Consider the following 115,343-nt stretch of genomic DNA (forward strand, 5'->3'; position numbering starts at 1 on the left):
GGTTTCAGACTTCCTTTGCCGAAGGTCCGTGCCAAATATTCTGCAACTCCTGAATGGACAGATAAATTTGGTGTTTTCGAAGAAGATGGGATCAATGAATACGGTGTTGCCATGAGTGCCACAGAAAGTGCCTATGCGAATGAACGTGTCTTAGGGTATGACCCCCTCGTTAAAGATGGTATAAGTGAAGAAGCGATGCTGACAGTCGTTTTACCGTATATTCACACGGCGCGTGAAGGAGTTGCTCGCCTAGGTAAGTTAATAGAAAACTACGGTAGCAGTGAAAGTAACGGTATCTTGTTTTCCGATCATGAAGAAGTTTGGTATTTAGAAAGCGGTAGTGGCCATCAGTGGGTCGCGCAACGCATACCAGATGATTCATACGCAGTAGTTGCTAACCAACTAGCGATTCAAGAAGTTGATTTTTCACAAACGGACGATTTTATGTATGCTGAAAATATCCGGATGTTTGTTTCTGAAAATCACCTGAACCCGCAACCCAGCAGTTTTAATTTTAGAAATATTTTTGGTACCCGTGATCTTTCAGATGAGATCTACAGTACGCCGCGTGTATGGTATGGTCAAAAAATATTCAACCCAGAAATAAAGCAAGATCCTATGAGTCAAGAGCTGCCCTTTATTCGAAAAGCAGACAGGTTATTAGATCTTGATGATTTTAAATATGTCTTAGGTTCACATTTTCAAGACACTCCTTATGATCCGCTAGGATTTGGAACTGAGGAGCAAAAACAAAAGTTCAGACCGATCAGTCTCGCAAAAACACAAGAATCACATATTTTGCAGATCCGACCAGACCTACCGGTTGAAATAGCTGGTATTCATTGGCTCGCAATGGGTGTGACAGCCGAAAGCGTCTTTGTCCCTACTTATGCTGGTACAACAGATATTCATTCAGCATATAAAGTTGGTCAACAAAAATATAGCAGTGATTCGGCATATTGGGTCTATAAACTTGTTGGTGTCCTAGTTGATGGCCATTATACTGAACTCCAAGGCTTCTTAAAGGATGCCCAAAAAGATACGAATATCTCACTCAGTAATTTATTGCATGAAAGCGATCGTAAAGCATTAACTCTAAGTAGCACAAGTCGTACGGAATATCTGACCCAGCAAAGCATCAAAATGCAGCAATTAGCCCTAGACAAAATGCAGGGACTGATCAGTGAACTGGTTAGTGCTTCAACTGATCTATCAGTCTTAAACTTCCAAACTGATGCAAATTTGTAAACTTTATTAAGGGTGGTGAATCATTTGCCTAACAATTATTTGGCTTTGAATTCAAAGACGACCAGGATCCTTTGTGACCCTATCTGGCAAAATGCTACTGATCTAGAAAGTCATGATTATGTGATACTGACTCATCTTGACTTCGACACTTTAGATCTGCTTGCCAATTATTCTAATGCCAGTCCGATCTTTATGTCATTTGAGCTTTTCAAATTAATTCAAAAGTTGATCAAGGTTGGTCTATTACAACACGTTCAAGCAGATCTAAAAATCTTACCTTATAATTTTCCTACAAAATTGGGAGATATCCAAATCTTCGCTTTTTCAAATGATGATGGTCAATTTGGAAGTTTGGCTCTTACAGCTCAAAGTCATCAAGGTTCTCTAGGGTACTGTGATTCATTTTACAGTCGTGGTAATCACAAAAAGCGCATTAAAAAATGGAAGAAAGCTTTTCGTGAAAAACAAGTGGATACTTTGGTTTTAGGCTCAAAAATCGCATCTTTTCCAGGACAAAAAAATGTTCTGTCGGAAAATGGTATGCAAGAAATGTTACAAAAATTTATTTCTAAAAATCCGCCAGACCAACCTTTGACGGCCTTGCTGTCGCCCTTTGATCCGGAACGCTTACATCGCTACGATAAAACGGCAAAACAAAACGATCGGCCAATCATTTGGGATAAAAATTACTTGCAGCTGCTGCAAGCCTTTTATCCTTTTGACGAGTTCTTTAGTGCAACTAAGTTGCCAAATCAGGCCCAGAGCATCGTTGTTCAGATCGAACAAAGTCAGCAATTAAAAAAGTTCACTACCTTTTTAGATCCAGCTTTGCTTCACCCCAACTCTGTTGATATTATTGGTTTGATCTATCAAAAAAATCTTTGTGCACTTTCGCAAGCCGACTTAAACGAATTCGTTTCATATGTTGCAGCTAGACAAGTGATCATGAAAGAGGATCGCAGCCTAGCGCAAAATCGTTCGATCCCGCAAAAGTGGTTGCGTCCTTTAGACTTAAAGATTTAAAAATAAGCAACAAAAAAGGAAAGCTCGCAAGCTTTCCTTTTTTGTTATTTGATTTGGTTCATAACGTCTGAAACAAAATCTTCTTGCTTCTTTTCGATCCCTTCACCAACTTGGAAACGAATGAAACTCTTGACCTTACCGTTTTTAGATGCAACATATTTAGCAACAGTCTGATCTGAATCTTTAACGAAGTCTTGATCATCCAATGTGATTTCAGCAAAGTATTTGTTCAACCGGCCGCTGACCATCTTTTCGATGATTTTTTCTGGCTTGCCTTCGTTTTTAGCTTCTTCAGTCAAAACTTCTTTTTCATGGGCAACTTGTTCTTCTGGAACTTGTTCGCGGTTCACGTACTGCGGATTGATAGCAGCAACATGCATAGCCACGTCCTTAGCTGTCTGTTCATCAGCACCGGCTACGACTACTAAAGTAGCGATTGAACCACCCATATGCAAGTATGCCCCAAAGTTATCGCTATCCTCTTTTTCAACGATCTGGAAACGACGTAAACTGATCTTTTCACCAATAACTTGAGTTGCTTCGATCAGTTCATCATTCAAAGTACCTTTGTCAGTTTTCACTGCCAATGCAGCTTCAACATCAGCGGGCTTGTTTTCCAAGATAACTTCGCCAATATGCTGAACGAGGTCCTTGAACTGAGCATTTTGTGCAACGAAGTCTGTTTCTGCATTAACTTCAACGATAACACCAGTATTACCTGAAACGACAACATTAGCTAATCCTTCAGCAGCAACACGATCGGTCTTTTTAGCAGCTTTTGCCATACCTTTTTCACGTAAAAAGTCAATTGCCTTTGCAGAGTCACCTTCTGTTGCAACTAATGCTTTTTTAGCGTCCATCATACCGACACCTGTTTTATCACGTAATTCTTTTACTTGAGAAGCAGAAATTTTTGCCATAACTCAATGGCCTCCTTATTAAATATTTTCTTTAAAAAAGCTGCCTCAGACCATTAGGCAAACTTACCCAACATCTAAGACAGCCTAAGTTGAAATTAACTATTCAGCATCTTTGTGATCATTGTTGCCTTCAACAGCTTCAACGATATCTTCGATGGAATCTACTTTTTCATCTTTTTTGCCGAATGTTTCTTCGGTAACTTGTTCATTTTCTTCGCCCTGATTTGCTTCGATGATAGCATCTGCCATCTTGGATGTGATCAAACGTACGGCACGAATAGCGTCATCGTTTGATGGGATCTTAACGTCGATCTCATCAGGATCAGCGTTTGTATCGACCATGGCAACGATTGGAATGTTCAATTTTTGAGCTTCCTTAACAGCAATTCTTTCTTTACGTGGATCAACGATAAAGACTGCATCTGGAAGATGAGGCATATCTTCAATACCGCCAAGGAATTTCTCAAGTTTTTCCATTTCCTTGGTCAACTGAGCTGCTTCCTTCTTAGGCAAAATATCAAAAGTGCCATCTTCTGACATTTTCTTTAAGTCTTTCAAGCGTTTGATACGTGACTGGATAGTATCCCAGTTAGTCAAAGTGCCACCTAACCAACGATGGTTAACGTAGTATTGACCTGCACGAGTTGCTTCTTCTTCGATCGAGTCTTGTGCTTGTTTCTTTGTACCAACGAAAAGAATAACACCATCATTTTCAGCCGTTTCTTTCATAAAGTTATAAGCCTTATCGATCAACTTAACGGTCTTTTGCAAATCGATGATGTAGATACCATTACGTTCTGTAAAGATATACTTCTTCATCTTAGGGTTCCAACGACGTGTTTGATGTCCAAAATGAACACCAGCTTCAAGCAATTGTTTCATAGTAATAACTGCCATTACTAAATACCTCCAAATATAGTTTTTTCCTCCCCTGCATTCATTTGGCAAGAACTTAGTAGCTAAGCACCACTTACCCAGCATGCAAGGTGTGAATTAAGCGCCAAAAAGGCACTTGTTTCATTGTAAATGATTACGTTGCTAATTGCAATAAAATTTAAGATGCTTGTCCAAATTATTTACCAACTGTACACACAATATTTGTACGAGATCATTGAACAACATTGACGATCGAATCACTTGTGCCTGTTTCAATAACCGATTTTGCATTGTTTAAAGAAAGTTGCACCATGTTTTGGGCAGCAGTATCTGTATAAAAAGCAACATGCGGTGTTACGAGCACATTTTCTAATGACCGTAAATCATTGAATAAAGGATCCTCGATTTTCTTACCTCTAAGGTCATGATTAAACAACGGACTTTCATTTTCATACGTATCCAAACCAGCACCAGCGACCTTGCCACTCCGAATACCAGCGATCAGGGCTTTTGTATCTACCAAAAGCCCACGCGCAGTGTTGATCAAGTAAACACCATCTTTCATTTCTGAAATAGCCTGTGCATCGACCATGTGTTTATCTTTTAATGAAGCAGGCATGTGTAAAGTAATAATATCAGCACGATGATACAATTCTTCTTTGGTATCAACATAGATACCCTCAGTGGCTAATTTGGGATCTGGAAAAGGATCATAAGCTAAGATCTTCGCACCGAAACCACGATAAATAGAAATAGCTGCTTTGCCGATCCGTCCCGTACCGATCACTCCGACCGTCTTATCATGGATCTCCTGACCAACATTACCTGCCCATCGAAAATCCTGATTTACGCTTCGTTTTCTGAAAGTTTCAACTTTTCTAAGCAATTGCAATAATAAAGTCACGGAAAATTCAGCGATTGCTGTCGGTGAATACGCAGGGACATTAGTTACTGCAATATCATTATCTGTAGCTGCTTTAAGGTCAACATTGTCAACACCGACGTTTCGGAGCGAAAAAACTTTGATGCCTTTTTCCTTAGCTCTACTAAACATAGAAGCGGGAAAACTTCCTGTTTGCAAGGCTAAAATAGCATCATGGCCGGCAATCTTATTCATAGTCTGGTCTGTTAAAGGATCTTTGATCAAATCAACTTGAATATTATTTTGAGCGGACCATTCTTTAAAAAATTTTTCTTCATCATCTCGTACAGAAAACGCGATCATTTTCATAGTAATAAGACTCCTCTAAATTTTGATAATCGTATTTATTAGAAATACAACATGTTAAATATTATACGTGACACAAGATGCCATTACCACATAAAAGTAAATTTCTTAAGCTTTTTTGCTACTTACTACCTTCTAGGTCAACACCATGTTCCAGCAAAAAGCTTTCCTTTTTAGACCGCGACTGATGTTTAAAGGCATATTCAGCCTTTAAAGCCAATGACTTGCTAACAAATCTTTCATGATAGATCATTTTGACTGGTCTACGGACCCGCGTATATTTTGCCCCGACTCCTGAATTATGCTCATCCAAACGACGCTTTAGATCAGTAGTAAACCCGCCGTAAAAAGTTTTGTCAGCGCATAATAATACGTAAAAAAAATACTGGTTATTTTTGTCCATACAAAACCCTTCTTACTTCTGACAAATATTGATCTTGCTCGTCATAAACAACTACAGGCGGAACAAATCTTAAGCCCCCAGGTCGACCATCTTTAATTGCTTCGATCAAAACCATATTAGCTTCGCGAGTCTTTTTAGGATATACTAAGCGGATCCTTTTAGGGACCATCCTATTACGTTGCAATAAATTAAAAATTTCTTGCAACCTTTCTGGGCGATGAACCATAAACATCTTGCCCCCCATTTTTAGAAGACCGCTAATAAGCATAATGATGTCTGCCAGGGACGCGGTACTTTCATGCCGCGCTATTGCTAAGTAAGGATTAGGGTTTTTCTTACTAGTCGGTCGATCTGCAAAATATGGCGGATTACATGTTATTGTATCAACCGAATCTTTCTTAATTTCTTGTAACAGATCTTTAAGATCCATATTCAAAACTGAAATCTGGTCAGCCAGATCATTTAATACCGCACTACGTTTTGCCATATCCGCTAAGCGTGTTTGGACTTCGACTTGGGTGATATGTGCCCGCGTTTTTTTAGTCAAAAACAAGCCAACTGCTCCGTTACCTGAACAAAGATCAACGATCTGCCCCTTTTGTTTCAACACTGGACGAGCAAAATCAGCCAATAAGACCGCATCTAAAGAAAAAGAAAAAACATCCGCACTTTGAATGATCTTAATCTCATTAGCATAAAGTTCATCTACCCTTTCTCCACTTTTCAATCGTGGGTCAATTTTCATTTTTATCACTTTCTTTCTTCCAACGAAACTTGCAACTTTTATAATAAATATGTAATATTATTTGTAATAATACTATTTTAGAAAGGAATGTCACTGCGATGTTCTATTCATTTATTCGGGTCGTAGCTCGAATAGTTCTTGCCATTATCAATGGCAACAGCCACTATCTTAACAAGGAAAAACTCCCCAAGGGAAATTATATTGTAGTTGGGCCCCACCGTGCCTGGTTCGATATGATCTATTTTGCTTTGGCCGCTTCTCCAAAACCATTTTCCTTCATGGCTAAAAAAGAGTTATACAAAAACCCAATACTACGTTTTATCCTAAACCACGCCAATGCTTTCCCAGTTGATCGTTCCCATCCTGGCCCATCGGCAGTCAAGGCCCCCGTTAAATGGTTGCGTAAACGTGATGTTTCATTGATCATGTTCCCTTCTGGGACCCGCCATTCTCAAGATATGAAAGGTGGCGTTACTTTGATCGCTAAACTGTCAGGAGTACCGATCGTGCCAACAGTCTATCAAGGCCCACTCTCCCTAAAATCCCTTTTTTCACGTAAACGCGTTACTGTTGCGTTTGGTGATCCGATCTATCTTGATCGCAAAGCAAAAATGACCACTGAATATCAAAATGAACTGCTGAGTCGAATTGAGACAGCATTTGAAAAATTGGACCAAGAGATCGATCCCAACTTTAAATACGTTGACGTATCAAAACATTCAGATAAATAACGATAAATAAAAAGTCGGGTCATTACCCGGCTTTTTTAGTAAAAATGATTTTATTTTTTCTTCCCGTAGTTAGCTTTCATAGATGTCATCATTTGATTAAGTTTCTTTTCTGAAGGCTTTTGACCCATCTGTAACATCATTTGTCGTAACATTTGTTCATTGATTGGCGGGTTCTTTTGTAAATAGCTTTCCATGTACTTACGAGCACCATAAAAACCACCTACGAGCCCTACGATCAAGGCGATAATGACTATTACGATCCATACTGGTGTGGACATTATCAATTACTCCCTTCCTTTACTTTTGTTTACCTAATTAAGTTTACACAATTAACTGAAAAAAATAAAGGGGGCGAATAAATTCCTGTCCCTTTTTCAGCGCTGCAACCATCAGACTTCGCTTATTATCAAAAGCTAACACTATAGGGGCTGGTAACTTCGCAAATACTTAACTTGAATAAGGGCCGCACAAGCCTAACCAGCAACAATTTTAATCGTCACGTAAACCACGTTTTCTTTGGATGTTTTTGACTTTCTCTGGTGTGACCTCTTTGCCTTTTTTGTCATAAACTTGTGTCATTTCGAGCTGACTGCGAAAATTTTCACGAAACTTACTTAAATAGGTTGAACGTAAACGTTGTTGTTCTTCTTGTTCTTCTTTGGTTAAGCCACTTTCCTTTTTCTTATGAGCTAGTTCATTGATCCTATCCAACAGGTTTTGTGGGATACCATTAGCCATGTCTTATACTACCTCTTCTCTTATAAAAATTTGCTTCAATTATGATACACACTATGTTAAACAATTAATAGCAAAAACTCAAGTATTTCATCCGAACATTAGTTTGAAATGGCATACGTAATGTGATACGCTTAGACTATAAAAATTAAATGAGGTGTTCGTGATGTCCAAATTAATCGAAGAACGACAAATCTCCGTGTTAAAATTCATCTACGAATGTGTACATGAGAAAGGTTACCCACCTACTGTCCGTGAGATCGGTGAAGCGGTCGATCTCTCTTCAACATCAACTGTCCATGGACACATTGCACGTTTAGAAAAACGAGGCTATATACGTAAAGACCCAACCAAGCCACGTGCTCTTGAAATAACGACTGCCGGGATGCAGGCACTTGGTATCGGTGAAAAAACTACTAAAATACCTGTTCTCGGTACTGTTACAGCTGGTAATCCCATTTTAACAGTTCAAGAAACGACGGATTATTTCCCCCTACCACCTAATTATGATTCTGCTCAAGATCTCTTCATGTTGACTGTCAGAGGAGAAAGCATGATCAATATCGGGATCCTTGATGGTGACGAAGTGATCGTCAGACAACAACGCTCTGCGGACAACGGAGATATCATCATCGCTATGACTGATGAAAACGAAGCAACTTGTAAACGATTCTTCAAAGAAAAGGATCATTTCCGACTCCAACCTGAAAATGACACAATGGCTCCGATCATTTTAGATTCTGTGACCGTTCTCGGCAAAGTTGTCGGTTTATACCGTAACTTTATCAGCTAAAAAACAAAAAAATCCAAGTAATCTTATTTTGTTTAGACTACTTGGATTTTTTAAATGCAATAGCCCTTTTGTTTTAAGAATGGCCCATCTTTAACAATTCCGCAGCATGTTCACGCGCAAGATCCGTGATCTCAGTGCCTGCAAGCATCCTGGCAAGTTCTTCAACTTTAGCAGACTGCCTCAATTTCTTAACTTTTGTTTCTGTGCGCCCCTTTTGAAACTGCTTGGTAACTAAATAATGATGGTCACTAACAGCAGCAACTTGTGGCAAATGTGTAATACATAAAACTTGAGAACCTTTGGCGATCACACTGATCTTTTCAGCGATCGCCTGCGCTACACGACCGCTAACACCTGTATCGACCTCATCAAAAATAATACTCGTGACACCTTGTTGCTGCGCAAAAATAGTTTTCAACGCTAACATGATCCGCGACAGTTCACCACCAGACGCGATCCGCGACAATGGACCCATCGATTCACCGGGATTAGTTTGAATATAAAATTCGACTTGATCCATTCCCTCAAAGTTAAGTTGATCATTTTGCTGGGACAAAAACTTGACTGAAAAAACGGCCTTTTCCATATACAAAGCTTTTAATTGTTCATGAACAGCCTTTTCCAGCTGGACTGCAGTTTTTTTTCTTTGACTGGTAAGTTGCCGTGCGATTTTCTTAGACTTATTAAACAACTCATCCACATGTTGCTTTAATTCGTCTGAATCTGCATCTGTTTCCTGCATGTCTTTTAATTCAGTTTTGATTTTTTGATAATAAGTTAAAATTTCTGGAATAGAATTCCCATATTTCCTTTTTAACTGATGGATCTCTTCTAAACGCTGCTCGATCTGGTCTAGACGGCCCTCATCCCACTCCATAGTTGCCAATTGATTTGAAATGTCTCGCACTGAATCGGATAAACCATAATAAGCATCTGCAATACGTTGGCTGATTTGCTCTAAATCAGAAGAAAGTTCAGAAACATGTTGCATTTGCTCCATTACTGAACCAACCTGTCCCAATGCATCGATCTCTTCACCAGATAATAACTGATAGCTGTTTTCTAAAGCATCATGAATAGCCTGATAATTATCCAACTGTTCCTTTTCTTCAGCAAGCTGTTCTTCTTCTTCCGGTCGCAGTTGAGCCGTTTCTATTTCTTGAACTTGAAATTGTAACATATCAAGGCGTTGTGCCCAGTCATTTTCATTTTTTTCTTTCTTTTCCAGACTGTTCTTAGCCTGCCGGTATTGCTGATAGCATTCCTGATAACTATTTTTCAGTGTGTGTAATTGCTGATCTGCAAAACTGTCTAGTAAGGATAAATGCCTTTCTGGACGCATTAATTCCTGATGTTCATTTTGCCCATGGATATCGATCAAGGTCTCTCCGACCCGTCTCATATTCGCCAAATTGACTAATTCTCCGTTGATGCGACAAATATTGTGCCCATTACGGTACAATTCACGCTGTAAGATCAAGCCGCTGTTATCGTAACTGATACCAACTTCATCTAATATTTTGTAGGCGGCTGCATCTACGGGCAAAATAAAGAGCGCTTGTAATAAGGCCTTTTTCTTACCTTTTCTGATATAATCAGATGAGCCCCGTCCTCCGGCTAACAATCCTAAAGCGTCGATCACTATTGATTTTCCTGCCCCAGTTTCACCAGTTAATACCGTCATTTTAGGTTGAAAGTCTATTTGAATTTTATCTATAATTGCGAAATCTTTAATAGTTAAACTACTTAACAAACGCTTTCGCCTCCAATGAAACCTAATTTTTATCTATACTATGTAGACAAGCGAGCATTTTTTAATCAAGTGGCTCTCCACTCTAATTTTCACTGGCCATCTTTTCCAAATCTGTTTGAACTTTACTTGCCCCTTGTTGCGAACGATTAAAGACCATGATCGTGTCATCATCGCTGATACATGCAAAAATTTCGGCATAGTTCATTTGTTCGATCAGACTAGAAACAGTCGGGCCATTACCGGGCTGGACTTTTAATACACACATTTCACCATGAACATCTGAGCTAACATACACATCTTGTAATGTCTTTTTTAATTTAACAGCTGTGTCCACTTCCTTTTCAGATGGTAGAGTGTAGCGATAACTGCCATCGTTTAAAGGAACTTTGATCAATTGCAACTGTTTAATATCTCGTGAGATGGTTGCTTGGGTAACTTCAACACCACGGTTAGCCAGAAGTTCAACCAAGTCTTCTTGCCGATAGACCGTATTTTCTACTAATAATTGTTTTAACAATTTATGTCGTTCATGTTTCTTCATATTATCCACTTACCCCACACTTCAAATAATTCTGCCCCCATGACAGTTAAAAATTCAAAAAATTAATGCAGTAATGTTTGATGAGCCTTTTTTACTACCTCAACCAGTAGATCTTGCGAGAGGTCTTTTCCCTGCTCACCTTCAGGACACGCTACTAAATGTACAATAAATTCAATATTCCCCATCCCTCCAGTAATGGGGGAAAAATCCAATGCATTAACATTATAACCACTTTTTCTCGCAAACTCTAAGATAGCAGTCAAAACTTCCAAATGCGTTTGTTCGTCTCTCACGATCCCATGTTTACCGACTTTTTCTCTGCCAGCCTCAAATTGCGGCTTGATCAATGCAACAACGTCTTTACCCGTTTTTAAGATCTCATGCAGTGTTGGCAATATCAAACGTAATGAAATGAACGATACATCGATCGAAGCAAAATCTGGTTGTCCTTTCTTAAAGTCTGCCAACTTACTGTAACGAAAGTTAGTATTTTCCATTACGACAACACGCTTATCTTGACGTAATTTCCACACAAGTTGGTTAGTCCCGACATCTAAAGCATAACTCAACCGTGCGTGATTTTGTAAAGCCACATCAGTAAAACCGCCAGTAGAAGAACCGATGTCTAAGACCGTCCTTCCGGTCAAGTCAATATTAAAAACCCTTAAAGCTTTGGCTAACTTTAAACCGCCACGACTAACATACGGCATTTTTGTACCTTTAAAATGTAGGTTCACTGCAGGATCGATCTTCATCCCAGGTTTATCTAACCGTTCCTCGTTTTCGCCTAATATCTCACCGGCCATCACGGCTCTTTTTGCCTGTTCACGACTGTCAAACAAGCCCTTTTGTACTAATAATACATCGATTCTTTCTTTCTTCATTTTCCTACCTTATATTTTAAAATACCCTAGTAATTCGTCAAATAATTCTGGTCGCACATCTAAGTTTTTCAATTGCTCTAAAACATCTTTAGCTTTTGCCAGTGTCTCATTGAGTGCTTGTTTAGCACCATCAAGCCCTAATAAACTGGGATAAGTATTTTTGTGTTCAAAGCGATCTTTATGAACAGCTTTACCCATTTCTTCAGCAGTCGATGTCTCATCCAAAATATCATCATAAATTTGAAATGCTAAGCCAAAAAACGAACCAAACTGTCGCAATAAACGGTTTTGCTGCTCCGAAACTCCTGCTAAGATACCACCTGCTTCGAATGCATACTGGACCAAAGCACCGGTTTTGCCAGCATGTAATGTCTTCAGTTGTTGCAAAGATAATCGTTGCCCCTCACTCTCGATATCACGAGCCTGGCCAGCAATCATCCCCGTCGGACCAGCCGCCTGCGCTAGCTTCTCGACCAATTTTAAATTAGCAGACGTTGAGACTTTAGCTTGTGCTAACCACGCAAACGCTTCTGTTAATAAGGCATCACCAGCCAAAACCGCCATGGCCTGGCCATAAACTTTATGATTAGTGGGTTTCCCCCTTCTCAGATCATCGTTATCCATTTCAGGAAGGTCATCGTGGATCAAAGAATACGTATGAATGAATTCAAGGCTACCCGCAACAGCATATGCACTCTCAGAGATCGGACTTTGAAAGCTGGCACATGTGGCAAAAACGATCAACGGTCTGATCCTCTTACCCCCAGCCATAACAGAATAGTTCATCGCCGCACGTAAGGTATCCTGACTAGTTAACGACTCCAAATGGCTAGTCATTTGCCGATTTAATTCACTGATCTCATTTGCCTGCAGGCTAGAAATAGTATTATTGACCATTATTATCTTGCTCCTGCTCAAAGACTTGTTCTTCACCATTTTCATCGATCACTTTTGTTAAAGTTTTTTCAGCATGTTCTAAAGTACTTTGTAATTCTTTACTAAGTTTAACTCCCTTTTGAAAAGAATCTAATGCTTCCTCTAAAGGAACATCGCCTTGTTCTAATTTAGAAACGATTTTTTCCAATTCGTCTAAATTTTCTTCAAAAGTTTGTTCTTTTTTTTCTTCAGTCATTAACTTTCTCCTCCTTAGTAGCTATAATACGTGCATCAGCTGTCCCATCTGCCAGATGCAAAAGCACTTTATCATCTATCTTCAAGTCATTCACACTCTTAGCGATCTTTCCATCATTACTGACATAAGAATAACCACGTCCCAAAATAGATAAGGGACTCAATGCATTCAGCTTACCAGCAGCTTGTGCGAGTTCATTCCTACGCTTAGACAAATAGCGCTGCATATTGCGTTTTAATTGCTGTTTATTTGCGGACAAGTCAGCTTCTAACCTCTCAATGTGGGGTTCAGGATCTACCATCTTCAAACGACCATTTAACTTCAATTGCTCTCTTTGACTCTGAGATAATCTTTGCTTAAAAGTCGACGCAAGTTTAGAGTTTAAAAAATCAAGTTTTTGCAGATAGCCTTCATATAAGCGACCAGGTGTTTTAAAAATATAAGATTCAGTCTGACGAGCTACTTGACGTTCGTTACGATCCAAAACTGTCTTCATTGCCTGGATCAACCGTAATCTTTGTTGCTTTATTTTTAAGACTTCATCCGAACGAACAGGTGTGGCTAACTCTGCCGCTGCCGTTGGGGTCGGTGCTCGCAAGTCAGCAACCAGATCAGCGATCGTGGTGTCTGTCTCATGACCCACGGAAGAAATAACAGGGATTTGAATAGCCGCCATGGTCCGAGCTACTTTTTCCTCATTAAATGGCCACAGATCCTCGATCGAGCCTCCACCACGCCCAATGATCACCGTATCAAAGTCGTCATGCTGAGCAACCTCTTTTAACCTACCGACCAAAGAATCCGCTGCCTGCTCGCCTTGAACTACGGCTGGAAATAAGACTAGCTGCACGATCGGATACCGTCGTTTAACTGTCGTTATAATATCACGAATAACAGCACCAGAAGGGCTAGTAACAACAGCTATTTTTTTCGGAAAACGTGTGATCGCTTTTTTTTCAACAGCAAATAACCCTTCGGCAGCAAGTTTCTTTTTTAATTGCTCATACGCTTCATACAAAGCACCCACACCATCAGGTTGCATGCTTTCAACGTTTATCTGATATGTACCATTTGGTTCGTAAAGGTCTATCCGACCCACGACCAAAACCTTCATCCCCTCTTCAGGAGTAAATTTTACGCGTTTGAAATTAGACTGAAACATGACTGCACTGATTTTAGCATTATCATCTTTGATACTAAAATATTGATGTCTAGTTCGTAAACGAAAATTTGAAATTTCCCCTGTTAGAAAAACTTTTTGCAAGTATGGATCAACTGTAAACTTTCTATGCAAATAACGTGTCAAAGCTGTAACAGTCAAGTATTTATCCGTAGTCAAATTTTCAACTCCTTTGCTGCAAATTCAATTGTTTGTTGCATTAGCATTACACTAGTCATCGGTCCAACACCACCGGGTACTGGGGTCATAAAGCCGGCTGACCTTACCACATCACTTTGATCAACGTCACCGACAGTTTTTCCTGTCTGTGTCCGATTGATCCCCACATCAACAACTACCGCACCGGGTTTGATGTATTTTGCTGTGATCATCTCTGGCCGTCCAGCCGCGACTACCAAAATGTCCGCTTCCCTGGTGATCTCGACTAAATTGTTAGTCTTGCTATGGGTAATAGTAACAGTTGCATCAGCATTAAGTAACATGGCTGCTAACGGGCGACCTACTATATTGCTACGACCAATTATTACAACATGTTTACCAGCAACTTTGATCCGATATTCATTAAACAAGGCCATGATCCCTGCTGGTGTGCAAGGGATAGGCCCTGGCTCATCCATAAATAACCTGCCGATATTGTAGGGGTGAGAACCATCAACATCTTTTGCCGGGCAGATCGCACCCATTATCTTCTTTTCACTTAAGTGTTTTGGAAGCGGCAATTCAACTAAAATACCATGTACAGCTTCATTTTCATTACAACCTTCAATCAGTTTGATAACGTCATGTTCCGAGGAGTTTGCGGGCAAAACTCCATCATAAACATCAATACCTACCTTAGCAGCAAGCTTTTTCTTACTTCGAAAGTAAATTTGACTGGCAGGGTCATCTCCGATCATCAAAACTGCTAATGTCGGAACTATCCCCTTCTTTTTTAACTGAACTGTCTGTTCCAACAAAGATCTCTGATATTTTTGGGAAAGCTGCTTTCCATCCATTAAAACTGCCATTCAACTACCTCACCACAAAAATCATTTACTCTTAATTTTAGCACATTGCTAAGTACAAAACTAATGCAATAATTCTCCGCATGCAAATTAAAAGCCCCGAGCAGGATCAACTGCTGCAGGACCTTTTACACTATAAGAGGTTAGACAAAACCCCATTGATAAACCGGCGTGATTTATCATCACTAAATGCCTTAGCGAGCTCCAAAGCCTCGTTTAAAGCAACCTTATCAGGAGTTTCACTTTCAAACTTAATTTCAAATACGGCGATCCTTAAAATCAGTAAATCAGTCTTGCTCAAACGATCAAGTGACCATTTTGAATCAAGGTGCTTTGCGAGCATACCGTCAATTTCTGATTGGTGCTCTAAAACGCCTTGTACCAAAGTATGCATATATTCTGGAACATTTTGCTCCCCGATCTCTTCTTCTGAAATTTGCTGACAAACCGTATCGGGATCTGCATCTAAATTGCTTTGTAATGCAAATAAAACCTGAAAAGCACCTTGGCGTACCTTATGCCTTGTTATAGCCATTACTTCTTTGCCTCTTTTTCTTCTCCAAAAATATTATTTGGATCGACTGTTGCTTCCACTTTTTCAGGAACGATGCCCTGAACATGAACATCGACTGCCGCCAGCTCCAACCCTGTCATGAACAAAACCTGTTGTGCCACCTTGTCTTGAATTGCAGAAGCTACTTTAGGTACAGAAACTCCGTAATTTAAGAAGACATTAACATCAACCTTTAATTCATTTTGGGCTGCTGCAAGTTTGACTCCTTGTTTACGGTCTTGAAGGCCAAATAGTTTTGAAAAACTATTTACAATAGAGCCGTGCATCGAATAAACACCTTCAACTTGACTGGCAGCGATCCCGATAATCACTTCGACAACCTCTGGGGTAATTTGAATTTCTCCTAGGTCTGGCTGGCTGCTGGTCAAAACAATATTGTTTTCGTCCGACATTACTAAACCTCCTCGTATTATTAATTAGGCACGCGAAATGTAAGTTCCGTCAACCGTATTAATAGTTAAAGTATCCCCTTCATTGACGAAAAATGGAACTTGGACGACTAGACCTGTTTCCATTGTAGCAGGTTTAGATCCGCCAGAAGCTGTATCACCTTTAATACCAGGTTCTGTGGCAGAAACCACTAGATCAACAGTATTTGGCAGTTCGACCCCAAGGGTTTCTGAGCCATACATGATAACACTAACGACCATATTTTCTTTCAAGAATTTCAGCTCATCTTTGATCGATTCTGCTGGTAATTCTAATTGTTCATAAGTAGTTGTATCCATAAAGACATAGTTCGAACCATCGGCATACAAATACTGCATTTTTTTGCGATCGATTTGTGCTTGGTTGATCTTTTCACCACCACGGAACGTCTTTTCCTGAACAGCGCCAGTCCGTAAATTCTTCAATTTAGAACGAACAAAAGCTGAGCCCTTACCAGGTTTAACGTGTTGAAAGTCTATAACTCGCCATAATTCACCATCTATTTCGACAGTCAAACCTGTCTTAAAATTGTTTACTGAAATCATTTAATATAATCCTCCTTGTAAATTTAACTTAACTTTATCTCAGTACCTGTGCTAGTCTCAAAACTATTACACTACATTTTCACGTGGATCCGTAGCTTTGTCAAATTACCACGCGTCCATATTGTCTACTATAATAGTCTAAAAGTAATTTCAAAAACATCAACAATTATAATTCCAACAAATTCTTGTCAGAATGTGTTAATACTTCAGAACCATTTTCAGTTACCAAAACATCATCTTCGATCCGGATCCCACCGATACCCGGAACGTAAATACCTGGTTCGATCGTAATGATTTGACCGGCCAGCATCACGTCGTCGAACCTGCGACCTACGTTTGGCAGCTCATGAATATCTAAACCAATACCATGTCCCATTCCATGATTAAAGTACTTGCCATAACCTGCTTTTTCGATCATTGAACGACCTACGTCATCAAGATGGGCACCACTAACACCAGCACTAACTGCTTCGATAGTCGCTTTTTGGGCTTCAAGCACCACCTGATAAATTTCTTTGACTTTTTCACTTTGTTTACCGAGGCTAAAAGTACGTGTAACGTCAGAGGTATAACCATCGACGAAGTAGCCATAGTCTAGCGTGATCAGATCACCGTTCGTAATTTGGCGTGAAGTAGCTGTCCCATGTGGCCAAGTAGTATGTTCCCCACTGGCAACGATCGTTTCGAAGGACTGAGCAGAGGCTCCATGTTTTTTCATGAAATAATCTAAGTCGTTAGCAATATCCAACTCTGTCTGGCCAGCTTTCAAATGCTCGATCACAAACTGAAATCCTTCGTCGGCTAACGCACAGCTTTTTTTAAGTATAGAAACTTCTTGGTCGTCTTTGATCGCTCTTAACTGCTCAACCAGCCCATCAAAAGGAACGATATCGCAAACAGCAGTCTCATCCAAGAAATCAAAAGAAGCATAATCGATTGTATTTTCAAAACCAATAGCAGCCAAATGATCAGCTTGTGCCAAACCACAGGCATTTTTGAGATAGTTTCTAGTAATGACTGCGTTCCAGTCAGGATTTTCTGCTTTGATCTGTTCTTCAAAGCGCGAGTCAGTTATTAAGTATTTATTTCCTTCTGTGATCAGCAAAACACCGTCATCACCGGTAAAGCCACTCAAATAATAGATGTTAAGTGGATCTGTTACCAAAAAACCATCAATTTTGAATTCTGCAAATTTAGCTTGCAATTTTTTTACTCGACGTGTCGTCATTATCATCATGCCTTTCATCAAACGTATACTGCCAGTATATCAAATAGTTAGCTACTATAACATGCATGAAACTTAATTCAAGTACATAAACCAGTTTACAGCCTTGAAAGTCAAAAAAAAACGGGACCCCACAATGGAATCCCGATATTGATCGCGTAAAAATTATTCTGCTGTAGGATAAACCGAAACTTGTTTCCGGTCACGACCTTTGCGTTCAAATCTTACGACACCTGCAGTAGTAGCGAATAATGTGTCATCGCCGCCAATTTTAACGTTCATACCTGGATAGATATGTGTACCACGCTGACGGTACAAAATTGAACCACCTGTGACAGTTTGACCATCGGCACGTTTTGCACCCAAACGCTTAGCCTTTGAGTCACGACCGTTAGAAGTCGAACCGCCCCCCTTATGATGGGAGAATAATTGTAAATTCATTAACATAACACGAGCACCTCCTAGTATATTATGCATTGTCGATCATTATATAATCGCGATAATTATCTGTAATACTCCGGATCCCTAATTCAAAACTGTTTAACAATAATTGGACTGCTGGATCTTTAGCCTCATCTTGATCAAGTGAAACCTGAAGGTATCCACCATTCTCATCATCTGACACAACTTGAGGTGTCGCTAATGCTAGCTGTTCCAAACTGTTAACAGTATTGATCGCTAAAACAGAAACCGCAGCACATACAATATCATAACCATATTCTCCAGAATCAGCATGTCCTTTTAACGAAAAACCGCAATGAGTATCCTTTGCATAAGAAAAATGCGCTTTGATCATTCAACATGCAACTCCTTAGATTCAATTAGGCATTGATAGCATCGATAACAACCTTTGTGTATGGTTGACGATGACCCTGTTTTGTATGAGAATGTTTCTTAGGTTTGTACTTGAAAGTAACGACCTTCTTCTCACGACCTTGCTTTTCAACAGTACCAGTAACACTGGCACCATCAACAACTGGGGTCCCGATAGCAGTCTTTTCACCACCAACAAGAACAACTTGGTCAAAAATAACCTTGTCACCTGCGTTTGCAGCTAACTTCTCCACATAGATCGCTTCACCAGCTTCAACTTTGTATTGTTTGCCGCCTGTTTTAATAATTGCGTACATCAATGTGCACCTCCTTGTAATTGACTTAGACTCGCCGTAATGTAGTGACTCAGGCTCACTGAGTACTTAAGACTTAAAACGTGCGGTTGTAGTTGTGACATGCACAAATACAACGTACTCATGTTAGCAGAAAAAGAACTCTCCGTCAACGCTTTTCGCTGTAAAAACTTGCGCTTATAAAAAAGGGTATTTTTTAATTAATCAAACTATGTGCTATACTAAACTGCAGTTAAGAGTTAAATAATTTGCTCAGGTAAGATTTAATTTGATGACGTTTCGCGTGATCGGGCGCAGTCTAGGAGCTGCAACGGTATTATAGAGGCGGGATAGTACAGACGAAAAATAGAATTTGATTTATTTGTGTGATAGAATTTGAACAGTTTAATTTAATATTTTAATTAAAAGGTGTTGTGCTGCGGCATGACGCCTTTGTCAATTAATATATAAGATCCCGACGGTAATAGCCGATTTTCGTATCACCTTTTCATTATCCTTATTTTGTAAGCAAAAAAGAAACGTTGTAATACCAACGTTTCTACGGGTCGAACTTTAATTTATATCTATCTTTTATGATTCGGGAGAGATTCGAACTCTCGACAATCCGCTTAGAAGGCGGATGCTCTATCCAGCTGAGCTACCGAACCAACATCAAGGTACATTATAGGCTAGAATCACAGATTATGTCAATATAATTTTTGTTATGTTTACTGATCGAGCTTCCGTTTTTGAAAAGTCAACAGTCAAGACTTCATCTCTGGTAGTTACCATGCCTTGACGCTTACACTCAACACATTCACGATGATCCTGTTTAAGTCTCTTTAGCCTGGAGTAGTTTCATAAATTCTCTTTTTTATCACTATACCACTGTTCCACCTTATAACTATAATAATATTAAAGTTCAGAAAGTAGCCTATTGCTGAAGAAATTAGCTTAGATTCAATGGCCGTACTTCAGATATATTTAGACCAAAAATAAGTCCACTCAGATAGAGTGAACTTATTTTTATTCAGTTGAAAAACGAAATATAGAGTTGTTAACATAGGGAATGCTAACAACTAAATATTAACATGTGAGAAACTTTATGAATACTTGTACCACATGAAAAAGGCCGGTTGTTTCGACCGCTCAGCAACGTGACGGCTTACATTTTAGCTTTCTAAGATACTCCAATTATTATAAAATTGGCTGACATCTATTTCCTGATCGTCTTTATGGTCGATCAACATTCCCTCTTTAGTTCGTCCTAAATACAATCCGGAGACTCTTCTATTTTGCTTGTAGTGGCTAATATATGAAAGCAATTGTTCACCATCAAATATAAAGAATTCCGGCAAATTATCTTTAACACAAAAGATATAAGCATCATAATCATTTTTTTCGCTTTCATTGACCGTAAAAACACCAGAAAATAAAAATCTTTCATCATGTACATTCTCATCACTTTTCAGCAAAGCCCTTTTATCGTTGACGATTATTTCTTGGCCTTGCCCATCTTGACCACTGTAAACTCGACTGATAATATTACTGATGTTTTTCATTTTCCCCACTAAAACCATTAGGCTTCCTTTCTAAATCATACAAAACCTAAGAATTAAAATTTCTTGTATCTTGCTAGTTCCATTTTGTTCTTTAAAATTTGTTGCTGACATTTTATTGCTTCAGACGAATCTCCCTTATTGATGAACTCTCTAACTTTGGGTTCCAATTCCAAGATCTCTGCCGCTAATCTTTCTTCTTCTTCCATTTTATTCCTCCTCGAATATCTTGTGTACAAACAACAGCTCTTATCTTGACCAATTATATAGAGGTAAATCCATTTTCGACCTGTCATTTGTCCAAAATCAACATCCTCGGCTCTAAGTAAAAATACATTTTCGACCTTAGCATAAAATATATTAGATAAAAAATTGCACACAATAATCGAGCTATTCATAAATTCAACGCTGTTTTTAAAATGGATCAGACAGAATAAATATTAACTTTAGAGGACCACGTCCAGCTGAACATTAAAAAAGACAAGCAATTTTTCCAAAACAAAAGCAGTCGTCTATTTATTAAATCAAAATTTGAAAAACTAACCACATCTGATCATAGCAAATAAAAAACTCACTCCCAAAAAGAGTGAGCTGTAGAGAATTGTTGTACACAAATCCTCTTTCTCCCTTAAAGACCATTATAAAGCGAAATAGATCATATAGCTACACAATTCGTAATTTTTATCTAAAAATATTAATCAACAATTACAGCAAAAAAAAAGAAGAACAGTACTAAAAAGCATCCGCTCTTCTATTAAAACCATACTTGCATTTAACTCTCATTAGGAAACAGGCGCAAAAACTCTTCTTCTATTTCTTTCTCAGAAAAATGTAGATCCACAGCTCCAAACTTTAGCCACAGGTGCCAAGCGTGAACTAAATCATCAGTTTGATGCTTAAAATAAGCATTTTGTATCTGCTGCTCAACAATTAAGTAAACTGTATTAGTAGACTTACTAGTCCACTTACTTCTAAGTTGCTCAAACTGTTGTGTTTCTAGTAAAAACTTGTCGATCATATTTTGACTACTTGCAACAAGTAAAAATCTACAGACGACACAGCAAAATTTATCCAAAATTACTTCCGTATCATCAGAACGAACGCCTAAAAAAATCTCGCTGACTGATAAAGAGAGGTCTGAATACAGAGCAGCTTGTTGCTCCCTTTCCGAAAAGTTCGTCATTTTTAAATACGAAGGCAGCATAGCGTGCCTTGCATGAAAACTCATTTCATTGATTTTCAAATATTATCCTTCTTTAATTAAAATACCTAGGGTCGACTTGGATTTCAAGTACATTTAAATTATTTAAATACCAATCTCGGACGAAATCATAGTTAAACAATATATCAAACCATGATAAATCTTCTTCTTCATCACTGACATTGATAGCCCATTGTTTTTGTCCATTCCCGATCAACTGGTCTTCACTGCCGAAAGTGACTACTAGATCTGATCTCAATCCCAAAATGGCCTCTCCTTTACTACCTGCTTTTAACATATAGCCCGCCTGAGAAGCGGCAACGAACAGCTTGTCCAAGGCCTCATTTGGAAGATCTATTTTAATAATTGGATAAACTGCAGAATTAGACTGGTCTAAAATATTAAAGTCTACATCAAAGCCAAAATCTTCCTTAAAGAAGTTGCCGATCTTGATCAGTAATAAAACGAATTTTTTAACAGTCGAATACACAAATTTATCTTGGTAATTAACTACCAACAGTGAAGTGATCGCAGCTGCATTAACTTTTAAAACACTTTTTGCAAAATTTAAGTAAAATAACCGCTCTCCGGTTTGTTTTTCAACGTAGTAAGCACCGCCTTCATTAACCGGATCGATTTGAAAAACAAAGTAGCCTTCATTATTAATACCTGGAAACTCATGATACAATTCCTGATTACGATCGCTCGATTGTAAAATCAGTTGATCTTGATCATGCTGCTGCAACAGTCTACTTAAAAAGATCAAATAAAAATCGGCTTGACTATATTGTTGTGGAAAGATCAAAAAAGCCGAATTTAAACGATAATTGATCAATTTCATAGCTGCATCCAACAATTTATGTGGATCGTTAGTGCTGACCATTTGATCCAGTAATTCAGTAAAAGAAATACCGTGTCGCAAACTGTCTTTGAGTTGGTCATTATAATTTTGCAAACGAGCCGACGTGCTGATAGCAGCTTCTTGTGATTTGGCCTCTGTGATCGTACCATCGGGTTGAAAAACTGTTGTTTCTTTTTGACTTTCTTTACTCATCAGCACTCACCTGCCCTTTAGTTGCAATCAAATGTGCGATGTAATCACGATATAAAACTTTATTTTGCTCCTCAAAATTCTCAAAACTACCAAATTTTGCCACAATACTCTGCTTTTCATAACTGAGCAAAGTATCTTCCTTAGATAATTCTAAGATCCGATTTTCATTTTGCCTGATCTGTTGAAAAGCATTATTTGAAGATTCGTCGATCTCTGTCAACTCTGTCAATTTATCAACTAGTGCCTGTTTTTCTTCTTTTTGTTTATTAGCTTCCCACGGCATCACTTTTTCTTGCGAAATTTGTTTGATTTGGGAGCGCAGATCTGCTTTTTGTTTATCACGCTGATCTTGTGAGTCAATCAACTCCTGCAACTTATCATTTTCTATTGATACTTGCTCGATCTGATCACTATTTAATCGTTTTTGCTGTTTTTCTAGCGAAAACGTACGTGCTAATTTTTGATATTCTCCTTCATCGAAATCAAAAGAAACATTCAAGACATCAAGTGTTCCAAACAACCGACGACCCCACCAGTTTCCAAAATAAAACTGATATTGTCCTTCTCCGATTTCTTCAAAATAAAAGAAGGGGTATTTATTTCGTAAAAATGTGATCAACTTTTGACTTAAAAAAGCGCTTAACTTATCATGTAGATCTTCAACTAACGCTTCATTACTTGGATCAGCCGATATGTGTCTTGCTTGTTGTACTTCACGAGCATATTTTTCAGAATTGATCAATTGATAAACTAAACGATCGTCTTGATCTTCTAAAGCTTCATGAAGCATTTGAAGATAGCGACTTTTGTTGACTACAGCCTGAATAACCGCCGAAGTCGCGTCACCGTGATCAGATAAAACAAATTCATTCGTGTTCGCCATGTTAATCTCCCCTAATAAAACGATGCATCTGGCATCCATCGTCCTTCTAATGACTTTATTGTCACATATAAATTATCCAAGTTCAACTGTATTGAACGTTTGGTATAGGTAGGGTTTTTAACAGACTAGTAAAAAATACCGTATTCTGCTTGATAAAAAGTACAAATGAAAGACGATCCTCGCTTAACAATTATGTTAATAATTCAAAACAAATCGAGGATCTTCAGTGTTCAAAGAAACCTTAGTCAAGTTATGTCTGAGAACCACAAGTAATTTTTCAATATCAATAACTTCTTGAGAATTGGTTGCATGTCTGATAACCTGCGCCCTTTCAAAATCATTTTTACCCGTGAGCTGAGTTTCAGGCACAACTCTTACTTTCAAGCCAACTGAAACAGCCTTTTCCAACAAGAAAGTTAAAAAGTGGTATCTTTCAAACGTTGACCAGCTTGTTGGCAGTTGAACCGGGTATTTGAGAGCCAAGAATGATCAAGCCCGTTAAGTTCGGCCGGTAAATCTTTTCATAAATCTCACTATAATACATGAACGCATCCATTTTTTTAAATTGTCCCCTTTGTTTTTTTCGATCATTCAATAAATGATAATAAGAGAAACTACTCCCGTCGCTTAAAAACAACAGCTTATGTTTACCCAAGTTCATCCCTAACCATGAGTCCTCTTGTTTTTGCGGTTTTTCAAATGGCCAGCTGCTATATATCCTTGCACGATATGTTTGTCCTAAGCGGTAAATAAACATAAAAGTAATCTTATTAAAACAATGTTCCCACGGTCGTTCAATAGGAACTGTCCCCAAAATCGGCAACATCAATAAATTGTTCACCAGCAAAGCTTTTCCAGGTTCTTTCGTGAACAAACAACATAGTCCCGCTTTAGCAATAAAATCACCAGGAAAGCCTAAATTTTTAGGATCCTCAGCCTGGTTAGCTGTTTTACAATTAAAACGATATTGGCAAAGTACGCCAACAACAGTGTTTAAAGCCAAACGATTTAAATGATGATTTCCTCTGTTGACAAAACGCTTAACGATCTCTCTACTCTTATCTACTATAACGACATCCGATGTTGTATCGACTTGCAACTTATCTAATTCGCAGATGACATTCCTGCTAAGTTCCAAACATTTTTTGATCTCATTGATCTGTTTGGTCTGTGGGTAGATTTTTACATCACAAAATTCTTTTGCTGTCTGCATTTGCTTCACTCCTAAATTTTATATCTACAAATAGATACGCAAAAGGACTTGTTTTTGATCATTAATTTTCCACTCAACGCTCATTAAAAAATATCTACAAAAAAAGGCCGCAATACGACCTTCATAACTCTACCCCTGGTATAAATATTGCCTTCGACCTTTTTTTACCCCTGTAAAAATGAACGGGGCAGGATCACCAGATGTATCGATAGAAAAATTGTCTGTTGTTTGTAAAGAAGTACGGTAGATCTCTTCATATTCTTTAACACTCACTTGCTTTCGCTGAGCTAACATTTCTGCGACAGTCTTATCCCTCGCAAAAGCTAAAAATCCGGGTTGCAATATACCGGTAAAAAATTCTCCTTGAGCACCTGAACCATAACTAAACAGTCCGATACGTTGTCCCACTTTCAGATCGTCGCTATTTTGCAATAATGAAAGCAAGCTCAAATAAAGTGAGCCTGAATAAAGATTACCAACATTTCTGTTATATTCACGTGATGCTTCAAACTCTGCTTGCAATTTAGCTGTAGTTTCAGGTGTCGCATCATTCGTTACTTTTCCAAGTACTTTAAGACCCATTTTTGTGTATGGTAAGTGAAAGACCAAAGCATTAAAATCCGTCAGAGATAAACCGGTTTTGTTTAAATAATCAGTATAAACCTTTTCAAAAAATTCTAAATACACCTGTGAAGAATATTTACCTTGTACTAGTGCCTCGACATGGCCTAAAGGACGCCAGAAATCCATCACATTTTCTGCTAAATATGATGTCTGCTGCTCCAGAGCTAAGATAGCAGGGTCTCTACTCAACAATAAAGCGATCGCCCCGCCTCCCTGTGTCGCTTCACCAGAAGTTTTGATACCGTAACGTGCAATATCTGCGCCAAACACGAGCACTTTTTCATCCGGATTCAATGCCAAATACCCTCTGGCCATTGCAATGCCTGCCGTTGCACCGTAGCAAGCCTGTTTGATCTCAAAAGACCTAATATTTTTGGAGAGCCCTAAAAGTTCTGCAACATACATGGAAGCAGCCTTAGAATTATCGATACCAGTTTCTGTTCCAAAAATTACCAAGCTGATGTCATTTTTATCTTCAACTGTTAAAATTTTTTCAGCCGCTGTGCATGCCAGCGTTACAGGGTCTTGCGAAGGTAAAGCCACTGCCATTTTCTTTTGACCCAATCCTACTAAATATTTCCCAGGCTCCTCGTTTCTCGCCTTAGCCAGTTCTGCCATATCTACATATAAATGCGATGTAGCAAAACCAATTTTATCGATCCCAATTTTCATAAAATAACTCCTATCTGATAACGATTTTTATATTATATCCTTACCGTGCCTAATCATCTACATTAGATAATACCTTTAGCTGCCTTTAATATTATACCCTACTACCAAAGAAACTAGCAAAATTCAAAATATTTTCCTTTAGTATAAAGTTTTCTATGAAGTATTGTCAGACATGCATACATTAAAAATCTTGTAGTATAATAAATATGTTTGATAGGAGGTGCCTTATTTGAAAACAATCAAAATGACAGTTTCTGGTATGGTCCAAGGGGTTGGGTTTAGATACACGGCTAAGATGCTCGCGGACCAGCTCAACGTCAGCGGGGTCGTTCGTAATTTAATGAATGGCGATGTTTATATCGAAGCTCAGGCAGATGAGGAAACACTTGACAAGTTTGTCGCAGGTATCAAGGATTCTCCTTCTCCCGCAGGGCGTGTCGATCATGTTGAAGTTTCCGAGATCTCTCCAGGAGATTACACTGGCTTTGACGTTGTTTATTAGTATCACTGACCACCATAGTTCTCAGTATGGTGGTTTTTTCTACCAAAAGTTTACCGTAATTTTACCATTTTAATATAAAAAAACTTTAGTTTTATAGATTACCGTTTTAGTTTATGTTAAGATACAGGTTGTGTATTTTACTATGTGAAAGGAATTAGAAATGAACAAAAAGAAATTAACCAGGCTCTTTCCACTATTTATGATCCTAGTTGTTTTTCTCAGCGGCTGTGTGCGCAGGACTAAAAGCGGTCATCCTTATGGCTGGCTCTACGACAATTTAGCTGTCCCGACACAACATCTACTGTTTTGGCTCTCACAACAATTAGGCAATAATCTTGGATGGGCAATTATCTTGATCACCTTTATCGTAAGATTGATCTTAATGCCATTAATGATAAATCAATCTCGCAAATCAACGATCCAGCAAGAAAAAATGGCTTCGATCCAACCATACATGACAGATATTCAAAAGCGCTCTAAAGAAGCAAAGAGTCAAGAAGAGCAAATGGAAGCAAATCAGGAATTGATGGCCTTATACAAGGACAACAACATTTCAATGACAGGTGGGATCGGTTGCTTACCAATATTGATCCAAATGCCGATTTTTGCTGCTTTGTATGCTGCTATTCAATATTCTCCTGAACTATCTAGTTCTTATTTCTTTGGGATCAACCTAGGAAGTAGAAGTTTTATTTTAACTGCTTTAACATTTATCATTTATGCAGTTCAGGGATATATGTCTATGATCGGTTTGGATCCTCAACAAAAGAAACAAATGCAATCCATGCTTGTAATTAGCCCGATCATGACCGCCGGGATCACTTACGTTTCCCCTGCCGGTTTAGGTCTTTATTTCTTTGTTGGTGGTATCTTTGCCTGTCTACAAACACTGGCGATCCTATTTATGCGTCCACGGATCAAAAAACGAGTCGCCGAGGACCTTAAAAAGAATCCTATTAAGGCTCCGACCAAAAAACCGACTCCCGTTGTTAAACAGGAGGCTAATCAGACAAAACAGCATCAACAAGAGATGCACAATAAAAATCGCCAACGTAATGCTGGCAAACAACAACGGCATAACTAAATAGAACTAATAAAAACGTTCCCCAATTTTGTGGGGAACGTTTTTTGCATACAAACAGTACTGGGTAAGGCTTCTCTTTCTTATTAGTCAAGTCGTTTTAAATCCAACGAACCTTTAGTCCGTCTCTTCCTTGACCGAACTTTTCTTTATCAAATTTGGGTCCGGTCAGTTATCGACTGGACCTTACTTTCTCGAATTTTGGACCAGTTAACCATCGACCGGGCCCTTCTTCTCGAAACTTTGGGCCAGTCAACACTATAAAAAAACAATCTAAGATTAGTTCTGATATGAAATGATTTTTATCGTTTCATATCAGAACTTTTTGTTTACACTAAAAGTGGAGTTAAGGTCGACCATAGCCCCTGGGACTTCGAGTCCGTAATATAAAAAGACCTTCGTCACTTTCAACGCACAAATATGATTTAAGATTGAGGACCCGTGAGGCCGTGTTTAGGAAATGATATGTCGCGTTGGAAGGGACAGTAATAACTTCATATTTTTATAGAAAGAAGCGATATTTTGTCAGATATTATTGCCTTAGATGTTTCAAAAAACCATAGCTATGTTGTCTGGTATCGAGATGAACAATGCTTAGCTGAGTTTGATTGTCCGCACAATCGCATTGGCTTTGAACATCTGAAAGTTATTGCGGATTCAGCTGATGATCCTGCAGTGTATTTTGAAGCAACTGGTGTTTATTCACGTCCAGTAGTACGTTTTTGTCAAAATAATCATTTATCCTATACACAGCTTAATCCGCTAGAGCTACACCTGCGGTCTGAAGACTTACGTCGTGTAAAAACAGACCGCTCAGACGCTCATAAAATTGCTCACTCAGTCATGAAAAATAATTATCGTCAAACAAACGCGTGGTCCAAAGATTATCGACAACTGCGGGAACTGACAAGGTTTTACGGTCAGGTTAATAAAGATATCAAATTGGAACAAGTTAAACTATACACTGCGCTTGAACAAACTTTTCCTGAAGAAGAACAATTGTTTAAGAACCGAGTTTCGAAATTAGCTTTAAATGTCATCCTTTTGTTCCCACACCCCGACTTTGTACACGGATTGTCACGAACGAAACTAAAAAATAAACTAATGTCTCAAACTGATAAGCGGCTATCGAAAGCCAAAGGTTTAAAATATGCCGAAAAACTAATCAAATTCGCTCAAATTAGCTATCCAGCCACTGATTTCGATAGTATTCAGGTGCAAGAAGTTAAATACTACTGCCGACAGTTAATTAATTTAGTCAAGCAAAAAGAGCGATTGGTCGCTCAGATGAAGACCTTATCTAAATCATTGCCGACATATCAAATTTATATTTCAATGCCGGGAATTGGCTCATTAACGGCTGCACAATTACTTGGTGAGTTAGGAGACATCACCAGATTTGATAATGCCAACCAACTTAATGCCTATATCGGAATTGATTTAAATCGTTACCAATCAGGTCAGGATCGACGCCAGGACCATATTAATAAACGTGGTAATCCTCATGCACGAGCACTCGTTTATCTGATAGTCCACAATATGATTCGACAACAAGCAGCCGCACCTAATCATATCGTTGATTATTACTATCGACTAAAAAAGCGACCCATCCCCAAAAAAGATAAGGTCGCGACAGTTGCCTGCATGAACAGAACGTTGAAATGTCTCTATGCCATGGTCATGACAGGTACTAAGTACGTCTATGCGTACGCGGACTCGAAGTCCCAATAAACTGCGGAGTATCAAAATACTCTCCGATTACATGATAGCCCTTTCCTCAATATTTTTAAAGAATAATACTGAGGCTTATTTTAGTATACTCAATTTTTAAGAAATATCCTTGTATAATTCTACGTTAAATATCTGACTGTAATATAACGCTTAAGTTTCAAATAAGCCCTTGACTAATCGTAGGAAAAAAGCTGGGACAAAATGCAAGCAGTTTTTTGTTCCAGCCCTTTTAATAAACTATTAATTATGCCAGATGATCCTCATTTGACTCATCTGTTTTCTGCTCATTAGTTGCAGGCACATGCAATGGAATAGAAATTTTAAACAGCGAGCCTTGCCCCTCGGCACTCTCAACAGTTATTTTGCCATGATACCCTTCTAATAAGCGTTTTGCGATCGATAAACCTAAGCCGTTACCGCCCTGATCTCTGCTACGTGCCTTATCGACCCTATAAAAACGCCCAAATATTTTTTTAACTTCAGCTTCCGGAATACCAGCGCCAAAATCTTGAACAACTAATTCTGCATAGCGATTCGTCTTGGACAAGGAAACATAGATCTCTTTACGCTCTTGAGAATACTTAACAGCATTGTCCATCAATATTACCATGATTTGTTCTAGATGATTGCGATACATTTTTACTGTCGTTTTCTCTCTTAATTCGTTGTCCAAACTAAAGTGAAAATCAGGATGAATCATTTCAAAATTAGAAAAGACCTGCAAGGCTACTTCTCGAATATCACTGGTCTCATTTCCAAATTGCACATTTACTTGCCCGGCACGAGACAGATCCAACATTTCTTGCACTAAACTTTCCATCCGTGTTATTTCTTGTAAGGACGCGTTGATCGATTCTGCCAAAATTTCTGGATCATCTTTTCCCCATCGATTTAAAAGATCCATATGTCCTTTAATAACAGAAACTGGGGTCCTTAATTCGTGAGACACGTCTTCGACAAACTGCAGCTGCTGTTCGATATAACCCTGCATCTGATCTAACATATCATTAAATAATTCACTTAATTCGGACAGTTCATCTCGCTGCTTTAACTTGGGCACTCTGACCGTTGCGATCGCTTTACCTTCATTGCCTGTACTAAGTTTACGCATCGCTTCATTTAGAGCCTCAATCGGTTTTAAAAGCCATGTAGATAGACTTAAGCTAAGCAAAGCAATCGCCAAACCTGCAGTGATCCCAAACACAATAAAAATTAGGATAAACTTACTGCGAGCTTGATCATAATCTTTAAGGGTATTCGTAACCTGAGCGTAACCTATCACTTGATTTGTTGAATCAGATCTGACTGGGCGGCTCGTAACAAAAATATGATGAGCACCGTTACGGATCACAGTATCTTTATTTGACCCCGTTTTCTTAAAATGATATGGAACATTGCGCGATGCAAAAATCAAGTCCCCAGATAAGTTATAAACACTTACAGCTAAATTTTTACGAGCCAGTGAAGTAAACGCAGAATCCGTATATGGAGCAGGTGCATTTTGTCCTTTTTCATCTGTAGGAGCTACGTCATAGCTTAAAACTTGCTTAACATGCTTAGAATCTAATTCAGAATCACGGTCCTCTAAACGTTTCGAAGCAGTTGACAACGCATTATAAGAATAGGTTTTTTCTTGTCTTAACAAAATACTAGAAAAACTTTGAAACAACAAGACAGCAAAGATAGCAAAAATTACTAAAACTCCAAGTCCCATTCCGACCGACCATTTAACCTTTAAGGAAATGAAACGTTTATCGTTTTTACCATTTTGTTCACTATCTTTACCATTAACGATTTCTTCAGCCATTATGACCGCATAACATAGCCGGTTCCACGCACCGTTTGAATGTAACTATCTTCACCTGGTCGATCGATTTTATTGCGCAGATACCTTATATACACATCAACAACATTTGTTTCGATCTGGGATTCATAACCCCACACCTTTTTCAATAACACATCACGTGCTAAAACAACATTGACATTTTCCATCAAAGTTAACAACAGTTCATACTCACGCTTAGTTAACTCAATGATCTCATCACCACGACGAACAACACGATTTTCCTTTTCGATCGTTAAGTCTCGGTAACTGACAGTGGTCTGCTTGGAAGAATTTTGCTCACTCTCTAGGTCGATCCTACGTAATAAAGCTCTTAACCGAGCCAACAATTCTTCGATCGCAAATGGTTTAACGATATAATCGTCTGCACCATGGTCCAATCCTGAAACCCTATCGATAACAGAATCACGGGCAGTCATCATTATGATCGGCGTATTTTTAACTTGGCGGACCCGACGACAAACTTCCAAGCCATTTAACTCAGGGAGCATTAAGTCTAACAAAATAGCATCCCAGTTTTCTTGTAATGCAAAATCAAGCCCTTCACGTCCATTTTTGCACACCTTAGTCGTGTACCCTTCATGTTGTAATTCTAAATCAACAAAGCGTGCAAGATTTTTCTCATCTTCCACAATTAAAATATTACTCATTAAGTCGCACTCTCCTAATCTGGAACTCCAGATTTTATTTTTAAAAACTCCAATTGTCTCCAAATGCAATTTTAACATTTTATTCTTTAAAATTACATATATATCTATGAAGTTCATTATAATGCCGGCATTCTTTACACAAATACTAAAAACAGTTAAAAAGCCGGGCGCAAACAAACGCCCAGCTTTCTTTGTGAATTTTAATTATTCTTCGTGGTACCACTCATAGTGGAAGATGCCTTCTTTATCATTACGTTCATATGTGTGTGCTCCAAAATAATCACGCTGAGCTTGAATAATATTAGCAGGTAAGGTTTCAGCACGATACTGATCATAGTAAGTGATCGCACTAGTAAACCCAGGTGACGCAACGCCTGCTTGAACAGCAAGTGCGGCAACATCACGTACTGCACCTTGATATTTTTCTGCAATATCTTTAAAGTACGGATCAAGCATCAAGTTCTTCAAATCTGGTTGATTTTCAAAAGCATCAGTGATCTTTTGCAAGAACTGTGCACGAATAATGCAGCCTTCACGCCAAATCTTAGCCATATCACCGAATTTTAAATCCCAATTATAATTCTCAGAAGCAACACGTAATTGTTCGAAACCTTGAGCATAACTCATGATCTTACTAAAGTATAGAGCTTCACGGATCTTTTCGATATATTCTTCCTTATCGACCTTAGAAGTGTCAAATGAAGGTCCATGTAAGACTTTACTTGCAGCTACACGTTCGTCTTTCAAAGCTGAAATATAGCGAGAATAAACCGATTCGGTGATCAGAGATTGAGGAACACCTAGTTCAAGCGCACTTTGTGAACTCCACTTACCTGTTCCTTTGTTTCCTGCGCGGTCTAAGATCTTATCTACCATCGGTTCGCCGGAACCTTCGTCATCCTTACGAGTTAAAATATCAGCTGTAATATCGATCAAGTAACTGCTCAATTCACCTTGTTTCCATTCATCAAAGGTCGCAGCGATCTCTTCAGTCGTCATTTGCAAGACATTACGCATCAAATTATAGCTTTCAGCAATTAGCTCCATATCTCCATACTCGATACCATTATGAACCATCTTTACATAATGACCTGCCCCATCTGGACCGATATAGGTGACACAAGGTTGTCCATCTTTTGCCTTGGCAGCGATCTTCTCGAGGATCGGGCTCACCAGATCATAGGCTTCTTTTTGTCCACCTGGCATCAAAGAAGGACCCTCTAGAGCGCCCTTTTCACCGCCGGAAACACCCATACCGATGAAATTGATCCCAGAATTTTCGAGTTCTTTATTACGTCTGATCGTATTCTCAAAGAATGTGTTCCCACCGTCGATCAAAACATCGCCCTTGTCTAAGTACGGTAATAAGCTCTTGATCGTTTCATCCGTTGGTTGGCCAGCTTTGACCATTAGTATGATCCGACGAGGAGTCTGCAATGAAGAAGCAAAGTCTTCAATCGAATAACTTGGTACTAAATTCTTATCTGGATGGTCTGCAGCAGTTTTTTCAGTCTTTGAAGCAGTCCGGTTAAAGATAGCAACCGAGTATCCTCTGCTTTCTATATTTAAAGCCAAGTTTTTTCCCATGACGGCCATACCAATTACACCAATTTGTGGTTTATCCATCATTTAGCCTCCTAAATAGTCCTAAATTTATGTTCCCTTCAAATCATAGCAAAAATAAAAAATTAAATAAAGTCTGTAAGGTCAATATGAAAAACTTTTTCTAAAATTAATTTAACACAGCAAAAAACGACCTACTGATCGTAGGCCGCTTTCTATTACGATGCTTTAGCGTCTTTTTTTTCGATCCGCGGTTTTTCTTGGCCAAGTACAGTGTTCTTTGTAATAGAAACTTTCTTAATATTACTGTGGCTTGGGATATCAAACATTATATCACGCATAGTAGCTTCGATGATCGAACGTAAACCACGAGCACCGGTGTTTCTTTCAATAGCTAACCGTGCTATTTCTTTAAGAGCGGCAGGTGCAAAATTCAATTCAACCTTATCAAGTTCTAATAACTTCTGATATTGCTTGACCAAGGCATTTTTTGGCTCTGTCAAAATACGCACCAAATCATCTTGATCCAGTTTTTCTAAAGCAGTTAAAATAGGCAGACGACCAATAAACTCTGGTATCAAACCAAATTTCAAAAGATCTTCTGGGATTATTTGCTGCTTTAAGCTCTTATTGCCATCAAAATTTTGATTAGAATCTGCGCCAAAACCAATAGTTTTGTCACCCAAACGGTTCTTAACTATAGTGTCGATCCCATCAAACGCACCACCAACAATGAAAAGAATGTTAGTCGTATCGACCTGTATCAATTCTTGTTGTGGATGCTTTCTTCCGCCTTGAGGAGGAACACTGGCAACAGTTCCTTCTAAGATTTTTAGCAAAGCCTGTTGAACACCTTCGCCTGAAACATCACGCGTGATCGAAACATTCTCGCTCTTTTTAGCGATCTTGTCTATTTCATCAATATAAACAATTCCGTGTTCAGCACGATCAACATCGTAATCAGCGTTTTGTAACAGCTTCAATAAAATGTTCTCAACGTCTTCACCAACGTAACCCGCTTCAGTCAATGTGGTTGCATCTGCTATTGCAAAAGGCACGTTAAGGATCTTGGCTAAGTTCTGTGCCAAGAAAGTCTTACCTGAACCGGTTGGCCCTACTAAACAAATATTACTCTTTTGTAATTCGGTTTCTTGGTCGTCATCCTTCAATGAAGCATTGACACGTTTATAATGATTATAAACAGCCACAGCTAAAGTCCGTTTAGCTTCAGTCTGACCGATCACATAATCATTCAACATATCGACGATCTCTTGCGGTGTCGGAACTTCACCTAAACCACTCTTCACGTCTGACTTTGCTTCTTCATTAATAATGGATTCTGCTAAAGCCACACATTCGTTACAAATATAGACACCTGGACCTGAGATCATGCTCTTAACTTGGTTTTCTGATTTACCACAGAACGAACAAGTTACTGGTCCATTACCATCCATGTTTTCATACATTAAATATCACCCTTGTTTACCTAGTTACGGTTATTCTATCAAAACTGAACTAAAAAGGCGAATAGTTGGCCTATAGTCAGAATGTTAGATAGATCTAACCAAAAAATCACGGTTGTCCAGTACAGGTCGCCGTGATTTTAAGTTTACGCATCAAAAATATTATTTGTCGTCTTCTTTATCATCTTTTTTGTCGTCAGGTTTACGAGTTTGCTTAGCTGAATCGGTGATTTCGTCGACCACTTTTCTGATAGCAATGTCATGTTGTAACATATCATCAGAAAGTGCTGAACGGACAGCATCTTCTTCTAGACCATACTGATCTGCCAAATCTTTGATCTCTTTAGAAATTTCATCATCAGTAGCCTTAACATCTTCTTCTTTAACGATTTCTTCCAAAACAAGGTTAGTCTTGACCCTCTTCTCAGCGCCTTCTTCAAAACGCTTATGCAAATCGTCTTCAGTAGAACCTGTTAATTGATAATACATGTCAGCACTGATGCCTTGTTGTTGAATGCTTGACATGAATTGATCCATTTGACGATGAACGTCTTCTTCGACCATTGCATCCGGGATCTCACCAACAGAAGCATTATCAACTGCAATATCGATTGCTTCGTCTTCGATCGCGTTTCTAGCTTCAGAGACCTTTTTAGCTTTCAGATCTTCTTTGATTTTAGCTTTTAGTTCTTCCAAAGTATCGACGTCTTCATCGACATCTTTGGCAAATTCGTCATCAAGTTCAGGCAATTCCTTTTCCTTAACTTCATGGATCTTTGTTTCAAAGACAGCTTCTTTACCAGCAAGATCAGTTGCTTGATAATCATCAGGGAAAGTAACCTTAACACTTACGTCGTCACCTGATTTGTGCCCAACGAGTTGTTCTTCAAAACCTGGGATAAATTGGCCTGAGCCAAGTGTCAACGACTGGTTGTCGGCCTTGCCGCCATCAAAAGGAACACCATCAACAGAACCCTCGTAATCGATAACGACCGTGTCACCATCAGCAGCTGGTTCGTCTTCTTTCAAAACAAGTTCAGCTTGTTGTTGACGCTTATCTTCCAATTCTTTTTCAACATCAGCTTTAAGAACACGAGTAGGATGAGGAGTAACCTCAAGGTCTTTATACTGACCTAATTTTACTTCTGGTTCAACCGTTACTTCTGCACTCAACACCCAAGCCGAATCTTTTTCCATTGATTCAACGTTGACCTCGGGTTGATCGACAGGTTTAATGTTAGTTTCTTGGACAGCATTAGAATATTCTTCAGGCAAGATCGCATTCAGTGCATCTTGGTATAACGATTCTTCACCGTACATTTTATTAAAAATCTGTCGCGGAACCTTTCCCTTGCGGAATCCCGGTACATTTAAAGATTTTTTAACACGATTAAAGGCAGTATCCAATCCTTCCTTGATTTTTTCAGGCTGGATCTCAAAGGTAAGTTTACCGTTGTTTGTGCCTTCTTCTTTTTCCCATTTTGCAGACATTATTTTCCCTCCGAGCAAATAAGTTTGTACAATATGTTAATTGCATACTAAATTAGTGTAACCTACAAAGACCGAAATGTAAATGTTTCACGCTAAAAAGTAATAATTGTCGAGACGCTTAAAAAATCATTTCACTTTTTTTATAAAACTAGAATGATATTTCGAACCTACACTAATTTTTCTAAAAAAAAAGAGCTCGAGCAATGCCCGAACTCTTGAAAACTGTTTTAGTCGTCGATTTCAGAAACAACACCAGCACCAACAGTATGGCCACCTTCACGAACGGTGAACTTAAGACCTTTTTCAATAGCAACTGGTGAAATCAATTCAACAGTAAATGTTACGTTATCACCAGGCATAACCATTTCAACACCTTCTGGTAATTCGATCACACCAGTAACGTCTGTAGTATGGAAGTAGAATTGTGGACGGTAGTTTGAGAAGAATGGAGTATGACGTCCGCCTTCTTCTTTAGACAAGACATAAACTTCACCCTTGAACTTCTTGTGTGTTTGAATCGAACCTGGGTGAGCCAAAACTTGGCCACGGATAACTTGGTCACGATCAATACCACGAAGCAAAGCACCGATATTATCGCCGGCTTCACCAACATCAAGTGTCTTACGGAACATTTCAACACCTGTGATAGTTGTTTTGAGGGCGTCATCTTTGAAACCAATGATTTCAACTTCGTCACCGACTTTAACTTGGCCACGGTCAACACGACCAGAAGCAACAGTACCACGACCAGTGATCGTAAATACGTCTTCAACAGGCATCAAGAATGGTTGGTCGACAGGACGGTCTGGTGTTGGAATGTAGTCATCAATGATGTCAAGCAATTCCTGAACATGTTTTTCTTCTTCTGCATCACCTTGTAATGCTTTAAGAGCTGAGCCACGAACGATAGGAATATCATCACCAGGGAAGTCATATTCGCTCAACAGATCGCGAACTTCCATTTCAACCAAGTCAAGTAATTCATCATCATCAACAAGGTCTGTCTTGTTTAAGAAGACAACGATATATTCAACACCAACCTGACGAGCAAGCAAGATATGCTCACGTGTCTGAGGCATTGGACCATCAGTAGCAGCAACTACCAAGATAGCACCGTCCATCTGAGCAGCACCAGTGATCATGTTCTTAACATAGTCAGCATGTCCTGGGGCATCAATATGAGCATAGTGGCGTTTTTCAGTTTCATACTCGATATGTGAAGTATTGATAGTGATACCACGTTCCTGCTCTTCTGGAGCAGCGTCAATAGTTGCATAGTCTTGGAATTCTGCGACACCTGTGTCAGATTCAGATAAAACTTTAGTAATAGCAGCTGTTAAAGTTGATTTACCATGGTCAACGTGTCCGATAGTACCAATGTTAACATGCGGCTTTGTTCTTTCGTAATGTTCTTTTGCCATTAATACGAACCTCCTGTGATTTTGCAAAGAAAACCCGCAATAATTTGCCGATAATCCTTTAATTTAAATTATACTACTTCTTCCCCCCAATTCCAAGCATCAACAGATACTCACAACCGGAGATATTGAAGAATCCTTGAATAATTATATAGATACAAAATCTATTTGTAAACACTAAAAACCAAAAATAATCAAGATTTTCAATCTTTTTTACATTATTTTGAGTTTAACTCCAATTCTAAAATGCTCTTCTCCATTTTTAAAGCTATTTGCCCATAATCTCCAGCAGAATTTAAGGATCTTTGATCATTCAATAAAATGTAGTACCATAACTCTTCGTCTTGTTCGACATCTGTAAAAACTGGATATAATAACATTAATTTTAAAGTGATCTCTCCCAAGATCTGTTGTGACAGTTCTGAGGGCCTTGAGGGATCTCCTAATACCTGTGCAGCATAACTTTTAAAAACTTCAGTTTGCTGCAATCCCTCAAGCCGTCCAGGTGTCACGGCAATTCGCCCGTTTAAAAACGAGTGATAAGCGAATTCTTCTTGCACATCTAGCAAGCGAAGATCATTTAATAGTGATGCTCGAACTAGTGGATGAACATTGTCATCTTCCAACGCACCTTTGACTGCTAAAACAAAGTCCTGACATGACAAGGCAACTGCTTTTTTTGCAATTTTTCGTTGTTCTAATGGATCTAAAGCTCCCAGATATTGAAGTTGTTTTTTCAACTTCAGTAACTTATTCCCTTCTTGTTTATTAAAAAGCTCGTTCTCTGAGGATAATGTTGCATAAAATAACTGACTTTCTTGCTCAGTTAAAAACTCTTTTAAACTTTTAAGCAATTGAGAGACTTTGAGACTTTCTCCTGCAAAAACCGCTACATGAATATAGAAAACCAATCGTTCATTTTCCGCCAAATAACTATTCATGTATTCTTGAATGATCATCAACGCTTTGGAGTAATCACCTACGCCTACTAAAGCCTGAGCAAAAAGATAATTCTCGCGAGCGGATCTTTTCTCTGAATATAATTTAGAAAAAATTTCAACTGCAAGTTGATAATTTTTTTCATATAAGGCCGTCTCAGCCACAGATTGAAACTCTTTTCTGTCTTCTTTCATTAACTTCTTTGCCACCCAATGTGATGCTTATTTAGAAACTTGCTTTTTCTTCTTATAATGGCGGTGTTGATTAACTTCCATAATGATCGGCAATATTACTGGATGACGATGTGTTTGTTCATAAAGATAATGATTTAAGTTTTCTCTGATGTCTTGTTTCAAATGGCTCCAATCAAATTCTTTATTGTCCAAATTATTTTGAACTACTTTTCTGACGATCTCGCCACTTTCAGTTATCAATTCCCGACTTGCCTTAACAAACACGAAGCCGCGAGAAGTGATCTTCGGCGTATCGATGATCCGATGCTTTTTGCGATCAATAGTGACCACAGCGATAAAAATACCATCTTCTGACAATGACTTCCGGTCGCGTAAAACAATATTCCCAATATCACCAACACCACTACCATCGATCATTGTATTACCGGCTTTAACAGATGAAGCCATGATCATTTTATCCTTATCATATTCTAAAACATCGCCGTTTTTCAACAAGAATATGTTTTGTGGTTCCATACCGACTTGTTCTGCCGTTTCCGCATGAGCAAATAACAAACGGTATTCACCCTGGATCGGAACTAAATATTTAGGCCTTAACAAGTTGATCAACAATTGCAGATCATGCTTGCTTGCATGACCAGATGAATTATACTCATCCGAAATAGCCTTAACTTCTGCCCCGGAATGATAGATCATATCACGTGTTTTAGCAACTTTGGTATCCATCGCGTGTGACGGAGTCGTTATAATAAAGGCTAGGTCACCTTCTCCCAAGGTAACACCCTTATATTTACCAGTTGCCATGCGATACAAAGACTTCAGGGGCTCGCCAGAACGACCGGCTTCTAAAATTACCAATTGCTCGGAGTCATATTTACCCATATCTCCTGGCTTGATCAATAGATCTTTTTCTGGTAATCGGAGTTTTTTCATCTTTAACGCTGTGTTGATCACTTTTTCCGCATCAAAGCCAGTTAATGTGACCTTCCGTTCATTAGCAGCGGCTGCGTCTAGGACTTGCTGAACACGCATTAGGTTAGAAGCAACACAAGCTACGACTATTCGTCCTTTATGATTCTCAATAGTTTCACTGATCATATCAGTGATCACATGTTCATCAACAGGCTCAGCTGGATTTTCGGCATTACCAGAATCACTTAATAAAGTAATGACGCCTTCTTTCCCGATTTCAGCTAGTCTGCCAAAGTCAGTGCGATAACTAGCTGTCGCAGTTTGATCAAACTTAAAATCACCAGTATAAACTATATTCCCCTTATTTGTTTTAACAACTATTCCCAATGACTCGGGAACTGAATGAGTGGTACTAAAGAATGAGACCGTTGCATTCTCAAAATCGATCTCAGTATCAGCATTTATTACGTGAAAATCGTTAAACTTCTTCGACGTGCCTTCATTTTCACAGGCGATCTTAGCCAGTGCGATCGTAAATTCAGAACCGAAAACAGGAACATTAAATTCACTAAGAAAATATGGTAATGCTCCAATTGCATCAGCGTGCCCATGGGTCAAGAAAACACCAACGATCTTCTCGGAATTTTCACGTAAATATTCGAAATCAGGAATGACAGTATCGATACCCAGCAATTCATTTTCTGGATACTTCAAACCACAATCCAAAATAAAGATTTCATCCTTGATCTCAACGATATACATATTCTTACCATTCTCTCTGACACCACCAAGTGCAGAGATCTTTATTTCACTCATTTTTTCACCTCACTTAATTATTTTTAATTTAAAATCTCTTCTAAAGCGCTTTGTTGTGCGCTATCCAAAGGCAAAATCGGCAATCTTGGCTCACCGACCATGATATTTCTTTGATTCAAAGCTGCTTTAACAGGTGCCGGCGAAGGCAAACTGAAGAGTGCGTCGATCCTAGGGATCAAAAAACGCATGATCTTCCCAGCTGACTTAACATCTCCCTTATCAACGTCTTGATACATTTGTGATATTTCTTTCCCGAACACATGACTTGCAACTGAGATGATCCCAGCACCACCCAGCGTTTTAACCGCTAACGCATCTTCATCTTCTCCAGAATAAACCAAAAAATCATGCGGAGCATTTTCGATCATAACTGCGAGATCAGCTGGTCCGGTACAATTTTTAACACCAATTATATTCGGATGTTCAGCTAACTTGAGTACCGTATCAACGTTCATCTTGACCCCAGTCCTACCCGGAATGTTATAAATGATCAGCGGTATCCGGCTTGCATCAGCAACTTTAGTAAAATGAGCAAACATTCCCGCTTGGTCCGGTTTATTATAATACGGAACGACCACTAAAAGAGCTGCTAAGCTGGAATAGCGAGACATTTTTTTGACGTCTTCAACGGTTGCAGCAGTACTATTACTGCCGACACCTGCAATCACCGGTACTCTATCGTCAACTATTTTGATAGTTTGCTGGATCATCATGTCTTTTTCGGCAGAGCTTAAATTTGGACCTTCAGCAGTCGTACCATTGATCAAAATACCTTGTGTGCCATTACACAACAAAAATTCGAGCAAATTTTTCAAACGTTGAAGGTCAATTTCATCACTCTCATTAAAAGGAGTGACCATCGCTGTAATGATTTGAGCAGCATTTAAATCTTTCATAATATCTTCCTCTCACTTACGTGGAACTTGCAAAAGACTCATTCTATCTAAAGACTCCGCAATTTGAACTGAGTTCCAAGCAGCACCCTTCAACAAATTATCTGCAACACAATACAAATGGAACGCGTTCTTTTGTTCTCCATCGGCCCGTAACCTGCCGACATAAGTTTCTCTATGACCGACAGCTTCAATTGCTTGTGGAAAAACCTGATTTTCAGGGTCATCGCGTAAAACAACTCCGGGTGCAGTAGTCAGGAGTTCTTGTAACTTAGCGACCGTTGCTCCATCATGTTCTAACTCAAACCAGACTGATTCTGAATGAGAGATCGCAACTGGGACTCTGACACAAGTAGCGGTCACCTGGATGTCTTGATCTTCCATGATCTTTTTAGTTTCATGGATCATCTTCCATTCCTCATGGGTATATCCGCCATCTTCAAAAACATCGATCTGAGCCAAAGGATTAAACGCAATTTGAAAGTGTTTATCTGCGGAAGCGACAGGTAAGATCTCTGGTTTTGGCTCCTGGCCATTCAAGATATCTTCAGTCTGTGTGTACAATTCTTGCATAGCCCGTTCACCAGCACCAGAGACAGCTTGCATGGTTGTAACTATGACCTTCCTAAGTCCAAATTTCTGACGTAACGGTTCTAAGGCCACGACCATCTGGATCGTGGAACAGTTAGGGTTGGCTATCAACCCATGATGCTTCGTCAAGGCTTGCTCGTTGACTTCTGGTACAACTAAAGGAACAGATGGGTCCATCCTAAAAGCACTCGTATTATCAATAACAACTGCTCCCCGTTTTACAGCTTCAGGAGCTAATTCTTTAGAAACGCCGCCACCAGCCGAAAAAAACGCCAAGTCGACATCTTCAAACGAAGACGGGCTAGCTTGCTGGACTTGCACTTCTTCTCCAGCAAATTTAAGAATTTTCCCAGCAGATCTTTTTGAGGCTAACAATTTCACGTCCGCTATCGACAAGGTCGATTGTTCTAACATTTCGATGATCCTTGTTCCAACAGCACCAGTTGCTCCAACGATAGCAATATTATATCCAGTCACAAGTTATCCCTTCTTCGTCTTATTTAAACATATATTATAGCATACTTATAGCCATTCTTTATATGAAAAGGTGAAATTGCAATTGTAACTAGGTTTGGTCATCCAGTATAAAACTTATTATTCATCTTTTTGTTTAATGACAAATTGTGGCATTTTTTTATGCTGGGGGTGATCATGATCCACAGGCTGTCTTGGCAGTCTATTTTTATTTCTGTTACCTCTATTTGTTGGCGTCTAGGCTTATGATCTTGTGTAGCCTTTTTGTTTTCAATAATTGCTCGGTGAGATGCTTTGATCCGGTCATTCATATCCACGTCGGTGATTTTGACCGCCATTTTCTCTCCCACAGAGACGACATCTGAAACATTATTCACACGTCTTTCATCCAATTGAGAAATGTGGACCAATGCTTGTTTATTATGGAATAATTCTACGATCGCACCAAATTTTTCAATGCGAATAACTGTTGCTTCATATATTTCCCCAACTTTAACTTTTTTGGTCAGCACTTTGATGATGTCTTATGTACGATCGATCTCGTTTTGTTCACTGGACATAATACGAACTGTGCCATCTTCATCAATATCAATTTTAACACCAGTTTCATCGATGATCTTATTGATCGTTTCCCCGCCTTTACCGATAACCACTTTGATTTGATCTTGGTCGATCTGCATCGTTTCAACTTTTGGAGCATATGGTGAAAGGTGCTTACGTGGTTCGGGGATAGTCGTTTCGATCACATCTAGGATCTCTAAGCGTGCTTTTTTGGCTTGTTGTAGAGCTTGGCTTAAAATATCACGGTCTACACCATCAACTTTGATATCCATCTGCAATGCCGTGATCCCTTGCTTAGTACCAGCGACCTTAAAGTCCATATCACCAAGATGATCTTCCATGCCCTGAATGTCAGTCAAGATAGTATGGTCCTGCCCATCCTTAACCAAGCCCATCGCGATCCCTGCGACTGGGGCTTTGATCGGAACACCTGCCGCCATCAAAGCCAAAGTACCCGCACAAATGCTGGCCTGTGATGAAGAACCATTTGATTCCAAAACCTCAGCTACCAAACGGATTGTGTATGGAAAATCATCCGTCGGTGGTATGATCGGTTTTAAGGCCCGCTCTCCCAATGCACCATGACCGATCTCTCTGCGACCAGGAGCTCTCATCCTGCCAGTTTCTCCAACAGAAAATTGTGGGAAATTATACTGATGAATAAAGTTTTTACTTTCTTCTTCATCAAGGTCATCAACAGTTTGTCCTTCAGACATTGGTGCAAGTGTCACAGTAGATAGCACTTGTGTCTGTCCGCGTGTAAATAAACCGGAACCGTGAACGCGAGGAATAAAATCGATCTGCGCGTCAAGTGGTCGGATCTCATCGAGTGCACGATGATCAGGTCGGACCTTGTCTGATGTGATCAATTTTCTGACGATGTTTTTCTCAAGCTCGTCCAAAATCTCACTGACCTCTAACAAATCATTTTCATCATTTGTTATCTGCTCCTTTGACTGTGTTTCATAATGTTCTAAAAACATATTTTTAACAGCTGCAATATTTTGATCACGTTCCTGCTTATTCTTAGTTAAAATTGCTTGCATTAAAGAATCTGTAGCTTGTTTAGTTAATTCCGTTTCTAATTTTTCATCATGTTTTTTCGCCTCAAACTGTCTTTTAGGCTGGCCGACCTCTGTTATTATTTTTCGTTGAAAGTCACATAATTTTTTTATTTCTTGTTCTCCAAACTCCAATGCATCCAAAACATCACTTTCTGCTATCTGATCACAACCGGCCTCCACCATGTTGATATTAGCGGCTGTGCCTGCAACTGTCAGGTCCAGATCAGACTCTGCTTGCTGTTTTTTTGTCGGAGCAATTAACAATTGGTCTGAAACTCGCCCCACCTCAACTGCAGCAACTGGTCCACCAAAAGGGATGTCAGAAATGCCCAGGCAAAGCGAACTCCCGATCATCGCAGCCATAGCTGGTGAACAATCTGGCTGGGCGCTTAAAACTAAATTGGTAACTTGAACTTCATCTTTAAATCCCTCAGGAAATAAGGGTCTGATTGGTCGATCGATCATTCGTGCTGTTAATGTTGCTCCGTCACTAGGTTTGCCTTCACGCTTAATAAAACCGCCAGGCATCTTCCCAGCTGCATATTTCTTTTCTTCATAATTAATAGTTAATGGAAAAAAATCAGCGTCATTAGCAGCCGGTTTACTAACAACCGTTGATAATACTGTAGTATCGCCAAAACGAACCAGAACTGCCCCATCGGCTTGCTTAGCTACCTCACCATTTTCAACCGTCAGATCGTGTCCTGCTAGTTTGATCGTATATGTACTCTTCACCATACTTGAGCTCCTCCCAAATTTCAGTCAATAACTTATCAAAATTATAGTTATAGTATACAATTTTTGGAAACGCTTTTGCAGTCCATGTGACTGATTAATTTAAATAAAAATTTTTTAGACAAAAAAAGTCGAAAACCATTAAATGATTTCCGACTTTCTAAAGAACATATTAACGACGTAAGCCAAGACTCTTGATTAAGTCACGGTAACGATGAATATCTTCATCACGTAAATATGCCAATAAATTACGGCGATGACCGATCTTCTTAAGCAAGCCACGTTGTGATGCATAATCTTTTTTATGCTGACCGATGTGTTCGTTCAATTCGTTGATATCAGCAGTCAACACTGCGATTTGAACTTCAGCAGAACCTGTGTCGCCTTCATGACGAGCATATTTCTGCATAATTTCATTCTTCTTTTCTTTTGAAACTGCCATTGGTAATTCCCACCTTTCATTTTTTTAGCCCCTAAACCGTGTAAACCGGCGGTGAGCACCGCGAAAACTCAGTCCAAGGCCCATGCATTTAATAGCACTGCTATTAATTTACTAAAAAAACATGTCATTTGCAAGTCGTTTTGGTTAAAAATTAGTTATTTCGTACCCAATAATAATAATGATTCAAATAATCACCGGCTGTCAAGGTTTTTTGCTTGATATTGTTGTTTCTTATTGCAATGTCTTTACTGTCCTTGTATAATAATTGATGTTAAATTTAAATGATTACCTAATGGAATCACGACAAGTGAGGTGACATCGATGCCAATTATTAAATCCGCAATGGAACGTGTTAAAACAAACGAAAAAGCTAGTACACGTAATTCTGCTCAATTAAGCCAAATGCGTAGTGCAGTTAAAAAGTTTGAAAATGCCAAGACAGCAGGCGCTGACAATGTTGAAGAATTGTTCAACCAAGCAGTTTCAGCAGTCGACAAGGCTTATTCAAAAGGGTTGATCAAAGCTAACAAAGCTGCTCGAGATAAATCAAGAATGGCTGCTCGTTTAGCTAAATAAAACTATTAAAAACGTTACTCTATTTTATGAGTAACGTTTTTTCGTATACACTTTTCACGCAACACTACGATGCTGGCTAAAGTTCAATAGAAAAAGTTGAAATAACAATTCTGGGTCGATCGAAGAAGATTTCATTTTTTCTTCAAGGTGGACTAGGCCGATATAGGCATCCTGCAGGTCATACTGCTTAAATTGACGATTTTTACGTAAAGCTAGTTTGACCCGATATGGATGAGCTTTTAATTCTTTAGCAATACTTCCCTGATCATAACCATGTTTACTCAAAATCATTGTTTGTAACATCAACCTGAATTGCCCTTCTAAAATGGCATTGATTTTCAGTGGTTCTTCTTTTTGTAATAGCAAATCTCTGTACATAGATAACGCATCTTTTACGTTTCGCTTTAAAACAAGGTCGACCAAATCAAAAACGTTTTGCTCAAATGATCGTGCTACAAGACCATCAACGTCTCCTCTTTCTATCATCTTACTGTCTTCTTCCGCCAATAACAGTTTCGGCAGTTCATTCATTATGGCGGTCAGTTCTGCCCCAGTCCGTTCTAATAACAAGTCAAGCGCATCTGACTGAAACCGATAGCCCTTTTTTTGCAAAAAGGAAGTTACAAATTCCTTAACTTCCCTTTCTTTTAATGGCTGACAATCAACAAATTCGGCTGTTTTCCGTAACTGCTTGGTTAGCTTTTTGCGCTCATCTAATTTCGGATAAGGAGCTGTAAATACTAAAATCGTTTCTGTTTCGGGATTTTTCAAATATTTAAGCAACCCATCAAGATCATGGTCTAAGGAATTTTTATGTCTCATACCGGTTAAAAAATATGGCCGATCAATGATCACTAGGCGATGCTCGCCAAAAAAGGGCAATGACATCGCATCGTTTAAAGCCACAGACAAATTAACAGCTTCCATATCATAGCGTCCAATATTAAATTCTTGTTGGTCTTCCGGGATCAAATTCAATAAAAAGCTCTTGAATTTATCTTGCAAATAGTTTTCTGTTCCCAAAGCAACATAAACTGACGCTATTTTTCCATTGTTGATATTTTTAATAGCTTGCTCAACTCGCATGTTCGACCTTCTTTTCTTCGTTATTATCGTAATTAAATGTTTGCACGCTAAAATCTTTTCCGAATGTCTGTTTTAATTTGACCATTCCACTTTCAGCTGTCACTAAAAAAGGGACCCCATATCTTTTTAGCGTATCCAATGTTTCAGGGTTGGGATGGTCATACCTATTATTTCGCCCTGCTGAAATGATTGCGAGTCTTGCATTTAAATGCCCGACAAAATCTGGTGCACTAGCCGTTTTACTGCCATGATGCCCAGTTTTCATCACGTCAGCGGTCAACTCGGGATATTTGTGCAAGACTTTTAGCTCATTTTCTCGATCAAGATCACCTGTAAATAAGAAATTCTTACCGCAAAAATGAGATAGTACCACCAGAGAATCTTCATTCTTCCCACTACCACTCATAAAAGGATGTAAAACTTGCACTAGACCTTGGCTATTTTCACGGTTTGTTTGATCAGTGACTGGGGTTACAACGTGTGGATCAACATCAGAAGTGAGCAGCCTTTTTTGAAAACTGATCACCTTTTCCATCCCAGCAGGGATCACCAACTGTTTGATAGTGATCCCTTTGCTAATGCTGGGAAAGTTACCTACATGATCAGTATCTTGGTGAGTCAAATACAACCGATCGATCCGAGAAATACCCTTACTGTGTAAATAGTTTACCACAACTGTTTCACCATTAGTCCTACTATTCCTAATTTGCCACTTTTGTGTGTTAAAATGCAGTTTTCCTCCAGTATCGATCACAATTACTTGCTTATTGAACCGTGTTTTTATCAAAGAACAATCACCTTGTCCGATATCGAAATAAGTTACTTCATTTTCTAACGGCAAGTGGATCCATCCAAAAGCGGCCAAATAGGACACAAGCAGGCAGGCCGTAACTCTATTTGGTCGTTTCGTCACTTGATAACACAACATAATTACCAACCAAACAAAAACAAATATGACTGGTGGTTTACCAAAAATTATCGTACCTGGCAAACTAGAACTCCAACCAAAAAAATACTGCAAAACTAGCAATGCTCTATTACAAAAGATCCTCAGCGGTGTAAAAATCGTCCCAATGATAACAACGGGGAAAATAAACCAATCAAAGATCGGACCGATCAGGATCGACAACGGTATCGTCCAAATATTCCAGGTGAAAGTATGCCATAACACCTGTGGAACAGTATATCCTCCCATCTTAAGTCCGCTGATAAATTGGTTGCCTTGGCGATCTAGCAATAGCACTAAAGTTAACAAATAACTGAGCTGGGCTCCTAGCGAAAAAATAGCCATGGGGGTGACTAACAGATTCAAAAGCAAAACCACCGACCACGTTTCGATCCCAGCCAATGGTACTGCAGTAAAACGCTGGGTAAAAATGTGTAACCATGACATCAAAAGAGAACGCAACAAACCTAGCGAACCACCACCAATGATCCCATAGATAGGTAAAACAATAAGCAATAAAATGTCTGTCGTTTCTTTAGTGATCTTCATCATTCGAGCCAGATAACGTGCAATACTAACCAAATAATAGACATGCATGCCCGATAATGTGAATAAGTAAAGTAAACCAAGCTTGTTGATTTGGTCCATCGCTTCTTGAAAACTTTCGCTTTGATACCCGATCAATAAAACTTGGGTAAACCACCCTAGAGGTTGTGGGATGGTTTCTAAATGATCGATCATTTTTTTACGTAAAACATGAAAATAAGCGCTGACCCTAAGATTTAGCCCCAAGTCCCCTCTAACTGGACGTACTTTCATATTTTTGGCCTGCAGCTGATTTGTAATATTCTTACCTAACATATAACGCCGAAAATTAAACTCGTTCTCGTTTGTAGGACCACGGATCGAATTTAGATCCCCGGTGACTTCGACCAAGCAGGGAGCCTGAATTTTCTCAAAGGCGCCTTTTTCTTCTTCTGTATGAAAGCGATAATAAACTAAAACTTTCTGCTTTTTACCATTCAGCTTACCGGAAAATTTCAAAAGATCCCCATTTGTAGTAAATTCATCAGGTTCTACAAATAACACAGAATTTTCTAAACTGACTTGTTCTTTTTCAGTTTGTTGTTGTATTTTATGTTGCCAAAAATTAAGATAACCAAACCAACATAAACAAAAAATAAGATTAACTACAATGATTTTTAAGTTGGCAGATCTCCAAATTCGAAGTTGTAGTAATAGCCATATTAGCAGCCACAGTATCGAATGCGCAAAAAAGGCAAAGCTCAAAAATAAAGCATCAAGACTGAGAAAAAAGAAAGAATACAGGCGCGTTTTTAAAGCTCCTGTTCGTTAAAATGGTCATCGTTGAAAATATCGTTCAAGTAACTTTTATCTATCTCGACTGGTTGAACTGTCACTCTTTTTCTTTTCAACAAAGAAATAGCATATGGATCATTATGATAGCTTCTTAAGTAATAGATTTTACGTATTCCAGCCTGTAAAAGCATTTTTGTACATTGCAAACAAGGAAAATCAGTCACATATATTTCTGCACCGTCACTTGCTACGCCAAATTTTGCACATTGCAAAACAGCATTCATTTCAGCATGGATCGTCCGCACACAGTGCCCGTCAACCAAATAACAATCATCATCTATACAATGAACGTCACCAGAAACCGAGCCATTATACCCACCGGCAATTATTCTCTTGTCTCGCACTAAGATCGCACCTACCGAAAGACGCTTACAGGTACTTCTTGTAGACAACAAAACAGCTTGTGTCATAAAATATTGATCCCAAGGGATCCTTTCTTTAACCATAACGATGCACTCCTCATTATTTCTTGAGATAATTATAGCATATTCATTTGGCTCATCAGCATATATTCAAAGTAACTATTTATAACTCACCTATTATCAAATTCAAACTCATATTTCATTAATTTACCGTGACTTGTTCAGCCAAACCTGCGAATATTTTATCGCCAATGCCAGAAACATTCTTTAAATCTTCTATCGTTTTAAAATTTCCGTTTTGCTGTCTATAAGCCAGTATTTGATCTGCTTTTTTATCTCCAATACCGTTTAATTCTGTCAATTGTTCTTTAGTTGCTGAATTTAAGTTGATTTTTCGCCCTTCTTGACTTAAACCTCCTGCTGTTTCAAGAGTTGATTCAGCCACCGACTCTTGGCCGCCTTGTGTCTCGCTGGCTGGGTCTTGCCCAATTAAAACGGGGCTACTGATCTGCGTCTGTTCTCCTTTAGCGGGGATATAGATCAACATCTGATCACTTAGTTTATGCGCGAGATTTACCTGATCAAGATCTGCATTTTTATTAGCCCCGCCTACTTTCTTGAGTACGGCATCCACTCTCTGGTCCGAATCGATCCATACCACTCCAGGATGAATCACTGCACCTTTAACATCCACACTGATTTTTTGTGTTGTAGTATTTTTCGTTCCACCAGTGTTTTCACTAACCAAAACAGAAGAGGACGTTTGCGAAGAACTAACGACTGTGCCTAAATCATAGTTCGTCTGCGACTGACTTTGTGTTTCTATACCATTTTCATCTAAAGAAGTAACGGTCTTCATTTTAGGGAATAAGAAAACTGCCAATATTAAAATAACCACTGCAAAAAGCAAAATCTTATCCTTGTGTTCCTCCCAAAGCATCCTTATTTTTTCCATAAGCAATATCCTTCCATCAAATGAAAAGCTCTAGCTGCTATATTCGTGTGATTCTTTCAAGCCATTGATGTTTTGTTAAAGCATAAATATATACGCAAAAAAGAGAAATTAGTGTTTCAAATTCCTCTTCTTTAATTATTTATTTTTTGATGAAAGATAAGAGACTGCTTGGTCCACGTTTTTAACGGGAACAACTTTCATTTTAGAGTGAATTTCAGCTGCTGTTTTTTTTGCCCCTGCATAGTTATTTTCTTTGCCTAAACGTGGGTCATTAGGTACCAAGAATACAGCCGCTTTAGCCTTATTTGCTGCAACAACTTTTTGCTCGATCCCACCTATTTGACCAACAGTCCCGTCCGTTTCGATAGTACCCGTTCCAGCAATATTTCTTCCCCGCAGCAGGTCTTGCTGACTAAGTTGGTTATACATTTGCAACGTGAGCATCAAGCCAGCAGAAGGCCCCCCCGATCCCTGCCATATTCGTGGTGATCGGGACTGAACTTGAAGTTTTCAACCGATCAGTCAAGGTGATGCCTAAACCATGTCGCTTACTATTGGGTAAGCGAACTAATTTGCCTGAGGTCTTCTTAACTTTTTTGTCTCGCAGGTAAGTGACACTGACTCTTTGTGCCGGAGAAATTTTCTTGATCGCCCTTATATAGTCACTGGAATTATCATAATGCCTTCCATTGACTTGCGTAACTACATCACCGATCGTTAATTTTTTCGCAAATTTAGAATCTTTAAGCACAGACATTACATAAAGACCAACATACTGTCTTTTTACATTCGCACCTGCCATTTTTAAAGAACGGTATTTTGCTTCAGCAACAGAAGACGACATATAGTAATTCTGTACACGTTGCATTTCTTTATCACTATAGTCGCCCATCTCTTGTTGGGCAGATACTCTAGTGGCATACTTATCGGTAAAGCTAAGCAGCCAAGTAATTGGTGTGGCCTTGAGCTGCTTAATATAAACTAACATAAATTTACCCTGCGAATCGTCTCGTTTTCCTTTCACCTTCACATATGAAGAGGTATCTTGCGCCGCCCCGGGTGAATCGATGTAGACTGGCAGAGGTAAAAAAAACACTACTAAAAGCGCGACCAAAGCAACTACATGCCATAATTTGATTTTTATTTTTTTATTCATGTGACCACTTTTTTTGCAGAGAACTAACAACATTAGCCGGTACGAACTGGGCAATATCCCCGTTAAACTGACCAACTTCTTTGATCATGCTTGAAGACAAAAACGAATACTCTGGACGTGCCAATAAAAGAACCGTTTCTATCTCTGGTGCTAAGCGGCTATTCATCGCTGCAATTTCACGTTCATATTCAAAGTCCTTAACATCACGGACTCCACGAACTAAGATAGATGCATTTAAGCGATGCATAACATTAACAGTCAGATCTGACTCCACAGCCACGACTTCAACGTTGTTTAGAGACGCAACATTATCTTGGACCAAACGCAATTTTTCATCAGATGAAAATAATGGTTTCTTAGAGGTGTTAGTCATAATGGCAACAATAATTTTATCGTACATCTTGGAAGCCCTGAAAATTAAATCTAAATGGCCATTTGTTAAAGGGTCAAAACTTCCTGGAAACAGTGCTATCATTTTAGATCGTTACCCCCATTGTATTTATAATAGGTCAATTCAGTTATGCCATAGTCGACCTGCTTTAGTAGATCAAAGCCAGTTAATTCAGTCGGTAAATTTGCATTTTGATCAGTCTCGCACACTACGACCGCCTCCTCAGCCAGCAACTGTAATTGGACCAACATTTGGATCATTTTAATGATTTTTTGCTCACGATAGGGCGGATCAAAAAAAACATAAGCAAACGGCTCTTGTTTTTCAGTCAAAGAATTCAGCACTTTAAAAGAGTCACCTTTTAACACTGAAAACCGTTGCTCTTCTTTAGTCACCGCAATATTCTCTTTGATCGTCTTAATTGCTTGGTAAGAACGATCGATCAAGACCGCGCGTTCAGCACTGCGTGAAACTGCTTCGATCCCAAGGGCGCCGCTTCCGGCGAAAACATCTAAAACATTGCCACCATCAAAGTAAGGCCCGATGATATTAAACATAGATTCCTTCACTTTGTCGGTAGTCGGCCTGGTCTTCATGCCACTGACAGCCTTCAGCTTCCTGCCCTTATAATTTCCTGCAACTACTCTCATCTTTTTCTCCAAACAATTATTTATTTTTTTCTTGGTCTTCTTCGGTCATCTTATAAACTTCTTCATTTTGAAAATCTCGTTTGATCTCAGGACGTGGTGATTTGACAACTGCTTTTACAAACTTTAATTTTGAGATCTTCTCCATAGTTTCTGACATCTTATCTTGATCAAGGTATAAAATGACATATTTCATTTTGCGGGAGACGTATTGAATTGTACCGTATTTCCGCAAGATCTTACTTTGTTTTAAATGGTACAGATAAACGACAATACTTTGGCGCTGTTTAATTTCAAATGTCAACTGCACCCCTCCTTTCACACAAAATTCTGCTTACACTTCAGGCATTTCACGGTCTCCTTTTTGCTTATCCTGACTGATCTCCAATAGTAGATCCCCAGTTTCCAAAAGTTCACCTTTTTTGACATAGATATGCTTGATCGTGCCATCAAAGGGAGCCTTGATAGTTGTTTCCATCTTCATAGCCTCAGTAACTACTAATTCGTCACCCTTATTGACCTTCTGCCCGTTTTCGACCAACAACTCAAGTACCGAACCGCTAAGTGTTGCACCAATGTGTTCTGGATTAGTTGGCTCTGCTTTTGGAACTGTAACACTTGAACTGGCAGAATTTTGATCTTTAGTCAAGATCCTCGAAGTCTCACCATTTACAGAAAAGAACAAAGTTCGTTCACCGACATCATTTGGTTTCGAGACAGAATCCAATTTGATAATAATACTCTTCCCATGGCCAAATGAGATCTCTGCTGTTTCCCCAGAACGCATTCCTTGGTAAAAAGTAGGTGTATCCAGGTAATAAACAGCTCCATATTGTTTAGCAGACTGCTCATATTCCTTGAAAACGTCCGGATATAAAATATAGCTTAAAACTTCCTGTTTGTTCGGTTTTCGGTTAATGATCTGGGCAAGCTCTTTTTGCGTAGCTGCAAAATCAACATTCCTGGCCAGACTCCCTGGGCGAACTGTCAAGGGCTGTCTCCCTTTCAAAACCACCTTTTGTAGATCCGGTGGAAATCCGCCGACCGGTTGTCCGATATCCCCAGCAAAAAAGTCAACAACAGACTGGGGGAAATCAAGTTCTTCACCGCGCTCCAAAATATTATTGGCATCCAGCTTGTTTTGCAACATAAATAAAGCTAGATCTCCAACAACTTTAGAGCTTGGCGTTACTTTAATAATATTACCCAGTAACTTATTCACAGTCCGATACATTTTCTTAACTTCTTCAAAGTCGGGAAGCCCCAAAGCTTTAGCTTGCTGCTGAAGATTTGTATACTGTCCTCCTGGCATGCCTGTCTGATATATATCAGTTTGAACAGAGCCAGAAGTTTTCGTAAAGTCCTGATAGTAAGGCTTAACTCCCGACCAATAACGGTCGACAGCTTCAGCCGCTTCCACATCGAGTTGTGGTTGTCGTTTGTCTCCGGTCAAACCATAGTATAAGCTAGTCATCGAAGGCTGACTGGTGGTCCCCGATAAAGCACTACTTGCTACATCAACTATGTCCACTCCTGCTTTGGTTGCTTGCAGGTAAGTAGCAACGCCATTCCCAGTTGTATCATGGGTGTGTAAATGGATCGGCACGTCGATCGCATCTTTCAAAGCACTGATCAGTTCGTAGGCAGCATTTGGTTTTAATAATCCTGCCATGTCTTTAACAGCTACGATTTGTGCACCAGCAGAAACTAAATCTTTAGCCAAAGAAACAAAGTAGCCCAAATCATACTTGTGCTCATTTGGATCCAATATATCACCCGTATAACACATCGTACCTTCAGCGATCTTACCGGTATCTCTGACATATTGTATACTCTTTTCCATTTGCTCGACCCAGTTTAGACTGTCAAAGATCCGAAAGACATCAACACCTTGCCGCGCACTTTCCTTGATAAATTCTTGCAAAACGTTATCAGGGTAATTTTTATACCCAACGGCATTTGAACCACGGAATAACATTTGCAGTAAAGTATTAGGCATCTTTTCATTCATTAACTTCAAACGTTCCCACGGGTCCTCATGCAAAAAACGATATGCCACATCAAAAGTTGCTCCACCCCAAACCTCGGCAGAAAAAATATCAGAAAACGCCTGATCATAAGTGGCGATCACCGGTTCCATATCTTTCGTACGCATCCGTGTAGCAAATAAACTCTGATGAGCATCACGCATCGTTGTATCAGTCAATAACAATTTGGATTGTTTCAAAACCCAATTTACTACTGCATCCGCTCCATCAGTTTTTAAAATAGATTTTGCATTTCGATGAGGTTTATCTTTGAGCAAACTAGTATCAAGTTGAGCATGTGGAAAATAAACTTTTTTATGTCGTTGCATACCAGGATAGCCGTTAACCGTGACATCGCCGATGTAATTCAACAACATATTACTTGTACTTGGTCCTTTTTCCGGAATAAATAACTCTTTCGTATCGTCGATAAAAGTTGTGTGTGCTTTACCAGTATAAAATACTGGATGTGCGAGGACCTTCAACATAAAATCAATATTAGTCTTAACACCACGGATCTGAAATTCGTTCAAAACACGCATCATCTTTTGCACAGCGTCTTTGAAAGTTCGCGCTTGCACGCACGCCTTAACCAATAAAGAATCAAAAAATGGAGTGACAGTCGCACCTGCATAGGCATTGCCTCCATCCAAACGCACACCAAACCCACCTGGTGAACGGTAAGTCTCGATCTTACCGGTGTCAGGCAAAAAGTCATTTTCCGGATCTTCTGTTGTGATCCGACATTGAATAGCCGCCCCATGCATAGTCAAGACTTCTTGCTTAGGTAGCCCGATCTCGGAATACAGATCTTGACCATCTGCAATCTTGATTTGCGTCTGTACAATATCAATATCTGTGATCATTTCAGTTACCGTGTGTTCTACCTGAACACGTGGATTGACTTCGATAAAGTAAAAATCAGAATCCGTGACTAAAAATTCAACAGTCCCAGCATTCAGATAGTCAACTGATTTCATCAAATCAACTGCTGCGTTGCATATTTCTTGTCTTCTATGCTCATTCAATGTCAGGCTTGGAGCAAATTCGATCACTTTTTGATGTCTTCTTTGCACAGAACAATCACGTTCAAACAAATGCATGACATGTCCGTGTTTATCTGCTAAGACCTGGACTTCGATGTGTTTTGGATGGTCTAGATATTTCTCCACATAAAGTTCATCACTGCCAAAAGCCTGTTTAGCCTCACTTTTGGCACGATCATAATTAGTTTGCAGTTCATCGCTACTATGAACGATCCGCATACCACGTCCACCACCGCCTAATGCTGCCTTCAACATTATCGGGTATCCAAATTCTTCAGCAAGTTCTGCTACTTCTTCCAGCGAAGTAACGGGGTCTGTCGTCCCAGGGATAGTATGTAACCCAGACTTAGTAGCAACTTGCTTGGCAGCCACCTTATCGCCAAAGATATGCAGTTGCTTAACAGTTGGGCCAATAAATATGATACCTGCTTCCTGACAACGCTGTGCAAATTCTTCATTTTCAGCTAAAAATCCATAACCTGGATGGATCGCATCAGCACCAGTCATCTTGGCTACCCGAATAATATCTTCAATATCCAGATATGCCTCGATCGGTTTTTTGCCAGCACCTATCAAATACGCCTCATCAGCCTTAAACCGATGTACCCCATATTCGTCTTCCTTAGCATAGACGGCAACAGTGTTCAACTTTAATTCGTGACACGCACGAATTATCCTGATAGCGATCTCTCCACGATTAGCTATTAAAACTTTCTTCATCTATCCCACCACTTTCGTAATTAAATTTTCGTGTAGCTGATCTGTATTTAAATGAGCTATTTTCAAACCACCTTAACTTTCGGCGGTAATATCGATTTCTGTTCCACGATTTTGGTTAGCAGAAATATTCATGACCATCCCTATTGACAAGGACAAGACGATCATACTTGAACCACCATATGAGATAAACGGCAAAGTTACGCCAGTGATAGGCAACAAGCCTAACACCCCGCCTATATTAAAACAGGCTTGTACGAGCATAAAAGAACCGATCCCGTAACAAAACAATGTATTGTAAGTATTTTGTGACCGTACCCCGATCAAGAGGACCCTTGCAATGATAAAGCATAAGAGACCCAATATGACTAGTGTCCCCACGAAACCTAATTCTTCATTGATCACTGATAAAATAAAATCAGTATACGGTGCAGGTAAATATCCTCTTTTTTGAATACTATTTCCCAGACCAAGTCCAAAAAGGCCACCATTACTGATGGCATAGTAAGAATTTACCAATTGTTTCCCTGACGCATCAGCCACCGAAAACGGATCAAAAAATGCCTGGAAACGAGCATACATATATGCGTACTTTGTACCACCTAAAGGATTCCCTAAACGTAAAGCCTGGACCACGAGCAGCAAACACCCGACAACGGCTGTCCAAACAGCAGTCCTTTTCTTATATGATAAAGTCCCACTGTTAGTAGAAGCTGTCGCGATTATCAAAACTACCATTAAATTGATCGTAAAACCGCCAAAATCAGGGGCCAATAAAACAAGGAACAACATCAAAGCTACCAGGCTGTATGGTTTGACTTTAGACATAGTATTATAGTAAGCGCCATTCTCAAGCCCTTTTTCTCTTAAAGCCATTAGCCGTGCCATAAACAAAGCTAAATACAGTTTACAAAACTCGGCAGGTTGGATACTGATCGATCCTAAATTGATCCATCCACGAGCACCGTTGATCGGATTAGTGAAAAGTAACGCAAATCCTAGTGAAAACAACAGGATCACGTAACTAATAAGTAAAAATTTTGAATTAGCCCACCAGCGAGGATTCAAATGACAGACTACTAATAATGCAGCAACTCCGATCGCGACAAAAATCAATTGTTTCCATAAATACGAGTCTGCTTTTAGCCCGCTATAAGAAAGGTTGATCGAACTAGCTGAATACACCATAATGATCCCAACTACACAAAGGATAATGTATGGGATAAAAAGGTAATTATCAAAATATTTTATTTTCTCTCTAATTTTTTTCATGCCATATTTTTCATTGAGCAGAACGATCGACAACTTCTTGTTTGATCACTTCGAGGTCATTTTCCAAATCAGCCACCATCTGCTCCCCTTCATCATTAGTCAATAAACCACATAAAACAGCAAATCTGACCTGACAAGAAAAACCATAAATACGAGTATCAGCCACATCATCAAATGCCGGACAGTCAGTTACACATAAGGCATATTTCTGATTGCCGATCAACTGACGAATACTAGCAGCACTCTCTTGCAAAATAGCTAATGCATCTTCTTTACTTACCGCCTGCTTCATTTCTTTTCTCCTTTCACCACTTGGGCAATTATATCATATACCAATATATCTTAAAAAAGTTCAGTTTAATTATTTATATTCACTAAAAAACATTTTCTTGATTTATCTATTATATACTATAACCGAACTTTACTGTATTAAAAAGGTTATATATCAACGTTCTTAAATCTTAAATGTTTTGTTAAGCTTGACCATTATTTGCGTATAAAAAAGGATCGGAAGTTCAACCTCCCGGTCCTGACGAAAAAACTATTTAGTTTCTTTTTTTGATTTTTTTGCTTCTTTTTCACGGGCATTTGTATTCAAAATGCTCTTGCGTAAACGGATCGATTCTGGCGTGATCTCCAACAATTCATCCTCATTCAAGAATTCCAAGGATTCTTCCAGAGTTAAGTGTGTTGGCGTTTTGATAGATGCCGTTTGGTCTTTACTTGACTGACGAACATTAGTCAAGTTCTTGCCCTTAGTAATATTAACTGAAATATCGCGTTCGCGAGAAGATTCACCAATGATCATACCTTCATAGATTTCAGTACCTGGGTCAACGAAAATAGTTCCCCGGCCTTCAACACCCATGATGGCATAAGTCGTAGCCTTACCTTGATTAATGGAAACAAGGGCACCGTTACGACGACCCGGTTCCCAATTACGAATAACTGGTTTATATTCGGCGAACGTATGGCTCATGATCCCATAGCCACGAGTCATTGACAAAAACTGTGAATCAAAACCAATCAAACCACGAGTCGGTGTTGAGAATGTCAAGCGTGTCTGACCGTTATTACCTGTTTCCATATTAGTCATCTCACCTTTACGTTGCGCAAGGGCATCAATAATAGAACCAGAATACTCATCAGGCGTATCGATCGTAACATTTTCAAATGGTTCAGATAACTTACCATCGACCTCATGTAAGATAACCTTTGGACTTGAAACCGCTAATTCAAAGCCATCACGACGCAGCGTCTCGATCAATATCGACAAATGCAATTCACCACGACCAGAAACGACCCATGTATCAGGAGATTCTGTATCCTCGACACGCAATGATACATCAGTGTGCAATTGTAATTTCAACCGATCTTCTAGCTTGCGTGCAGTGACTTTATCACCCTCACGACCAACAAATGGCGAATTATTAGTAATGAAGTTCATTTGTAGTGTAGGTGGATCGATCCGCAAGACCGGTAAAGCTTCTGGATGGTCAACGGGGCAAATCGTTTCACCAACAAAAATGTCTTCCATTCCTGAAATGGCAACTAAATCACCAGCTCTTGCCTGGTCGATCTCCAAACGTTGCAAACCAAAGTACCCAAACAGCTTGGTGACCCTAAAGTTTTGTTGGCTGCCGTCAAGTTTCATGACTGTAACATGATCGCCGACTTTGATAGTACCACGGAAAACACGACCGACACCAACACGACCGACAAACTCATTGTAATCGAGCATGGCAACCTGGAACTGCAATGGTTCCTCGGAATTATCGATAGGTGCAGGGATCGTATCGATGATCGTATCAAAAATCGGGTTCATTGTATGTTCTTGAGTATTGATGTCTGAATCTAATGAAGATGTCCCATTCATTGCAGAAGTATAGATCACTGGGAAATCAAGTTGTTCTTCATCTGCTCCCAGTTCAATAAAGAGATCGAGCACCTCGTCAACAACTTCGTCTGGACGTGCGCCCGGACGATCGACCTTATTGATCACAACTATCGGTGTCAAATGTTGTTCAAAAGCTTTCTTTAAAACAAACCGTGTTTGCGGCATAGTCCCTTCAAAAGCATCCACAACTAAGACAACACCGTCAACCATTTTCATGATCCGCTCAACTTCTCCACCGAAGTCAGCATGTCCCGGTGTGTCTAAGATATTGATCTGTTTACCATGGTAACGAACCGCCGTATTTTTAGACAGGATCGTGATACCACGTTCCCTTTCAATATCATTTGAGTCGAGTGCCCGATCACTGATTTGAGTATGTTCATCAAGTGTATCAGATTGCTTTAACATTTCGTTAACTAAAGTTGTCTTACCGTGGTCAACGTGGGCGATAATGGCAACATTACGAATATCATCACGTGTTTTCAAAATTTGCTCTCCCTTTCATTTCTAGATCCTAAAATCAAGTATATCATTGCTTTTTCATAATTTTGTGAAAACTTTGACATTATTTTCATAACCTGGCATAAAAAAACTGTGACAATGAAGCCACAGTCATCGGCTATCATTTGGCAGACATCAATGCCGAAATCTCAGTATAAGCATTTTCCGTTGCCACCAGTACATCTTCTGATGATACCACGTCTACAGACTCGCCGTCAATCGTTTTCACGCTCAAATTTAGACTTTCTGCCAAAATACTGCCTGCTGCATAATCCCATGGACGTAAATGTGAAAGATAGCCAACACATTGCCCTTTCAGTACATGGATAAATTCAACCCCCGCACTGCCATATATGCGAGCACCAGCACTTTTTTTAATGACTTTTTGTAAATTGCGATAATCATTCATCAGCATTGGACCGTTGACGCCCAAAAGCCCGTCTGCCAATTCAATATTATCAGGGGCCGACATTTTCTTTTCATTGCAGTAAACTCCGATCCCTGGACCTCCCCAATATAATTGGTCGTTGATCACGTCATAAATATAACCCAAAAGGGGCTTTTGATCTTGGTAAATAGCTATCATACTGGCAAAATGAGCGCCCTGTTTAACGAAATTCATTGTGCCATCGATCGGATCGATCACCCAAAAAAAGCCTTTAGATGATCTAATATCAGCTTTCTTTCCTTCCTCACCTAAAATTGCTGATCCTGGAAAATTATCACCGATCTTGTCTCTAAAGAAACGTTCCGTTTCCTTATCAATATTTGTCACTAAATCAAGCCTAGACGTTTTATTTTGAATATCTAAGCCTTCAGCACGCCCTTTTAGGATCCTCATTCTTGCTTCATGAAACCATTCTTTCACTTGTTGATGGATCTCTTGTTGTTTAATCATTTGCTCATCCCTTTTTTGCTTTGAAGCGTAAAAATCTTTTTTCATTTTTCAAAACATACTGACTTGCAGCATAGATGCTAAAGCCTGAAACCGCTCGAAACCTTTTATCGAGCTGCTTTTGGGCCATCTTTGCCGGTTCCATTTTTTGAAAACGGCGATATTTGTGCAAATATTCATTACGATCGATGCCGCTCGTATACAGCTTTTCAACAGCCTGATATAGATCAGCCGCTATGATGACTTCGGAAACATCCCATTCTGGCATCAAAGGATATTCATAATTTTCTGTACTCATCGTCTTATCTGCCACCTGTCAAACTTTGGATTTGTTCCGAAACTCCAACTTTAATATCAGCTAATTTCTTTTTTTCATCTTCAGATAAGTTCAGGGTTGGCAGTCTGGAAACGCCTTGCTTAGACAATAAAACTGGTTCACTGATAGCAATTTTTTGGTCACCCAACAAAACCTGATGGGTCAACGGGATGATTTGTGCAAAAGATGAGAACAAAGCTTCAAAAATACGGTCTAAGCTCGCTAAAATCGCTGGTAATTCGCTTTTTTCTGAACGATTTCGCAGACGCTCCTCTATCTTAGTCAACTCATTTTGAGTAAACAAACTATTCTCTTGCGCAATCAAGGATAAAAGCGGCGTACCTGCCACTAATCCGCGGCTCCATGCCGGGACAGCATTGACAAAAGTCCCTAGTACACTCACATGAACCTGACGCACATCGATTTTTAAAACATTACTGATCATTTTTTCAGCCAACATCGACAATGGTAGAGTTCCTAAACCAAAAATCGAACTATCAGGCAATCCCGAAAAGCGTAAAGCAGAAAAAACCTGTTCTTCACCGTATTCAGTTAAAAAGCATACTCGGCCGGCAAAGTTATTAGCCATTGCCTGATTGATAAGAAGTTGGGTCCAGTGGATCTCAGCACGCAAATTTTCTTTAAGAGTGGGCTTTTGTTCACTAACAGGTCCTGATCTTCCAATCAACAAAAGATCTATCTCACTCCATTCTGGCGTATTTGTTGCGACCAATGTCAGGTTTTTAGCCATCACTGCGGAGTCCAAAACAGCGCGGACAGTATCTGAGAACTCAACATCTTTTTGATACCAAATAAAATTGATCTCTTTGTCTGAAACGATATTATGCTGTAGAATTGCTTGAACTAACAAATCATTTCCACAGATCAAAACGTTTTTTGTCATATTCACGCCTCCGATGGAATTAATGTTATCCATATCTGTCTTTTTATTCTAACATAAACTATTATATCTGAAAATTTTCTTCTTTTTTAAAAAATTAAGTCCATTATTACATTCGCCGCATACAGGTAAGTAAAATTAGAACCTTCTACATCTTTTTTAGCCATGAAACTGTTAATTATGCTAAGATAGAGCTATATTATCTTTTATGGAGGCAATATAAACGTGATATTAATGGACGATATTACTCGTGATGGTGACCCTGTTTTACGTTCACGAGCGAAAAAATTAACTTTCCCACTTTCTGATAAAGAAATCGAAATGGGCAAAAAAATGATGGAGTACTTAGAAATTAGCCAAGACGACCAACTCGCGGAAAAATACAACTTGCGTGCTGGTGTTGGTCTTGCTGCACCACAAGTTGGTTCACCAACTCGAATGGCCGCTGTTTTAGTGCCTAGTGAAGACGAAGAAGAACCACCTGCATTTAAAGAGATCCTCGTTAACCCTACTATTCTTACTGAATCTGTGCAGGGTGCCGCCTTGGGGACCGGCGAAGGGTGCCTGTCAGTTGATCAAGATGTCCCGGGATATGTCTGGCGCCATGATCGTATTAAGTTACGCTGGTATGATTTGGAAGGCAACAAACATATTTCTCGCCTTAAAGACTATCCAGCAATCGTTGTCCAACATGAATTTGATCACCTTAATGGTACTTTATTCTATGATCACATTAATGAAAACGCAAGATTTGAAACACCAGATGGTGGGATCTTGATTGGTTAAAACTCCAAGCTCTTTTCTACGTCCCACTAAAAAAACTGACATTGATCGTCAGTTTTTTTATTTTTCCAATTTTTCTATATCTTTAACATACCCGATGGTTTCTTGATTGACCAGATATGCTATCTCAACGTTAAGTTTGCCCTCACGAAACCAAATATCTGAAATAACTAATGGACTTTTTCCACCGCCGTTGATTAAGCCATTTTGTTTGGAATACAGTTTCAGTTGCTTAGCCATTTTATTTTTAACCTGATGGACCTGTTTTTTATCGAGCTCTACAAAATAAAAAGAAAAACCGAAAACTGCCACATTTAGTCCCCACACTTTAGCCACTGGAGAAACTGCAAGAGGCCCAAATGGGTCATTTGCACCATCAAATCCCGGTACTTTTACTCCTTTAAGCGCTGTCTTTACAGCATCAGTTACCAGTGACTCATACTCCCTTTGCTTTTCTTTTAGATTGTGGGCTCTTATCTTTCTGGCGCCGAAAATTATGACGATAATAACTAAAAGCAGAATGACGATACCAAAAAATATTTTCACAAAAACCTGCTCCTTTTAGTAGCTTGAACAGCAAAAATTTTGTTTCATTACTATTTTAACATACCTAGATGAAATGTAATTTAATTTTAAACGTTAGCGCCCAATTCTATACTTGATAAGTTTTCTATGCTAGAATAATATTAATTATCGTGTAAACGACCCATGTTCGGAATTTTATTTTTTGCGTTTTTGAACGTAAAACAGTCGATTATATTAATGAAGGAGAATAACAAATGATTTTTAAAGTATATTATCAACCAACTAAAAAAGAGAGTCCACGGCGCGAGAATACTGAATGTCTCTACCTAGAGGCCGACTCTGAGGTTCAAGCACGTTCTTTGGTTGAAGAACAAACAGAATACAACATTGAGTTTATTGAACAACTCGATGGGGCTACTCTTGAATATGAACAGCAAAGTATAAATTACCAACTAACGGAGTTTAATAAATGAAAAAGCTGAGTGTCAGAAATAACGAAACGGCTGTTTTTGCCGTTGGCGGTTTGGATGAGATCGGTAAAAACACCTATGGCATCCAATTTCAAGATGAGATCATCGTCGTTGACGCAGGGATCAAATTTCCTGAAGATGACCTTCTAGGTATCGATTATGTCATCCCAAACTACCAATATTTAGTAGCAAACAAACAAAAAATAAAAGCCCTTGTGATCACCCATGGTCATGAGGATCATATCGGCGGGATCCCTTACTTTTTAAAGCAAGTCAACGTCCCAGTATATGCAGGCCCTCTAGCTTTAGCCCTGATCAAAAGCAAATTAGAAGAACATGGTTTGTTAAGAACGACAGAATTGCATGAAATTAATGAAGATACTGTTTTGAAGTTTAGGAAAACGAGTGTTTCTTTTTTCCGCACTACTCACTCTATTCCTGACACCCTAGGAGTTGCGATCAAAACTCCTTCTGGGACAATTGTTTGCACAGGAGACTATAAGTTTGATCTGACACCGATCACCAACCAGCCGCCTAACTTACAAAAGATGGCAAAATTGGGTGATGAAGGTGTTTTATGTTTATTGTCTGACAGTACTAACGCAGAGATCCCTAACTTTACCAAATCTGAGCGGTGGGTCGGAAAATCTATCCGCCAAATTTTCGAAAAAGTAGACGGACGCGTCATATTTGCAACTTTTGCTTCAAATATTTCACGTGTGCAGCAGGCTGCTTCTGCGGCAATCAATCGCGGACGAAAAATTGCAGTTTTCGGACGCAGTATGGAAGCAGCGATCGCCAACGGACGTGAATTAGGTTATTTAGATATTCCTGATGATGCGCTGGTTGATGCTAGAGAGATCAATCGCTTACCCGCAAATAAAGTAATGATATTATGTACGGGTTCTCAAGGAGAGCCAATGGCTGCTTTGAGCCGGATCGCCAACGGAACACATCGACAAGTATCGATCCAGCCCAACGACACAGTTGTGTTTTCAAGCTCCCCTATCCCAGGTAATACCTTAAGTGTTAACCGGGTGATAAATGAATTGGAAGAAGCAGGAGCTACTGTGATCCACGGTAAAGTTAATAATATCCATGCATCAGGACACGGCGGTCAAGAAGAACAAAAACTTATGTTACGTTTAACGAAGCCAAAATTTTTTATGCCTGTCCATGGTGAATATAGAATGCTTAAGATCCATACTGAGTTAGCCCAAAGGTGTGATGTGCCAAAGAAAAACACCTTTATTCTAGAAAACGGCGATGTGCTTGCTTTGACAAAAGATTCTGCACGTATCGCGGGGCATTTTGATGCCAGTGATGTTTACGTTGATGGCTCAGGAGTAGGTGATATTGGCAACGTCGTTTTGCGTGATCGGCGTACTCTTTCAAAAGACGGTATCGTAGTTGTTGTTGCCACGGTAAACATGCAAAAAAAGCAGATCTTAGCTGGGCCTGACCTCCTATCACGCGGGTTCATCTACATGCGTGAATCTGGGGAACTGATCAATAAAGGGCGTCGTCTTTTAAATCGGACGATCAAACGAACTCTAAAGGATGAAAATGTGACTGAGGCAATGATCCGTGAAGCTATTACTTCAGAACTACAATCATTTTTATACGATCAAACTGAAAGGCATCCAATGATCCTACCAATGTTTGTCACTGTCTAAAACTAACCAAAAGACCGGGACTACCTCATGGTATTTCCGGTCTTTATTTACTTAGTGCCTTTAAAATTATGCAAGAAAGGAGAATACTAAAATTGCGAACCTTTTTTCTGATCGTTAATTGTTATGCCAATCATGGTAGATCACAAAAAATTTGGGAAACGATCAAAGATGAATTAAACACGAGACAAGTCCAATATTCTTTTAAATTAACTCGTCATTCTGGTGATGCACGAGAAATCGCCAACTCTTTTGTGTCCAAATTGAACACAGCTGATCAAAACAAGTATGTGATCCTTGTTGTTGGCGGCGATGGAACATTAAATGATGCTTTAAATGGTATTAAGGATGCAAAAACAGTGGACCTGCCATTGAGTTTTATACCTTCAGGTAATAATAATAGCTTTGCACGTGGTATCGGTTTGGCAAAAACACCCGTTTCAGCCTTAAAGCAAACCTTAAATGCCCAAGATACTGTCTATTATGATGTCGGTTATTACCAAGAAATGACTCATAATAAACAAGGTTATTTCTTAAACGATTATAGTGTTGGCCAGGACGCATATTTAACCAGTATGGTACATCATCGTAAACCATCAAAATTAGTTAAGAAGCTGCACTTAAATTTTTTTAGTTATTTTGCAGCACTTTTTAAAGCGTATATGGACCAAGAATCTTTCCCAGTAACATTGCGAATGGGTGACAAGTATGAATTTTTCCAACATACTTATATCGTTAATATTTCAAATCAACCCTATTTTTCGGGTGGATTAGTTTTATCTCCTGAAGCAGATGCGACTGATCGTCAACTTGATCTGATAGTTGCTGATAACATGAATCTGTTAAAATTCTGTCTTCTTGGGTTCATAGTTTACTTCAGGAAACAGTTACGTTTTCCTGGAATACACCACTACAAGGAAAAAGAAATTCATCTTGTTATTAATTCACTAGAATTTGGTCAAATAGATGGTGAAGAATTACCCAATCAATATTTTGATTTGTTTTTTAAAGTACTCAAGTATCCATTTTGGGTCGATGTTCAAAGTATTCCGGTCAAAGATAGACATTAAAAAAGGTTCCAGTAGCAATGAGTATCTTCTTAATTACTCATTACTACTGGAACCTTTTATTTCTTTATAGTTTCTGCGACATAAAATCTACCGGACTCAAACCTTGCATGCCGATCATGGGATCGATGTCTTGAGAATCGATCAACTGTAAGGTCAAAGTATATTCACCACTATCCGTCTTTGCAGAGGGCACTCTTGTTGCATTACTTTCATCAGCAATCGTGGCTTCCGAATGCTTGCCTTGCAAACTACTACCACCGCCCCTTTTTACAGTCTGTTCGGAATCGCCTTCACCATCTCCCAGTTCAACTTGCAACCTTTGCTTCAAAGTAGTTGATCTGGTATGGGCGACTTTAGTCACACTTTGGCGAAATGAATCAAGGTCACCGACTAAAATCAGTTTCGCCTTAGCACGTGTGATCGCTGTATACAAGAGATTACGAGCAAACATACGGGAAAACTGCTTGACCATCGGCAAGATCACAATTGGGAATTCTCCTCCTTGTGACTTATGGATCGACAAACAATACGCCAGCGTCAAATTATTCCAATCTTTTTTTTCAATTTCTACTTCATTTTGCTCAAAAGCAACTGTAACATTATCCGGTTCAGCTTTTTGACCTTTATCACCGATATCGATAGCTACAATTTTACCGATATCGCCATTATAAATGTTTTTTTCAGGGTCATTAACTAACTGTAAAACTCTATCTCCGATCCTTAAATGATGACCCCTTACTTCGATTTCTTTTTGCCTTGCATGTACTGGATTCATGATCCCTTGCAAGAGGTCATTCAGGTTATCTATTCCAGCCGGCCCACGATACATCGGAGCTAACACCTGGATCTCGTCAGTTTCGTTGCCCTTTCTCACAGCAACTTCTGTGACCTGCGCTATAACTTGTGGGACCTGACTAGCACTACACAAAATGAAAGAACGATCATTTTGCTGCTGAGTAAAGTCTGCTGGGAGAGTCCCTTCATTGACTGCATGAGCTAACGAAATGATAGAAGAATATTCTCCTTGCCGATAGATCTTAGTTAATTCTTTTTTAGGCAACAGGCCACTGGCAAGCATGTCTGAAAAGACCTGTCCTGGACCAACAGAGGGTAGCTGATGACGATCTCCAACAAAAATAACCTGCATGTTGTCCGGAATACTTTGAAGCAGTATTTTCATCAGATCCGTATCGACCATCGATGTTTCATCTATAATGAGCAGCCTTCCATCTAACTCATCGACTTCATCAGGTAACTGCTCGTCATGGCCATTTATTCCTAACAAACGATGAATAGTACTTGCGGGCAGCCCGGTCATTTCACTCATTCTTTTGGCCGCACGTCCAGTTGGAGCAGCTAAAAGTATCGGGAGCCGTTTTGCCTCTAAATCAATGTCATTTTCGTAGGCATACAAAGCAACGATCCCATTAATGATCGTAGTCTTCCCCGTACCCGGCCCACCTGTTAGTAAAAACACCTTGGAAGTCAAGGCCTCGACGATTGCGTCTTTTTGAAACGGATCATATTCAATATTCATTTGTTCCTCGATCTTACTCAAATCAGCAGCCAATTGGTCTTCTGCGAATAGCTGGCTATCTTCATCGTCTGACAACAAGCGGGCAAATTGAGTAGCAATATCCCATTCGCCATAAAAATATTGCTTCAAGTAAAAATTATTCTTCTCGACTGCCAATTTTCTTTTATTGACTAAGTTGATCAACTCATCGGCTATTTTATCTGGATCAATTTCAACATGGCGACCTGCTTCCAGTAATTGCTGTACTCTTTGCAGTAAAATATCTCCAGGAATAAAAGTGTTACCCTCAGAAGAACTGTCCTCAAATAAAACGTGAAAAATTGCTCCACGCAGTCTCCCACTATCATCAGGCTCGAATCCTAATTGCTCGGCTATTTGATCCGCACGGTAAAAACCAATGCCATTGATATGGATCGAAAGTTGGTAAGGATCGTTATGAATCGTATTCAGGGTGTCTTCTTGAAAGTAAGCATAGATCCGGGCAGCCATTTTACTTGAGAAGCCTAGGCTGTTCAAGCCAATAATTATTTGCTCGATCCCTTGATCGGCCTCTAAATTATCAACCAAACTCTTTTGTTGTTTTTCACTTAACCCCAAGTTCTTAACTTTCTGTGGGTCTTGTAATAAAATACTTACTGCATCATTTCCCAATTTTTCAATGATCCGCTGCGCGGTCTTTTCACCGATCCCTGGAAATTGACTGCTGGAAAGATAAGTCACGAGGCCCTCCTTAGAACTCGGGATCTCAGTTTGATAGTTATCTGCTTGAAATTGCTGTCCATATTTAGGGTGCTTGACTACCTTGCCGCTAAACCGATATGGAGTTTCTTCTTTGATATCTGCAAAATTTCCAGTAACAGTGATCGTATTTTCTGCCCAGTCAAAATTTTTATCCTTGATCTTAACAAGCAAAACTTTATAAAAGTTCGCAGACGACTGGAAAAAGATTTGAACCACTTGACCAACGACAAAAGTCTCATCTTGTAGCTGAGAAGTGCCAAACAGCTCAATATTTTGTTGTGCCATTTTTACTCCTTAGTCCCTTGATCATGTTTATCTTTAACAACTGTCGCGATGTCATTCAAACGTTCCTTATGCTTTTCAAAATACTGTGGATCTCTTTTTTTGACCTTGGTAAAAAATCGATCCGCATCTTGACCTTGAACCAGAGCAGTCAAACCTCTCTGAAAGTTGACTCGCACGTCATTCGGTTTTAACGATAATGCTTGGTCATAATACTTTTGTGCATTCCTAAAATCGCCCGTTGCCAAAAAACAATTACCTAACAATGATTTAGCATCTGGTTCATTTGGTGAATTTTCACTCGCTGTCAAAGCATACACCATCGCTTGTTGATACTGATTCTGAGCAAAATACCCCTGGGCTATCATCAATAAAGCGTCTGCATTTAATTTTTTGTCCTTGACCTTTGAAAACTCAGCAGTCGCCTTTGCATATAGGCCTGTGGAATAATACACATTTCCTAAGCCATAGTGTAATAGTTCTTGTTTTTGTGGTTCTTTTTCAAAAACGTTCAAACCTTTTAAAAATAACTCTTCAGCTTGTTGGAAGCTTTGTATAGTTGTTAACATACTACCCAGATCATAATAACGTTTGGGATCATATGGGTCTTTGTCTAAATCAGCGATCAGCCTTTTTATGACCCTATCATTTTTGACTTGTAATTTTTCTCTTTCTGACAATGTTACTCCTCCTCATCGATCACTATCTTAAAAGGCGTCAGATTTTTTAAACCGTATCATTCTTTGTCAACTTTCTTGATAAATAATCGGTTTTGTTCCATTCTAAACATTTAAAATATTGTCCCTTATCAAGAGTTTGTAAAATAGTTGTACTTGTGTTCGTCAATCCGCCCCGACTACGGATCCGCTCCAAAGGAACGCCTTGTAAGTGACGGATCTCTGCACAAAGAGCTGCCCCATGAGACACAACGATCACATTTTTATCTGGATACCTTTGACAGATCTCGATGATCTTAGGAGTCATCCGGTCAAATAATTGTTGAAATGACTCAGCTTGAATGCTAGTCGGATCATATTGCTCTGGGTGATGCCTAAAAGCATCTAGTTCTTTAGGATACTTTTTTTCAACATCTTGGAACAACATCCCTTCCATCTTGCCCAGATCAAATTCAGCAAAAGCCTCATCTTGAATAATGTTCAATGATTGATTTAATTGTGATTCAATTTTTTGAGCCGTTATCCTTGCACGTTTGATAGGACTGCTATAAATCTTTGCAAAGTTATAGTCATTTAAAAAACTTGCTAATTCATCGATCTCACGCAAACTTTCAGGCAATAACGGCGAATCACCGTGTGCTCCTTGGTACCTGCCCTCTAGATTCCATTTTGTTCTTCCATGTCTAATAAAAAATAATCTTGTCATATATTCAGTGTCGTCCCTTATCAGCGTAATAGTTATATTATCTCATTAAAAATTCTAAAAAACAAAAAGTTTTACCTGGTTGTATCACGAATGACCCAATAAAAAAGGAAAATAGGCTGCCCTATTTTCCTTTTTAAATTAAACATATTGTAAAGTACGGTCTGCTTGATAAGCATGATCGATCGTTCCGCTACCTAAACATTCCTCACCATCATAGAAAACGACTTCCTGACCGGGTGTAATAGCACGGACAGGACGGTCAAATTCAACAACTGCTTTTGTTAAGTCATCGTTCAAATGAACTGTCACACCTTCATCTTTTTGCCGGTAACGAAACTTAGCAGTGGAGTGAAAATCAGTCCCATATTCGTCGAACGGTGCTATAAAATTCAATTTACTTGCATCCAAAGAAGTCGCATACAAGTGCTCATTCTCATAACCCTGGCCAACCAATAATTCATTTTTATCCAAGTTCTTACCAATAACGAACCATGGATCATTGCTTTGACCGTTACCGCCAATACCGAGCCCACGGCGCTGACCGATAGTATAGTTCATCAAGCCATAGTGATCTCCCTTGATCTCACCGTCGAGAGTGATCATTTTACCCGGCTGTGCGGGTAAAAATTCACTCAAAAATTTACGGAAATTTCTTTCTCCGATAAAACAGATCCCAGTTGAATCCTTTTTCTCTGCTGTTGCTAAACCAGCTTCAGCAGCGATCCGCCGCACTTCTGATTTCTGCATACCGCCAATTGGGAACATCACTTTTTCCAACTGCTTTTGACTCAACTGACTTAAAAAGTAAGTCTGATCCTTATTGTCATCGGCTCCCCGAAGTAAATGGATCGTACCGTTTGCATCCTTTGCGATCTGTGCGTAATGTCCCATTGCAACATAGTCAGCATCGATTTCTAAGGCATAGTCCAAAAAAGCTTTAAATTTGACTTCTTTATTACACATGACATCAGGATTTGGGGTACGGCCATTCTTGTACTCATCTAGAAAGTAAGTAAAAACACGATCCCAGTACTCCTTTTCAAAGTTGACTGAATAATAAGGAACACCGATCTCGCTAGCAACTTTAGCTACGTCCTGATAGTCTTGTGTTGCCGTACAAACACCACTATCATTGGTGTCATCCCAGTTTTTCATGAAAACTCCGACTACATCATAACCCTGCTGCTTTAATAAATAAGCACAAACCGATGAGTCGACCCCACCACTCATGCCAACTACAACACGGGTATGGCTATTATCTGCCATTTTTTATCACCATCATTCATTTAGATTCTGAATCTACACGATTTGAAGGTCGTTTTGTTCAGTAATTTTTAGTGTAGCACATGGAGGGTACTTTTTAAAGATTTCACTTTTGAACAAAGGCTAGTTTATTTTTAAAGAGAATTAAAAAGATCCCCTGATCTTACAATCGATCAGCGGAACCTGACACCTTTATCACTAAATTTGTCGCAAAATACCCCGGTCTATCAGATCATTCAACAAATAATGCAATTGTTCGTTTTGTGCCTTTACATCACCAGTTTTAAAGATATCAACATCTTTTAAGCCATTAGCGGTCGTTGTCGACATTTTAAATTTTTTCAGGTCTTTATCAACAACGATCTTTAATTTCAAACTCACATTTGGAGAAACATTTGGATCTAAGTTTCTTTCCAACTGAAACTTGCCAGATTTTTTTTCAGAAAACCCAGCATCTCTTAATGAATACTTCTTGATATTTTGAGATAAACCATAGGTTTGTTGATCACCTTGGATCCGTACTTTGTCTGTTGTTGCCATTATACTTACCTCCAAAATACATTTATTTTTTAATGATCTCAGTTAGTGCCTGAATTACAGCAGCGATATCTGAAGAAGTATTAAAAGTCCCGAAACTAAATCGTAATGATTCGCTGACTCGTGGATCATTGTTGCCATACATCGCAGTCAAAACATGGGACGGCTCCAAAGATCCTGCTGTACAAGCCGAACCGGCCGAAGCGGAAATCCCCTTTAAATCAAGGTTGGTCAGCAAAGCATCAGCCTTTTTTCCTTTGAACCATAAGTTCAGTACGTGTGGCAATTCACCTTCATCTAATTTACCATTTACTTCGACTTCGATCCCGTTTTCCCTTAATCCGTCAAGCAGCTGGTGTTTAAACGAATAATACGCCTTTCGACGAGCAGCCTTTTTCTTTGAAGAACTGAGTTTGATCGCCTCAGCAAAGCCCGCGATCGCCGGTATATTTTCAGTACCCGCACGACGCTTTAATTCTTGGTCGCCACCCTTGATCAAAGTTTCAAGGTTATGGTCAGCGCGGCAATATAAAAAGCCAGCCATCTTAGGCCCATTTAATTTATGTGCTGACGTAGACAACAAATCGATCTTGTCTGCTTGAACATCGATATCTAATAAGCCGTATGCCTGTACCGCATCAGTGTGAAACCAGGCGTTAGACTCAGCTACTATGTCACCAATATCATGAATAGGCATTTTTGCTCCGACTTCATTATTTCCTGTCATGATCGAAACCAAAATAGTATCATTACGTAAAGCCTGCTTTAAATCATTCAAAGAGATCTCGCCGTTATGGTCAACTGGCAAATAAGTAACTTCAAAACCTTGACTTTCCAAAAAGTGCATCGGTTTTAAGACAGCTTCATGCTCAATGCTAGTTGTGATCAAATGACGACCTAGATCTTGACGCGCCAGTGCGGTCCCAACTATAGCAGTATTATCACTTTCGCTGCCGCCGCTGGTAAAAATGATCTCATTATCATCTTTGGCATTGATCGACTGTGCTATCGCATGCCGGCTACTATCTAAGACAGCACGTGCTTGACGGCCATAATAATTTGTCGCTGAAGCATTGCCAAAGGTATTTTCCATTGTATCCTTCATCTTGTCGATAACTGCAGGTGCCATGGGGGTCGTCCCCGCATTATCAAGATATATATATTTCAATTCCTAATACACCTTCTAATTTTTTAACAACTATGCGTTCTCTAAAAAGTTTAAGAGCATTTGTGCAGAGCGTCGGCCTGCAGCAATAATAAATTCATCAAAGCTTTGTCCCGCATTTTCATCGCCTACATCCGACATTGCACGAATTACTGCAAATGGCACTTTAAACTGATAGGCAGTCTGAGCAACTGCACCGCCTTCCATCTCACAACATAAAGCTTCTGGATAGATCCCCTTGATCCGTGTTATCTCTTGACTGTCAGAAACAAACTGATCACCGGATACGATCAGACCTTTTTTACTTGCCAAACCTGTCAAAGCAGCAGAATGAGCAATTTCATCAACTAATGTTTTATCGGCTTGATAGATTTGTGGCTGTTGGGGCAGTTGACCCATTTTGTACCCAAAAGCTGTAGCATTAGCGTCATGATAGGCTACACCGTCGGATAAAACAAGTTCGCCAACATGTAACCCGTCTCCTATCCCTCCGGCGGATCCAGAATTTATAACTGCGTCAACTTTATAATTCACGATCAGAAATGCCGTGGTTATTGCAGCTTGGACCTTACCAACTCCACAACGTACCAAGACGACCGAACGCCCATTAATAGTGCCTTCATAAAAGTCTGTACCGCCTATGTCACTTTGTTGACTATCGTCCAAATGGTCCAATAATTCTTTTATCTCTTCTTCCATCGCACAGATTATGCCATACTTCATGTTTTTCTATCTCCTCTTTCTCTGCTATCCCAGGTGTGCCAGCCGGTTTTATCGTTAAAAATTGACAAATCTCATAAACAAATAAACCAGAACTATCAAAACTACTAAGACCACAATGACCAGATCCAAACGTCTGCCTAATCTTTTTCTCTTCTCATCGTCATTATTTTTTTCTTTATAAAAACGTGTCTTGCTCCGGGAAAGATGCGGCATTGTTTCTTCGGTGCCTTGTTGTTGCTTCTCTGCGTCCTCTGGCTGGTCTGCATCTTGAGTACTGTCGTGTTTTCTCCTAAATTTCTTCCACCAAGATCGGGAATTCTTTTTTTGTGCGTTTTTTCTACGGCTGAGTTTTTCTTCATCCATACACTACTCCATTAATTGCCAAAACAAAACTGCCATAATGGTTTTTGCATCGCAAATCTCCCCATTTTGGATCGCAATTTTAACTTCGGACTGAGAAAGTTCTTCAATCTGTAAAAATTCATCTTGATCTTGCGGAAGTTTCGTCTTGACTGGGGTGAGGTCGCTAGCATGGTATAAATACATCAATTCATCAGAAAAGCCAGGTGAACTGTAAAATGTTGATAGCAATTCATAATTCTGTGCCTTATATCTAGTTTCCTCGTTCATTTCCCTCTGTGCCGTTAATAAGGGATCATCACTTTCATCGGGCTCGATCTTTCCAGCTGGTATTTCTAATGTTTCCTTACCCAGGGGCGCACGCCATTGACGGATAAAGACCATCTTATCAGCAGGTGTCAAGGCAATAACGGCAACTGCACCATGGTGCCTAACGATCTCCCTTTTGGCCTGTCTGCCATCCGGCAATTCAACCGTCTCGAGGTCAAGGTCGAGCACATGTCCTTTGAATAAATGTTTAGTTTCCCTAACTTTTTCTGCAAAATTCATATTCCATTACCCCTTCACTCATACTTCCACAAGGTTCCGTTTGATTATTTTTTAAGTGAGTCGACAAAGTCCTTATAAGCCAACTGTTCTCCGGTCTCCTCCCACACTACCCGGGAAAAGTCACCGGCTAATGCTGCTGTTTCATCAAGCACTGCTTTTGCAGTCACCGTTGCATTCCCGATCAACGAGATCCAATAGTTTGCATCTGCCTTTTGATGGACGACTGTTTTGACCATTCCACCAGGATTATACACTTCAAGTGTCTTCTCGAAACCTTCTTCTTTTAAGTGCAAAAGAACATAGATCAAACTTGACGCACTCATTGCCGTGCCACACGCACTTGTCAAGCCTACGCCCCGTTCAAAAGTTCTCACAAAAATTTGCTCGGTTGATCTAACGTTAATAAAACTAACATTCACACCATCTGGAAATAATGGGTTTTCACCATTCAAATAAGTCGCAATTTTCACTAACTCACTGCCATTCAATGTTGGCTTATCAACAAAAGCAATTAAATGAGGGTTGGGAACTGCAACTGCTGAAAACTTGATCGAACTGGAAAGTTCAGGGATCAGTTCATTTAACAAAGTTGTTTTCTCAATATGCATCCCTGCATCTTCAGTCAAACAACTGACTGGTGAGATCTCGACCTCATATGCCGGAACATTCAAACCAAGATCTTTTGCAGCTTTAACTTGCAGGTCTGCATACATAGTTTGGATCTTGAACGCTTGATCATTATCAATGTGCAATTTTGGGGCTACGTAACGAGCCACTGTCCTTAATCCATTACCACACATACTAGCTTCACTGCCATCAGCATTGATGACACGCATTTTAGCAACAGCGTCTTGATGGTCAGAACTCAGTACCAATAATAGACCATCGGCACCGCCTTGCAGTCCTTTTTGACGATCACACAAAGATCCTGCCAGCTTTTTAAGATCACCTTCATTTAAATACAGCTCTGTTTGCATCTGGTCAAGTAAGAAAAAATCATTACCTGACCCGTGGACTTTTAATAACTTCATCATCATTATCCCTTCCCGTCAAAAAACAGCCAGTAAAAGCGAACCTTGTTAGTTGCTAAGTAACGTTGTTCACTATTTGAGAGCTTACCCTGTTAATAATTATCATAGCAAATTTTGCTGCTCTTCGCGATGTAAATTACTTAAAAAGCCAAACAAGCGAAGTGACCCACTTGTTTGGCTTATGGAAGCTAAGTTAGCTTAGTCTTCTAAACCGTCTTTGACAGCTTCAGGAAAGTTTGCAGTTACGATCGAAGCACAATTTTGACATAACTCTGGAAAATTCTTGTCTTGTCCAACATCTTGCTTGATCATCCGACAACGTGGACAAACGTCTCCAGCTGCATGAGTAATTTGTACAGCTACCTTATCATATTGATCAGCAGTTTCTGGGGCTTCAGAAAAATCTTTAACGTCCAAACCTGAAACGATCAAAGTCTGACGAATGTTAGCATCCAAATCATTCAACAATTCATGAACACTGTCTGTGACGTACAAATCAACATGAGCTTCAAACGATTTGCCGATCAATTTCTGGTCACGCGCTTCTTCAAGCGACTTGAAGACATATGAACGGATCTTCATAAATTTTTCCCAGTTGACCAGCAATTTTTCTTCGCCATCGAAATGATCGACATTTGGCATGTCAGCTAGCTGAACGAATTCTTCAGGTTCTTTCAAATACTTCCAAATCTCTTCCGAAGTATGTGGAATGATCGGTGTCAATAACTTAGTCAAACGAACTGCTACATCATACAAAACTGTTTGCATTGAACGTCTCTTATGGCTGTTGGCGGCTTCGATATACACGATATCCTTAGCCACATCTAAATAAAAAGCAGACAGATCGATTGTGATAAAGTTGATCAAACGTTTGTAAATGTTCATAAAATCATAGCGCGCATAATCATCCAAAACATCCTTAGTAAAGCGCTCGACCTTGATTTGCATATACTTATCGATAGATTCCATTTTTTGGTAAGGTACTTGATCATATTCTGGATCAAAGTCAGTCGTATTGGCTAACAAGAAACGGATCGTATTACGGATCTTACGGTAACTTTCGGATATTTGTTGAAAACTACCCATCGAAACCCGAACATCGGCCGATGAATCAACACTCGACGCCCACAGGCGGATAATTTCAGCTCCCATTTGCTTGATCACTTTTTCAGGAACGATAGTATTACCCAATGATTTACTCATTTTACGTCCTTTACCGTCTAAGGTAAACCCTTGAGACAGTATCTGTTTATATGGGGCTTGGCCCGAAAAAGCAACACTTGTGATCAAGCTCGAATTGAACCACCCACGATATTGGTCGGATCCTTCCAAGTACATGTCGGCAGGATAAGTCAAATAATCTCTATTAGCCAAAACACCTTGATGGGACGAGCCTGAATCAAACCAAACATCCATAATATCAGTTTCTTTAGTAAACTGACCATTAGGTGAGTGTTCACTAGTAAAGCCTTCTGGTAACAGGTCTTTAGCATCTCTTTCAAACCAGACATTTGATCCATATTTGCCAATTAGATCTGCGACATGATCGATAGTCTCCGGCTCCATGATAGGTACACCATCTTCACCATAAAAGATCGGTAATGGTACTCCCCAAACACGTTGGCGTGAAATGACCCAGTCACCACGATCGCGGATCATATTATACAAACGTTTCTGCCCCCATTCAGGGAAGAACTTAACTCCGTCGATCTGGTCTAAGATCTCTTGTCTGATTTTATCAACTGAGGCAAACCATTGTGCTGTGGCTCTGAAGATGATCGGTTTTTTAGTTCGCCAATCAAATGGATAAGAATGCTTGTAATCAACTTCTTTTAGTAACAAGCCATCTTTTTCCAGCTTTTCTAACGAGATTTGATTAGCATCATCATAAAAGACACCTTCAAAGTCAGATCCTGCTTCAGCAGTCAGATAACCTTTATCATCAACAGGCACAACGATATCCAATCCATATTGTTGACCAACATTAAAGTCATCTTCACCAAACCCTGGTGCCGTGTGAACCAAGCCAGTCCCAGCATCAAGCGTTACGAAGTCACCCAACATCGTCACTAACTTACGTTCTGGATAAAATGGATGCTCAGCCAAAACGTTTTCCAATTGAGAGCCTTTGACCGTCTTTAGGATCTGAACATTTTCCCAACCAAACAATTCCGCGTTTTGGTTAACTAGTTGTGCAGCTAGTACATATTTTTTGTTGTCGCCTTCAGGTTGAACGACCGCATAATCAAAGTCAGCATCGAGTGTGATCCCCTCTGAGCCTGGTATTGTCCATGGAGTAGTAGTCCAAACAACCATATAAGTGTTATTTTCATCCAGAACACCTTGACCATCGATAACTTTTTCGCCATAAAAAGCTGAAGGAGACGTTATGTCATGGTATTCAACTTCAGCTTCTGCCAAAGCAGATTCGGATGACCATGACCAAAATACAGGTTTCTTGCCCTTATAAATCAAGCCTTTTTCAGCCATCTTACCGAAAACGCGGATTTCATGTGCTTCAAATGACGGATCAAGGCTAATATATGGGTTATCCCATTCACCAGCTACACCTAAACGTTTGAAATCTTCTCGTTGTTTGTCAACTTGCTGTAATGCAAATTCGCGGCACTTTTCACGAAATTCTGTGACAGACATCGACTTGCGATCGACACCCGCCTTTTTTAGCTGTTGCTCGATCGGCAATCCATGAGTATCCCAACCAGGAACATAAGGGGCACGAAAACCCATCATAGATTTAGAACGGACGATGAAATCCTTTGAGATCTTATTTAACGCATGTCCCATGTGAATATTTCCGTTAGCATATGGAGGTCCATCATGCAAAACGAAAGAAGGCTTGCCCTCATTTAATTCCTGACGCTTCTCATAGACTTTATTTTCTTCCCACTCTTTTTGTCTCTCAACTTCACGAACAGGAAGATTACCACGCATTGGGAATTTTGTTTTTCCCAAATTTAAAGTATCTTTTACTCTCATTACCCTACTCCTTTATTACTAACTATCCAACAGTTGACGTTCACAATTTAGAGCGTTAAAAAAGAACCTCATCCGCAAGGGACGAGATTCTCGTGGTACCACCCAAATTTAACATTGATCCTTAGCAAGGACTGCTAAAAATCAATATTCTCAATAATGAGTTAACGATCATTAACCGGTCGAACCTACTAACTGTTTATGTACAATTTCAATTCAACGACTATGGAGAGGATAAATAATCAGTTTACCGTCATCGACCTTTCACCTTATGTCGACTCGCTTTGACATCCACTGAGATCTGTGTTCCCCATTAAAAATAACCTATATTAACTATTTATCATCTTCTGCGTTTGCAAAATGTTGTCCTTCTTCATCCTCAACGGAAGCATCCGGAAAGATAACGACAGCATCATCGTTATCAACATCGGGCTCTTGTGCTTCGGTGTGAGCATCGTCAGTCTCATCTTGCGCATGTTCTGATTCTACTTCCTCGACAGGTTGATTGTCAAGGTCCTCATCGTGCCTTAAAGCATCTTGGATCTCTTCATAGCTGCTCGTTTCACCTTGCTTTAAAATATCGTCCCACTCTGAGCCCTTCACAACTTCGAGTTGAGACTCCATCATAACTTGCAGTTTTTGCCGGAAGATCCGTGCTTGTTTGCGTAAACCATCTGTTTCAGTTGCTAACTGAGTCGCTTTTCGTGAGGCTTGATCAATAATATGGCGGGCCTTTTCATTAGCTTGGTCAATAGCATCCTGCCCTTCCTTTTGTGCTTCACGCTGAATGATGTCAGCCTCTCTTTGTGAATTAGCCTTGACCTTATCAGCAGCCTCTTGTGCAACAATGATCGACTGGTTCAAAGAATCCTTTAAATCATTAAAATATTTGAGTTTTTCATTACTTTGCTCCAAGCTCGAATTTAACTTCTCATTTTCTTGGAGTGTCATCTCGTAATCCTTTATGATTTGGTCTAAAAAATCATTTACTTCGTCTTGATCATAGCCGCGAAGCTTAACATGAAACTCTTTATTATGAATATCCAACGGGGTCAATGTCATTGACCAACACCTCCTAATTTAATTAAAGCATACTACTTTTTTAACACTGCTGCACTAATTTTCAGTTTACCCTTTTTAGAGACACCATTTTGTTCATTTAACCTGATCCTACCGTAGCCACGAACAGATAAAATATCGAAATCAGACAATTCATAATCGGGTTTGTCAAGTGTCATCCAATTAAGCTGGATCTTATGGGCATGAAAAAGATCTTTCGCATGTTTCCGAGATAAATTATAAAAATGAGAGATCAAAGCATCCGCTCGCAAAGAAGGGACAGTATCATTGACTTCTTCCCACTCACTGATCTGGGTCACCGTTTCACTTGGCGGTTGAACTTCAAGCCTGACTTTAACTCTGGAGATTCGATCGATCTCAGACTTCAAAAAAGGTACAATAGGTTCCTCTACGAAGAACTGCCAACGCATTGAATCAGTAATGATATCTCCTAATACTTCTCGTTGAATACCGCTATTCACTAACGTGCCTAAAACACTACCGTGATGCAAAACAGCAAATTTATGCGGATAGATGACCTCCATCAAAGCTACCTGAAAATCGGCGACTTCAGGTACATAATAATCCGGATAAAAAAGCGCTCTTTGCCTCTCAGCTTTTTTTGTCCCACCATAAGAACTCATCTTAACGTTAGCTTGCGTATTCACAACAGTCCGCGCAATAAATAACTCACGTGGATTTAAGAAATGCGACAAAATAGGTCGGTACTCATTAGCGGCCTGATTGATCATATCATTCAAACTATCGATCAAAGAAGCCTCTTCAGTGCGAAAATGTTGATAGATCGATTCATTAACCACCATAATCAAAATCCCCCGAGACCAAGCATAGCCAGCAAATAAAGTAGGCCATTTTCCACAAATTCCAAAGCGATCAAAGCCACTATCGGAGCGAAACTGATCCCGAAGATCGGCGGGATAAAATTAAACAAGCTTAAGTATGGTTCACAGATCCTTGCTAAAAATCCCCCTAATTTCGTCTCATATGCGTCCGGAAACCATGACATCAAAACATAAATCAAGATCGCCAAAGAATACAACTGAAACAAACCCTGAATTATCGATAAAAACAAGTTGAAAACTCCTTAAAAATCAGTCTGCCGCACATTTTCAGTAATGTCGCCCTCAACGGTGAACTCATGAGGAGTACATAAGAAAATTGCTTCTCCAACACGTGAGATCTCACCATCTATAGCAAATGTCACTCCTGACAAAAAGTCAACTACACGATGTGCTTGCTGATTATCCATTTTTTGAAAATTCACCACAGCTGCTTCACCCGAAAGCAACCGAGCAGCGATAGCTTTAACATCAGAAAAAATACTTGGTTCAAACAGCATTATCTTTTTTTCGACTACTTCGCCATTTTTACCATTTCGAAGCGACATTACTCGCGAACGTTGACCACGAGGTAATTCGTCAGCTGGACGCTGGTTTTGAGAATTTTGCTCCTGTGATCCTTCTTCATAATCTCCAAACCAACTATTGATTTTATCTCCCAGTGACATCTCTTTTCCTCCTTCATTAAAACTTACTAAGAATTAATGACGACGGTGACGCAAGAAAGGTGGCATATTTAAGCCATCATCTTCATCATTCTCGTTATCTTGTGAATTGTCCGTATCATTCTCTGCTGAAGCCGAGCCAAACACGTTAAAATCCTTTTTTTCAATATCTTTAAACTCGTTTTCACGAGAATCGTGGGAAACTTGCCGATCACCGTTAATTTCACGGTTCAGATCCCAATCACTCAGCGGATCACGTCTGCTGGCAGCATTATCTTGCCTGTCTTTGGTAGTTTGCGAACGGTCGTCACGTGTTTGACGACGAGATTCTTTTTTTGAATTATTTTTATCGATCCCAGTAGCGATCACTGTCACAACAACACTATCATCTAAGTTTTCATTGACCGAAGTCCCAAAAATAATATTAACGTCACTAGTAGCGGCCTGAGCAACAATGTCCGACGCAGCCTGAGCTTCAAACAAACTTAGGTCTGGACCACCCGTAATATTGAGCAGTACCTGCTCTGCACCATCGATCGAAACTTCCAACAATGGTGAAGAAATAGCCTTTTTAGTTGCGTCTTCTGTACGGTTTTCGCCGTTAGCAGAGCCGATGCCCATTAAAGCAGAACCTTGATCTTGCATGACAGTTTTAACGTCAGCGAAGTCTAAGTTCACATAGCCTGGAGAAGTGATCAGATCAGATATACCCTGAACGCCTTGACGTAAAACATTATCTGCTTCTTGGAAAGCTTCTAACATCGGTGTTTTCTTATCAACGATCTCTAAAAGACGATTGTTGGCGATAATAACCAAGGTATCAACTTGTTCTTTCATTTTCGCAACGCCTTCAGCTGCAAAACGAGCACGTTTCGGACCTTCAAAGGTGAATGGACGTGTTACAACACCGACTGTTAATGCGCCTTGCTCCTTAGCAGCTTTCGCGATGATCGGGGCAGCACCAGTGCCAGTGCCGCCACCCATACCAGCTGTCACAAAAACCATGTCAGCACCATTTAAGCTTTCGGCAATTGCCTCTTCACTTTCTTGACCAGCTTTACTACCCACATCCGGGTTGGCACCTGCACCAAGACCCTTAGTCAATTTAGGACCAAGTTGGATCTTGGTTTCAGCTTTGGAGCTTTGCAATGCTTGGACATCTGTATTGGCGACAATGAACTCAACGCCCTGAACGTCATCCTCGATCATGCGATTGATAGCATTTCCACCGGCACCTCCGACACCAATAACCTTGATCGTAGCTCCTGTATTATTTTCATTTGCATCTAGTGAAAATTCCATTATAGTTCCCTCCTATTAAAGTCACGTTTAGTCAAAGAAGTTATCAAACATATGCTTGAACTTATAGCCAAACCCGTTTTCTTCGCTGGAAGCCTGCTTTTTCTTTGGCTCATCAGCACGGTTAGTTTTCTTTGATTTCTTGACTGGCTTTTGTTCTGGCCGAGAATTGCCTTTTGGCGAAGTGTCTTGTTTTTGTTGTCTTAACTTAGCAGAACCCAACGTTTGTTTAACGATCAGATCGATCTCGCTTTGTTTGGTTGCATATTCCACCAGACCGATCACCTGTGTAAACGAAGGGATCCTTAAATTAATTTCTTGCGGAATATAAACTTTGACTTGCACCTGGAAAATTTCTTCAGCTAGTTCAGCTATCCCAGGTAAAGCAGCCATCCCGCCTGTCAAAACGATCCCCCCAGGTAATTGAAAGGCATTGATCTGTTCTAATGTGTTTGCCAGTTTTTCAAAAATCTGCCTTAAACGTGCTTCAATGATCTCTGACAAATACTCTTCGGTAACTTTTTCAGGCTCTTGACGTCCAACAACTTGAACAGGGAATGACTCATCTTCAGAGGCTAGAGAAGAAATGGCATAGCCATAATTTCTTTTTAACATCTCTGCGTTTTCAATTGAAGTATTCAAAACTACGGAAATATCACGAGTTACGTAGTCTCCACCTTCTTGGTCAAGATAAGAATACTTCAACTTATGATCATGAACTACCGCAGCAGTTGTTTTTCCGCCGCCTAAATCAACCACGATCGCACCAAAATCTTGCTCACCATCGTTTAGAGCAACTTGCGACAAAGCAATTGGTGCCACAACAATATCAGAAACAGTTAACCCTGCGCGTTCAACACATTTCTTCGTGTTATGTAAGATCGTTTTCGGTCCGGTATACATGACCCCCTGCATTTCCATCCGGACGCCGACCATTCCACGCGGATCTTTGATCCCATCGAAACCATCAACGGTAAATTCGTCAGCGACAACATCGATCACACTACGCTCCGGCGGCAAGTTTTGTACTAAAGCTGCCAGAGTGACTTTACGAACGTCATCTTCGGTGATCTCTTTGGCACCGCCATCTTCTTCACTAACAGCGATCATCCCCCGGCATTGCTCGATCTGTAGCATATTAGCCGGTATCCCCACAGTGACATCTGAAATATCAATGTTTGCTCGTTGTTCAGCTTGTTTAACAGCGTCTTTAATGGAAGCAACTACTTGGTCAATATCAACTATTACCCCACGATTTAAACCAACTGAACCAGTATTTCCATATCCGATAATGTTGAGCTGATTTTTTACAAACTCTGCTATGATAACTTTGATAGATGTTGTCCCAATGTCTAAACCGACGAATATATCAGAATTATTCATCATTCAGCCCCCTAGTTTTTCTTAATATTTTATATCACAAAAAGCTTATTAAAGAGATTCTACCATAGAAATGGCTTTAATTACCATGATTCTGCGAACAAATCAACAAATTTCTCACTTTTTATTATAAGGGTACGAATACGCCCCCACCTCTAAATCAACTATACCAGAACTATCCATATTTGCTGCAATATTAGGATAATATTTCATCTTTTTCATAAGAGTAGTCGACTTAGCGATCACTTGATTACCATCATTCATATACAACTTGATCCTTTGCGGGTCGACCTTTGTCGGTGCAGCATGTATCTCGGAGATCCCTTTTCTTATTTCAGGCGATAATTTACCGAATTGACGCGCTGTTTGTACTAATAGACCCCTAGTATTAAAAGAATAGAAAACCGGATAATTACCAGTTACCTTGTCTAATTTTTTTGTAGATACAGAGCCAACCGCCGTGATGCGATAATGATCAGTACCTCTTTTTAAGTACCCAACCATGGGATATTCTTGAGATTTGATAATTATCTTACTACCCTTATATGAAATATCAACATTTTTAACCGACGCTACATCTTTTTTTATTTTTTTAGCGATCTGATCAGTTCGCGGCCAAACACCAAACAGGGACTCATAGTATCTTAGATCAGAAGCTTCTAGGATCTCATCTTTACTCTCAGGATAAGAACTATCTACTTTGACAGACATCACCCTACTAAAAGGTAATATAAAGTATAAGGTTATAAGCGTGACAGTCAAAAAGGCTGTCAATAACACTTTTGCATGCTTTTTTAACCGTTGAGTACGTTTCTTTTTCATTTTTGGCAAATTTCTGTCATACTCAGGTCTCAATTTCGTTTTTTTGTTTTTCGCTTTCAAACGCTGTTGTCTTCGTTGCTGTTCTTGTTCCCAGGGAGTTAACGGAGCGGAAGAGCGTTTTATTTTTTTGTTTTTTTGCCACTTGAATACCACACTCTCCTCCTCCTCTCACTGATCGAACTAACAACACAAGAGTGGCTATTTGTCGGCTGAAATATTTTTACTTACTAATACTATCCAAAACCTCTAATAATTTATCAGCTGCATCTGGCACACCCGCTCTTTTTGCGTTTTCTGCCATCCATACCCGTAAATTGTCATCGGTCATTAACTCATTTACTTCTTTATAAAAAGCTTCTGGAGTTAGTTCTTCTTCTTTTAACAATTTAGCTGCCCTTTGATCAACTAAGCTCAAAGCATTTTTTGTTTGATGATCATTTGTCACATACGGGCTAGGAACTAAGATACTTGGTATCCCGATCGCCGTGATCTCTGCTAAACTTGTTGCGCCGGCCCGGCCAAGGATCGCATCTATATCAGGCAAGATCAGCGGCATGTTGGGTATATACGGCTGAATGACAAAATTACTTGGCACATTTTGCGCCTCAGGTCGTTGCATTAGTTTATCATAATGGACGCGTCCTGTAACAAAAAGGATCTGATATTTACTATCTTTAAACATTTGCGCTGCCGCTAACGCTGTTTGGTTGATCTTTTCTGCCCCACGCGAACCGCCAAAAACCAACAAAGTCGGTCGAGTAGATCTGAGTCCATACTTTTCCAGCATTTGGTTTGGCTGGATCCCGACAACTTGCTGTGCACGGGGATTACCAGTAAAAACAACCTTTTCTGTCGGAAAATCCTTTTTTACGTCTGCAAAACAAATACCGATCTTATCAACATACCGGCTTAAAAATTTATTTGTGACACCGGAAACACTATTTTGTTCGTGGATCAAAGTTGGTATACCTAATTTAGACGCTGCATATACGACCGATCCACAAACATAACCACCGGTACCGACAACAACATCCGGTTTCAAATCACGAATAATTTTTTTTGAATCCTGGACACCTTTTAAGAAAAGATAAATAGTCTTAAAGTTTTCGAGGCTCAAAGAACGTTTAAACCCCTGGATCTGAATCGTTGCAAATGGTATATTCGCATCAGGAACTATTTTACTTTCAAGTCCTCTATTAGTTCCAACGTACAGCACTTCCGCATCTGGTTCCCTTTTTTTCAGTGCTTCGATCAATGCCAAAGCTGGATAGATATGTCCACCAGTTCCGCCACCAGATATTAATAACCGCATACTTTAATCCTCCGTCTGTTTGATCAACTTTTCTACTGCTTCGATGTATTTATCACCACGCACCTCAAATGTCGGCCACTGATCCCAACTTGCACAAGCTGGGGACAGTAGTATCACATCACCTGGTCTGCTAAACTTAAAGGCCTGTGGGACAGCTGTTGCTGCATCTCGTGCAAAATCTATTTGTTCGATGCCGGCCTCTTTGCCAATATCCGCTATTTGTTTGGCAGTTTCACCAAAAACTATTAAAGCATGAACATGTTTTTTTAAAGCATTTAATAATGGTTTAAATGACAAGCCGCGATCTAAACCACCAGCTAATAAAACAACTGGTTTTTCAAATCCCTCCAGCGCCTTCTCAGTAGCTTCTATATTAGTTGCCTTAGAATCATTATAAAAAACTCGATCTTTAAAGGAAGTTAAATATTGAGTGCGGTGTTTAACACCGGAAAATGTCTTCAACACCTCTACAATATGCGTGGACGTTTGTCCCAAAAGCTTAGCAACAGCGATAGCCGCTAAAGCATTTTCAACATTATGTTCGCCTGGGATCTTGATCTGATCAGCAGAGATGATCTGCTCATTTTTATAATAAAGTTGCCCATCAGAAAGATATGTTCCTTCTTTTGTCGTTCCTGCGGGTGAAAATGGCACGATAGTGGCCTTAGAAAGCCTACTTGCTTCCCTTGCTTCTTTGTTATCCCAATTAACAATGAAGTAATCTGCGGGCGTTTGATTCTTAGTAATATTGAGCTTAGCCTGGATATATTTTTCATGTGTGCCGTGAAAGTCTGTATGTGCTTCATAAATGTTTGTCAGCACGGCTATATGCGGATGGAACTTAGTTATACCATTGAGTTGGAAACTCGATAATTCGGTGACGATCTCATCATCTTTTGTTGCATTTTGTGCGACCAATGAAACCGAGGTGCCAATATTACCTGCTGTATAGACTTTGTGAAAACGTGGGAGCTTCTCTAACATCAAAGAAATCAAAGTCGTAGTGGTCGTTTTACCATTAGTTCCAGTTACCCCCAGCAACGGAGCATCAGACACTTCGAAAGCTAACTCCGGCTCAGTGATCACTGGTATCTTCCTTGTGAGTGCTTCTTTAACTAATGGATTACTATACGGGATCCCAGGATTTTTGACCAGTAACTGACAATTGTCCAAGAGTTCCAAAGGATGGCTCCCTGTTACAACCTGAACCCCCATTTGGGTCAACTTATTGACTAAGCTTGGGTCTGTGGGAACATTCTTATCATTGACAGTCACATTGGCTGCCAACTTGCATAATAACATAGCTGCATTTGAGCCACTCGTCCCTAATCCTAAAACCAATACATTTTTATTTTTGTAATCCTTGATACTTTTCATTTCTCTGACTCCCTTAATTCACTCATTTTCTTGACGTAAAATAATCACATTTTTAAACAGATAAGCCCATTTTCGCGTACAGTCAGTGAAAAATTTTAATTAACGGCTAAACCCTACAAAATGACCCATAGGGACACAATAGCCATGACTAGCCCAACTATCCAAAACACCAGAGCGATCTTCCATTCACTCCAGCCACTTAATTCAAAATGATGGTGTAAAGGGCTCATCTTAAAGATCCTTTTTCCAGTAGTTTTAAATGAAATGACCTGTAAGATAACACTGGCTGTTTCGACAACAAAAATCAACCCGACAAACAATAGAGAAAGCTCGTGATGAAGCAAGATCGAAACAGCACCTAATGCTCCACCCAAAGCTAAAGAACCCATATCCCCCATAAATATTTTAGCCGGTTTTTTATTAAATAAGAAGAAGCCGCAAAGTGCCCCAATGACTGCCAAACAAAAAAGTAGCACATCATTTTGGCTTTGCCTATACGCAATGATCGCATAGGCGCCAAAAGCTATTATGGCCTGGCCGGCAACTAATCCATCGATACCGTCCGTCAGATTTACTGCGTTTGAAAAACCGATCAGCCAAAACAATACGAATAACGCATAGATCCATGCAAAATTCATATGCCAGCCAAGGATATTTAGTGTAAATGGCAGCCCCTCGAGCTGATAAACTACTAAGAAAATAACTCCTCCGGCGATCTGACCTAACAACTTTTGCCACGCTTTTAAGCCTTCATTTTGTTTCTTAAGTAATTTAATAGAATCATCGAAAAATCCTAATGACCCATACAAAGCTAAAATAAAGTCTAAAATTAAGATCTGTGGGCTCAATTCACGCATTATCAAAGGAACAACAATGGCTGTCACTACGATTACTACATCAAAAACTAAACCTCCCATAGTGGGCGTTCCAGACTTCTTTTCGTGCCATTTTGGTCCCTCTTCACGGATCATTTGACCAGCATTTTTTTCATGAGCATAATTTATAAAAAATGGGGTAAAAATAATCGTTAAGATAAAACTACATAAGACTGTTCCAAGCACTGCTAAAAAATTCATCCAAGCAACTCCTTCATATTTCGCATATTTAATGTTCTCGTAAATTGACTTTTAGAGATTTGACACCAGTCAGATCTCGCCCGGCAGTCAAGCTTTGTTTGAATGCATAGCCCGAACCAGACAATTTAATTTTTAAGCCGACCATTTGGCCAAAGTTAACAATATCTGCTTGTGACCAACCTGTCAGATCCGGCATAGTCAAATTTCCATCGGTCAATAAAACAACACGTTCACCCTTGATGACTTTGGCACCAGCTTCTTGAGACTGTTGTTTGACCTTGCTGCCTTTACCGACCACTTCAGCTTTCAACCCTTGTTTTTGCAGTCTTTCTACCGCACTGTCAACATCTGTATTTTTAAAGTCCATAATTTTTTGAGTCGCAACTTGAGAACCATTAGCATCATCATCTAAAGTGCGTTGCATTAAGGGGTTAAATATAGTTGAGAGTGCCTTAGTAGCAGTCTTGTCTTGTCCATAACTCTTGGGACGTTCCATCGTCACATATAAAATATATTTAGGGTTATTAGCAGGTGCGATCCCTGCGACGGAAAATATGTGATTAGTATCACCGCTCATATAGCCACTGCCATTTTTGTTTGCGATCTCTGCCGTCCCTGTTTTAACTGCAACTGGATATTTTTTTAATTTATAGTCTTTACCAGTTCCATTTTCATCTGTAACAACTCGTTGCATCAAATTTAGGACTTTTTGACTAGTCGCCTTCTTGATAGGATGACCGACAGTGGTCGGTTTTGATCTATAAACAGTCTTATTGGTATTAGGATCTTTGATCTCAGATATCATCCGCGGCTTGATCATTTTTCCTCCATTAGCGATCGCTGAAAAACCTTGCATCATTTGAAAAGCAGTCACATCGATCCCTTGCCCATACGATGTATTTGCCTGGTCTATCCCATATTTATAACTGATCGAACCAGCCGACTCGTCACCTAACCCGGCATGAGTACTTTTAAGGAAGCCAAATCTCCCTAAATACTGTCTCCACTTTTTAGCACCCATCTTCTGCTCTAAATGAGCCATACCCACGTTAGACGATCGAATAAAGGCTTGCTGATAATTGATCATGCCCCAACCGTCTCTATTCCAATCATAAATTTTCTGATTATTTATCTCATAGTTGCCGGAGTGGAAATAAGCATCACCATCGAAATTACCACTATTAATAGCGGCCGCTGTAGTAAAGATCTTCATAGTAGAGCCAGGTTCATAAGCATCTTCCAGCAAAGTATTTCGCCAAATGGCGTTGATCCCGGCCCTCGTCTGTGGATTAAAAGTCGGTCGTTGAGTTGCGGCAATAACTTCGCCAGACTTGGCATTCATCAACATTGCACGAATGCCTTGAGGATGATATTTACCCTGTGCTTGATCAGTTAAGCTCTCCAAATAATTCTGTAAACGTTGGTCAATGGTCGTATAGATATTGTCACCATTTTTGACTTTGCGTGTTTTACCGCTTCTTCCTGGAATGTCTGTCCCTCGACTATCAAAAGAAGACTCTTTAACACCATCCGTGCCTTTTAAGCGTTTATCAAACTGTTTTTCGAGCCCCATCACACCTACTAAGCGCCCTTCGGTGTTTTCCGCTAAACCAACTAAATGCGAAGCAAACTTACCGTTAGGATATAAACGTGATTGTGAGGGGATAAATTTGATCCCAGGTATCTTGGCATTTGAAATGGCTTTCTTTGTTTCTAAAGAAATATTTTTACCCGCATTACCAAGCTCGACTTGATAAAGGTCTTTATTCTTCGGATTAATAACGCTCCACACTTTTTTATAATCTATATGCAGCTTTTTACTTAAAAGGGTCGCTGCTTGCCGTTTTTTTGAATCAGGAAGATAGTTAATCTTTCCGTTGTAAGTAGCCTTTTTAGATAAAACAATATATATCGAATATGTAGTTGTATCCTCGGCTATTGGCTGATCACTTGAATCATAAATCGTCCCTCGTTTTGCTGGCTTCCTAGTTTCAGCATCATATAATTTTGCAACTTTCTTTTGTAGATCTTGGCCATCAGCCTTGTGAAAAACTGAGATATAAAAAAAACGACCAGTAAAAAGGATAAAAATTGCAATGACCGCAAAGAAGATAAGTCTTCCAAAGTACTTGCGGTTATATTTTAGACCCTTCTTGTTCACCGATCGCTTTTGTTTATTATTCATTTTGAAACATTCCTTGTATTTTGTTCATTCATTGACAAACCGGCTTTCTTAGCAACTGCATCTAAACGTGACCGACTTGTTAACTCTCCTACTTCTTGTTTGGTATTCGCATTTTTGGATTGCATATTAGAGATCCGTGTATTAACTTTCTGCAAGTCCACTTGTGACGAATTAAGGTTTATCGCAGAAGCAATCACCAAACAAGCAAGAATGCTTATCCAAACAGAGATTAATACTACCATAATTTTTTCAATTTTTAAATAAAAGACATTCTTCGAGCGACGTTCAGAATTTTTTTGTTTTGTATGTAACGGTTGTGAAATTGGGTCTGATGTTATTTGTCTAGCTGTATTTTGTGCCATTTGGATCACATCCTTCAAGTTTTTATTATTTATTTGATTTTTTCAATGACGCGCAACTTTGCGGAATGCGCACGATGATTTCTTTCAAGTTCTTGCTTCAATGGTACGATCGGTTTTTTCGTGACCAATTTAAAATTTGGCTGCATTTCATCCGGAATGACCGGTAATCCAGGCGGTAGGTCAGAAATACTAGATTTTTCTTTAAAGAGGCCTTTAACTAAACGATCCTCTAAAGACTGAAATGTGATCACACTTATTCTGCCGCCAGGCAACAATAAATCTAAAGCCTGTTCCAACGACTCTTCCAACGCGCCAAGCTCATCATTAACAGCGATCCGCAATGCTTGAAAGACTTTTTTGGCAGGGTGGCCGCCATGCCTCCGTGCTTTTGCTGGAATACCTTGCTTGACCAGTTCCACTAGCTGTCCAGTCGTTGCTATTCTTTGCTCATTTCTCTTTGTTTCGATCCGGCGTGCGATCGACTTAGCATATTTTTCTTCACCATATCTAAAGAAGATCCTGACCAACTCTTGATATGACCAGTCATTGACTATCTCTGCTGCCGTCAATGACTGGTCTTGGTCCATTCGCATATCAAGCGGTGCATCTTGTCGATAACTAAAACCGCGTGAAGCAACATCAAACTGTGGCGAAGAAACTCCAAGATCATACACAATGCCGTCAACGCCATTAACTCCATGTTCTTTTAAAGCTGCTGCTAATTCACGAAAATTTTTTTGCACCAAAGTTAACTGACCAGTTTCAATATAAGAAGCCAAATTCGTTCGGTTATAAGTGATCGCTGTTGCATCCTGGTCAAAAGAAAATAATTTCCCACTTGACCCAAGCTCAGATAACAAACGTTGGGAATGACCCCCACCACCTAAAGTGCAGTCAACATAATACCCTTTCGCTTTGACTTGTAAATTTTCAATTGCTTCATTTAAAAGAACTGTTTCATGTGTGAATTCTGCCATAATAGCTCCTTGCAATAAACCATGGATACAACTACTAACTAAAAACCAAGTTACAAGCCGAAATCGATCATGTTTTCCGCAATATCATCAAAATTCTCTTCTGCAGACTCTGAAAAGTCCTGCCAACGATCCTCTGACCATATTTCAAAGCGATTAGAGACCCCAACGATCACACATTTCTTATCGACCCCTGCATGAGTTCGCAACGATTGCGGAATATTGATCCGACCTTGTTTATCAAACTCACTTTCTGTAGCTGCCGAATAGAAAAAACGTACAAAAGCACGGGCATCTCTTTTAGTTAGTGGAAGTTGTTTTAGTTTCTCTTCAAGGATCTGCCATTCATCCATGGGATAACCAAACAAACAACCATCTAGACCACGTGTGAGCACACATTTACCGGCTAGTTCCTCTCTGAATTTAGCAGGAATGATCAAGCGTCCTTTTGTGTCTACTGAGTGCTTATATTCTCCCATGAACATTGGCGTCACCTCCCCAATCAACTTGTTATTTTAAATGTTACCACATATCCCCACTTTTAACCACTAAATGTCCTTAAAAAACCACTAAAAAACGTTGATAGGTTAGGAAATTGTATATTCAAACTAGTGTTCCCATACAAAGTATTAAAAAAACTGGTCACCAAATTTAAACGGCAACCAGTTTTGAAAGAATGTACGTATGTTACTTGTAATTTTTTATCAAACAAACTCCTGAATGATGTCTATGACTAAAAAGGCGAAAAAAGACACCAAGGCTATAATATCGGCAACCCTAACGTATCTCACGAAAAAAGCACGGTAAATAATATCACCTTCCAGAAAAGCATATATCAGAGTCATAGCGATCCCAAAAAGAGCCATAGCAAAAATCAAAAATGGCAAAATAGAAAGCCCCATCAATGACTGAGATATAAAATGGATCCCAACGATCAAAAGTGGTAGATCGAGGTCTAAAGTTTTAAGGAACGTTATTCTTTTTTTCAGTAATGTTTTTTTTACCCCGATCATTAAACCATTCCATATCAAGATTGCTACTAACCAAAAAAGCCAACTCTTAAACATTGCAATTTCCTCCGTAAATAACTGAACGACAAGTATCTTTGAAATATTTTAACATTTGATCCGCCCTGCTTTGTCCCCACTTTAAAAACGTGCCTCTGTTTTGGCAATCAAACGTTTCATGAATATCGTAGGCCATAACTAGCGCGGCTTGAAATTATAGTTGAATTTCGAGAGTAACGTTCTTTTAAACGAAACATTTCATTCCTATTGCAAATTTCATCATCTTTACTATAATATCTAATTATAAGGTTTGACAGTGACTTTCATAAAAATGTAACATAGACTTAAAAATTAAGGGTGGTTTATTTGCGTAAAAAGAAAGAACGTTCTACTTTCCAAAAAATAACTATGGCCGTAGTCTGGGTCATGCTTATTTTCATGGTAGGATCAGTGATCCTAGGCTCTATTGGCCCACTTCTCGGCTCATGAAAACAGACTATGTCTTACAAGGTGTTTTACACCTTGTTTTTTTATTGCCAAAATTGATCATAAAATCTGCCTACTTTTCGGCGATATTGTTGTGGATAATTTTTTAAAGAATCTGCATGCTTAGTATTTGGCGTGATCCACAACCGCTTTTTGCCCTGTGTTGCCTTATAGTTGTTGTACACCATCGAGGTCGGCACGAATGAATCTTCTTGCCCATGGATAAAAAAGACTGGCAATCTATTTTTGTGCAGTCCCTTGAGCGAACTAGCTTCTTTAAAATTATGTCCTACTCTGAAACGTGCTACTAAAAGGCTCAAAGTGATCAAAGGCTCTTTGGGCATGTCGAACTGGTCTTTTAACTGGTATGTCAATTCATTTTCAACAGTATCATAACCACAATCTTCCACTATTGCTTTGACCTGATGTGGTAATTTCAAACCACTCATCATCATCACAGTCGCCCCGCCCATGCTGACACCAAATAAGCCAATTTGTGAACCTGGTCCTTTTTTTGCAAGTACTTTCTTTGTCCAATTCAGATAGTCATGACTATCAGGATAGCCAAACGTTACGTAACGTCCCTTGCTTTCACCACTACCCCTGTCGTCAGGTGCTAAAACATTGTAGCCCTTATCATGAAACATTTTAATATATGACGCCATCGTGAAATGGCTCCCCTGATAACCATGTGCAACAACAATTGTTTTTTTGGTTGCTTTTGCTGCCGGATAATAAAAAGCTACTAATTTCTGTTTAGTATCTTTAGCCTTCATATCCCATCTTGAAACGTCAGTCTGTTTTTTTAGCCAGCGTTGATCCTTTTTTTCTTGTCCCTTAGACGCCAGCTGCTTTTCTGTACGATAAGGATTATCAAATGCATATGTAACTAAGTAGTTCGCAGCATAACCCAGAACCCCACCGATCACTACTACAAAAAACACCAGTAGACTTATAATTATCTTTTTCTTTTTTGACATAGTTCTTTCCATTTCTAAAATTTTTTCCTAAATAAACTAGTTAAAATACGTGCTCCTTTAGCACGAAGATTTAGCTTTCATCTAAAGAGCACGTGATTTATTTTTATAAAATTGGTGACAGCAGACGCGAAAAATATTGTTTGAACTTCAACCACCGAGATTGCTGAGCAAAATACTGAGAAGTGAGCCTTGTACAGTTATCCAAATCTCGAACAAAAATATCTGTCAATTCAATAGTCAGTTTCCGATCATAACAAAAAGCATTAACTTCAAAATTCAATTTAAAGCTTCTAAAATCAAGGTTTGCTGAACCCACAGAGCACATTTGACCGTCGACGACCATCGTCTTAGCGTGCATAAACCCGTTATCATATTTATAAATCTCAATATTCTTATCTAAAAGCTCACGCGCATAATATTCCGTAGCACGATAGACAAATGCATGATCAGGTTTGGAAGGGATCATTATCTTCACCTTAACTCCTGAAAGTGCCGCAACGCCCAAAGCTTCCATCACAGAATCATCTGGGATAAGATACGGTGTTTGAATGTAAATATAATCATGTGCGTTACTGATCAGTTTTAAATATCCTAGCTTAATAGCTTCAGTTTCGTTGTCTGGTCCCGAAGAAACGACTTGGATACCAGTTGTCCCTTCTCCTCTTTGAAGTGGGAAGTATCTGTCCGCATATTCTATCGGGGCAGACTCTGAAGAATTTTTAACAGTCGCATTCCAATCCATAAAAAACTGTGATTGTAAAGCAACTGCAGCATTCCCAACCACTCGTAAATGCGTATCTCGCCAGTAACCAAATTTCTCCAAGCGTCCCAAATACTGATCACCAATATTAAAACCGCCAATATAACCAATCATACCATCGATAACGATGATTTTTCTGTGGTCCCGGTAGTTTAATCGCGGACTATGAAAGTAAGACTTTTTTGAGCCGAAGAAAGGCTCAGCCTGTCCACCTAACTCTTCCAGAGACTTAAAAAATTGCCGGCTCTGACCACGAGAACCCATGCTATCATATATAACACGAACAGTGACTCCTCTTTTTTGAGCCGCTTTTAAAGCATCTAAGACTTGGTGCCCTATTACATCACTATAAAACGTGTAATATTCAATATGTATATGATCTTTGGCGTTGCTTATGTCATCAAATAATTTAGCAAATTTCTTTTTCCCATCAGTATAGACTTTAACCTCATTACTATCAGTAAATATCGCTTGATCTGCATCAAGAAAAAGACGCGCAGTCTGTTGAGCCTCATTAGTCAAAACATCATAAGGAAGAAGTTCTTTTTCGCTCCACTGCTCTTTTTGTAAAGAAACCAGCTGGTTGATCCCGAGTTTTTCTTGCACTTTAATATCAAAGATCCGCTCTTTAGAAATCTTCTTTCCGGCAAACAAATAAATCAAAAAACCAATACCTGGAAGCAAATTTAAAACTAATAGCCAGGCCCAGGTTGCCGCAATATCCCTTTTTTCTTTGAAAACTGTCACGATGGCAAAAAGAGTATTCACAAAAAACACTATAAATATAATAGAAAAGATCAGACCCACCAAAATTCACCACCATGTTCAAATTAGATACAAAAGAATTATAGCAAAGAAGGCAGTCACTGTATATAAATATCGACAGTAAAACTTTGAACCTTTAAAAAGCTTCAAACCCTTTGTAAGTAAACACTATTTACGCAATCAAAAAGGCCATTACTGGCCCCAATTGTTAAGATTTTTATTTATCCCTTTTAAACCAAGCACCGATCCTACTGAAAAATCCACCCTTTGCAGGCTCTTTCAACGACATTAGAGGAACAGTCTCACCTTCCATGCGCCGCGCGATGTCTCGATAACCTTGGGCAGCCGGATTTTTTTCATATAAAACGATCGGTTCACCCTTATTTGATGTTGCAATAACTTCGTCTTCATCAAAGACGATCCCTAAAAGTTCGATCGAAAGATGCCTTGTGATCTCATCGACATCCATCATATTCCCCTCGTTCACCATATTCTTACGGATCCTATTAATGACAAGCATTGGCGGCTTATCCAAGTCCTGTTGTTCCAATAAGCCAACTACCCGATCAGCATCCCGGACTGCAGAGATCTCTGGTGTCGAAACAACTATTGCTTCGTCTGCTCCTGCAACAGCATTCATAAACCCTTGCTCGATCCCGGCTGGGCAATCCAAAAAAACATAATCAAATTCACTCTTTAACTCATCAACGATCTCGATAGTCTGTTCAGGTGTTAGAGACGTTTTATCAGCATTTTGAGCAGCAGGTAGCAAAAATAACTTATCATTGAACCTTTTATCTTTGATCAAAGCTTGCGGGAGCTTAGCCCGTCCCTCAGTGACATCCACAATATCATAAATTATTCTATTATCTAAACCGAGTACAACATCTAAATTACGTAAGCCGATATCTAAGTCGACCAAACACACCTTTTTGTCCATCAAGGCTAGTGCAGTTCCTAGATTCGCCGACGTCGTTGTTTTACCAACACCGCCTTTACCAGACGTAATAACAACTGCTTTTCCCATTCTAAAATCCTCCTGCCTTTATGAATAGCTTTGGTCTGATCGTTTTTAACTGTTCAATATTGGTCAAAGCCAAAGCATGCAGATCATTCACAAAAAGTGCATTCATGTGATCCGTTGCTGAAATTTTCTTATCTTCGTTAACAATATCCACCAGATCAGCGATCCTTAACTGCTGGGCATTCTGTAAATTTCCAGCGAGCACAGCATTAGTATTGTTTTCATGCCCCGCACATAAAATACCATTCACAGTTCCCAAAACAAAAATACTACCAGTTGCCCGTAGAATACCACCTTCATGCAAGGTTCCTAAAAACAAGAGATCTCCATGAATAAGTTTATCCTGACCATTACGAATAATATCTCCGTTCACATGAACCGTTGTACTATCAACTATCTCCTGCGCTTCTTGTTTTTCGATCACAGAACTTTGAATCTTATGGATCGAAAAACGCGGATAATCAGCAAAAATATTTTCCAATGCTTGTTTTTGTTCCACATTATAAAGTACCGTTCCCGTATTGATGTTGAAAGAATACTTTTTAGTTCGGTCTGTGGTTTCATCATTGTGTAATTTTAACATTAGCTCGCACAACTCTGTTTTTATTTCATCAAAACCGGCAGTCGGCTCTAAAATTAGTTCATAGCCGTTGTTGTACCCTTTCAAAACGACAGCTTGCATTCTCCCACACATCCTTAACTAAATTTTTCGAAAAACATTTTCAACGGCCAATACAAAACCACAAAAGTCGCAAGGTTATATGCTAAGGTCGGACCTAGAGTACGAGCAATAAATGTAACCCCAGACGCAGACGTAAAGCCGATCAATGCATTGCCCCAGTAAAACAGGGTCGTTAGAACAGTAATATCTATTAAATATATTAATAGTACCACAATAAATGAACGATTAAAAAACATCAAAACATTTCTAGTTAAATAAACCATAAAAGGTAATAATAAAGTAAATATTCCTAAAACACCTGTATAGAAAAGATCGAAAAAAAGTCCAGCTATCGCCGACCACATAAACAAATGATCGACTTGACCATAGCAAATACCCATAACCAACCATAGCAATATCAATCTGCTCTCAACTGATACACTGGTGGTGAAAAAAGTTGGTGAAAAGAGATGGGTAAACGAACCATCTAAAAAAAGGAATAAAAAAGTACCTATCGGGAAAAAATATCTCATTTTCGAAATTCTCATGTCGCAAAACCCCTAATCAGCTCTCCTAGCAACCGTTACAACATCTAGATCATTGAAGTCGGCAGCTGGTTTAATATAAACTTTGGCGGGAAGGCCATCGTCATCATTAGCGGCGCGTACAACTGTCCCCACTAATAATCCTTGTGGAGTGATACCTCCCATACCAGAAGTCGTGATCTTAGACCCCTTTGAAATCTTTGCTTTAGAAGTGATCTGTCCCATGATCAACTGGTTGCGCGACTTGCTATAGCCAGTGATCAAACCGTTGATCACAGTTCCATTTTTACTTTTTAAACGGACAGCAAACCGATTTGCGGAATCATTGCTAGTGGAAAGTAACTCAACTTTACTATTTGTCTGATTGACTTCAGTCACTCGACCAACCAAACCATTTCTAGAAACAACTGGGTCATTTTTCTTAACACCAGCAGTTTGGCCCTTATTGATCACAACTTGATCTTGCCATGAAGAAGGGGTCCTAGTTAAAACAACCGCACTGATCTTATTATAAGAACTCAAACTTCCATTAAGCTTTAACTGTTGCTTCAAATGCTTATTTTCATCTTTCAAAGTTTGGTTCTCTACTTTTTGACTAGCGATCGAATCTACTTCTTTTTTTAATTTTTTATTTTCCGTGTAAGTATTATATAGGTCTTTGACTGAGCCTGTGGCGTGCCCTAGCCCATTCATTGGCACACCAACGACTCGATCAACTATTCCCCCAGCCTCATTACCGATCTGCTGAATAAAAGTGGGAGCTTTACGATTATTTCGTACACTAATTGAAAAAGCTATCAATAAAAATCCAATGATCAAAACAATCATTGTAACTACCAATTTTTTATTGAATGAAAATTTTTGCAAACTTGAAACCTCCTCGTATTACAACTAAATTACTAAATAATAGTGTGAAGTAATGCCACCTAATTATTCTACCAGTAATATCTATTAGTTATATTATTCAGCATAAACTACATAAAAAATTAAGAGGTTGGAGAACAACGACTCCAACCCCCAACTAACTTTTCTCGACACACTAATTCTTTTTCATAACATCGATGCTCTTAAGCGACTCTCCTGTTCCGATCGCAACACAATCTAAAGGTTCAGAAGCTACAAATACGGGAACCTTTGTTGCATCTGAGATCACTTCTGGCAAATGGCGTAATAAAGCTCCACCACCGGTAAGTACGATCCCATGGTCGATAACATCAGCAGCGATCTCAGGGGAAGTTTCTTCCAGTGTTTCCTTAATAGCTGTAATGATCTCTTGCACAACTTCTTGAATAGCATTAGCTACTGATTCTGCCTCGATCTCGATCGTCTTAGGTAAACCAGTTACTAGGTCACGGCCACGGATCGATTGTGCATCCAGATCCTTCGCAGCCTCAACGGAAGCAGAGGCAATGTCGAACTTCAATTGTTCAGCGGTCCGCTCACCGATCAATAAATTATAATTTTTACGTACAAAAGAAACGATCGCTTCATCTAACCGATCGCCGGCCATCCGGATCGAACGACTTGAAACGATCCCGCCTAATGAAATAGTTGCAACATCAGTTGTTCCACCACCAATGTCAACGACCATGCTACCCGTTGGATCCATCACTGGTAAACCTGCGCCAATTGCGGCAGCAAAAGGTTCTTCGATAACATATGCATCTTTCGCACCAGCCACTCTCGTAGCGTCGATCACAGCACGTTTTTCAACCTCTGTGACACCACTTGGCACACAAACCATGACGTACGGCTTGCCACCATGCTTCCCAAGACCCTTATCAATATAGTACTTCATCATAGCAGCAGTTGTATCATAATCAGCGATCACGCCGTCTTTCATTGGACGGATCGCAACAATGCTTGCTGGAGTACGACCGATCATGTCGCGAGCCTCTGAACCAACAGACACGATCTCACCAGACTTAGTATTCTTAGCAACTACTGAAGGTTCACGTAAAACAATACCCTTACCCTCAGCATAAACTATTGTATTTGCTGTACCGAGATCGATCCCGATATTCTTAGTTCCCATTCCGAACACTTTTTTTCATCCCTTCACAATGCTTAATACTTTTATTTTTTTATTTAATAAATTATAACATAAGCAGTTTACTGACCTAGAGTGTTTTTTTAAGAGTTACTCCGAACAAAATAAAACTACTCAGTTAAAATACTTACATCACAAGCTTGTGGGCCTCTGATCCCTTCAACAGAAACAAAACTGACCTTTTGCCCAGCTTCAAGAACTTTATAACCTGGAGTCAAGATTGCAGAAAAGTGCACGAAAAAATCATCGCCACCATCATCTGGAATAATAAAACCAAAGCCCTTATCTTTATTAAAAGAACGTACTTTTCCTGTTAACATTTTATATTCCTTTCAACACTTGTACTTGTGCAAGTTTACCACATTTTGAAGCCTTCCACAATACACTAACTGTCTCAGTTTAGTTTTATCTAGATATTTTTTGGACTCCTTATGCTTATCAAAAAAAGACCTCTCCAGTGATAGTTGCCTTTCACCGAACAAGTCTAATTTTTAAGCAATGATCTCCTCTTCACGCATACTCAAGTACGACGTATCCCCCACAATAATATGGTCAAGCAAAGTTATGCCTAACATTTCACCACAACCAAGCAATCTTTTTGTCAATGCCAGGTCGTTTTTAGAAGGTGTTACATTTCCACTGGGATGATTATGCACGACCATAAAACGAGCTGCACTGCACTTGACTGCTTCTTTAAAAATTTCTCGCGGATGAACAGTAGCGGAATTGAGCGTACCCTTAAAAAGATTTTTCTGCAAAACGACCTGGTTTTTTGTGTCTAAATAGATGCCGACCAAATGCTCTTGCTTAGCACAACCATACATCTTGGACATATATTCACCGATTTTTTTACTGGAGTAAACCGTCCCCAACGCCAAGGCAGGTCTTTTTTCAAATCTTTGAGCAAATTCGCTCAAAACTACAAAAAACCATGTTTTTTTGTCCTTAGGCAAAAGGGCACGAATCTCATTATCAGTTAAATACTGCATCTGTTCTAGATCTTCACATTGAGAAAAAAATTTCCCTGTAATAGCCGCTGCATCTCTCTTAGAAAAAGCGCTGCAACATACGCAAAACAGTAATTCACGGTCAGTCAACTCCTGCGTCCCAAAATGTGCGATTTGATCAGTCAAATATTCTATGTCTAACGAATTTATAAGTGTCATTTTTACCCCTCCATGTAATACATACGCAGAAAAGATAAATTTTCATTTTTAATTTATGCTGTTTTTTAATTCGGCCAAATCACTAAAAACACCCCAAGTATTTTGAGAATCATAACTTGTTGGCTGGATCAGGTCAGGTACCATCGCCACCGGGATCCCTGCCCGATTTGCGGCTACTATCCCATTATGTGAATCCTCGATCACCAACGTTTTATTTTTAGCAGGTCCGCCTGCTTTTTGCCATGCTTTATCGAAAATTTCCGGGGATGGCTTAGCTTGTTTGACATCATTCGCAGAAACGATCGATTCAAAGCCGAGGTCCATTTTCAATGTTCGTAAGTAAAAATCAATTTGGTGACGATCATTGCTTGATGCCAACACATATGGTGTTTCTGTCTTCTGCAGATGACTGGATAAATCAAGAAAGCCTTTTTTTAATTCCATCTTGCCGGCAGAAACAAGTGGGTCGATCAAATCAAAGCTCCGTTTAATAAATTGATCAATTAAATTTGCATCTCCAAAATCGGCTGTCATTGCTTCTATCATCTGTGCATTGCCAGCACCAATAAATCTCCGGTAATATTCCATCGAATATTCCATTCCCAATTCATCGGCCGCCATTTTATTGGCCATATAATAAACCTTCTCCGAATCGAAGACCACACCATCCATATCAAAAATAACTAGTTCTGCTTTCAAATTCATACTCCTAACCTTTACTTAAAATATCTACGAACTTCACTGACAAAATATAAAGATCCCGTGATCAATAACATATCATCTGCGTCCATTTTGTTTACCAGGGTCACTAACGCCTCATCCCATTCTTCAAGCATTGGGACCTCAGACCATTCACTGTTTAATTCATCTTGTGCAAAAGTCGCTCGCGGCGCACTAAAACTAGTCAAAACAACTGTTACATTGGGCAACTGCTCCAGTTGCGCGATCATTTCGTTGAACTGTTTATCTTTCAATATCGCCAACAAAACATATACCTTTTGCTGTGAGAACTTTCTGCTGATAGTTTGACAGACCCCTTTGATCGCCGGTAAGTTATGTGCACCATCTAAGACTATCAGCGGTTCCTCGTTAACTTTTTCAAACCTGCCTGGCCACTGTGTTTTCTTCAAATACTTTTTTAGCTGATCTGATCGAGACCCATGAAAATAACGTGCCATCAATACAAAAAAAGCAGTCAATGACACTGCTGCATTTTCGACCTGGTAACCACCGATCATCTGTATCTGAACATTTTTCAAAACGTGTTCTTGAAATTGATAGTCAAAAGTTTCTCCCCAAAAATTATGTGGCCGTTTTATCCTTACCAAAAAATCGCGATCTAGTAAGTACGACTCCGAGCCCATGGCCTGGCTCTTATCTTTGATCACTGACTGGGCGTCTTGTGGCAAATTTCCACAGACGACCGGTATACCTGACTTTATGATCCCCGCTTTATTTTCTGCGATCTCAGTTAGTGTATTACCCAGGAGCTGCATATGGTCCATCCCAACTGAAGTTATTACTGAGACTAAAGGAGTAATAATGTTAGTTGAGTCATAGGTACCTCCGATGCCGACCTCGACTATCAAAAGATCCGGCCGATGCTTACTAAAATATAAGAACATCATAGCTGTTAGGACTTCAAATTCAGTTGGTCCTCCACCGTCATCGGCATACTCCTGGTCCAACTTGTCCACCACGGGAAGGATCTCTTGTACCAATGCTACTATCGTTTCATCACTGACCATCTCTTTGTTCATTGAAATTCGCTCGTTAAACTTTTCAATAAAAGGTGAAGTGAAAGTTCCTACATCATATCCTTGACCCATCAACAAATCACGCAAATAAGCAGTCACAGACCCTTTGCCATTAGTTCCTGTAATATGGATCATTTGTAATTTTTCTTGCGGGTCACCCAGTAGCTTCGCAAAACGACGCATCCGTTTTAAAGTCGGATATTTAACAAACTTGTGTCTGCCATGTATAAAATCCAGCGCTGCTTGATAATCATTTATTTTATCCATAATATTATCCCTTTGTCTCCTTAAGAACTCATACTTTCCAGGTCCCGTCTAAAATATTAGATATAAATTATCTACTCAAACATTGGAGAACAATTCTATCATAGGCATTGTACTGTTCTCAAAAAAACAAGGAAAACTTCCCCGGTTTTCCTTGTTTTACCGCTTATTTACAACTCTTTTTTTACTTCACTGAGTCGGGATCTAGTTGTGGCCAGCTTTTCTTGATAGCCGCTTAATTTCTCTTTTTCTTCGGCAACTACTTGTTCAGGCGCGTTGCTAACAAATCCCTGATTACTCAATTTCTTTTCGCCACGTTTAACTTCGTTTTCTAATTTATCGATCTCTTTTTGTAATCTTTGTACCTCCTGGGTCAAGTCCACCAAACCAGCAAGTGGGATGTAGATCTCCGCTCCACCGATCACTGCTGTCATTGCCAAAGTAGGAGCGTTAACATCGGCTCCGATCTGCAAGGCTTTAGAATGACAAAAACGTTCGATATAATCTTGATTATCTTCAAAGATCTTTGCCGTTTCCGAAGATGTAGTCTTGATCAAAATATCAACTGATGATGATAGTGGAGCATTAGCATCCGCACGAATATTGCGAACAGCTTTGATCAGTTCGATCAAGTTTTCCATGCCTTTTTCAGCCGCTTCATCACGATAGTCTTCGTTTTCTCTAGGATAAGCAGCTGTCACTATTGATTCTCCTTCATGCGGCATAGCCAGCCAGATCTCTTCGGTCACAAAAGGCATAATTGGATGTAATAGCCGCAACGTTTGATCCAAAACATAACATAAAATATTTTGTGTATTGTGTTTAAGCGATTTGTCCTTACCATAGAAATCTTCCTTAGCCATTTCAATATACCAGTCACAAAGATCATTCCAGATAAAGTTATATAAGGCACGACCAGCTTCGCCAAACTCAAACTGATCAAATAAACGTGTAACTTCATGGATAGTCGTATTCAATCTACTTAAGATCCACTTATCAGCTAATTGCCACTCATTTTTAGCAGGTAACTGGGCGGAAGTGTCTTCATCAAAGTTCATAATAGCGAACCGACTAGCATTCCAGATCTTATTGATAAAGTTCCAAGCTGAATCCATCTTCTTGTATGAGAAACGAATATCTTGTCCTGGCGTCGAACCAGTAGCTAAAAACCAGCGTAAGGCATCTGCCCCATACTTTTGAATAACATCCATTGGATCGATACCATTGCCTAAAGATTTACTCATCTTACGGCCTTCTTCATCCCGGATCAAGCCATGGATCAAAACATTCTTAAATGGTCGACGACCAGTGAATTCCTTACTTTGGAAGATCATCCGAGAGACCCAAAAGAAAATAATATCATAACCAGTGACCAAGGTATCTGTCGGGAAGTAACGCTTAAAATCGGGCGCTTCTTCATTAGGCCAACCCATAGTTGAAAATGGCCACAAAGCGCTCGAGAACCATGTATCTAAAACATCTGGATCTTGCTCCCAATTTTCAAGATCACTTGGAGCTTCTTCACCGACATACATCTCACCCGTTTGCTTATGGTACCATGCTGGGATCTGATGTCCCCACCAAAGCTGTCTTGAAATGACCCAATCGTGAACATTTTCCATCCATTGAGTAAATGTATGCTCAAAACGGCCAGGAACAAAATTGACTCTATCATCAGTTTGCTGATTTTTTAAGGCTGCTTCAGCTAAAGGCTTCATTTTGACAAACCATTGAGTCGATAACCGTGCTTCAACTTGTACACCAGTCCGCTCTGAATGCCCAACGCTATGAACGATCGGTTCTTCAGACAAAAGATAATTTTGCTCTTTCAAATCTTTGACGATCGCTTCTCGAGCTGAAAAACGATCCATACCCGCATATTTACCTGCTTTTTCGTTGAGTGTAGCATCTTCGTTCATAGTATTGATACGTTCAAGATTGTGACGATTACCGACCTCAAAGTCATTAGGGTCGTGAGCAGGCGTGATCTTGACCATTCCGGTCCCAAACTCTGGATCAACATACTGATCAGCAATGATCTCCAAGTGGCGCCCATTTAATGGGAGAACAACTTCTTTGCCGACTAATTCCTTATAACGTTCATCTTTAGGATTAACGGCGATCGCAACATCACCCAGCATCGTTTCCGGCCGTGTCGTAGCTATCTCGATATAATCTTTTCCATTAAAAGTAGTTCCGTCAATAAACGGATATTTAACATGGTAAAAAGCACCTTTGTCATCTTGATGGATAACTTCAATATCAGAAAGTGCAGTCCGTGCTTTCGGATCCCAGTTGATAATATATTCGCCCCGGTAGATCAGGCCCTTTTCGTATAATACCACAAAGACCTTACGGACAGCTTTTGAAAGTCCTTCATCAAAGGTAAAACGTTCTCGACTATAGTCCAAGGATAAACCAAGCTTAGCCCATTGTTGTTTGATAATATCTGCGTACTCGTCTTTCCATTCCCAAACTTTATCAACAAACTTCTCACGACCAAGGTCATAACGCGACACACCACTTTTAGCCAAACGAGCTTCAACTTTTGCCTGTGTTGCGATACCAGCATGATCCATTCCAGGAAGCCACAACGTATCAAAGCCTTGCATCCGCTTTTGGCGAACTATCATGTCCTGTAAAGTTGTGTCCCAAGCATGACCCAAATGCAGTTTACCAGTAACGTTTGGCGGAGGGATAACGACCGAATAAGGTTGCGCTTTAGTATCTCCACTGGGTTTGAATAGATCTTCAGCTATCCATTTTTTGTAACGACCACTTTCAACAGCCGTTGGGTCGTATTTCGTTGACATATTAATATCTTTAGCCATCTGATCGATCCTTTCTACTATTCCATTTATTTTTAAAAAGCCTTAAACTTCTTTTCAAACCAACTTCTGTTATCTGCGCTATTTCTAAGTAGATCTTGACTTGATTTTTTGACTCAATAGCCAAAAAAAGCACTGTCATCCATCAAATTAGGACGACAGTGCCGTGGTACCACCTAAATTGGGCCATTAAACCCCACTTAAATACTGTGTTAACGGATAGAAGATCCGGTCATTTCTACTATGAGTTCAAAACGACAGCTAGCAAGCTACAATCAATGGTTCACTGAAATGTTACAGCACCCATTTCTCTCTAAAAGTGAGCACCCACTGATCCTCTCGGTCAAAGCTTTATGAAATAATTTTAACCTTGCCTCTAACATACGTCAAGGACAAATAATTTGCCATTACTAAAGTAATTCAGCAAACGAATCTTCTTGTGCATTCAAATAATGCTCATCACTGCCGATCTCTGTCACCTTTATACCAGCCAAGGCACGTTCGATCAATCCATCTACATCCAACTTACTTTCATATTCACGTGCTCGCTCGATACGCGGTTTAGTTTTTGGTGCACTCGGAGCAAAAACTGTACAGCAGTCTTCGTAAGGCATGATAGATAGTTCAAAAGTATCGATCTGTTCTGCAACTTTGATAATATCATTTTTATCCATAGAAACTACTGGACGCAACACAGGCATTGAGGTCACCTCATTGATCGCAGCCATACTTTCCATTGTTTGTGAAGCAACTTGTCCCAAAGATTCGCCATTAAAAATTGCTAAGGCATCTCTTTTTTTGGCGACCTCTTCGCAAAGTCGTAACATGAAACGACGTTGGATAGTCATCAAATAACTTGCAGGAACATCGCTTTTTACTGTTTCTTGAATCTCAGTAAATGGGACTTGAATAAATTTGATCTTGCCAGCATAAGGGGCTAACTTAGTCGTTAATTCCTTAGCTTTATTCAAAGCTTGTTCACTTGTATACGGCGGACTATAGAAATGAACCATTTCCAAAGAAACACCACGTTTTAACGCTAGATAACCTGCCACGGGAGAATCGATCCCACCAGAAAGCATCAAAAGCCCCTTACCAGCTGTCCCTACCGGTAAGCCTCCGGCACCAGGAATCTGTTCATATGAAAGATAGATCCCATCAAGGCGAACCTCCACCCTTAAAACAACATCCGGCTTTTTCATTTGGACTTTGATCCCAGGAAAGTTTTCTAGGACTGTACCCCCTAGAATATCATTAAGTTGATTCGTATCATATTCAAAGTTGTGATCAGAACGACGGGTATTTATTTTAAAAGTCATTCCATCTTGAAAGATCTCGTTAAAAATAGAAATAGCTGTTTGCTTAACAGTTTCAACATCCCGTGCAACTTTGATCGCTGGTGAAAAATTCTGGATACCAAAGATTTTTTGCACACGCTGTGCTACTTGATGGTAATCTTCGCCATTCAAGCGAATATGCATCCTATCACGATGTGCTTTGATCTCAAGCTTTTTAAACCCAGCTAAAGCGTTCCTAGTATTAGTCCCTAAACGGTCAATAAATGAACGCCGATTTTTACCTTTAGTTGATAGTTCGCCGTAACGAACCATAATTTCTGTATATTGCATTGTGATCCTTTCTATTTAGAAAATACCTTAGAAAAACGAGCATATATTTTATCAAAAGCACTTTCAAATACCTCTGCTTCTTGCAAAGTATTATTTTCATCCAAGCTTACCCTTACCGCAGACGTCGCAATTTTTTCTGGCACATGCATAGCGTTCAAAGTCCCTGAGACAGTCCCCTTCTTAGAAGAACAAGCACTAGTAGTTGAAATATAGATCTCTTGCTCTTCAAAGGCATGGACGATCGTTTCACCCCTAACACCATCGATGGTAAAACAGAGGATATGAGGAGATGAATCCTGACCGGTATCAGAGAAAACTGTCACATTTTCTTGCGCTGCAACATGTTTATAGATTTTTTGTTTGATCTGCCGTTCCTTTTTTACATTAGTTTCTTCGTTATTAAGCAATAACCGTAAAGCTTTTGCCATCCCGGCAATAGCCGGCAGATTTTCGGTCCCACTGCGTTGGTTCTTTTCTTGTCCTCCACCAGCCATTAGTGGTTCGAGCATGCGCCCTGCTTTTTTATAGATAAAACCGATACCTCGCGGAGCATGAAATTTGTGACCAGAAAAAGTCAAAAAGTCGATCCGATCATTACTTAATAAATCACTGATCCCTTTACCGATACCCTGAACAGCATCCACATGAAAATGAACACTAGGATACGGCCGTAAAACATCAGCTATCTGATCTAAGGGTTGGATCGAGCCGATCTCATTATTGATCGCCATTACCGAAACCAAAATCGTATCGGGTCGCAATGCTTGTTTGACATCTTCTGCATTCACACGGCCATGTTGATCAACTGGCAGATAAGTAATCTCAAAGCCCAACTTTTCAAGTTGGTGCATTGAATTAAGAACAGCAGGATGTTCGATCGGTGAGGTTATAATGTGCTTGCCAAATTCTTGTTTAGCAAACGCGGTGCCTTTTATTATCCAGTTGTCACCTTCAGTACCACCGCTCGTAAAAAAGATCTCATGTTGCTTACATCCCAGCAGGTCAGCAATTTGTCGCCGTGATTGTTCTAAGAGGTTGTCTGCCGTTTCTCCTAAAGCATGCAAAGATGACGGGTTGCCCCAAATCTTATCGCTCACAGTTTTATATGTCTCTAGAACTTGCGGTGCAACCTTAGTCGTCGCACTGTTATCAAAATAAATCATTTTAAATCCTTCTCTAATTAATTATTCTTACTAATTGTAAACACTACTTATTTAGTTTACAAGTTGAATTTCAAAATAAAACAAAGCGCCGTATTCACCTACGTGCGCTTTGCTAACAACTCTAACTGAATATTACATCGTTAGTGCCATCTTCTTGTCAGATTCAAATTGTTCCGAGATCCGTTTAAATGAGCCTGGTTCAACTGTATCGACCGCTTGAGAAATAGTATCCAAAGCACCAACAAAATTAAAATCCTTTTCAAATTGTACAAGCGCCTGCTGGTATGCCTGTTCAACTTCCGGATACCGATTCCGATAGCGGTTCGAATATTGTAAAAGCTGTTCAGTCAACATTGAACTGTCCTTGATCTCTTCTGTTTTATTATTCAAAACATCAATATCTGACTGTGTATTGATCAATTTTTTTGTGATCTCTGCCATGTCGATCTTCACCTTGTTGATATCGGTGTCCAAGCCTTCAATTTCATCACTGACTTTAAAGAAGTATGATAAGTAGTCATCTGGCAGGCCCGGTAAGTTTAATTTTTCTACTTCACGTTTCATACGATGAATTTCAGTATCAAATTCTTCTATCGCATCAAAAGCATCTTTTTCTTCCTTCCACAAACCAGAAATACTTTCATTGATCTGCTTTTGATCTTCTTCAACTTCAGTTAGTTTTTGACTATTTTCGTCCAATTGCTCAACTTCAGAGGAACAAAGGACAGCGGCTTCTTTTTGTCTTGCTTGCCCTAGCTGGTCATAATGCTGTTTGATCTCTGCCAATGTCTTATCGATAGCGGCAGCTCGCTCTTCTTCACGGTTATTGAACGCATAGTTTTGTCCTAAACGGTCAAGTTCAATATTAAGTTCATTTTGCTGCTTTTGAGCATGTTCAAGAAATTTACCAGTTTCTTCAAATTTTTGCGGCAATTTTGTCGCGGCGGTATATTCTAATTCGATTTGTTCATATATATGATCGATCTCACTGGCGATCTGTTCATCTAACTCTTTACCAGCGGCCCAATCGAGTTCGGTTAAGTTTCGTTCATTTTCTTGACATTCTTTAGATATTTTAGACAATTTTGCTGCTAAGTCCTCTGTGAACAATATATGGTGATCTTTCATTTGTTTCAAACCATCTTTTAATTCATTCACTTGCTCCGGAAAAATATTGTTTAAGTTTTTGAACAGAGGTGGGATCTCTGCCACCGCATTTTCTAAAGTGGACATATCGTTTTTCAATTTGTTCAAGGGCTCTTCAGAACTAACAAAATCCCCACTCTCAGAATATTGAGTATATTTGCTAAAATCATCTTCAATTTCGGCCGACTGTTCTTCTAATTTATCGATACTTGGGCCAAAAGAGAAATTTTTATTCAACAAAGTCGTCCGTAAACTCTGATATTTTTGCTGTAACTTCCTCAATGTATCTTCATGTTCTTTAGTGCTCTTTTGGATCGTCTCCAAGTTTTCTTTAAGCTCACTAAAATGTTGCTTTGCACCCGCTGCTTTCTTTTGAGCCCCCTTTAATTCACGCGAGACCCTGAAAAATTGATAATGATGTAAAGAGTCATCCAAATCATTAAGTACTTCTGAGATCTCAGGCAGTTCTCTATTTTTTAGATAATGATATCCCTTATCTAAAGTTTCAAATTCTGTCAAACTTTCACCAGAAAGATTCAGCTTACTGATCTCAGCCAATTTTTCCTCCAGTGAATCATTTGCAATTTTTTGAATTTTACTTTGTTCATCGCCGATCGCTTCACTATAACTGCGCTGGAAATACAGCACAGCAAGATAAACAATTACCGCGACCACAACGACCGCAATTAAAAAGATTACCATGAAACCCCACCCTTTATAACACTTCTATATTTTCTAGTCGTGATCTTAATATAACAAAACTAAATTTTACCCGGCAAACAAATAGTTGCTAAACGAAAAAATTTAGTTTAAAATCTGTTTCGATTATACCATAAGAATTGTAGTTAATATACGCTTTTAATGGAGGAAATTGATTTGGAAAGATCCTTGTTAGTACAACAATTAGATGCATTGTTAACAGATGAACATAACTTTATTGCAAATTTAGCGAACGCGTCCGCCCTGCTTTACCAAGAAATGCCTGATTTAAACTGGGTCGGGACATATCTGTTCGATGAGAAAGATAGCACCTTGGATCTAGGTCCTTTTCAAGGAAAAGTAGCTTGTATGCACATTGAACCTGGTAAGGGTGTTTGTGGCACTTCTTTTCAAGAGCAAAAGATCCAACGTGTTTCTAATGTCCACGAATTTCCGGGTCATATCGCATGTGATTCTGCCAGTAACTCAGAGATCGTTCTGCCATTAACGAAAGAAAATAAAAAAATCGGAGTTTTAGACATTGATTCACCTTCAGTCGCTCGTTTTAGTGAGGAAGATCAAAAACAATTAGCTGATTTTGCCGCTATTTTAGTAACACATCTATAACTTTATATATGCGACACCCTATCCAAAATAAATAGGAGCAAGATTTTTCTTCAACAGGCTAGTTTAGATTGACTTTTGCCAAAAAAGCTGGTAAGCTAGCTTGCGTGTAAAATAATGCAGCAGTGGGCGGTAAGAACGTCAACAGTTTGTTGCCAAATTTTGGTTTAGCAAGTAACTCTTCGGCTGCAAGAGCGAAACCCTAGAATGAACTGCACGAATACTAAGTTCACACGGATTATTTTACTCCAAAAAATTTATTGGAGGAACTTTAATATGCGTTATACAGGTCCATCATGGAAAGTTTCACGTCGTCTTGGCGTTTCTCTTTCCGGTACAGGTAAAGAATTAGCTCGTCGTCCTTATGCACCAGGTCAACATGGTCAAAACAATCGTCGTAAACTTTCCGAATACGGTCTGCAGTTACAAGAAAAACAAAAGTTACGTTTGACTTACGGTTTGTCAGAACGTCAATTTTACAATTTGTTTATCAAGGCTGGTAAGATTCGTGAAGGTAAGCACGGTGACAACTTCATGATCTTGCTCGAACGTCGTTTGGACAACGTTGTTTACCGTTTAGGCTTGGCTACTACTCGTCGTCAGGCTCGTCAACTTGTTAACCATGGACATATTACTGTCGATGGCAAGCGTCTTGACATCCCTTCGTACGAAGTAAGACCAGGTCAAGTCGTCTCCTTACGTGAACGCTCAATGAACTTGCAGGTTGTAAAGGATGCTTTGGAAGCTGTTGTGGGTCGTCCAGCCTTTGTTTCATTTGATGACAACAAAATGGAAGGCTCACTCGTACGTGTGCCAGAACGTGACGAACTCGATGCAAACATTGATGAAGCACTGATCGTTGAATACTACAACCAACTTGGTTAATGTTAGTAATAAAAGGCTCGCTATGCGGGCTTTTTTTGTACAGTTTTATAATCGTATTCGGGAGTGTTTTAATTTTGCGTAATACAATACCTTGAAACAAGACCTTTAGCGAAATTAACCAACGACACTAAAAACCAAACGAGTCATTATGTGCATTATACAATTTTATTTGCAAAACTAGGAAAGGAGGAGAAATTTTGAAACCATTAGCTTATCGTATGCGGCCTCAAAGAATCGAAGATGTTGTCGGTCAAAAACATCTCGTCGGACCCGGCAAGATCATTGATCGCATGGTCAAAGCTAGATCGTTATCTTCTATGATCTTATACGGACCTCCAGGAACAGGTAAAACCAGTATAGCCAGCGCGATCGCAGGTTCAACGAAATACGCTTTCAGAACTTTGAATGCCGCAACTGATTCAAAAAAAGACCTCGAGGTCATCGCCGAAGAAGCAAAAATGAGTGGGACCGTGATCCTAATGCTCGATGAGGTTCATCGTTTGACTAAGCCAAAACAAGACTTCCTATTACCCCATTTAGAAAAAGGTAGTATTATCTTGATCGGTGCAACAACAGAAAATCCTTATATCTCTATCAACCCAGCGATCCGCAGTAGAACACAGATCTACGAAGTAAAGCCTTTAACAGAAGATGACATCCATCAAGCCATTGACCGCGCCTTAACAGATACACAAAATGGGTTAGGAAAAATGAATATTGAATTAACTGCTGAAGCTATGACTCATCTAACTCAAGCCACACATGGAGATTTACGCAGTACATTAAATGCTCTAGAATTAGCCGCAAGATCTACCTCACCTGACCCTAGCAATGGTAAGATATACATTGATTTGGCCATCGTTGAAGAATGCCTGCAACGCAAAGCCTTAGTACAAGACAAAGATGGCGATGCACACTACGATGTTATTTCAGCTTTCCAAAAATCGATCCGTGGTTCAGATACTGACGCTGCTCTACATTACCTAGCACGTCTCTTAGAGGCTGGCGATTTGATTTCTGTAAACCGCAGACTTTTGACAATTGCTTATGAGGATATTGGTTTAGCAAACCCTGCTGCTGCTGCTAGGACTGTTTCTGCGGTAACAGCGGCAGAAAAAATAGGCTTACCAGAAGCACGGATCCCGCTAGCTAATGCTGTGATCGAATTATGTATTTCTCCTAAATCAAACTCAGCTATTACTGCAATTGATGCAGCGATCGAAGACGTCCGACAAGGAAGTTATGGGGACATACCGGATAAATTGAAAGATGCCCACTACCAGGGTGCTGCTGAACTAGGACATGGGAATGATTATAAATTTCCGCATGACTTTCCACATGATTGGGTAAAACAAAATTATCTTCCTGCCAAGATCAAGAATAAACAATACTATCATCCGAAAGAAAATGGTAAGATCGAACAGGCATATAAGAAACAGTATGAGCTTTTACGTCAAGCACAAAAAAAGTGATCTTGTTTAGGATGTGTGTCAAAGCAGCGTTCAAAATGGCATTCAATTTCAATTTTGTCTCTAATGGTCTGGAAAGAATTGCGTGAGACAGCGCTTTATGTTAATATAATTACGAGTTCTGTGGCATACGCCTTACCTCATAAATGTAAGGTTGACCGAACAATTCTCATTACTATTGTTGTTCAAATGTCTGCGTCTGGCATACTCATTTCACTTGAGTCCCACAAACAGACATAGAACGACATTCCTGCTTGATCGCGG

At 39.5% G+C, this 115,343-nt stretch carries 114 protein-coding genes, 1 tRNA gene, 1 pseudogene and 2 other annotated features (1 of these 118 only partly in view); of the genes and pseudogenes, 16 read left to right on the plus strand and 100 right to left on the minus strand.

What is annotated here, in order from left to right; translation table 11 throughout:
• A protein-coding gene (locus AC3XNE_RS10215; RefSeq protein ID WP_489831962.1) for a C69 family dipeptidase crosses the window boundary here: on the plus strand, positions 1–1,248 show its 3' portion. Its footprint begins 183 nt before the window's first position; 1,248 of the gene's 1,431 nt are visible here — the last part of the coding sequence; its start codon lies beyond the left edge, outside the window; its stop codon occupies positions 1,246–1,248.
• Positions 1,249–1,263: 15 nt separating this feature from the next.
• A complete protein-coding gene (locus AC3XNE_RS10220; RefSeq protein WP_489831963.1) occupies positions 1,264–2,271 on the plus strand; it encodes a hypothetical protein in 1,008 nt (335 codons plus the stop codon).
• 44 nt (positions 2,272–2,315) lie between these two features.
• On the opposite strand, the gene tsf is transcribed toward AC3XNE_RS10220, so the two are convergent.
• The 5 genes from tsf to AC3XNE_RS10245 form a co-directional block, all read right to left on the minus strand.
• Positions 2,316–3,191, minus strand: coding sequence for a translation elongation factor Ts (gene tsf / locus AC3XNE_RS10225; protein WP_489831964.1), 876 nt, complete (start codon positions 3,189–3,191; stop codon positions 2,316–2,318).
• A gap of 99 nt (positions 3,192–3,290) precedes the next feature.
• Positions 3,291–4,088, minus strand: coding sequence for a 30S ribosomal protein S2 (gene rpsB / locus AC3XNE_RS10230; RefSeq protein ID WP_489831965.1), 798 nt, complete (start codon positions 4,086–4,088; stop codon positions 3,291–3,293).
• A gap of 211 nt (positions 4,089–4,299) precedes the next feature.
• The gene (locus AC3XNE_RS10235; RefSeq protein WP_489831967.1) at positions 4,300–5,298 is read right to left on the minus strand and encodes a D-2-hydroxyacid dehydrogenase; all 999 of its coding nucleotides are present in this window, start codon (positions 5,296–5,298) and stop codon (positions 4,300–4,302) included.
• Positions 5,299–5,416: 118 nt separating this feature from the next.
• The gene (locus AC3XNE_RS10240) at positions 5,417–5,698 is read right to left on the minus strand and encodes a GIY-YIG nuclease family protein (protein ID WP_489831968.1); all 282 of its coding nucleotides are present in this window, start codon (positions 5,696–5,698) and stop codon (positions 5,417–5,419) included.
• A complete protein-coding gene (locus AC3XNE_RS10245) occupies positions 5,685–6,443 on the minus strand; it encodes a tRNA1(Val) (adenine(37)-N6)-methyltransferase (protein WP_489833406.1) in 759 nt (252 codons plus the stop codon). Before AC3XNE_RS10245 ends, AC3XNE_RS10240 begins: the two co-directional genes overlap by 14 nt.
• 98 nt (positions 6,444–6,541) lie before the next feature.
• On the opposite strand from AC3XNE_RS10245, the gene AC3XNE_RS10250 reads away from it, so the two are divergent.
• Complete coding sequence (locus AC3XNE_RS10250) at positions 6,542–7,174, plus strand: lysophospholipid acyltransferase family protein (RefSeq protein WP_489831969.1); 633 nt, start codon at positions 6,542–6,544, stop codon at positions 7,172–7,174.
• A gap of 50 nt (positions 7,175–7,224) precedes the next feature.
• Here the strand turns inward: AC3XNE_RS10250 and AC3XNE_RS10255 are convergent, their stop codons facing one another.
• Together AC3XNE_RS10255 and AC3XNE_RS10260 are read right to left on the minus strand one after the other, a co-directional pair.
• Entirely contained in the window at positions 7,225–7,452 is a 228-nt protein-coding gene (locus tag AC3XNE_RS10255; RefSeq protein ID WP_489831971.1) for a YneF family protein, read from the minus strand.
• Positions 7,453–7,663: 211 nt separating this feature from the next.
• Positions 7,664–7,912: a DUF896 domain-containing protein gene (locus AC3XNE_RS10260; RefSeq protein WP_489831972.1), complete on the minus strand. Its 249-nt coding sequence runs from the start codon at positions 7,910–7,912 to the stop codon at positions 7,664–7,666.
• Between the two features lie 163 nt (positions 7,913–8,075).
• Between AC3XNE_RS10260 and lexA the strand changes: the two genes are divergently transcribed.
• On the plus strand, positions 8,076–8,702 hold the full coding sequence (gene lexA / locus AC3XNE_RS10265; protein WP_489831973.1) for a transcriptional repressor LexA: 627 nt from the start codon (positions 8,076–8,078) through the stop codon (positions 8,700–8,702).
• A gap of 73 nt (positions 8,703–8,775) precedes the next feature.
• On the opposite strand, the gene recN is transcribed toward lexA, so the two are convergent.
• From recN to AC3XNE_RS10380, 23 genes are all read right to left on the minus strand, one after another.
• Positions 8,776–10,455: a DNA repair protein RecN gene (gene recN, locus AC3XNE_RS10270; RefSeq protein ID WP_489831974.1), complete on the minus strand. Its 1,680-nt coding sequence runs from the start codon at positions 10,453–10,455 to the stop codon at positions 8,776–8,778.
• Between the two features lie 82 nt (positions 10,456–10,537).
• Positions 10,538–10,996 carry an arginine repressor gene (locus AC3XNE_RS10275; RefSeq protein ID WP_489831975.1) on the minus strand — a complete coding sequence of 153 codons (459 nt, stop codon included), beginning with the start codon at positions 10,994–10,996 and terminating at the stop codon, positions 10,538–10,540.
• 62 nt (positions 10,997–11,058) lie between these two features.
• Positions 11,059–11,880, minus strand: a complete 822-nt coding sequence (locus AC3XNE_RS10280) for a TlyA family RNA methyltransferase (protein WP_489831977.1) — start codon at positions 11,878–11,880, stop codon at positions 11,059–11,061.
• 9 nt (positions 11,881–11,889) lie between these two features.
• Positions 11,890–12,777, minus strand: coding sequence for a polyprenyl synthetase family protein (locus AC3XNE_RS10285; protein WP_489831978.1), 888 nt, complete (start codon positions 12,775–12,777; stop codon positions 11,890–11,892).
• Positions 12,767–13,012, minus strand: a complete 246-nt coding sequence (locus tag AC3XNE_RS10290) for an exodeoxyribonuclease VII small subunit (protein ID WP_489831980.1) — start codon at positions 13,010–13,012, stop codon at positions 12,767–12,769. Before AC3XNE_RS10290 ends, AC3XNE_RS10285 begins: the two co-directional genes overlap by 11 nt.
• Positions 13,005–14,351, minus strand: coding sequence for an exodeoxyribonuclease VII large subunit (xseA, locus tag AC3XNE_RS10295; protein ID WP_489831981.1), 1,347 nt, complete (start codon positions 14,349–14,351; stop codon positions 13,005–13,007). The genes AC3XNE_RS10290 and xseA overlap by 8 nt, the downstream gene beginning before the upstream one ends.
• Entirely contained in the window at positions 14,348–15,199 is an 852-nt protein-coding gene (folD, locus tag AC3XNE_RS10300; RefSeq protein WP_489831982.1) for a bifunctional methylenetetrahydrofolate dehydrogenase/methenyltetrahydrofolate cyclohydrolase FolD, read from the minus strand. The genes xseA and folD overlap by 4 nt, the downstream gene beginning before the upstream one ends.
• A gap of 130 nt (positions 15,200–15,329) precedes the next feature.
• The gene (nusB, locus tag AC3XNE_RS10305) at positions 15,330–15,731 is read right to left on the minus strand and encodes a transcription antitermination factor NusB (protein ID WP_489831983.1); all 402 of its coding nucleotides are present in this window, start codon (positions 15,729–15,731) and stop codon (positions 15,330–15,332) included.
• Positions 15,731–16,162, minus strand: a complete 432-nt coding sequence (locus AC3XNE_RS10310; protein ID WP_489831984.1) for an Asp23/Gls24 family envelope stress response protein — start codon at positions 16,160–16,162, stop codon at positions 15,731–15,733. The genes nusB and AC3XNE_RS10310 overlap by 1 nt, the downstream gene beginning before the upstream one ends.
• Positions 16,163–16,186: 24 nt before the next feature.
• Positions 16,187–16,744: an elongation factor P gene (gene efp / locus AC3XNE_RS10315; RefSeq protein WP_489831985.1), complete on the minus strand. Its 558-nt coding sequence runs from the start codon at positions 16,742–16,744 to the stop codon at positions 16,187–16,189.
• Between the two features lie 166 nt (positions 16,745–16,910).
• Positions 16,911–17,972 carry a M24 family metallopeptidase gene (locus tag AC3XNE_RS10320; protein ID WP_489833407.1) on the minus strand — a complete coding sequence of 354 codons (1,062 nt, stop codon included), beginning with the start codon at positions 17,970–17,972 and terminating at the stop codon, positions 16,911–16,913.
• A gap of 162 nt (positions 17,973–18,134) precedes the next feature.
• Positions 18,135–18,410, minus strand: coding sequence for a 50S ribosomal protein L27 (gene rpmA, locus AC3XNE_RS10325; RefSeq protein ID WP_489833408.1), 276 nt, complete (start codon positions 18,408–18,410; stop codon positions 18,135–18,137).
• Between the two features lie 28 nt (positions 18,411–18,438).
• Positions 18,439–18,765, minus strand: a complete 327-nt coding sequence (locus tag AC3XNE_RS10330) for a ribosomal-processing cysteine protease Prp (protein ID WP_489831986.1) — start codon at positions 18,763–18,765, stop codon at positions 18,439–18,441.
• Positions 18,766–18,790: 25 nt separating this feature from the next.
• Positions 18,791–19,099, minus strand: a complete 309-nt coding sequence (gene rplU, locus AC3XNE_RS10335; RefSeq protein WP_489831987.1) for a 50S ribosomal protein L21 — start codon at positions 19,097–19,099, stop codon at positions 18,791–18,793.
• A gap of 17 nt (positions 19,100–19,116) precedes the next feature.
• Positions 19,117–19,197 (minus strand) — a sequence feature (ribosomal protein L21 leader region).
• A 472-nt stretch (positions 19,198–19,669) separates the two neighbouring features.
• Positions 19,670–19,743 (minus strand) — tRNA-Arg (locus AC3XNE_RS10340).
• 504 nt (positions 19,744–20,247) lie between these two features.
• The gene (locus AC3XNE_RS10345) at positions 20,248–20,655 is read right to left on the minus strand and encodes a hypothetical protein (protein ID WP_489831988.1); all 408 of its coding nucleotides are present in this window, start codon (positions 20,653–20,655) and stop codon (positions 20,248–20,250) included.
• 35 nt (positions 20,656–20,690) lie between these two features.
• On the minus strand, positions 20,691–20,843 hold the full coding sequence (locus AC3XNE_RS10350; RefSeq protein ID WP_489831989.1) for a hypothetical protein: 153 nt from the start codon (positions 20,841–20,843) through the stop codon (positions 20,691–20,693).
• Positions 20,844–21,406: 563 nt separating this feature from the next.
• Positions 21,407–21,877, minus strand: coding sequence for a hypothetical protein (locus tag AC3XNE_RS10355; RefSeq protein WP_489831990.1), 471 nt, complete (start codon positions 21,875–21,877; stop codon positions 21,407–21,409).
• 13 nt (positions 21,878–21,890) lie between these two features.
• Positions 21,891–22,889, minus strand: a complete 999-nt coding sequence (locus tag AC3XNE_RS10360) for a hypothetical protein (RefSeq protein ID WP_489831991.1) — start codon at positions 22,887–22,889, stop codon at positions 21,891–21,893.
• Entirely contained in the window at positions 22,882–23,772 is an 891-nt protein-coding gene (locus AC3XNE_RS10365; protein WP_489831992.1) for an exonuclease SbcC, read from the minus strand. The genes AC3XNE_RS10360 and AC3XNE_RS10365 overlap by 8 nt, the downstream gene beginning before the upstream one ends.
• A 195-nt stretch (positions 23,773–23,967) precedes the next feature.
• A complete protein-coding gene (locus tag AC3XNE_RS10370) occupies positions 23,968–24,156 on the minus strand; it encodes a hypothetical protein (protein WP_489831993.1) in 189 nt (62 codons plus the stop codon).
• A gap of 49 nt (positions 24,157–24,205) precedes the next feature.
• Positions 24,206–24,985 carry a hypothetical protein gene (locus AC3XNE_RS10375; RefSeq protein ID WP_489831994.1) on the minus strand — a complete coding sequence of 260 codons (780 nt, stop codon included), beginning with the start codon at positions 24,983–24,985 and terminating at the stop codon, positions 24,206–24,208.
• 129 nt (positions 24,986–25,114) lie between these two features.
• Positions 25,115–26,281 carry a hydroxymethylglutaryl-CoA synthase gene (locus AC3XNE_RS10380; RefSeq protein ID WP_489831995.1) on the minus strand — a complete coding sequence of 389 codons (1,167 nt, stop codon included), beginning with the start codon at positions 26,279–26,281 and terminating at the stop codon, positions 25,115–25,117.
• A gap of 229 nt (positions 26,282–26,510) precedes the next feature.
• Between AC3XNE_RS10380 and AC3XNE_RS10385 the strand changes: the two genes are divergently transcribed.
• The 3 genes from AC3XNE_RS10385 (at position 26,511) to AC3XNE_RS10395 (ending at position 29,595) form a co-directional block, all read left to right on the plus strand.
• The gene (locus AC3XNE_RS10385; RefSeq protein ID WP_489831996.1) at positions 26,511–26,783 is read left to right on the plus strand and encodes an acylphosphatase; all 273 of its coding nucleotides are present in this window, start codon (positions 26,511–26,513) and stop codon (positions 26,781–26,783) included.
• Positions 26,784–26,943: 160 nt separating this feature from the next.
• The gene (gene yidC / locus AC3XNE_RS10390; RefSeq protein WP_489831997.1) at positions 26,944–27,867 is read left to right on the plus strand and encodes a membrane protein insertase YidC; all 924 of its coding nucleotides are present in this window, start codon (positions 26,944–26,946) and stop codon (positions 27,865–27,867) included.
• A 519-nt stretch (positions 27,868–28,386) separates the two neighbouring features.
• Positions 28,387–29,595: an IS110 family RNA-guided transposase gene (locus AC3XNE_RS10395; protein WP_489831998.1), complete on the plus strand. Its 1,209-nt coding sequence runs from the start codon at positions 28,387–28,389 to the stop codon at positions 29,593–29,595.
• Positions 29,596–29,839: 244 nt separating this feature from the next.
• Here the strand turns inward: AC3XNE_RS10395 and AC3XNE_RS10400 are convergent, their stop codons facing one another.
• From AC3XNE_RS10400 to rpsO, 12 genes and pseudogenes are all read right to left on the minus strand, one after another.
• Positions 29,840–31,402: a HAMP domain-containing sensor histidine kinase gene (locus tag AC3XNE_RS10400; RefSeq protein WP_489832000.1), complete on the minus strand. Its 1,563-nt coding sequence runs from the start codon at positions 31,400–31,402 to the stop codon at positions 29,840–29,842.
• On the minus strand, positions 31,402–32,088 hold the full coding sequence (locus tag AC3XNE_RS10405; RefSeq protein ID WP_489832001.1) for a response regulator transcription factor: 687 nt from the start codon (positions 32,086–32,088) through the stop codon (positions 31,402–31,404). Before AC3XNE_RS10405 ends, AC3XNE_RS10400 begins: the two co-directional genes overlap by 1 nt.
• A gap of 204 nt (positions 32,089–32,292) precedes the next feature.
• Positions 32,293–33,714 (minus strand): NADP-dependent phosphogluconate dehydrogenase, encoded by a 1,422-nt coding sequence (gndA, locus tag AC3XNE_RS10410; protein WP_489832002.1) that lies wholly within the window; start codon positions 33,712–33,714, stop codon positions 32,293–32,295.
• Positions 33,715–33,869: 155 nt separating this feature from the next.
• Entirely contained in the window at positions 33,870–35,117 is a 1,248-nt protein-coding gene (gene clpX / locus AC3XNE_RS10415) for an ATP-dependent Clp protease ATP-binding subunit ClpX (protein WP_489832003.1), read from the minus strand.
• 159 nt (positions 35,118–35,276) lie between these two features.
• Positions 35,277–36,605 (minus strand): trigger factor, encoded by a 1,329-nt coding sequence (tig, locus tag AC3XNE_RS10420; protein ID WP_489832004.1) that lies wholly within the window; start codon positions 36,603–36,605, stop codon positions 35,277–35,279.
• Positions 36,606–36,832: 227 nt separating this feature from the next.
• A complete protein-coding gene (gene tuf / locus AC3XNE_RS10425; RefSeq protein ID WP_489832005.1) occupies positions 36,833–38,026 on the minus strand; it encodes an elongation factor Tu in 1,194 nt (397 codons plus the stop codon).
• 215 nt (positions 38,027–38,241) lie between these two features.
• Positions 38,242–39,156 carry a hypothetical protein gene (locus AC3XNE_RS10430; protein WP_489832006.1) on the minus strand — a complete coding sequence of 305 codons (915 nt, stop codon included), beginning with the start codon at positions 39,154–39,156 and terminating at the stop codon, positions 38,242–38,244.
• 27 nt (positions 39,157–39,183) lie between these two features.
• Positions 39,184–40,884 carry a ribonuclease J gene (locus AC3XNE_RS10435; protein ID WP_489832007.1) on the minus strand — a complete coding sequence of 567 codons (1,701 nt, stop codon included), beginning with the start codon at positions 40,882–40,884 and terminating at the stop codon, positions 39,184–39,186.
• Between the two features lie 23 nt (positions 40,885–40,907).
• On the minus strand, positions 40,908–41,780 hold the full coding sequence (dapA, locus tag AC3XNE_RS10440; RefSeq protein WP_489832008.1) for a 4-hydroxy-tetrahydrodipicolinate synthase: 873 nt from the start codon (positions 41,778–41,780) through the stop codon (positions 40,908–40,910).
• 12 nt (positions 41,781–41,792) lie between these two features.
• Positions 41,793–42,845: an aspartate-semialdehyde dehydrogenase gene (locus tag AC3XNE_RS10445; RefSeq protein ID WP_489832009.1), complete on the minus strand. Its 1,053-nt coding sequence runs from the start codon at positions 42,843–42,845 to the stop codon at positions 41,793–41,795.
• A 98-nt stretch (positions 42,846–42,943) separates the two neighbouring features.
• A pseudogene (pnp, locus tag AC3XNE_RS10450) lies at positions 42,944–45,205 on the minus strand (polyribonucleotide nucleotidyltransferase).
• Positions 45,206–45,374: 169 nt separating this feature from the next.
• Positions 45,375–45,644 (minus strand): 30S ribosomal protein S15, encoded by a 270-nt coding sequence (gene rpsO / locus AC3XNE_RS10455; RefSeq protein WP_489832010.1) that lies wholly within the window; start codon positions 45,642–45,644, stop codon positions 45,375–45,377.
• Positions 45,645–45,965: 321 nt separating this feature from the next.
• Here rpsO and rpsT point away from each other — a divergent pair, with 321 nt between their 5' ends.
• Complete coding sequence (gene rpsT / locus AC3XNE_RS10460) at positions 45,966–46,220, plus strand: 30S ribosomal protein S20 (protein WP_489832011.1); 255 nt, start codon at positions 45,966–45,968, stop codon at positions 46,218–46,220.
• 54 nt (positions 46,221–46,274) lie between these two features.
• On the opposite strand, the gene holA is transcribed toward rpsT, so the two are convergent.
• From holA to AC3XNE_RS10540, 16 genes are all read right to left on the minus strand, one after another.
• The gene (gene holA, locus AC3XNE_RS10465; protein ID WP_489832013.1) at positions 46,275–47,306 is read right to left on the minus strand and encodes a DNA polymerase III subunit delta; all 1,032 of its coding nucleotides are present in this window, start codon (positions 47,304–47,306) and stop codon (positions 46,275–46,277) included.
• A complete protein-coding gene (locus AC3XNE_RS10470; RefSeq protein WP_489832014.1) occupies positions 47,296–49,542 on the minus strand; it encodes a DNA internalization-related competence protein ComEC/Rec2 in 2,247 nt (748 codons plus the stop codon). Before AC3XNE_RS10470 ends, holA begins: the two co-directional genes overlap by 11 nt.
• A 47-nt stretch (positions 49,543–49,589) precedes the next feature.
• A complete protein-coding gene (locus tag AC3XNE_RS10475; RefSeq protein WP_489832016.1) occupies positions 49,590–50,078 on the minus strand; it encodes a ComE operon protein 2 in 489 nt (162 codons plus the stop codon).
• A 118-nt stretch (positions 50,079–50,196) separates the two neighbouring features.
• Entirely contained in the window at positions 50,197–50,949 is a 753-nt protein-coding gene (locus tag AC3XNE_RS10480; protein ID WP_489832017.1) for a helix-hairpin-helix domain-containing protein, read from the minus strand.
• A 135-nt stretch (positions 50,950–51,084) separates the two neighbouring features.
• Positions 51,085–51,393 carry a S16 family serine protease gene (locus tag AC3XNE_RS10485; RefSeq protein ID WP_489833409.1) on the minus strand — a complete coding sequence of 103 codons (309 nt, stop codon included), beginning with the start codon at positions 51,391–51,393 and terminating at the stop codon, positions 51,085–51,087.
• On the minus strand, positions 51,371–52,105 hold the full coding sequence (locus tag AC3XNE_RS10490; RefSeq protein ID WP_489832018.1) for a PDZ domain-containing protein: 735 nt from the start codon (positions 52,103–52,105) through the stop codon (positions 51,371–51,373). The genes AC3XNE_RS10485 and AC3XNE_RS10490 overlap by 23 nt, the downstream gene beginning before the upstream one ends.
• A complete protein-coding gene (gene coaD, locus AC3XNE_RS10495) occupies positions 52,098–52,580 on the minus strand; it encodes a pantetheine-phosphate adenylyltransferase (protein WP_489832019.1) in 483 nt (160 codons plus the stop codon). The genes AC3XNE_RS10490 and coaD overlap by 8 nt, the downstream gene beginning before the upstream one ends.
• Positions 52,577–53,146 carry a 16S rRNA (guanine(966)-N(2))-methyltransferase RsmD gene (gene rsmD, locus AC3XNE_RS10500; protein WP_489832021.1) on the minus strand — a complete coding sequence of 190 codons (570 nt, stop codon included), beginning with the start codon at positions 53,144–53,146 and terminating at the stop codon, positions 52,577–52,579. Before rsmD ends, coaD begins: the two co-directional genes overlap by 4 nt.
• A 16-nt stretch (positions 53,147–53,162) precedes the next feature.
• Positions 53,163–53,447, minus strand: coding sequence for a YlbG family protein (locus tag AC3XNE_RS10505; protein WP_489832022.1), 285 nt, complete (start codon positions 53,445–53,447; stop codon positions 53,163–53,165).
• A 30-nt stretch (positions 53,448–53,477) separates the two neighbouring features.
• Positions 53,478–56,936, minus strand: coding sequence for a pyruvate carboxylase (locus AC3XNE_RS10510; protein ID WP_489832023.1), 3,459 nt, complete (start codon positions 56,934–56,936; stop codon positions 53,478–53,480).
• Between the two features lie 72 nt (positions 56,937–57,008).
• Positions 57,009–58,205, minus strand: a complete 1,197-nt coding sequence (locus tag AC3XNE_RS10515) for an FtsW/RodA/SpoVE family cell cycle protein (protein WP_489832024.1) — start codon at positions 58,203–58,205, stop codon at positions 57,009–57,011.
• A gap of 10 nt (positions 58,206–58,215) precedes the next feature.
• Positions 58,216–58,497, minus strand: a complete 282-nt coding sequence (locus AC3XNE_RS10520) for a DUF1507 family protein (RefSeq protein ID WP_489832025.1) — start codon at positions 58,495–58,497, stop codon at positions 58,216–58,218.
• Positions 58,498–58,746: 249 nt separating this feature from the next.
• A complete protein-coding gene (gene typA, locus AC3XNE_RS10525) occupies positions 58,747–60,588 on the minus strand; it encodes a translational GTPase TypA (protein ID WP_489832026.1) in 1,842 nt (613 codons plus the stop codon).
• Between the two features lie 136 nt (positions 60,589–60,724).
• Entirely contained in the window at positions 60,725–61,501 is a 777-nt protein-coding gene (locus tag AC3XNE_RS10530; protein WP_489832027.1) for an inositol monophosphatase family protein, read from the minus strand.
• 4 nt (positions 61,502–61,505) lie between these two features.
• Positions 61,506–61,796 carry a UPF0223 family protein gene (locus AC3XNE_RS10535; RefSeq protein WP_489832028.1) on the minus strand — a complete coding sequence of 97 codons (291 nt, stop codon included), beginning with the start codon at positions 61,794–61,796 and terminating at the stop codon, positions 61,506–61,508.
• Between the two features lie 4 nt (positions 61,797–61,800).
• A complete protein-coding gene (locus AC3XNE_RS10540; protein ID WP_489832029.1) occupies positions 61,801–62,718 on the minus strand; it encodes a Rossmann-fold NAD(P)-binding domain-containing protein in 918 nt (305 codons plus the stop codon).
• 222 nt (positions 62,719–62,940) lie between these two features.
• On the opposite strand from AC3XNE_RS10540, the gene def reads away from it, so the two are divergent.
• A complete protein-coding gene (def, locus tag AC3XNE_RS10545; protein WP_489832030.1) occupies positions 62,941–63,501 on the plus strand; it encodes a peptide deformylase in 561 nt (186 codons plus the stop codon).
• A 57-nt stretch (positions 63,502–63,558) separates the two neighbouring features.
• Here the strand turns inward: def and AC3XNE_RS10550 are convergent, their stop codons facing one another.
• Positions 63,559–64,044 carry a hypothetical protein gene (locus AC3XNE_RS10550; RefSeq protein ID WP_489832031.1) on the minus strand — a complete coding sequence of 162 codons (486 nt, stop codon included), beginning with the start codon at positions 64,042–64,044 and terminating at the stop codon, positions 63,559–63,561.
• Between the two features lie 233 nt (positions 64,045–64,277).
• On the opposite strand from AC3XNE_RS10550, the gene AC3XNE_RS10555 reads away from it, so the two are divergent.
• The 3 genes from AC3XNE_RS10555 (at position 64,278) to AC3XNE_RS10565 (ending at position 67,236) form a co-directional block, all read left to right on the plus strand.
• A complete protein-coding gene (locus AC3XNE_RS10555) occupies positions 64,278–64,496 on the plus strand; it encodes a DNA-directed RNA polymerase subunit epsilon (protein WP_489832032.1) in 219 nt (72 codons plus the stop codon).
• Complete coding sequence (gene rnjA, locus AC3XNE_RS10560) at positions 64,493–66,169, plus strand: ribonuclease J1 (RefSeq protein WP_489832033.1); 1,677 nt, start codon at positions 64,493–64,495, stop codon at positions 66,167–66,169. Before AC3XNE_RS10555 ends, rnjA begins: the two co-directional genes overlap by 4 nt.
• 92 nt (positions 66,170–66,261) lie before the next feature.
• Positions 66,262–67,236, plus strand: a complete 975-nt coding sequence (locus AC3XNE_RS10565) for a diacylglycerol/lipid kinase family protein (RefSeq protein WP_489832034.1) — start codon at positions 66,262–66,264, stop codon at positions 67,234–67,236.
• A gap of 64 nt (positions 67,237–67,300) precedes the next feature.
• Here AC3XNE_RS10565 and recD2 read toward each other — a convergent pair whose 3' ends face one another.
• The 26 genes from recD2 to AC3XNE_RS10695 all read right to left on the minus strand — a co-directional run bounded on the left by recD2 (position 67,301) and on the right by AC3XNE_RS10695 (position 94,239).
• The gene (gene recD2 / locus AC3XNE_RS10570; protein ID WP_489832035.1) at positions 67,301–69,799 is read right to left on the minus strand and encodes an SF1B family DNA helicase RecD2; all 2,499 of its coding nucleotides are present in this window, start codon (positions 69,797–69,799) and stop codon (positions 67,301–67,303) included.
• 2 nt (positions 69,800–69,801) lie between these two features.
• Entirely contained in the window at positions 69,802–70,476 is a 675-nt protein-coding gene (locus AC3XNE_RS10575; RefSeq protein WP_489832036.1) for a tetratricopeptide repeat protein, read from the minus strand.
• Positions 70,477–70,522: 46 nt separating this feature from the next.
• Positions 70,523–71,179: a histidine phosphatase family protein gene (locus AC3XNE_RS10580; protein ID WP_489832037.1), complete on the minus strand. Its 657-nt coding sequence runs from the start codon at positions 71,177–71,179 to the stop codon at positions 70,523–70,525.
• A 138-nt stretch (positions 71,180–71,317) separates the two neighbouring features.
• Positions 71,318–72,445, minus strand: a complete 1,128-nt coding sequence (mnmA, locus tag AC3XNE_RS10585) for a tRNA 2-thiouridine(34) synthase MnmA (RefSeq protein WP_489832038.1) — start codon at positions 72,443–72,445, stop codon at positions 71,318–71,320.
• 195 nt (positions 72,446–72,640) lie between these two features.
• Positions 72,641–72,982, minus strand: a complete 342-nt coding sequence (locus tag AC3XNE_RS10590) for a cysteine desulfurase (protein WP_489832039.1) — start codon at positions 72,980–72,982, stop codon at positions 72,641–72,643.
• Positions 72,983–73,004: 22 nt separating this feature from the next.
• A complete protein-coding gene (locus tag AC3XNE_RS10595; RefSeq protein WP_489832040.1) occupies positions 73,005–74,147 on the minus strand; it encodes a cysteine desulfurase family protein in 1,143 nt (380 codons plus the stop codon).
• 30 nt (positions 74,148–74,177) lie between these two features.
• Positions 74,178–74,867 carry a 5'-methylthioadenosine/adenosylhomocysteine nucleosidase gene (locus tag AC3XNE_RS10600; RefSeq protein ID WP_489832041.1) on the minus strand — a complete coding sequence of 230 codons (690 nt, stop codon included), beginning with the start codon at positions 74,865–74,867 and terminating at the stop codon, positions 74,178–74,180.
• Between the two features lie 54 nt (positions 74,868–74,921).
• On the minus strand, positions 74,922–75,230 hold the full coding sequence (locus AC3XNE_RS10605; RefSeq protein ID WP_489832042.1) for a hypothetical protein: 309 nt from the start codon (positions 75,228–75,230) through the stop codon (positions 74,922–74,924).
• Between the two features lie 3 nt (positions 75,231–75,233).
• On the minus strand, positions 75,234–75,776 hold the full coding sequence (locus AC3XNE_RS10610) for an NUDIX hydrolase (RefSeq protein ID WP_489832043.1): 543 nt from the start codon (positions 75,774–75,776) through the stop codon (positions 75,234–75,236).
• 44 nt (positions 75,777–75,820) lie between these two features.
• On the minus strand, positions 75,821–76,807 hold the full coding sequence (dapF, locus tag AC3XNE_RS10615) for a diaminopimelate epimerase (RefSeq protein WP_489833410.1): 987 nt from the start codon (positions 76,805–76,807) through the stop codon (positions 75,821–75,823).
• 198 nt (positions 76,808–77,005) lie between these two features.
• Entirely contained in the window at positions 77,006–79,804 is a 2,799-nt protein-coding gene (gene ileS / locus AC3XNE_RS10620; RefSeq protein WP_489832044.1) for an isoleucine--tRNA ligase, read from the minus strand.
• Between the two features lie 330 nt (positions 79,805–80,134).
• Positions 80,135–80,863 carry a DivIVA domain-containing protein gene (locus AC3XNE_RS10625; protein ID WP_489832045.1) on the minus strand — a complete coding sequence of 243 codons (729 nt, stop codon included), beginning with the start codon at positions 80,861–80,863 and terminating at the stop codon, positions 80,135–80,137.
• 32 nt (positions 80,864–80,895) lie between these two features.
• On the minus strand, positions 80,896–81,684 hold the full coding sequence (locus AC3XNE_RS10630) for a YlmH family RNA-binding protein (RefSeq protein ID WP_489832046.1): 789 nt from the start codon (positions 81,682–81,684) through the stop codon (positions 80,896–80,898).
• 2 nt (positions 81,685–81,686) lie between these two features.
• On the minus strand, positions 81,687–81,953 hold the full coding sequence (locus AC3XNE_RS10635) for a YggT family protein (protein ID WP_489832047.1): 267 nt from the start codon (positions 81,951–81,953) through the stop codon (positions 81,687–81,689).
• 12 nt (positions 81,954–81,965) lie between these two features.
• Positions 81,966–82,388 carry a cell division protein SepF gene (locus AC3XNE_RS10640; RefSeq protein WP_489832048.1) on the minus strand — a complete coding sequence of 141 codons (423 nt, stop codon included), beginning with the start codon at positions 82,386–82,388 and terminating at the stop codon, positions 81,966–81,968.
• A gap of 33 nt (positions 82,389–82,421) precedes the next feature.
• Entirely contained in the window at positions 82,422–83,687 is a 1,266-nt protein-coding gene (gene ftsZ, locus AC3XNE_RS10645; RefSeq protein ID WP_489832049.1) for a cell division protein FtsZ, read from the minus strand.
• A gap of 27 nt (positions 83,688–83,714) precedes the next feature.
• Positions 83,715–85,067: a cell division protein FtsA gene (gene ftsA / locus AC3XNE_RS10650; protein ID WP_489832050.1), complete on the minus strand. Its 1,353-nt coding sequence runs from the start codon at positions 85,065–85,067 to the stop codon at positions 83,715–83,717.
• A gap of 114 nt (positions 85,068–85,181) precedes the next feature.
• Positions 85,182–86,039 carry a cell division protein FtsQ/DivIB gene (locus tag AC3XNE_RS10655; RefSeq protein ID WP_489832051.1) on the minus strand — a complete coding sequence of 286 codons (858 nt, stop codon included), beginning with the start codon at positions 86,037–86,039 and terminating at the stop codon, positions 85,182–85,184.
• Between the two features lie 67 nt (positions 86,040–86,106).
• The gene (gene murG / locus AC3XNE_RS10660; protein ID WP_489832052.1) at positions 86,107–87,198 is read right to left on the minus strand and encodes an undecaprenyldiphospho-muramoylpentapeptide beta-N-acetylglucosaminyltransferase; all 1,092 of its coding nucleotides are present in this window, start codon (positions 87,196–87,198) and stop codon (positions 86,107–86,109) included.
• A gap of 3 nt (positions 87,199–87,201) precedes the next feature.
• Positions 87,202–88,575 (minus strand): UDP-N-acetylmuramoyl-L-alanine--D-glutamate ligase, encoded by a 1,374-nt coding sequence (gene murD, locus AC3XNE_RS10665; RefSeq protein WP_489832053.1) that lies wholly within the window; start codon positions 88,573–88,575, stop codon positions 87,202–87,204.
• 113 nt (positions 88,576–88,688) lie between these two features.
• Complete coding sequence (mraY, locus tag AC3XNE_RS10670; protein WP_489832054.1) at positions 88,689–89,651, minus strand: phospho-N-acetylmuramoyl-pentapeptide-transferase; 963 nt, start codon at positions 89,649–89,651, stop codon at positions 88,689–88,691.
• Positions 89,652–89,679: 28 nt separating this feature from the next.
• The gene (locus AC3XNE_RS10675; protein WP_489832055.1) at positions 89,680–91,836 is read right to left on the minus strand and encodes a penicillin-binding transpeptidase domain-containing protein; all 2,157 of its coding nucleotides are present in this window, start codon (positions 91,834–91,836) and stop codon (positions 89,680–89,682) included.
• Positions 91,833–92,198, minus strand: a complete 366-nt coding sequence (ftsL, locus tag AC3XNE_RS10680; protein ID WP_489832056.1) for a cell division protein FtsL — start codon at positions 92,196–92,198, stop codon at positions 91,833–91,835. Before ftsL ends, AC3XNE_RS10675 begins: the two co-directional genes overlap by 4 nt.
• Before the next feature lie 29 nt (positions 92,199–92,227).
• Positions 92,228–93,175 carry a 16S rRNA (cytosine(1402)-N(4))-methyltransferase RsmH gene (gene rsmH, locus AC3XNE_RS10685; RefSeq protein WP_489832057.1) on the minus strand — a complete coding sequence of 316 codons (948 nt, stop codon included), beginning with the start codon at positions 93,173–93,175 and terminating at the stop codon, positions 92,228–92,230.
• Positions 93,176–93,225: 50 nt separating this feature from the next.
• Positions 93,226–93,657 carry a division/cell wall cluster transcriptional repressor MraZ gene (gene mraZ, locus AC3XNE_RS10690; RefSeq protein ID WP_489832058.1) on the minus strand — a complete coding sequence of 144 codons (432 nt, stop codon included), beginning with the start codon at positions 93,655–93,657 and terminating at the stop codon, positions 93,226–93,228.
• Positions 93,658–93,876: 219 nt separating this feature from the next.
• Complete coding sequence (locus AC3XNE_RS10695; protein ID WP_489832059.1) at positions 93,877–94,239, minus strand: DUF3397 family protein; 363 nt, start codon at positions 94,237–94,239, stop codon at positions 93,877–93,879.
• 306 nt (positions 94,240–94,545) lie between these two features.
• On the opposite strand from AC3XNE_RS10695, the gene AC3XNE_RS10700 reads away from it, so the two are divergent.
• On the plus strand, positions 94,546–94,668 hold the full coding sequence (locus AC3XNE_RS10700; protein ID WP_489832060.1) for a DUF4044 domain-containing protein: 123 nt from the start codon (positions 94,546–94,548) through the stop codon (positions 94,666–94,668).
• A gap of 41 nt (positions 94,669–94,709) precedes the next feature.
• Here AC3XNE_RS10700 and AC3XNE_RS10705 read toward each other — a convergent pair whose 3' ends face one another.
• From AC3XNE_RS10705 to AC3XNE_RS10775, 15 genes are all read right to left on the minus strand, one after another.
• Positions 94,710–95,645: an alpha/beta hydrolase gene (locus AC3XNE_RS10705; protein ID WP_489833411.1), complete on the minus strand. Its 936-nt coding sequence runs from the start codon at positions 95,643–95,645 to the stop codon at positions 94,710–94,712.
• Between the two features lie 103 nt (positions 95,646–95,748).
• Entirely contained in the window at positions 95,749–97,212 is a 1,464-nt protein-coding gene (gene cls / locus AC3XNE_RS10710; RefSeq protein WP_489833412.1) for a cardiolipin synthase, read from the minus strand.
• Positions 97,213–97,387: 175 nt separating this feature from the next.
• A complete protein-coding gene (minD, locus tag AC3XNE_RS10715) occupies positions 97,388–98,197 on the minus strand; it encodes a septum site-determining protein MinD (RefSeq protein WP_489832061.1) in 810 nt (269 codons plus the stop codon).
• Position 98,198: 1 nt separating this feature from the next.
• Positions 98,199–98,876, minus strand: coding sequence for a septum site-determining protein MinC (locus AC3XNE_RS10720; RefSeq protein ID WP_489832062.1), 678 nt, complete (start codon positions 98,874–98,876; stop codon positions 98,199–98,201).
• A 14-nt stretch (positions 98,877–98,890) separates the two neighbouring features.
• Positions 98,891–99,403 (minus strand): rod shape-determining protein MreD, encoded by a 513-nt coding sequence (gene mreD, locus AC3XNE_RS10725; protein WP_489832063.1) that lies wholly within the window; start codon positions 99,401–99,403, stop codon positions 98,891–98,893.
• Positions 99,404–99,415: 12 nt separating this feature from the next.
• Positions 99,416–100,267, minus strand: coding sequence for a rod shape-determining protein MreC (gene mreC / locus AC3XNE_RS10730; RefSeq protein ID WP_489832064.1), 852 nt, complete (start codon positions 100,265–100,267; stop codon positions 99,416–99,418).
• Between the two features lie 172 nt (positions 100,268–100,439).
• Positions 100,440–101,435 carry a rod shape-determining protein gene (locus AC3XNE_RS10735; protein ID WP_489832065.1) on the minus strand — a complete coding sequence of 332 codons (996 nt, stop codon included), beginning with the start codon at positions 101,433–101,435 and terminating at the stop codon, positions 100,440–100,442.
• A 125-nt stretch (positions 101,436–101,560) separates the two neighbouring features.
• The gene (locus tag AC3XNE_RS10740; RefSeq protein WP_489832066.1) at positions 101,561–101,770 is read right to left on the minus strand and encodes a cold-shock protein; all 210 of its coding nucleotides are present in this window, start codon (positions 101,768–101,770) and stop codon (positions 101,561–101,563) included.
• 171 nt (positions 101,771–101,941) lie between these two features.
• Entirely contained in the window at positions 101,942–102,616 is a 675-nt protein-coding gene (radC, locus tag AC3XNE_RS10745; protein WP_489832067.1) for a RadC family protein, read from the minus strand.
• A gap of 48 nt (positions 102,617–102,664) precedes the next feature.
• A complete protein-coding gene (locus AC3XNE_RS10750) occupies positions 102,665–103,315 on the minus strand; it encodes an HAD family hydrolase (RefSeq protein ID WP_489832068.1) in 651 nt (216 codons plus the stop codon).
• Positions 103,316–103,332: 17 nt separating this feature from the next.
• Positions 103,333–104,640, minus strand: coding sequence for a bifunctional folylpolyglutamate synthase/dihydrofolate synthase (locus AC3XNE_RS10755; RefSeq protein WP_489832069.1), 1,308 nt, complete (start codon positions 104,638–104,640; stop codon positions 103,333–103,335).
• Between the two features lie 167 nt (positions 104,641–104,807).
• Positions 104,808–107,468, minus strand: a complete 2,661-nt coding sequence (locus tag AC3XNE_RS10760; protein ID WP_489832070.1) for a valine--tRNA ligase — start codon at positions 107,466–107,468, stop codon at positions 104,808–104,810.
• 145 nt (positions 107,469–107,613) lie between these two features.
• Positions 107,614–107,821: a binding site (T-box leader), on the minus strand.
• A 54-nt stretch (positions 107,822–107,875) separates the two neighbouring features.
• A complete protein-coding gene (thiI, locus tag AC3XNE_RS10765) occupies positions 107,876–109,093 on the minus strand; it encodes a tRNA uracil 4-sulfurtransferase ThiI (protein ID WP_489832071.1) in 1,218 nt (405 codons plus the stop codon).
• 11 nt (positions 109,094–109,104) lie between these two features.
• Positions 109,105–110,256, minus strand: a complete 1,152-nt coding sequence (locus AC3XNE_RS10770; protein ID WP_489832072.1) for a cysteine desulfurase family protein — start codon at positions 110,254–110,256, stop codon at positions 109,105–109,107.
• Between the two features lie 132 nt (positions 110,257–110,388).
• Complete coding sequence (locus tag AC3XNE_RS10775) at positions 110,389–112,104, minus strand: septation ring formation regulator EzrA (RefSeq protein WP_489832073.1); 1,716 nt, start codon at positions 112,102–112,104, stop codon at positions 110,389–110,391.
• Between the two features lie 159 nt (positions 112,105–112,263).
• Here AC3XNE_RS10775 and AC3XNE_RS10780 point away from each other — a divergent pair, with 159 nt between their 5' ends.
• From AC3XNE_RS10780 to AC3XNE_RS10790, 3 genes are all read left to right on the plus strand, one after another.
• Positions 112,264–112,728, plus strand: coding sequence for a GAF domain-containing protein (locus tag AC3XNE_RS10780; RefSeq protein WP_489832074.1), 465 nt, complete (start codon positions 112,264–112,266; stop codon positions 112,726–112,728).
• Positions 112,729–113,001: 273 nt separating this feature from the next.
• Positions 113,002–113,610, plus strand: coding sequence for a 30S ribosomal protein S4 (rpsD, locus tag AC3XNE_RS10785; protein ID WP_489832075.1), 609 nt, complete (start codon positions 113,002–113,004; stop codon positions 113,608–113,610).
• A gap of 197 nt (positions 113,611–113,807) precedes the next feature.
• Positions 113,808–115,082, plus strand: a complete 1,275-nt coding sequence (locus tag AC3XNE_RS10790; RefSeq protein ID WP_489832076.1) for a replication-associated recombination protein A — start codon at positions 113,808–113,810, stop codon at positions 115,080–115,082.
• Positions 115,083–115,343: the final 261 nt, after the last annotated feature.

Source organism: Ligilactobacillus sp. JN-6 (Y).1 (assembly GCF_058111525.1).

What these genes read in the sequence shown, in the direction of transcription:
- tsf (WP_489831964.1), bottom strand. Translation starts at nt 3,191, where the DNA reads ATGGCAAAAATTTCTGCTTCTCAAGTAAAAGAATTACGTGATAAAACA.
- rpsB (WP_489831965.1), bottom strand. Translation starts at nt 4,088, where the DNA reads ATGGCAGTTATTACTATGAAACAATTGCTTGAAGCTGGTGTTCATTTT.
- AC3XNE_RS10235 (WP_489831967.1), bottom strand. Translation starts at nt 5,298, where the DNA reads ATGAAAATGATCGCGTTTTCTGTACGAGATGATGAAGAAAAATTTTTT.
- AC3XNE_RS10240 (WP_489831968.1), bottom strand. Translation starts at nt 5,698, where the DNA reads ATGGACAAAAATAACCAGTATTTTTTTTACGTATTATTATGCGCTGAC.
- AC3XNE_RS10245 (WP_489833406.1), bottom strand. Translation starts at nt 6,443, where the DNA reads ATGAAAATTGACCCACGATTGAAAAGTGGAGAAAGGGTAGATGAACTT.
- AC3XNE_RS10250 (WP_489831969.1), top strand. Translation starts at nt 6,542, where the DNA reads ATGTTCTATTCATTTATTCGGGTCGTAGCTCGAATAGTTCTTGCCATT.
- AC3XNE_RS10255 (WP_489831971.1), bottom strand. Translation starts at nt 7,452, where the DNA reads ATGTCCACACCAGTATGGATCGTAATAGTCATTATCGCCTTGATCGTA.
- AC3XNE_RS10260 (WP_489831972.1), bottom strand. Translation starts at nt 7,912, where the DNA reads ATGGCTAATGGTATCCCACAAAACCTGTTGGATAGGATCAATGAACTA.
- lexA (WP_489831973.1), top strand. Translation starts at nt 8,076, where the DNA reads ATGTCCAAATTAATCGAAGAACGACAAATCTCCGTGTTAAAATTCATC.
- AC3XNE_RS10275 (WP_489831975.1), bottom strand. Translation starts at nt 10,996, where the DNA reads ATGAAGAAACATGAACGACATAAATTGTTAAAACAATTATTAGTAGAA.
- AC3XNE_RS10280 (WP_489831977.1), bottom strand. Translation starts at nt 11,880, where the DNA reads ATGAAGAAAGAAAGAATCGATGTATTATTAGTACAAAAGGGCTTGTTT.
- AC3XNE_RS10285 (WP_489831978.1), bottom strand. Translation starts at nt 12,777, where the DNA reads ATGGTCAATAATACTATTTCTAGCCTGCAGGCAAATGAGATCAGTGAA.
- AC3XNE_RS10290 (WP_489831980.1), bottom strand. Translation starts at nt 13,012, where the DNA reads ATGACTGAAGAAAAAAAAGAACAAACTTTTGAAGAAAATTTAGACGAA.
- folD (WP_489831982.1), bottom strand. Translation starts at nt 15,199, where the DNA reads ATGGCAGTTTTAATGGATGGAAAGCAGCTTTCCCAAAAATATCAGAGA.
- nusB (WP_489831983.1), bottom strand. Translation starts at nt 15,731, where the DNA reads ATGGCTATAACAAGGCATAAGGTACGCCAAGGTGCTTTTCAGGTTTTA.
- AC3XNE_RS10310 (WP_489831984.1), bottom strand. Translation starts at nt 16,162, where the DNA reads ATGTCGGACGAAAACAATATTGTTTTGACCAGCAGCCAGCCAGACCTA.
- efp (WP_489831985.1), bottom strand. Translation starts at nt 16,744, where the DNA reads ATGATTTCAGTAAACAATTTTAAGACAGGTTTGACTGTCGAAATAGAT.
- AC3XNE_RS10320 (WP_489833407.1), bottom strand. Translation starts at nt 17,972, where the DNA reads ATGACGACACGTCGAGTAAAAAAATTGCAAGCTAAATTTGCAGAATTC.
- rpmA (WP_489833408.1), bottom strand. Translation starts at nt 18,410, where the DNA reads ATGAATTTACAATTATTCTCCCATCATAAGGGGGGCGGTTCGACTTCT.
- AC3XNE_RS10330 (WP_489831986.1), bottom strand. Translation starts at nt 18,765, where the DNA reads ATGATCAAAGCGCATTTTTCTTATGCAAAGGATACTCATTGCGGTTTT.
- rplU (WP_489831987.1), bottom strand. Translation starts at nt 19,099, where the DNA reads ATGTACGCAATTATTAAAACAGGCGGCAAACAATACAAAGTTGAAGCT.
- AC3XNE_RS10345 (WP_489831988.1), bottom strand. Translation starts at nt 20,655, where the DNA reads ATGGTTTTAGTGGGGAAAATGAAAAACATCAGTAATATTATCAGTCGA.
- AC3XNE_RS10350 (WP_489831989.1), bottom strand. Translation starts at nt 20,843, where the DNA reads ATGGAAGAAGAAGAAAGATTAGCGGCAGAGATCTTGGAATTGGAACCC.
- AC3XNE_RS10360 (WP_489831991.1), bottom strand. Translation starts at nt 22,889, where the DNA reads ATGAGTAAAGAAAGTCAAAAAGAAACAACAGTTTTTCAACCCGATGGT.
- AC3XNE_RS10365 (WP_489831992.1), bottom strand. Translation starts at nt 23,772, where the DNA reads ATGGCGAACACGAATGAATTTGTTTTATCTGATCACGGTGACGCGACT.
- AC3XNE_RS10375 (WP_489831994.1), bottom strand. Translation starts at nt 24,985, where the DNA reads ATGCAGACAGCAAAAGAATTTTGTGATGTAAAAATCTACCCACAGACC.
- AC3XNE_RS10380 (WP_489831995.1), bottom strand. Translation starts at nt 26,281, where the DNA reads ATGAAAATTGGGATCGATAAAATTGGTTTTGCTACATCGCATTTATAT.
- yidC (WP_489831997.1), top strand. Translation starts at nt 26,944, where the DNA reads ATGAACAAAAAGAAATTAACCAGGCTCTTTCCACTATTTATGATCCTA.
- AC3XNE_RS10400 (WP_489832000.1), bottom strand. Translation starts at nt 31,402, where the DNA reads ATGGCTGAAGAAATCGTTAATGGTAAAGATAGTGAACAAAATGGTAAA.
- AC3XNE_RS10405 (WP_489832001.1), bottom strand. Translation starts at nt 32,088, where the DNA reads ATGAGTAATATTTTAATTGTGGAAGATGAGAAAAATCTTGCACGCTTT.
- gndA (WP_489832002.1), bottom strand. Translation starts at nt 33,714, where the DNA reads ATGGATAAACCACAAATTGGTGTAATTGGTATGGCCGTCATGGGAAAA.
- clpX (WP_489832003.1), bottom strand. Translation starts at nt 35,117, where the DNA reads ATGTATGAAAACATGGATGGTAATGGACCAGTAACTTGTTCGTTCTGT.
- tig (WP_489832004.1), bottom strand. Translation starts at nt 36,605, where the DNA reads ATGTCTGCAAAATGGGAAAAAGAAGAAGGCACAAACAACGGTAAACTT.
- tuf (WP_489832005.1), bottom strand. Translation starts at nt 38,026, where the DNA reads ATGGCAAAAGAACATTACGAAAGAACAAAGCCGCATGTTAACATTGGT.
- AC3XNE_RS10430 (WP_489832006.1), bottom strand. Translation starts at nt 39,156, where the DNA reads ATGAAAGAAGACAGAAAAGAGTTTCAATCTGTGGCTGAGACGGCCTTA.
- AC3XNE_RS10435 (WP_489832007.1), bottom strand. Translation starts at nt 40,884, where the DNA reads ATGAGTGAAATAAAGATCTCTGCACTTGGTGGTGTCAGAGAGAATGGT.
- dapA (WP_489832008.1), bottom strand. Translation starts at nt 41,780, where the DNA reads ATGAAAGATTTAAATGCTGCTCAAATCATTACAGCGATGGTCACTCCT.
- rpsO (WP_489832010.1), bottom strand. Translation starts at nt 45,644, where the DNA reads ATGGCAGTTTCAAAAGAAAAGAAGAATGAAATTATGCAGAAATATGCT.
- rpsT (WP_489832011.1), top strand. Translation starts at nt 45,966, where the DNA reads ATGCCAATTATTAAATCCGCAATGGAACGTGTTAAAACAAACGAAAAA.
- holA (WP_489832013.1), bottom strand. Translation starts at nt 47,306, where the DNA reads ATGCGAGTTGAGCAAGCTATTAAAAATATCAACAATGGAAAAATAGCG.
- AC3XNE_RS10475 (WP_489832016.1), bottom strand. Translation starts at nt 50,078, where the DNA reads ATGGTTAAAGAAAGGATCCCTTGGGATCAATATTTTATGACACAAGCT.
- AC3XNE_RS10480 (WP_489832017.1), bottom strand. Translation starts at nt 50,949, where the DNA reads ATGGAAAAAATAAGGATGCTTTGGGAGGAACACAAGGATAAGATTTTG.
- AC3XNE_RS10485 (WP_489833409.1), bottom strand. Translation starts at nt 51,393, where the DNA reads ATGCTCACGTTGCAAATGTATAACCAACTTAGTCAGCAAGACCTGCTG.
- AC3XNE_RS10490 (WP_489832018.1), bottom strand. Translation starts at nt 52,105, where the DNA reads ATGAATAAAAAAATAAAAATCAAATTATGGCATGTAGTTGCTTTGGTC.
- coaD (WP_489832019.1), bottom strand. Translation starts at nt 52,580, where the DNA reads ATGATAGCACTGTTTCCAGGAAGTTTTGACCCTTTAACAAATGGCCAT.
- rsmD (WP_489832021.1), bottom strand. Translation starts at nt 53,146, where the DNA reads ATGAGAGTAGTTGCAGGAAATTATAAGGGCAGGAAGCTGAAGGCTGTC.
- AC3XNE_RS10510 (WP_489832023.1), bottom strand. Translation starts at nt 56,936, where the DNA reads ATGAAGAAAGTTTTAATAGCTAATCGTGGAGAGATCGCTATCAGGATA.
- AC3XNE_RS10515 (WP_489832024.1), bottom strand. Translation starts at nt 58,205, where the DNA reads ATGAAAAAAATTAGAGAGAAAATAAAATATTTTGATAATTACCTTTTT.
- AC3XNE_RS10520 (WP_489832025.1), bottom strand. Translation starts at nt 58,497, where the DNA reads ATGAAGCAGGCGGTAAGTAAAGAAGATGCATTAGCTATTTTGCAAGAG.
- AC3XNE_RS10530 (WP_489832027.1), bottom strand. Translation starts at nt 61,501, where the DNA reads ATGATTAAACAACAAGAGATCCATCAACAAGTGAAAGAATGGTTTCAT.
- AC3XNE_RS10535 (WP_489832028.1), bottom strand. Translation starts at nt 61,796, where the DNA reads ATGAGTACAGAAAATTATGAATATCCTTTGATGCCAGAATGGGATGTT.
- AC3XNE_RS10540 (WP_489832029.1), bottom strand. Translation starts at nt 62,718, where the DNA reads ATGACAAAAAACGTTTTGATCTGTGGAAATGATTTGTTAGTTCAAGCA.
- AC3XNE_RS10555 (WP_489832032.1), top strand. Translation starts at nt 64,278, where the DNA reads ATGATTTTTAAAGTATATTATCAACCAACTAAAAAAGAGAGTCCACGG.
- rnjA (WP_489832033.1), top strand. Translation starts at nt 64,493, where the DNA reads ATGAAAAAGCTGAGTGTCAGAAATAACGAAACGGCTGTTTTTGCCGTT.
- recD2 (WP_489832035.1), bottom strand. Translation starts at nt 69,799, where the DNA reads ATGGCACAACAAAATATTGAGCTGTTTGGCACTTCTCAGCTACAAGAT.
- AC3XNE_RS10580 (WP_489832037.1), bottom strand. Translation starts at nt 71,179, where the DNA reads ATGACAAGATTATTTTTTATTAGACATGGAAGAACAAAATGGAATCTA.
- mnmA (WP_489832038.1), bottom strand. Translation starts at nt 72,445, where the DNA reads ATGGCAGATAATAGCCATACCCGTGTTGTAGTTGGCATGAGTGGTGGG.
- AC3XNE_RS10590 (WP_489832039.1), bottom strand. Translation starts at nt 72,982, where the DNA reads ATGGCAACAACAGACAAAGTACGGATCCAAGGTGATCAACAAACCTAT.
- AC3XNE_RS10600 (WP_489832041.1), bottom strand. Translation starts at nt 74,867, where the DNA reads ATGAAGTATGGCATAATCTGTGCGATGGAAGAAGAGATAAAAGAATTA.
- AC3XNE_RS10605 (WP_489832042.1), bottom strand. Translation starts at nt 75,230, where the DNA reads ATGGATGAAGAAAAACTCAGCCGTAGAAAAAACGCACAAAAAAAGAAT.
- AC3XNE_RS10610 (WP_489832043.1), bottom strand. Translation starts at nt 75,776, where the DNA reads ATGAATTTTGCAGAAAAAGTTAGGGAAACTAAACATTTATTCAAAGGA.
- dapF (WP_489833410.1), bottom strand. Translation starts at nt 76,807, where the DNA reads ATGAAGTTATTAAAAGTCCACGGGTCAGGTAATGATTTTTTCTTACTT.
- ileS (WP_489832044.1), bottom strand. Translation starts at nt 79,804, where the DNA reads ATGAGAGTAAAAGATACTTTAAATTTGGGAAAAACAAAATTCCCAATG.
- AC3XNE_RS10625 (WP_489832045.1), bottom strand. Translation starts at nt 80,863, where the DNA reads ATGACATTGACCCCGTTGGATATTCATAATAAAGAGTTTCATGTTAAG.
- AC3XNE_RS10630 (WP_489832046.1), bottom strand. Translation starts at nt 81,684, where the DNA reads ATGGTGGTTAATGAATCGATCTATCAACATTTTCGCACTGAAGAGGCT.
- AC3XNE_RS10640 (WP_489832048.1), bottom strand. Translation starts at nt 82,388, where the DNA reads ATGTCACTGGGAGATAAAATCAATAGTTGGTTTGGAGATTATGAAGAA.
- ftsZ (WP_489832049.1), bottom strand. Translation starts at nt 83,687, where the DNA reads ATGGAATTTTCACTAGATGCAAATGAAAATAATACAGGAGCTACGATC.
- ftsA (WP_489832050.1), bottom strand. Translation starts at nt 85,067, where the DNA reads ATGAATAATTCTGATATATTCGTCGGTTTAGACATTGGGACAACATCT.
- murG (WP_489832052.1), bottom strand. Translation starts at nt 87,198, where the DNA reads ATGCGGTTATTAATATCTGGTGGCGGAACTGGTGGACATATCTATCCA.
- murD (WP_489832053.1), bottom strand. Translation starts at nt 88,575, where the DNA reads ATGAAAAGTATCAAGGATTACAAAAATAAAAATGTATTGGTTTTAGGA.
- mraY (WP_489832054.1), bottom strand. Translation starts at nt 89,651, where the DNA reads ATGAATTTTTTAGCAGTGCTTGGAACAGTCTTATGTAGTTTTATCTTA.
- AC3XNE_RS10675 (WP_489832055.1), bottom strand. Translation starts at nt 91,836, where the DNA reads ATGAATAATAAACAAAAGCGATCGGTGAACAAGAAGGGTCTAAAATAT.
- ftsL (WP_489832056.1), bottom strand. Translation starts at nt 92,198, where the DNA reads ATGGCACAAAATACAGCTAGACAAATAACATCAGACCCAATTTCACAA.
- rsmH (WP_489832057.1), bottom strand. Translation starts at nt 93,175, where the DNA reads ATGGCAGAATTCACACATGAAACAGTTCTTTTAAATGAAGCAATTGAA.
- mraZ (WP_489832058.1), bottom strand. Translation starts at nt 93,657, where the DNA reads ATGTTCATGGGAGAATATAAGCACTCAGTAGACACAAAAGGACGCTTG.
- AC3XNE_RS10695 (WP_489832059.1), bottom strand. Translation starts at nt 94,239, where the DNA reads ATGTTTAAGAGTTGGCTTTTTTGGTTAGTAGCAATCTTGATATGGAAT.
- AC3XNE_RS10705 (WP_489833411.1), bottom strand. Translation starts at nt 95,645, where the DNA reads ATGTCAAAAAAGAAAAAGATAATTATAAGTCTACTGGTGTTTTTTGTA.
- minD (WP_489832061.1), bottom strand. Translation starts at nt 98,197, where the DNA reads ATGGGAAAAGCAGTTGTTATTACGTCTGGTAAAGGCGGTGTTGGTAAA.
- AC3XNE_RS10720 (WP_489832062.1), bottom strand. Translation starts at nt 98,876, where the DNA reads ATGCAAGCTGTCGTTTTGAAAGGGTACAACAACGGCTATGAACTAATT.
- mreD (WP_489832063.1), bottom strand. Translation starts at nt 99,403, where the DNA reads ATGAGAATTTCGAAAATGAGATATTTTTTCCCGATAGGTACTTTTTTA.
- AC3XNE_RS10735 (WP_489832065.1), bottom strand. Translation starts at nt 101,435, where the DNA reads ATGGGAACTAAGAATATCGGGATCGATCTCGGTACAGCAAATACAATA.
- AC3XNE_RS10740 (WP_489832066.1), bottom strand. Translation starts at nt 101,770, where the DNA reads ATGTTAACAGGAAAAGTACGTTCTTTTAATAAAGATAAGGGCTTTGGT.
- radC (WP_489832067.1), bottom strand. Translation starts at nt 102,616, where the DNA reads ATGACACTTATAAATTCGTTAGACATAGAATATTTGACTGATCAAATC.
- AC3XNE_RS10755 (WP_489832069.1), bottom strand. Translation starts at nt 104,640, where the DNA reads ATGGATAAAATAAATGATTATCAAGCAGCGCTGGATTTTATACATGGC.
- AC3XNE_RS10760 (WP_489832070.1), bottom strand. Translation starts at nt 107,468, where the DNA reads ATGGCTAAAGATATTAATATGTCAACGAAATACGACCCAACGGCTGTT.
- thiI (WP_489832071.1), bottom strand. Translation starts at nt 109,093, where the DNA reads ATGCAATATACAGAAATTATGGTTCGTTACGGCGAACTATCAACTAAA.
- AC3XNE_RS10770 (WP_489832072.1), bottom strand. Translation starts at nt 110,256, where the DNA reads ATGATTTATTTTGATAACAGTGCGACGACTAAGGTTGCACCGCAAGTT.
- AC3XNE_RS10775 (WP_489832073.1), bottom strand. Translation starts at nt 112,104, where the DNA reads ATGGTAATCTTTTTAATTGCGGTCGTTGTGGTCGCGGTAATTGTTTAT.
- AC3XNE_RS10780 (WP_489832074.1), top strand. Translation starts at nt 112,264, where the DNA reads ATGGAGGAAATTGATTTGGAAAGATCCTTGTTAGTACAACAATTAGAT.
- rpsD (WP_489832075.1), top strand. Translation starts at nt 113,002, where the DNA reads ATGCGTTATACAGGTCCATCATGGAAAGTTTCACGTCGTCTTGGCGTT.